Genomic DNA, 115,343 nt, shown 5'->3' with positions numbered 1-115,343 from the left:
GGGCCGACAGCTCCAGCTCGTGACGACGTTGGGTCGGCACCGTGGCGACCGGGCTGGTCGTGGTCACCGGCGAAGTCAGCGCGGCGCGTGCCTGCTGGATGACCTGCTGGACTTCGGCATAGTCCGGCGCGATGGCGGCGGCGCGCTCCAGCGGCTCCAGCGCCGCTTGCGGGCGACCGGCCCAGAGCAGCGCCTGACCCTGGCCGAGCAAGTAGTCGGCATTGCCGGGCTCCTCGCTCAACAGGCGCTCGTAGAGGGGCAGTGCCTGTTCGGGGCGGCCCTGCCAGGCATGAACCCGTGCCAGCAGAAACAGCGCCTCGCCATCGGAAGGTTGCTCGGCCAGGTGGGCGCGCAGCGTGGCTTCGGCGGCGTCGAGCTGCTCTGCTTCTACCTGCTGCCGCGCGGTGGCGACGTCGGCCAGGGCCAGCGGGGCGAGCAGGGCGGCGGATGCGGCAACGGCCAGGCAGGCTCCTCTCATCGCGGCCGCCTCATGAGGCGGCGGATGCGGGCGAGCAGCTCCTCGGGCTGGAAGGGCTTGGTTACGTAATCATCGGCGCCCAGTTCCAGGGCGCGGACGATGTCCACTTCGCGGGCTTTGGCGGTGAGCATCAGCACCGGCACGCTTTCCCAGCCCGGCTGTGCGCGCAGGCGTTCGACCAGTTCGAGCCCATCGTGGTAGGGCAGCATGATGTCCATCAGTGTGAGGTCTGGCGGCGCTGAGTTGGCCAGCTTGTCCAGTGCTTGGCGCCCATCGGCGGCGTGCTCGACGCTGAATCCGTGCCGCTCGAGCATGAAACGGATGAGGAAGGCGATGTCCTCCTCGTCCTCCACCATCAGGATGCGCGGGTTGGCGGATTCGCTCATGCATTGACCTCGTCATGTTCCGGTAGCTGGCCGGGTGGCCAGTGGTGCAGCAGTTGCTGAATCAGCGCGGCCAGTTCGTTGCCGTCGTGGCGTGACTTGACCAGTTGGCGCAAGGCCAGGCGGCTATCGTGCACAGGGGAATCCATTGCCGAAAAAATGATGACTGGCGGCGGCGGAAGCGTTTGAGCCAGTTGGTCGAATAATTCACTGCCGTCTCCATCTGGAAGCATCAGGTCGATAATCGCCAGGTCGAAGTGCTCGCGGTCGATCAGCCGGCGCGCCTCGGCCAGTGAGCCGGCGCCTTGTAGGTCGATCTCCAACGGCTCGACCAGGCGCGCCAGCAACACGCGCAAGTCCTCATCGTCTTCGACGTGAAGCAAGCGCGGGCGTTCGCTTTTGCTCGCCAGGCACGCACGCACCACGTCCATCACGCGCGACGGATCGATCGGCTTGTGCAACCAGTCGATCACGCCCACCGCGCCGCCACGCAGCACGCCATCGTCATTGTCACGTCGTTGCGGCTGCAGGCTGACGATCAGCACCGGCAGGTGGCGATAGGCGCTCTGGCTGCGCAGGTTCTGCAGGAAGGCGATGCTGTCCTCGTCGCTCAGTGCCGGGCTCAGGGTCAGCGCCTGAATGCTGAACTCGGCCAGGAGCTCCCGTGCCTGCAAGCCCGTCTCGGCGACCAGCGTGGCGTAGCCGTGCTGCTGCAAGGCCGAGGCCAGCTGTTCGGCGGCCGAGGGATCGGGTTCGAGCACCAGGATCCGCGCCTGGCGCCGCGCCGCCGGTGGCTCGGGGACCAACAGCGGTGCCGGTTTAGCCGGGCCGGTCGGTTGCGCCGGGGTCAACTCCAGCGGCAGGCGCAGCCAGAAGCGGGTGCCTTGGCCTTCTTGCGAGTCGAAGCCGATACGTCCGTGCATCTGTTGCACCAGCGAGCGGGTGATTGCCAGGCCAAGGCCGGTACCGCCGCGCTTGCGGGCATCCGACGAGTCGGCCTGGGCAAACCGTTCGAAGATTCGCGACCGAAAACTCTCCGGAATCCCTTGCCCGCGATCCTGAACGCCCACTTCGAGCGTGTTCCCGTCGCGGCGCAGGTCGACGCTGACCACGCCGCCGGCAGGTGAATGCTTGATCGCGTTGGACAGCAGGTTAGCCATTACCTGCACGAAGCGATCCGGGTCGATGTTCACTTCGGTCGGCATTGTGTCCGCCGGCAGGTCGAACACGAGGCTGACGCGATACTCGTCGCCGTATGGCTTGAGATCGGCCAGGGCCTGCTCGATCAGCGCCCGCACGTCGCAACGGCTGAAATGGAACGGCAAACGGCCGGCTTCGAGCTTCTCGATGTCGAGGATGTCGTTGATCAGGCGCACCAAGCGCTCGCTGTTCTTATGTGCGATGTCGAGGAGCGGACGGGCGCCGTCGTCGATCGCCCCGGCCACGCCGCCGACCAGCATGCCGAGGGCGCCGCGAATGGCGGTCAACGGTGTGCGCAGCTCGTGGCTGACGGTAGAAATGAACTCGGTCTTCATCTGCTCGATGCGGCGACGCAAGGATATGTCGACCGCGACCGTGACCACGTAGCAGGCGCCGTCGGACAGCGTCATGGGCCGCTTGACCACCTGCAGCCAACGCTCGTGGCCTTGCGTGTCGGTCACGTTGACCTCGGTGATGCGCAGCTCGCCACTGCCGCAGAGCAGGTCGGTTTCGCCTTGCAGTAATGGCAGCACGAGGTGCGCCTGTGCGATTTCCTCGCTTCGATGCCCCTCGATGGTTTCCGGTTGGCAGCCCAGCAATTCGGCGAAGGCGGTGTTGCAGAGCAGGAAACGACCCTGGTCGTCGCGCACGAAGATCTGGTTTTCATCAGTGTCGACGACCCGCCGCAGAAAGACTTTCTGGTCCTCGAGTATGTCCCGGTTGCGCTGCAGTTCGGTGATGTCCCGCGCGATGGCCAGATGGTCGCCCAGCCCGGTCGGGGCCAGGCGTACCTCGAAGGTTCGTTGGCCATCGATCTCGCACCAGTTGGTCTCGCGCAGCTCGAGCGAGTGGTCGGCCTGGTCCAGCAGATTGATCAGCACGGGCTCGATCGCGGCGGGGGCCGGTGTGCGCGTGCCGTTCGTTGCAGACAGCGCGGTTACCCGGCGCTTGGGGTCGAGCGCGTAGAGGTCGTCGGGGATGGCCTGCAGCAAGGCGCCGAGCCGGGCTTCTCCGGCCTGCGCCTTGACCGCCAACGCCTGGCGGATGCTCAGGTTACGGCGGATTGCCCACATCGCAGCGAGGAACAGCGCGGCGATCAGCAGCGTGCCGATCACGGCGAGGTGGCGGCTGCGGTCGAGCGTATCGGCGACGGCCTGGTTGGCGGCGGCCAGTCGCTGGCGCTCGCGCTGTTCCACCGCGTTCAGCAGGACGCGCAGGCGGTCCATGATCTGCTTGCCGCCGGCGCGTTGCAGGCGCTCGGCTGCCGCCTGCAGGCCCAGTTCCCGGCGCGCCTGGATATTCGCGTCGGCGATCACCAGCCGTTCGGCGATGTTGCGGTCGAGTTGTTCGAACCAGCGCTGATCGGGGAAATCACGTTGCGCGACAAGGGGTTCGAGGCTGCGACGGTGCGTCTCGATTTGCTCTAGCCCGATCTCGTAGGGCTCCAGGTAGCTCGGCTCGCCCGTCAGCACGAACCCGCGTGAACCGGTTTCGATGTCTTGCAGCGAGGACAGCATGGCCTGGGCCGCGGTAATGATTTCCAGGCTCTGGCTGACCGACTGATTGGTCTCAAGGACGGCATCTTGGGTGCGCTTGCCTTGCCAGCCCAGCGCGACGAGCACGATGAACGCGGATAGGAACGCGAGCGAGTGCCAACTAATCGCAGGTCTTGCAGGCAAAACCGGACTCCTTCAGCAGGGCGGTGCGCCGTATTGGAGCACAGGCTTCTACAGGCGCCAACACGGCAGGCTAGAGCCGGTGATGCGCTAGCCGGCCCTGCTCAGTGTAGTTGGAGTCGCGCGAGAGGGAAGCGGTTCGCTCGCGGCCGATCCGTTCTACCGTGCGATTCGCACCTGGTTGCGCCCGTTGTGCTTGGCCTCGTAGAGCGCCTGGTCGGCCTGCTCTAACAGGCTACCCGGTGGGACGCTGCTGCCGGCTTCGCTGATGCCGGCGCTGAGCGAGACGCTGAAGGTGCGATCACCGGCGTGGAAGGTCAGCGCGGCGAAGCGCTGGCGGATCTCGTCGAGCACCCGCTGAGCCTGCTCGGCGGTGCAGTCCGGCAGGACTGCCACGAACTCCTCGCCGCCGTAGCGCCCGAGGCTGTCGATACGGCGCAGGCGCTGGCGCAGCAGGTTGGCGAGCGAGCGGATGACGTTGTCGCCGGCGGCGTGGCCGTACTGGTCGTTGACCCGCTTGAAGTGGTCGAGATCGATCATCACCACGCTGGCCGGCTTGCCGTTGCGCTGCGCGCGCTGCACTTCGAGCGCGACCTGTTCCTTGATGTCGGCGTGCTTGAGCAGCCCAGTCAGGCTGTCGCGAGCCAGTGCATTGCTCAGCGAACGCGCGCGCTTGGCGTGGGAGAACACTGCGGCGATCAGGGCGTTGTCGCTGATCGGTTTGGTGATGAAATCGTCGCCAGCCTTGAGCAGCGCGGCCATTTGCCGGTTGATGTCGGTTTCCGCGGACAGGTAGATGATGGTCACGCGCAGCCATTCGGCGTGCAGGCGGATCATCTGCGCAAGCTCCGGGCCCGAACAGCCGGGCATGTTGACGTCCAGCAGCAGCACTTCCGGGTTGAAGGTATGCAGCGTCTCGAACAGCTCGCTGGGGTCGTTGAGGATCTCCACCAGCATCTGCGAATTGCGCAGGACGAGGCTGTAGCGGGCGGCCAGGTCGGCATCGTCGTCGACGATGAGGATGCGGTACGGCTCACTCAGCTGCAGATTGAGGCAGTGCTCGAGGCTGTTTTCCAGCGCGGTGATGTCCACCGGTCGAGTGAAATAGCCGTGGGCGCCGGCTCGTACGGCCGCGAGCTGGCTGTCGAAGTCCAGGTGCTGGCTGATCACCATCAGCGGCACCGGCGCGGTCAGCGCGTGTTGCAGGTCGGCGATGGGCTGCAGCTCGCCATCGTGCTGGCTGACGATCAGCGCGTCAGGCCGTTGCGCGAGCATGGCGGCTTCCAGCGTGCCGAGCTCGGCGAACTGGAGCATGTCGTACCCGAAATTGCCGAGGGTCTGGCACATCTGCTCGCCGGCCTGGCGGTCCGCTTCGAGCAGGTAGACGCGGCAGCCGGCCGGGTGTGACGCCTCCGGGTCGGGCAGCTTGGCCGTGGGGTTGGCGGGTGCGGCCAGGGCTTGCGTCACCCATTGCTCGACCAACTGGGCGAACTCGCGTAACGCCTGGCCGCCCGGCTTGGCGGCATCCAGCCAGCGGTCTGCGCCTTGTTCCAACTGCCGTGCCTGCTGGCCGAGCGTGGCGAAGCCGAAGGTGCCAGCGGCGCCAGCGAGCCGGTGCAGCCGCTCGCGGATCTCGCGCACGCTTTCGCGGCGCTGCTCGTGTTCCCGGGCCTGTTGCAGCTGCCCGGCGAGGGCGGCCAGTTCCGGAAGTTCCTGTTGCAGGCGTTCGGCGAATCGGTCGGTCAGGGCCTGCAGTTGGTTGAGCAGCGTGTCACTGCCATCAGTCATGCTCTGTTTCCCATATCTCGTTCAGCTGTGTGGCCAGTTGCAAGGGATCGAAGGGTTTTTGCAGCAGCTTGCGCACGCCCAGCGTGCGCAGCTCGGCGAGTTCGGCGGGCTGGTTCTGGCCGGTCAGAAGGACGACCGGGATCTGCTGCAGGTCGATCAGTGTGGACATCTGACGGAGCAGCTCCAGGCCGTCCATCTGCGGCAGCAGCATGTCCATCAGGATCATGTCCGGGGCGAAGGCCTCGACCTCGTCGAGCGCCTGCTGGGCCGTTGCGCAGCTCAAGACCTGGAAACCACCGAGCTTTTCCAGCGCGATGCGCGTCACCACCTGGATCGATGGCACGTCCTCGACGTGCAGGATGCGCTTGAGCGGTTTCATCATGACGACGCCTCCTGCGGTTCACCGGGCAGTTCGAACCAGAAGCAGGCGCCGGCACCTTCGACCGAATCGAACCCGATCTGCCCGCCCATGTGCTCGATGAGTTCCTTGCTAATCGCCAGGCCCAGGCCGGTGCCGCCCTGCTGGCGTGTGTCGGACGAATCGGCCTGGGCGAACTTGCTGAAGATGCGGTCTCGGAAGGCGTTCGCGATGCCGGGGCCCTTGTCGCGCACGCTGACGCGCACACCGCCGTCAGCGCAGGGGTTTGCCCAGAGTTCGATCGACTCCCCGCGAGGCGAAAATTTCGCCGCGTTGGATAGCAGGTTGCTCAGTACCTGCTGCAGGCGCATGGTGTCGACCTTGACCTCCACCTCCGGGCTGTCGCCGAGCAGGATGCTGACGCCATAGCTGTCGGCGTAGCCTTGATTGCTGCGCACCGCCTGTTCGAGCAACGGGCGCAACGGCTGTACTTCCAGTTCGAAACGCATCTTGCCGGCATAGAGTTTGTCGATGTCGAGCAAGTCGTCGATCAGTGCGCTGAGACGCTTGCTGTTCTGGTGGGCGATGTCGAGCAGCTCGACCAGCGCTTCGGGCACCTCCCCCATGACACCCCCGCAGATGAGCCCGAGCGAGGCGGTGATGGATGTCAGCGGCGTGCGCAGTTCATGGCTGACAGTTGAAACGAAATCACGCTGCAGTATTTCGATCTGCTTGCGTTCGGTGATGTCATGCAAAACCACCACGGCGCCGCTCTGCTCGCCGTTGGAGGCATACATCGGGTCGGCGTTGGCCAGCAGGTAGCGTGGCGTGCCATTTGCGACGATGGTCATCTCGAGATTGCGAATGCGCTCGCCGCGCAACGCCCTCATCAACGGAACTTCATCGGCGCTGAGGAGCGTTTCCCCATCAGCATGAAACAGCTGGTAGTGCTCGGCCCACCGTTCCGGCGGGACGTTCTGCACATCAAGCCCGTGCCACATGCGGGCGGCGTTGTTGAATAGCGTCAAATGGCCTTCGGCATCGCAGGCCACCACGGCTTCAGACAGAGCGTCGAGCAGCCGGCGGTTCATCTCCTGCTGCTTGTCCAGTTCGAACTGTTCGGCTTTGCGTTCGGTGACATCGGTGACCAGCCCATGCCAGAGCACCGAACCGTCAGCCTGGCGCAGCGGCGTCGCACGCGCCTCGACCCAGATCAGGCCCTTGCGTGGGTGCTCGATGCGGTGCTCCTGATGCCAGGGCGATAGCGTGTTGGCGGCCTGGCGGATGCTTTGCAGGACGCGCGTCCGGTCGTCCGGATGGATCTTGTTGTAGACCGGGCCGATGCTCGGGTCCATCTCCGAGGCATTGAGGCCGTAAATGTCCTCGACGCCCTCGCTGACATAGGGAAAGGAACTGTTGCCGTCCGGTCGCCAGCAGAACTGGAAGAGCATGCCCGGTACCTGGGCGGCGATCTGCTGCAGGCGCAGCTGCAAGTGCTCCTGGTGGGCCAGGTCGTAGGCGCTGACGACGTAACCGCGCAGCAGCTCGCGCTCGTCATGGATGGCCGAGACGTTCAGCAGCACCGGCACGTTGCCGCCGTTGCGGTGCAGCAGCCGCCACTCGCGCATCTCCCGGCGGCCTTCGATGAGCGGGGCGGTGAGCACGCCGAAGCCGGGCTCGACGGTTTCGCCCAACTCGTTGCTGAGGATTTTCGCGCGGCGGCTCAGAGCGTCGCGCGGGAACAGCATGTCGGTCAGCGATTGGCCGATCAGCATGGGCTCGGAATAGCCGAACAGGCGCTCGGCCGTCGGATTGGCACCGGAGATGCGCCCGTCGGCGGACGTGACCAGCATGGCGCTGGCCGCGCTGTTGAGCAGTGCTTGCTGCATGGCCGCCTGCTCGGCATAGCGGTGCGACTGCAGGCGCTCCTCGAACAGCCGCATGATCTGCCGGCTCAGCGTGGCCAGCGCCTCGCGCTGCTCGGTGCTGAGGCGGCGCGGTTTGCGGTCGATGACGCACAGGGTGCCCAGGTTGTAGCCGTCCGGCGTCGTCAGCGGCGCGCCGGCGTAAAAGCGGATCTTCGGATCGCCCTGGACCAGTGGGTTGTCGCAAAAACGCTGATCCTGCAGCGCATCGGTCACCTCGAAAACCTCCGGGCCCTCGATGGCGTGCGTGCAGAAAGAGATTTCGCGTGGCGTTTCGCTCGCCTCCAGGCCCTGGCGGCTCTTGAACCACTGGCGGCGATCATCGAGCAGCGAGATCAGCGCGATGGGCGTCTGGCAGATGTATGACGCGAGGTGGGTGAAATCGTCGAAGGCCGATTCATCCGGTGTGTCGAGGATTTCGTAGCGCAGCAGGGTGGCCAGCCGGGACAACTCGCGCGGCGGGGTCGGTACGCTGGTCGGCGTCTCGTCTGGCTTCATGTGGCTACCCTGCCTCGCGTGCTCGCATGTAAATGGAACGCCATTGGTCAGGCGCGACTGTCTTCCCAGATCGTCCGGATCTGGCCGGCCAGGCGCATCGGGTCGAAGGGTTTGATGATCACGTCGCGCGCGCCGAGCTTGCGCAGGTAATCGATCTCACTGGGCTGAACCTTGGCGGTCATGAAAGCCACCGGCACTTGGCTGAGATCCACGCGCTCGCTCAGCCGCGCCAGGGTCTCGGGGCCGCCCATGCCGGGCATCATCACGTCCAGCAGGATGAACTGCGGGGCGAACCGCTCGACTTCCGCCAGCGCCTGCGCACCGGATGAGCAGGACAGCACCTCGTAACCGCCAATGGCTTCGAGCGCGACTTTCGCCACGGCCTGGATGGACGGGTCGTCCTCGACGTGCAATATCCGCTTCAGCTCGGTCATGCGGTGCCTCCATCGGTCTGTACGCAGCGAACGATGCAGCAGTGTGCCATCTCCGCTGCGTGCGTTCATGCCGTCCCAGAGAAAATAGTCCGTTATCAGGCGTCGTGTGCGGGCAGCTCGAACCAGAAACAGGCGCCTTGGCCCGCCTCGGAATCAAAGCCAATGTGCCCGTGCATCTGCTCGACGAGCTCCTTGCTGATTGCCAGCCCCAACCCGGTGCCGCCCTTCTGGCGGGTGTCGGAGGAGTCGGCCTGGGAAAATTTCTGGAAGATCCGGTGCCGAAATGCCTGCGGGATGCCCGGCCCCACGTCGCGGACGGCCACGCGGACCTGATCGCCTTGGCGGCGGCTGCTCAGGGTTACGACTGCCCCGGGCGGTGAGAATTTCGCCGCGTTGGACAGCAGGTTGGCCAGCACCTGCTGCAGCCGGTGGGCGTCCACTCGCACCAGGGCGGTCACCCGCTCGCCGAATTCGAACCGCACGCCGTGTTGGTCGGCGTAGCCCTGGTTGGCGCGCAAGGCCTCGGCGAGCAGCGGCTCCAGGGGTTGTACATCGAGGTTGAAGGTCATCTTGCCGGCGATCAGCTTTTCCATGTCCAGCAGGTCATCGATCAACAGGCCGAGGCGCTGTGCGTTTTGCTGCGCAATGGTCAGCATCTGCCCGATCGCTGGCGGCACTTCACCGACGGCGCCGCCGTTGACCAGGCCCAGGGCGCCCGAGATGGACGTCAACGGGGTGCGCAACTCGTGGCTGACGATGGAAACGAACTCGCTCTTCATCTGCTCGATGCGCTTGCGTTCGGTGATGTCGCGCACCAGGCCGATGAACTTGCGCTCGCCGCGGTGGCGAATTTCCGAGACGCGCAGCTCGATGAGGAACAGCTCGCCGTTGCGACGTACTGCCTGCAATTCGCGGTTCTGCTCCAGCGCGCGCCCTTCGCCACGGCGTTCATAGGCGTCGAGATAGCCATCGTGTGCGGCGCGGTGCGGCTCGGGCATGAGCATCGAGAGATTTTGCCCGAGCATTTCCTGTTCGCTGTAGCCGAAGGTGCGCTCGGCTGCATGGTTGAAGGTTTCGATCTCGCCGCGCTGGTTGATGATGATGATCGCGTCGACCACGTTGGCGATCAGCAGCCGTACGTAACGCTCGCGTTCGTGGGCCTCGCGCTCGGCAAGGGTGCGTGCGGTGACGTCCCAGACGAAGCCGTCGTACCCCTGCAGCTTGCCGCCGGCATCGCGCAGCGCGCGGCTGATCTCCTGCACCCATAGCGTTTCGCCGCTGGCATTGATCAGGCGGTAGCTGCGCTCGGTCTGGTCCTGGCCGTTGCGCAGCAGTTCGCCACGGTCTTCGGGGTGGACGAGGCTGGCGTAGTCGCGCGTGCCCGGCGCGAGGAAGTCGGTCGCCGGGAAACCGGTCAGCCGCTCGATACCGTCGCTGAGGTAGCGCAGCGAGCGGTCGGCGCCGCGCCGGTAGACCGCGCCGGGCAGGTTGCTGACCATGCTGCGGAAGCGGCTCTCGCTCTCGGTCAAGGCCAGGGTAGTGCTCATGAGCGGGGTGATGTCGGCGACGAAGCCGTGCCAGAGGGTCGAGCCGTCGCGCAGGCGCTCGGCGGTGGCGCGGACTTCCACCCAGATCAGCCCTTTGTCGCGGTGGTTGATGCGATAGCGTGTGCTGGCGCCGCCGAGTGCCGTGGCCGACTGCTCGATCGCGGCGCGCAGGCTCTGGCGATCAGGCTCGTAGACCGCTGAAAACGCCACGGAGGCGTCGTTCATCAGCTGCTCGGGCTCGATGCCATAGAGGTCGCGCGAGCCGGCGCTGGCATAGAGGAAGCTGAAGCGGCCGTCGGGCGTGCGGCGCAGTTGGTACACCATGCCGGGCAGCAAGCTGGCAATCTTCTGGCCGCGCTCGAACAGTCGCTTGCGCTTGCGCTCCTGTTTGAGCGAGCTGATGCGGTGGGCGCGCTGCACCACGCCGCGGCGATGCAGCAAGATTGCCAGGGTGAGCAGGAGTGCCTCGGCGGTGAGCCAGGCCAGGCCCCATTTGAATAGCATTCGCCGCTCTGCCCGTTGGTGTTCGCCCAGTGCTTCGGTAACGTCGCGCCAGGCCACGGCGACGGCCATGGGCAGGCGCGTCGGGTCATCCTCCGCGCGCACGTCGTGCAAGGGCACCTGATTGAACAGGAAGCGGCGCCCGCCGGCTTCGAGCAGGCGCAGCGCCTGGCCGGAATCCGGTGCGGGGAGTGTGCGCTGCTGCGCCCAGTGCAGGATCTGCGGCGCTGAGTGGGCACTGAGCAGCCAGCCGTCGAGGCCGGGAAGTTGAATGCCGATGGGCAATTTCCAGAGCACTTCTTCGAGCTCGTAGCGATTGACCATCAGGCCCACCCCGGCGTTGAGTTCGTCACCAAGTGCGTCGAGCGGTGGCAGGATGCCGAAGCCCACTTCCAGCGCACCGATTATTTCGCTGTCCAGGCTGCTGCTGGCGCGGATGGGGACGATGGCGCGGTTGCCGGCGCTGTGGTGGCCGATATCCAGCCCGGAGACGACCTGACCCTGGGTCAGCGCGCGGTAGAGCAGCGGTCGGCGGTCGGCCACGGCGTCGCCATAGGCGTCGACGTCGTTCATGCGGACCAGGGCGATGCCGGTCTTGCCCCAGTAAATCTGCAGCTGCAGCGCGCCATTGGCCGTCATGGTGGTCCAGGTCGGGGTGAGCGAGCTGATCAATTGTGCGCGGATGCGCCCAAGGCGCGGGCCGTCCCACTCGGCACCGGCATTGACGGCCCGGTCAGCCTGGCGGACCAGCCGCAGGGTCTGCGGGCTCGCGCTCAGTGCTGTCGCCAATACCCGCGCACGCTCCTCGAGCCCCCGTTGCGCGCTGCGCAGCGCCAGCGCTTGCAGCTCGCCCTGCTGCTCGATCTGCAGCGCCTGGAGCGCGCCGCGTGCGCGGTAGTCATTGACGGCCAGCCCACCAAACAGCAACGCCAGCAGGAGGCTGCCGACGCTCAGAATCCAGCGCGGGTCGGTGGTGCGGGGCATCGTTTTCATCGAGAAAGGGGACCGGACATCGCTGCATGTAAGGATTGGACTCGTGATCCCCAAGGGGTTCCGGGCCGGTGCGGCAGGTTAGTGGCGTGATGCCATTATCGCAACGAGCCTTGGATATGTGGTGCTGCCGCCTGGTGGCATGCTTGGCTTATCGGCGGCTTGAATGATTTCTGTCAGACCCTGAAACGAAAAAGCATGGATGAACGACGGACGGGGGACGTATCTCGGCGCACAGCAGCGAATAATGTGGGCAGGTCCGAGATCGCGGGCCCGCGTTTCCAATACGAGGCAGCACCTTCTATGTGGCATTCCGGTTTTCTTGGCCTCTCCGCCTGGCAAGTGGTGGCGGTCACGTTGCTTCTGACTCACGTCACCATCGTCTCCGTGACGGTGTACCTGCACCGCTACTCGGCGCACCGTTCGCTCGAGCTGAACGGCGGGCTCAAGCACTTCTTCCGCTTCTGGCTGTGGTTGACCACGGCCATGAACACCCGCGAGTGGACGGCCATCCACCGCAAGCACCACGCTAAATGCGAGACCGCCGAAGACCCGCACAGCCCTGTGCAGAAGGGGCTGGGTACCGTCCTGCGGCGTGGCGCCGAGCTCTACATGGAAGAGGCGAAAAACGAGGACACCCTGCGCATCTACGGCAAGAACTGCCCGGACGACTGGATCGAGCGCAACCTCTATTCGCGTTTTCCCAACCTAGGCATTGTGTTGATGCTGGCCATCGACCTGGCTCTGTTCGGCGCCCTCGGCCTGACGGTTTGGGCGGTGCAGATGATCTGGATTCCGTTCTGGGCCGCCGGCGTGGTGAACGGCCTCGGCCACGCGGTGGGCTATCGCAACTTCGAATGCCGTGACGCGGCGACCAATCTGGTGCCCTGGGGCATCCTCATTGGTGGCGAGGAACTACACAACAACCACCACACCTACCCGAACTCGGCCAAGCTCTCGGTGCGCAAATGGGAGTTCGACATGGGCTGGGCCTGGATCAAGCTGTTCAGCCTGCTGGGGCTGGCCAAGGTCAACCGCACCGCACCCATCGCGCATCGGGTCGACGACAAGCACCAGCTCGACATGGACAGCGCCATGGCGATCCTTAACAACCGCTTTCAGATCATGGCCCAGTACCGCAAGCAGGTAATCGGCCCGCTGGTGCGCCTGGAAGTCGAGCGTGCGGACGCCTCGGTGCGTCACCACCTGCGCCGCGCCAAGCGCCTGTTGGCGCGTGAGCCAAGCTTGCTGCAAGACGACCAGCACGCTCGCATCGCGGTGATTCTGGAGCAGAGCCAATCGCTCAAGGTGATCTACGAACAGCGCCTGGCGCTGCAACAGATCTGGACGCGCACCAGCGCCAATGGTCACGAGATGCTCAACGCCATCAAACAATGGGTGCAGGACGCCGAAGCGAGTGGCATTCAGTCGCTTCGCGAGTTCGCCGAGCAGCTGCGGACCTACTCGTTGGCGCCGGCCATCGCCCGCTGACGACCTCTGATCGGCGCGATTGGCGGCAATCGCGCCGGCCGGAACTTTAGTTAGGCGGCACTCTCTCAACTGCATTCTTTTGTCAGCGACAGCTGCCCCGGCGCCGCCGGTGCCTGCCGCCTTTCCGGAACGCAGGTATGAATCTGTTGAAGCAGCGCAGAGAAACAGGCCAGGGCATCGTCCCGCCGTCCGAGACACAAACCCTTCTAGCGCTGATGCATGCGCGGGCGGAGGTCGAGCGGCTGAGCGAGCGCGAGCAGCTGTTCAGCACGCTCATGGGCGCGGTCAATGCGGTGCTCTGGGCGTTCGACTGGAAGGCTCAGCAGATGATCTATGTCAGCCCGGCCTACGAGCAGATCTTCGGTCGCTCCGCCGCGCTCTTGCTGGCCAACTTCGACGAGTGGCGCAACAGCGTTTACCCCGACGACGTCGAATATGCTCAGCAGACCATGCTCGAAGTGCTCGAGAAGGGCGCCGTCGAAGAACGCCAGTACCGCATCATCCGTGCCGATGGGCAGCTGCGTTGGCTCAGCGACAAATGTTTCGTCGCGCGCCGCGCCGATACCGCTCACGGGCCGATCATCGTTGGCATCGCTGAGGACATCACCGAAAAGAAGCAACTTGAAGGTGAACTGCAGCGTCTGGCCACCATCGATGTGCTGACCCAGAGCAGCAACCGCCGCCACTTCTTCGAATGTGCCCAGCGCGAGTTCGACCTGGCACGCCAGTACGCCACGCCCATGGCGTTCCAATTGCTCGACATCGATGACTTCAAGCGCATCAACGATACCCACGGTCACCAGATGGGCGATCAGGTCTTGCAGCGCGTGGCCCAGTGTGGCTCGTCGGTGCTGCGCCGCGGCGACCTGTTCGGACGCATCGGTGGCGAGGAATTCGCGCTGCTGCTGCCCGGCTGCCAGCCGGATCTTGCCGAACAGATCGCCGAGCGCCTGCAGCGCGAGATTCAGCGCCTGGTCTTCACCAGTGCCGACGGCCAGCGTTTCGGCGTGACCGTGAGCCTCGGCGTCACCTACCTGCGGGCCAGCGATCCCGATCTCAGCGTGCTGTTCGCTCGCGCCGATGCGGCTATGTACACCGCCAAGCGCCTGGGCAAGAACCAGGTGATCGTTGGCTGATTGGCGGCGGAACATACCGATTGGCCTGGCCGGCTAGCAGCCGGCCCCCGGCGTTCACTGGCGGGCAGATCGGCGGCGCTTCATTCGGCGGGCAGTCTCGAACCGGCATCAATCCGCTTTGCGGTAGACGTCGTCGAACCGGACGTTGAGCCCGCCACATCGGCTGTTATCCGTGACCACAAGATGGCCGGCGACATGCTGCAGCGTCACCTGACAATCGAATTCATCATCCCCTTCGCTGATCGTCAGCAGGTCGCCTGAAGGCCGGGCATGGCCGGAGAAGGCGCCAATGTGAACGATGGGCTCTCCGTCGCTGTTGCGTCCGCCTTGCCACATGGCCTCGCCTTCAACGGTCAAGGGGCTGTCGGGCGAGGGATGGGTGATGAGGATGCGATTGCCACCTGCGATGGGAAGCCAGCGACCAACCCAGTCACTGGCGGTCGGTGCTGGCATTGCATCGTCGGTACGGACGTGACGTGACGGCAGCCAGCCGACGAACTCTCGCGTGCTGGAGAAGTACCAGCCGCATGCCCAACCGTCCTCTTCCCGGCCGACCAGGAGCTCGTCACCGTTAACGAGATAGGCGCGTCGAATGCAGGACGCCTGCTCCGGGCAGCCAACCGCGTCATCGCGAAAATGCACACGTTGACCGGCATCGGCCACAACCTCCGCTGGCCGTACCGCGCCAGCGAACGCTGGAAAGAAGCCATTACGGCAGGAGTAGGGCTCGGCTGCCTGCGTTGAGTGCGCCAGCAGCATGCCTAGCAGAACGGCTCCGATTCGCACGGCGTTTGGCCTCCCCAGTACAACCCGGCTTGCCCGGAGGCATCCGGCTACCTCATTGAGCGGTTCAGCGGCGCCGGTTGCTGCTGAGTGATGCAATGGATATTGCCGCCGCCGAGCAGGATCTCCCGGCCGGGCACCATGACTACCTGATGCGCCGGGAAGACCTCAGCGAGGATGCGTTCGGCCTCGGCGTCCAAGGGGTCGCCAAAGGCCGGGGCGATGATGCCGCCATTGACGATCAGGAAGTTCACGTAACTGCCGGCCAGGCGGATCGAGGGGTCACGTGGCTGGCTGCCGTCCAGCGCGACAACTCCGGCGCACTCCGCTTCGGTGGCGTGCAACGGGCCGGGGATGGGCATCTTGTGCACGGTGATCGCGCGGCCCTGGGCGTCACGAGCCTTCTCCAACACGGCCATGGCGGCCTGGCAACGCTCGAAGTTGGGGTCGGCCGGGTCGTCCGTCCAGGCTAGCAGGACTTCGCCGGGGCGTACGAAGCAGCAGAAGTTGTCGACGTGGCCGTCGGTCTCGTCGTTGAACAGGCCGTGTGGCAACCAGATGACGGTTTCGATCGACAGGTGATCACGCAGCACCGCCTCGATGGCTTCACGCGACAGGTGCGGGTTGCGGTTCTTGTTGAGCAGGCATTCCTCGGTGGTAATCAGCGTACCTTCGCCATCGACATGAATGGAGCCGCCTTCGAGCACGAAGCCTTCCGTGCGGTAGCGGTCGCAACGCTCGATTTCGAGAATCTTCTGGGCCACCTCGTCGTCACGCGCCCAGTCGGCATACAGCCCGCCGTCATGGCCGCCCCAGGCGTTGAACGTCCAGTCCACGCCACGCAGCCCGCCCTTGCCGTCGCAGATAAACGTCGGCCCGGTGTCACGGACCCAGGCGTCGTCGGTGCTCATTTCAATCACTCGGATGCTTGCATGGTCCAGCGCATCACGGGCGGCAAGGAATTGTGCGGGCATCGCACACACGGTGACCGGCTCGAAACGGGCGATGGCCTTGGCCACCGCGGCAAAGGCGGCCTGGGCCGGCGCGCCGTTGTCGCGCCAGTTGTCCGGGCGCTGCGGCCAGACCATCCAGGTCTGGCTGTGCGGCGCCCATTCGGCGGGCATGAAATAGCCGTCTTGGCGGGGCGTGGAGGTCAGGGTGGTCATGGCGGATCCTGTGATGACAAGGCGGTTGGGACGGCGCTGTGGCGAGGCCAGCCGCCCGAAACGTCACCCGCCCGGCCGTAGCCAGGCGGAGGGTGCCGCGTGTGAAGGGAGGCAGGCGTATCGGGCGCTATTGGACGCCAAGCCGCCCTGCGGTGCAATCCGCCGGGCGGGGCAGTCAGACGGTGTGCAGGTACCAGTTGTATTCGAGGTCGGAGATCGAGTGTTCGAACTCCGCCAGTTCGCTTTCCTTGCAGGCGACGAAGATATCGATGTAGTCCGGATTGATGTAGCGGGCCATGATCTCACTGTCGTCGAGCTCGCGTAGGGCATCGCGCAGGTTGGTTGGCAGGCTTTGTTCAACCTGTTCGTATGAGTTGCCCTCGATGGGCTGGTCGGGCTCGATCTCGTTGGTGAGGCCGTGATGGATGCCAGCCAGCACACCGGCCAGCAGCAGGTAGGGGTTGGCGTCCGCGCCGGCGACGCGATGCTCGATGCGCACCGCGTCGGGGCTGTCGGTGGGTACGCGCAGCGCGACGGTGCGATTGTCCAGGCCCCAGCAGGGCGCGTTCGGTACATAGAACTGCGCGCCGAAGCGCCGGTAGGAGTTGACGTTGGGGCAGAGGAAGGCCATCGAAGCCGCCATGGTCTGCTGGATACCACCGATGGCGTGGCGCAACTTGGCGCTTTCGAGCGGGGTGTCGGTCGCGAAGATGTTGTTGCCGCTCTTGTCGAGAAGCGAGATATGCACGTGCAGCCCGTTACCGGCCTGGCCCGGGTAGGGCTTGGCCATGAAGGTACTGTCCATCTCGTGGTCGTAGGCGATGTTCTTGATCAGGCGCTTGAGCAGGACGGCGTAGTCGCACGCCTTGATCGGATCGGCGACGTGATGCAGGTTCACTTCGAATTGCGCTGGCGCGCTTTCCTTGACGATGGCATCGGCGGGTATGCCCTGTTCCTTGGCACCCTCGAGGATGTCCTGCAGGCAGTCGACATACTCGTCGAGGTCATCGATCAGGTAGACCTGAGTCGAGTGCGGGCGTTTGCCCGAGATCGGCGAGCGCGGTGGTTGCGGCCGGCCGTTCACGTTCTCCTGGTCGATCAAGTAGAACTCGAGCTCGAAGGCGGCGCAGATCGTCAGGCCCAGGGCGTCGAACTTGCTGACCACCTGGCGCAGCACCTCGCGCGGGTCGGCGAAGAAGGGCGAACCGTCACGCTCGTGCATGGTCATCAACAGCTGCGCGGTAGGGCGCTTCTGCCAGGGCTCGTTGCTCAGGGTGTTGGGGATGGGGAAGCAGGTCCGGTCGGAGTCGCCGATGTCCATGCCCAGCCCGGTGCTCTCGACGGTGATGCCATTGATGTCTAGGGCGAACAGCGAGGCGGGGAGGTTGATGCCTTTCTCATAAACCTTGTGCAGGCTGGCGCGCTCGATGCGCTTGCCTCGGACGACGCCATTCATGTCTGCGATCAGCAGGTCGACGTACTGGACCTCCGGGTGTTCCTTGAGAAACGCGTTCGCTTCGTTGAGCTGAACGGCACGCGGCGGGGGAAGCATGATGAAGCACCTTAATTGTTAAAAATTTCAATCATCAAATGGCTCGTCTCGGAGTCAATCGAAAAGCCCTGTCGCTGTCAATAGGCCTCGGAAATGCCCTGTGAAGGCCCACAATGGGCGTTTTTGGGGCAATTGGTGCGTGGCCGATGCGAAGCGGCGACAGCTTTCCGAAGTGCCAATGCTTGGCTATTGTCTATAAAAATGAACAAGACTACTCTCCGACGAGCCCCATCCGAAAAGACGAGTATCACATGCCTCGCGTGCCATTGATCGGCGTTTCGGCCTGTACCAGGCAGATCGGCCACCACAATTTTCATATCGCCGGTGACAAGTACCTGCGTGCGGCGGCTATTGCCGGCATGCCACTGGTGATTCCGGCACTCGGCGAACTGATCGACCCAGAGGCCCTACTCGATAGCGTAGACGGTCTGCTCTTCACCGGCTCGCCATCCAATGTCGAACCCCACCACTACGGCGGCCCGGCCAGCGCCGAAGGTACGCCACACGACCCCTCCCGCGACCGCCTCACCCTGCCGCTTATTCGCGCGGCGGTAGACGCGGGCGTGCCGGTGTTCGGGGTCTGCCGGGGGTATCAGGAAATGAACGTGGCGTTCGGCGGCAGCCTGCACCAGAAGGTGCACGAGGTCGGCCCCTACGCCGATCACCGCGAGCGCGCCGACGATCCGGTCGAGGTCCAGTACGGGCTCAGCCATCCGCTGCACGTTCAGCCAGGCGGCCTGCTTGAGCAGCTCGGCTTGCCGGCGCAGATCCAGGTCAATTCGGTGCATGGTCAGGGCGTCGAGCGGCTAGGCCAGGGGCTGCGCATCGAGGCACTGGCCCCGGACAAGTTGATCGAAGCGTTTTCTGTCGAGGGCGCACGCAGCTTCGCCCTCGGCGTACAGTGGCATCCAGAATGGAAGGTGCATGAGCACCCACACTACCTGGCGTTGTTCGAGGGTTTTGCCCGCGCTTGCCGGGAACGCGCAGGACGGCGCTGAGCGCAGCCGGCACGGCGCTCGCTTCATCAATTTCGAGGTCGATATGTCCAGCAAACTCGACCAGCTCACCGGCTGGCTGAAAGAACGCAAGATTACCGAGGTGGAATGCCTGATCAGTGACCTGACCGGCATCGCCCGCGGCAAGATTTCCCCGACGAACAAGTTTCTCGACGAGAAGGGCATGCGCCTGCCTGAGAGCGTCCTGCTGCAGACGGTAACGGGCGACTACGTCGAGGACGACATCTATTACGAATTGCTCGACCCGGCGGACATCGACATGTTCTGCCGCCCCGATGCCGATGCCGTCTTCCTGGTGCCCTGGGCCATCGAACCCACCGCTCAAGTCATCCACGACACCTACGACAAGATGGGCAACCCCATCGAGATCTCGCCGCGCAATATCCTCAAGCGCGTGCTGAAAATGTATGCCGACAAAGGCTGGCAGCCGATCGTTGCGCCGGAAATGGAGTTCTACCTGACCAAGCGTTGCGAGGACCCGGACCTGCCGTTCCAGCCGCCCATTGGCCGGTCGGGTCGGCAGGAAACGGGCCGGCAATCATTTTCCATCGACGCGGCCAACGAGTTCGATCCGTTGTTCGAGGATATGTACGACTGGTGCGAGGCGCAGGGGCTGGACCTGGATACGCTGATCCACGAGGAAGGCACCGCGCAGATGGAGATCAACTTCCGTCACGGCGAGGCGCTGCACCTGGCCGATCAGATCCTCGTATTCAAGCGCACCATGCGCGAGGCGGCGTTGAAGCACAACGTGGCGGCCACGTTCATGGCCAAGCCCATGACCGGCGAGCCGGGCAGTGCGATGCACTTGCACCAGAGCGTGGTGGACATGGAAACCGGGCGAAACATTTTCTCCAATCCGGACGGCTCGATGAGCCAGCTATTCCTGCATCACGTCGGCGGCCTGCAGAAATACATCCCGGAGCTGTTGCCGATGTTCGCGCCGAACGTGAACTCCTTCCGCCGCTTCCTGCCCGATACCTCGGCACCGGTGAACGTAGAGTGGGGCGAGGAAAACCGCACCGTCGGGCTTCGTGTGCCGGATTCGGACCCGCAGAACCGCCGCGTCGAGAATCGCCTGGCCGGCGCCGATGCCAACCCGTATCTGGCCATCGCTGCGAGCCTGCTGTGCGGCTACATCGGCATGGTCGAGGAGCTCAATCCCAGCCCGCAGGTACGTGGCCGTGGCTACGAGCGGCGCAACCTGCGCCTGCCGTTGACCCTGGAAACCGCCCTGGAGCGAATGGAGAACTGCCGTGAACTGCGCAAGTACCTCAGCCCGAAATTCATCACGGGCTACATCGCGGTCAAGCGCGCCGAGCAGGAGAACTACAACCGCGTGATCAGTTCCTGGGAGCGCGAGTTCCTCATGCTGTCTGTGTAAACGCGAGGCGAGAAGGCTAACGGCTGGACGGACAGCAAATCCTGGGTGGGTGCGTTTCAAGCATCTGCTCAAGCATGACAACCAAGAGGTGATTGATGAGCGAATCGCAAACCCTGCAGTGGCAAGCCCTGAGCCGTGACCATCACCTGCCGCCGTTCACCGACTACAAGGCGCTGAACGCCAAAGGCACCCGGATCATCACCCGAGGCGAGGGCGTCTACTTGTGGGACAGCGAAGGCCACCGGATCCTCGATGCGATGGCCGGGCTCTGGTGCGTCAACCTGGGCTATGGGCGAGAGGAGCTGGTCGAGGCGGCAACCCGCCAGATGCGCGAGTTGCCCTACTACAACCTGTTCTTCCAGACGGCCCACCCCCCGGCGCTCGCACTGGCCAAGGCCATCGCCGAAATCGCGCCCGAAGGCATGAACCATGTGTTCTTCACCGGTTCCGGTTCCGAGGCGAACGACACCGTGCTGCGCATGGTGCGCCATTACTGGGCAATCAAGGGCCAGCCGCAGAAGAAAGTGGTGATTGGCCGCTGGAACGGCTACCACGGCTCGACGGTGGCGGGTGCCAGCCTCGGCGGTATGAAGGCCATGCACGAGCAGGGCGACGGGCCGATCCCGGGGATCGAGCACATCGACCAGCCCTACTGGTTCGGTGAAGGCGGCGACATGGACCCGGACGAATTCGGCGTGCGCGTCGCCGAGCAGCTGGAGCAGAAGATTCGCGAGGTCGGCGAGGACAAGGTGGCAGCCTTTATCGCGGAGCCGATCCAGGGCGCGGGTGGCGTCATCATTCCTCCGGACAGCTACTGGCCGAAGATCCGCGAGATCCTGGCGCGCTACGACATCCTCTTCGTCGCCGACGAGGTCATTTGTGGATTCGGTCGCACCGGCGAGTGGTTCGGCAGCGACTACTACGGTAATGCGCCGGATCTGATGCCGATCGCGAAGGGCTTGACGTCCGGCTACCTGCCGATGGGGGGCGTGGTGGTGCGCGACGAAGTGGTGCACACACTCAATGAAGGCGGCGAGTTCTACCACGGCTTTACCTATTCAGGGCACCCGGTCGCCGCCGCGGTGGCGCTGGAAAACATCCGCATCATGCGCGAGGAGAAAATTGTCGAGCGGGTGAAGAGCCAGACGGCACCCTATTTGCAGTCTCGCTGGCGTGAGCTGGTCGAGCACCGGCTGGTGGGCGAGGCGCGTGGCGTCGGCATGCTCGGTGCGCTGGAGCTGGTCAAGAACAAGAAAACCCGCGAGCGCTTCGCCGATTCGGGCGTCGGCATGCTCTGCCGTGAGCATTGCTTCCGCAACGGCCTGGTGATGCGCGCGGTGGGGGACACCATGATCATCTCGCCGCCGCTTGTGATTAACGAGGCGCAGATCGACGAGCTGATCGATAAGGTTCGGCTGTGCCTGGACGCCACCGCGAAGGACGTACGCGGATGAGCGGCAGGGCGCTGCCAGCCTGGCCGAAAGGTCTGGCGTTGGCGGCACCCGTCAAAGCGGCGCAAAGCGTGTCCGGCCTGTTGAAAAATCGCTGCCGACCTTGCCAGACTGCGCGCGTGTTCTGGCCTGACCTACCGAGGGGTGTGTCGATGCCGGCACAGCCACACTAGCAACCCAGGCGCAATGGGGGTTGGCGAGCGAGCCGGGCCCTGCGTGACCTGTCCCTAGCCCCGATATAAACGATGACAACAGGAGCTGCACGGATGAAACCCTTTGCCAAGACCCTTCTCGCATTGACGCTGGCTGGCGCGGCCGCCGGCGCTGCACAGGCCGAAGACAAGGTACTGCACGTTTTCAACTGGTCCGACTACATCGCCGAAGACACGCTGGAAAACTTTACGAAGGAAACCGGCATCAAGGTCGTCTACGACGTGTTCGACAGCAACGAGGTGCTCGAAGCCAAGCTGCTGGCTGGCAGCTCCGGTTATGACGTGGTGGTGCCGTCCAACCCCTTCCTGGCCAAGCAGATCAAGGCTGGCGTGTTCCAGAAGCTGGACAAGTCCAAGCTGCCGAACTGGGAAAACCTGGACCAGGACCTGCTCAAGGCGCTCGAGCCGAGCGACCCCGCCAACCAGTACGCCGTCCCTTACATGTGGGGCACCATCGGCATCGGCTACAACGCCGAGAAGGTCAAGGCCGTGCTCGGCGAGAACGCGCCGGTCGACTCCTGGGACCTGGTATTCAAGCCCGAGAACATGGAGAAGCTGAAGTCCTGCGGCGTTTCCTTCCTCGACTCGCCGACCGAGATCCTGCCAGCCGCGCTGCATTACCTAGGCTACGCGCCGGACAGTGGCAAGAGCGACGAGCTGAAGAAGGCCGAGGAACTGTTCATGCAGATCCGCCCGAACGTCGCCTATTTTCACTCCTCGAAGTACATCTCCGACCTGGCCAACGGCAACATCTGCGTTGCGATTGGCTATTCAGGTGACATTTACCAGGCCAAGGCACGCGCCGAAGAAGCCGGTGGCAACATCAAGGTCAGCTACAACATTCCGAAAGAAGGCGCCGGCACCTTCTTCGACATGCTGGCCGTGCCGGCAGATGCGAAGAACGTCGACAACGCCCATGTCTTCCTCAACTACCTGATGAAGCCTGAGGTCATGGCTTCGATCACCAACTACGTGCAGTTCCCCAACGGCAACGCCAAAGCCACGCCGCTGGTTGACGAAGCGATCCGTACCGACCCGGGCGTCTACCCGAGCCAGGATGTGTTGAAGAAGCTGTACACCTTCCCTGACCTGGAACCCAAGACCCAGCGTGCCATGACTCGCAGCTGGACGAAGATCAAGTCCGGTCGTTGATGAGTGGCCCTTTCGGCCAGGCTCGTAGGTCTGGCCGAAAGGGTTAGCTGGCGTCTCCACGCCGGCATTGTGGGACCTGAGGATGTAAGGCTTGACGCTCGCTGTACTGGCTGATGAGCGCCACGCGCAGTACTTCGCCGGCTCGAACGCATCGCCAGTTGCGTTCCGCCTGTTGATTTTTCGAGGTTTTTCAAATAAACAGCCCGCCTTTCGCCCCGCTGAGCGTCCGGCAGCTGCTACAAAGAGGACTATTCCATGCGCACGACACTGAAGTCGCTCATCGCCGCCATTGCCGTTAGCGGGGCCGTATCGGCCCAGGCTGCCTCCGTACATATCTACAACTGGTCGGACTACATCGGCGAAACGACGCTGGAAGAGTTCGAAAAGGAGACGGGCATCAAGCCGGTCTACGATGTCTTCGATTCCAACGAGACCCTGGAAGGCAAACTCCTCGCCGGCCGTACCGGCTACGACGTGGTGGTGCCGTCCAATCATTTCCTCGGCAAGCAGATCAAGGCTGGTGCCTTCCAGAAGCTTGATAAGAGCAAATTGCCGAACTGGGAAAACCTCGATCCGGCCCTGCTCAAGCAGCTGGAGAAGAACGACCCGGGTAACGCCTATGCAGCACCCTATCTGTGGGGGACCAACGGGATCGGCTACAACGTCGAACAGGTGACCAGTGCGCTGGGCATTGAGAAGGTCGATTCCTGGGCCGTTATCTTCGAGCCGGAGAACGCTAAGAAGCTTGCCGGCTGCGGGATCGCGCTGCTCGATTCGGCCGACGAGATGATCCCTGCCATGCTCAACTATCTGGGGCTCGATCCCAATAGCGAGAATCCCGAGGACTACGCCAAAGCAGAAGCCAAACTGTTGGAAATTCGCCCCTACGTACGCTATTTCCACTCGTCCAAGTACGTTTCCGATCTCGCCAACGGCAATATCTGCATCGCCGCCGGGTTCTCGGGCGACGTCTTCCAAGCCGCCGCACGCGCCGACGAAGCGGGTAAAGGCATCGACATCGCTTATTCGATTCCCAAAGAGGGCGGCAACCTCTGGTTCGACATGCTGGCCATCCCGGCCGACGCGCAGAACGTCGACGAAGCGCATACCTTCATCAACTACCTCCTCAAGCCTGAGGTGATCGCCTCCGTAAGTGACTACGTCGGCTATGCCAACCCCAATGTGAAGGCGGACACGGTGATGGACCAGGAAGTACGCAACGACCCGGCTGTGTATCCGCCGCAAGCGGTGCTTGACCGCCTCTATGTGTCGGCGGAGCTGCCACCGAAGGTGATGCGCCTGATGACGCGCAGCTGGACCAAGGTCAAGTCCGGCCAATGACAATACCGGGCGCCACGGGCCTGGCTTCGGCCATCCGCGGCGCCTGCACACAGACGATTCCTCCGGCCGTGCCGGTTTCTATTTTTCATTCGGGAGTTCGCGCATGGCCGTAGCCTCCAGCGCCTACAAAAAGGCCCTCACTGGTGAGAGCCAAAGCAAGCAGGTGCTGCTGAAGATCGATCGCGTCACCAAGAAGTTCGACGAAACGGTGGCGGTCGATGATGTCTCGCTGAGCATTCACCAAGGCGAAATATTCGCGCTATTGGGCGGTTCCGGCTCGGGCAAGTCCACGTTGCTGCGCATGCTGGCCGGCTTCGAGCGACCCACCGAGGGGCGCATCTTTCTTGATGGCCAGGACATCACCGATATGCCGCCCTACGAGCGGCCGATCAACATGATGTTCCAGTCCTATGCGTTGTTCCCGCATATGACGGTGGAGCAGAACATCGCCTTTGGGCTCAAGCAGGACGGCCTGCCGAAGGACGAGGTCCAGGCGCGGGTGAATGAAATGCTCAGCCTTGTGCAGATGACTCAGTACGCCAAGCGCAAACCGCACCAGCTTTCGGGCGGGCAGCGTCAGCGGGTAGCGCTGGCTCGCTCGCTGGCCAAGCGGCCCAAGCTGCTCTTGCTCGACGAGCCCATGGGCGCGTTGGACAAGAAGCTGCGCTCGCAGATGCAGCTTGAGCTGGTACAGATCATCGAACGCGTCGGCGTGACCTGCGTGATGGTTACCCATGACCAGGAAGAGGCCATGACGATGGCCGAACGCATCGCCATCATGCATCTCGGCTGGATCGCCCAGGTCGGCAGCCCCATGGACATCTACGAGACCCCGGCGAGCCGGCTGGTGTGCGAGTTCATCGGCAACGTGAATCTGTTCGAGGGCGAACTGATCGAGGACATGGGCGACCATGCCGTCATCGCTTCGCCCGGCCTTGAAAACCCGATCTATGTAGGCCATGGCATCAGCACCCGGGCACAGGATAAGCACATCACCTACGCGATCCGGCCGGAAAAGCTGCTGATCGGAACCGAGTTACCGGAACTCGAGCGGCCCGGATACAACTGGGCCAAGGGCGTCGTCCATGACATCGCCTACCTGGGCGGCCATTCGGTGTACTACATCAAGATGCCGTCTGGCGGCATGCTCCAGGCGTTCATGGCCAACGCCGAACGTCACGTGAAACTGCCGACCTGGGAAGAGGAGGTATTCGTCTATTGGTGGGACGACAGCGGCGTGGTGCTGCAGGCATGAGGCGCTCACCGCTGAACGCCGGCCGCCGCCTGGTCATTGGCGTGCCCTTCCTGTGGCTGACGCTGTTCTTCCTGCTGCCGTTCGCCATCGTGCTGAAGATCAGCTTTTCCGAAGCCGATGTGGCGATCCCGCCCTATACGGATATTTTTGCCTACGCCGACCAGCAGCTGCAGGTGCTGATCAATCTGGGCAATTACATTTTCCTCAGCGAGGACGATCTCTACTGGGCCGCGTACGCCGGATCGCTGCGGATCGCCTTCTTCAGCACCCTGTTGTGCCTGTTGATCGGCTACCCGATGGCTTATGCCATTGCGCGCGCACGCAAGGACGTGCAGACCGTCCTGCTGTTGCTGGTGATGATGCCGACCTGGACCGCCATCCTGATCCGCGTCTACGCCTGGATGGGCATCCTCAGCAGCAACGGCATTCTCAACGGCCTGCTACAGGGGTTGGGGCTGATCGACGCGCCGTTGCAGATCCTCAATACCGATGTCGCGGTTTATATCGGTGTGGTGTATTCCTACCTGCCTTTCATGATCCTGCCGCTGTACGCCAACCTCGTGAAGCATGACTTCAGCCTCCTGGAGGCTGCGTCCGACCTGGGCGCGAGCAACCTCAGCGCGTTCTGGAAGATCACCGTGCCGCTGTCGAAGAACGGGATCATCGCCGGTTGCATGCTGGTGTTCATTCCGGTGGTGGGGGAGTTCGTCATCCCCGAGCTGCTCGGTGGGCCGGAGACGTTGATGATCGGCAAAGTGCTCTGGCAAGAGTTTTTCAATAACCGTGACTGGCCGGTGGCGTCCGCCTTGGCGGTGGTGATGCTGGCGATCCTGTTGGTGCCGATCATCTTGTTCAACCGCAACCAGAGCAAGGAACTGGAGGGCAAGCTATGAAGCGCTACAGCTTCTCCAACCTGATGCTGGTGCTCGGGTTGCTGTTCATCTACCTGCCGATGGTGCTGTTGGTCATCTACTCGTTCAACGCCTCGCGGCTGGTGACGGTCTGGGGCGGCTGGTCGGTCAAGTGGTACGTCGGCTTGCTGGACAACAACCAGCTCATGGGCGCCGTGATGCGTTCGCTGGAAATCGCCGCCTACACCGCCGTCGCCGCGGTGGCGCTGGGCACCATGGCGGCTTTCGTGCTGACCCGTATCCCGGTCTTCCGGGGGCGCACCCTGTTCGGTGGGCTGGTGACCGCGCCGCTGGTCATGCCTGAAGTGATCACCGGTCTTTCACTGCTGTTGCTCTTCGTGGCCATGGCGCAACTGGTCGGCTGGCCGGCCCAGCGCGGCATTGTCACCATCTGGATCGCGCACACGACGTTCTGCTCGGCCTATGTCGCGGTGATCGTGATGGCGCGCCTGCGCGAACTCGACCAGTCGATCGAAGAAGCTGCGATGGACCTGGGCGCCAGGCCGTGGAAGGTGTTCTTTCTGATCACCATGCCGATGATCGCACCTTCGCTGGCCGCCGGCGGCATGCTGTCGTTTGCGCTCTCGTTGGATGATCTGGTCCTGGCGAGCTTTGTCTCCGGCCCCGGCTCGACCACCCTGCCGATGGAGATTTTCTCCGCCGTGCGGCTGGGCGTGAAGCCGGAGATCAATGCCGTAGCCAGCCTGATCCTGCTGGTCGTGTCGCTGGCGACCTTCATCGCCTGGTACCTCGGCCGGCGCGCCGAGAAGCGTCGCGTTCGGGCAATGCGCCAGGCGATGGACGAAACCACCGGGCAGGGCATGCAGCCGCTGGATGACACCGTACGCACGCCGCCCGCTGCGCACAGCTGAGTGTTACTGCCTGGCGGCCTCCTGCCAGGCACAGAAGCAGGCGACCGCCAGCGAATGGCTGGCGCGTACGCTGCGTCCGGCGAGGATGGCTTCGATGATGGGCTCCACGAAGCTGTTGTCCGAGCTGCACACCGCGCCCTCGCTGTAGGGCCCTAGATAGGCCAGTTTCCCTTCCGTATCCCAAATGCCGACCGCTGGGCTGGCGGGCAGGGCGTCCGCGCCGGAGAAGGCCGCCAGCGGCTCGAGCGCGGAGAGCTGCGACGGCAGGCGGCCCTGACTGCCAGGCTTCTGCACGACGTAGAACTTCACGTCTTTGCCCCCATAGCGTGACAGCAACTCTTCGAGGTGCCGCTGGTTGCCGACATTGCAGGGGCACGCCGGGTCCCAGAAGTGCACGAAGCGCACCGGCCCTAGCCCCTGTAGCGCCGCGGGCAGTACCAGTGCGTCGCCGGAAAAAAGCTCCGCGCGCTCGCCTTCGAAAGTGCGCAAGTACCGGGACTCGAACCAGCGGAACGCCGCGAGCATGGCGCCGCCCCAGACGAGGGCAATCAGGCTGGCGATAACGAATGTGCATTTCTTCGACATGGCGGTCTCTCGTTGGGGGCGCCAGCTTGCCATGACTGGGCATAGAGCTGAATATCGGCCCCTGTCCGAAATAGATGCCCTTATGTCACCTGCCATCGATCCCGACCAGCTACGCACCCGCCTCGCCGCGTTCGATACGCTCACCGAGCCGACGCCCGATGGCGTGCATTACCAGGCCTACTACGGCCTGGACCTGCCGCATCGCAGCAACATCAGGCGGCACCTTGGGCGCCTGGCCGTTCATGATTACGAAATCGTTGCGCAAGCCTGGTATCCCGAGCAGCCGGTGGCGACGCTGCTGATCTTTCATGGTTACTACGATCACACGGGCCTTTACCGGCACGTGGTGGACTGGGGCTTGCAGATGGGCTTCGTGGTCGTGGCCTGCGACTTGCCTGGGCATGGTCTGTCCAGCGGACCGCGGGCCAGCATCAACGAGTTCGATGAATACCAGGCGGTACTTCAGGCGCTGCTCGGCGAGGCGCAGAAGCTCGACCTACCGCGCCCGTGGCACCTTCTTGGGCAGAGCACCGGTGCGGCTATCGTTGTCGATCATCTGTTGCATCAGCCTGTAGGCCCCGAGCTTGGGCGCGGCATCCTGCTCGCACCCTTGGTACGGCCTTGCGCCTGGCGCTGGTCGCGCGTGACCTACGAGGTGGTGCGCCGTTTCGCCACCCAGATTCCGCGGCGCTTCAGCGATAACTCCAATGATCCGGATTTCCTCGCCTTCATCCGCACCCATGACCCGCTGCAGCCGGACATCCTGCCGACCGCCTGGGTCGGTGCGCTGGCGCGGTGGATCCCGCGTATCGAAGGGGCTCCGCCGAGCGACCACAGCCCGCTCATCGTTCAAGGCGAGGCAGACATGACGGTGGACTGGCAGCACAACCTGCCGGTGCTCCAGAGCAAGTTCGCGGCGCCGGAGATCCTGCGCCTACCCGAAGCACGTCATCACCTGGCGAACGAAGTGGAAGGCCTGCGTAAGCGGTATTTCGGCTTTCTCGGCGAGCGCCTGCGCTGAACCTCAGGCGCCGCGCTGCGCCTGGATTTCTTCACTGCTGAGCCCAACCGCGAGTCCGGCGCGGAGCGCTTGCAAGGCGGCCTGGTAATAGGCCTGGCCGGCATCTGAGCGCGCGAACTCGACGAACTCCTCTAGCTCGGCATCGGACAGTTCGCGATAGATGAACAGAAGGGTGTTGTCCAGATCGCTTTCAACCTGTTGCTGCATGCGTTGGCGCTGGCTATCCAGCAAGCCCTGGGCCTGGTTGCCGCCCAGCAGGCCGGGAATCATCTGGCTGAGGCTGTCGGCCGCAACTCCGGCCAGCGCAAGGCTGACTTCCGCGCCGGCCTCGGCTGCAGGTAGCGCCTGGGCCAGGTGGCGGATCAACAACTGTCGGTTGCTGCCCGCCTCCATCCGGGGAATGCCATTCTCGTAGCGGGCCAGCTGCTCCCGTCGCCCGGCAAGCGTCTCGGCGGCTACGACCTTATGGCCCAGCGGCGACTGGAAGAACTCCAGTGCCGGCTGCGGGTTGTCGAGCGTTTGCCGCAGCGCCTGCTTCGCACGGAAATCGATCGCGTCGACGGCAAAGCGGCGGTTGCTGTTAGTCACAAGTGCCTGGTAGACCGCCGGCGGCAGTGTGTTCTTGTAGCGCTGCTGTGCGGCCAGCAGTGCGTCCTTGAAATTGGCGCGTTGTTCGGTCCAGCCAGCGGTCTCGTAAAGCTCGTCGTACGTATCGGCGAAGCTGTTCAAGCTAAAGGCTAGTAATGCAATGGCAATAAGGGCGCGCATGGAAACTCCTGTCGGGCGGGCAGATTATTTTCAGCGCCCCGACGGTTGCTGTCGAGGCGCGAAAGGGCTGCTGATAGACTCCTGACAGTCCCCTTGGAGTCTCTTCCTTGCAGTTCGATACCATCATTGACGACCTGGCCGAACGCGGTTGGTCGTTGCAGCGTCGTTTCCTTACTAGCGATGTGACCCTTGATCTGGCGGCAGAGTGCCGCAGACGCGAGGCGCAGGGCGCGCTGGCGCCGGCGGGCATTGGCCGTGGCGAGGCCGTGGCGGTGCGCGAAGGCATCCGTGGGGACCAAATTCAGTGGCTCGAGCCGGGCCAATCGGCGCTCTGCGATGGTTACCTCGAGCGTATGGACGCGCTTCGCCAGGCGCTCAATCAGGCGCTGTTCCTCGGTTTGGAAGAGTTCGAATGCCATTTCGCCCTGTACCCGCCAGGCGCCTTTTACCAAACCCACCTCGACCGCTTCCGCGATGACGATAGTCGCTGCGTCACTGCCGTGCTCTACCTGAACCCGGACTGGCAGCCGGCCGATGGCGGTGAGCTGCGCATGCATTTCGCCGACGGTACCCAGCGCGACATTCCGCCATTGGGCGGCGACCTGGTGGTATTCCTGTCGGGGGATTTTCCGCACGAGGTGAGGGTGACCCACGCGGATCGCCTTTCGCTCACCGGCTGGTTCCGTCGGCGCCCGGCCGACATCCTCAACCTGTAACCGCTAAAACGCAAAAAGCCCGGCACGGGGCCGGGCTTCAGGCGTGACGCTGGGGCTATTACATGCCCAGCAGGTTCGGCAGCGCCAGGGAGATCCACGGCACGTAGGTGATCAGCACCAGGAAGCTCAGCATCAGCGCAAGCCATGGCAGTACGGCGCGGATGACCTGGGTCACCGGCATGCCAGTCACGGCGGAGGCAACGAACAGATTGAGGCCGACCGGAGGTGTGATCAGGCCGATCTCCATGTTCACCACCATGATGATGCCCAGGTGAATCGGGTCGATGCCAAGCTGAACGGCGATCGGGAACAGGATCGGCGCCAGGATCAGGATGATCGCCGAAGGTTCCATGAAGGCGCCTGCTATCAACAGCACGATGTTCACGACCAACAGGAACATCCAGGGCTGTAGGCCAGCTTCCAGCACCATCGCGGTGATCTGCTGCGGGATCTGCTCGGTCGTCAGCACGTGCGCAAAGAGCATGGCGTTGGCGATGATGAACATCAGCATGATCGACAGCTTGCCGGATTCCAGCAGCACCTTCGGGCAGTCGCGCAGGGAAATGTCCTTGTACACGAACAGCGCGACGAACGCCGAATACACCGCGGCGACGGCGGCTGCCTCGGTCGGGGTGAACATACCGGTGTAGATACCGCCGAGGATGATCACCATCAGCAGCAGGCCCCAGATCGCCTTGCGTGCGGCAGACAACCACTCGCGGAAGGTCGCGCGCGGCATGGCCGGCAGATTCTTCTTCACCGCGACGATGTAGATCGCCACCATCAGGCCCACGCCGAGCAACAGCCCCGGCACGACACCGGCCATGAACAGCTTGCCGACAGAGGTTTCAGTCGCAGCGGCATAGACCACCATCACGATCGACGGCGGGATCAGAATGCCCAGCGTACCGGCGTTGCAGACGATGCCCGCGCCGAATGCCTGCGGGTAGCCCGAGCGCACCATGCCGGCGATGGCGATAGAGCCAACGGCCGCTACCGTCGCCGGGGATGAGCCTGACAATGCCGCGAACAGCATGCACGCCATGACCGCACCGATTGCCAGGCCGCCGCGGATGTGGCCGACGGTGGCGTTGGCGAAGTCGATCAAACGCTTGGCCACGCCGCCGGTGGTCATGAAGGCGCCGGCGAGCAGGAAGAACGGAATTGCCAGCAGGGTGTAGTGCTCTGACGTCTCGAACAGCTTGATCGCCAGCGAGCGCACCGAGTCCTGGCTGAAGAACATGATGGTCAGCGAGCCGGCCAGACCAAGGGAAATCGCTACCGGCACGCCAATGAACATCAGCGCGAAGAGCGCGAGGAAGAGGAACAGGATAGTCATTACTTCGGCTCCTCTTCACCAAGCTTGGCTGCTTCGGCGGCCTCGTCGGCGAGGCCCAGCCCGGTTTGCTCGTTGCGCAGGATGCGCACGAAGATCTGGGCGAAACGGATGAACACCATGGCGAAGCCAAATGGCACGATCATCCCGATATGCCACTGCTTGATGCCAATGTGGCCAAGGTCTTCGGCACCGATGTTGGCGACGAACAGGGCGTTGATCCACTCATAGCTGGCAATGGTCAGCAGGCCGGCGTAGCCGAGGCAGAATAGGCAGGCGACGATCGCGATGTAGCGTTGAACGCTGCGCGACGCGAGCTTGACGAGGGCGTCCACGCCGATGTGCCCGGCAGTGCGTACACCGTAAGCCAGGCCGGAAAAGATCAGCCAGGCGAACAGCGCCTTGGTCAGCGCGGTGCTCCAGGTCATCGCCTGGGCCAGACCGATGACGAAATCACCGATGCTGAAGAAGAGGTCTTCCGCGGCCGGAAAGGTGTCGGCCGCCGTATAGAAAACGGTGTAGAGGTTGTTCAGAACCACGTAAACGAAGGTCACCAGCGTCATGGCGGCCAGCAGGAAGGCGATGAACCCTTCCTCGAAGTGGTCCCAGACGCGCCAGAGGGCGTTCATGGATGACATCTCCCGATGGAGTTGATTTTGTTCGATGAGGCGTACGGAGGGTGCGCCATTAGCCGGTCTGGTGACCGGTCGACAGTGCAATGAAAAACGCGTGTCGTGCCATGGCGTTGATGAACCCTGTCGCCATTGGCCGCTTGTCTTTTCACTGGGCTGTCGCTACCGCAAGGGTGGTGGGAGGGCGGCCGGGCCGCCCTCCGGCAAGGCTTATTGGGCCTTGTTTGCTTCTTCGGCGGCCTTGATCAGGTCGGCGCCGATTTCGCCTTCGAACTTCTTCCAGACCGGCTTCATCGCTTCACGCCACTTGGCACGCTCTTCCGGGGTCAGTACGAGGATTTCGGTAGTGCCGGCTGCCAAGATGTCCTGCTTCGCCTTCTGGTTCAGGTCGTCAGCCTGCTTGTTCACCTCGACAGTGACTTCTTCGATGATGTCGTCGAGTTCGGAGCGCACGTCTTCAGGCAGACCGTCCCAGAACTTGGTGTTGGTGATCAGCATGTAGTCCAGCAGGCCGTGGTCGGACTCGGTGATGTGCTTCTGCACTTCGTGCATCTTCTGCGAGTAGATGTTCGAGTACGGGTTCTCTGCACCATTGACCACACCAGTCTGCAGGCCCTGGTAGACCTCGGCGAAGCTCATCTTGCGCGGGTTGGCGCGCAGGGCCTTGAACTGCTCGTCCAGTACGGCGGAAGCCTGTACGCGGAACTTTAGGCCACGGGCATCCTTCGGCTCACGCAGCTCCTTGTTGGCGGACAGCTGCTTCATGCCGTTGTGCCAGTAGGCCAGGCCGGTGATGTTCTTGTCTTCCATGGAGCTCAGCAGCTTCTGGCCGGCATCGCTCTTCTGGAAGCGGTCGACCGCCTGGATGTTGTCGAACAGGAACGGCAGGTCAAACACCTGGACGCCCTTGGAGTAATGCTCGAATTTGGCCAGAGACGGAGCGATCAGCTGGACGTCGCCCAGCAGCAGCGCTTCCATTTCCTTGCCATCGCCGAACAGCGAGGAGTTCGGGTAGACCTGCACTTCCACTTTGCCCGGCAAACGCTCTTCTACGAGCTTTTTGAACATCAGGGCGCCCTGACCTTTCGGGGTGTTCTCAGCTACTACGTGGGAGAACTTGATCAGAATGGGATCGGCGGCCTGCGCGAGGCTTGCCATACCCAGGGACAGTGCACAGGCGAGTGCCGTGGCGGTCAGCTTGAACATTGTTGTTTTTCCTCTTGTTGTGAATTGAGTGACCGCATCGAGCGATCACTCGGCTGTAGCCAGCAAGACAAGTCTAGGCGTAATCGGCAAGGCCGCTGTGCCTATGCAGGCCCGTTTCACTGACTCGTGGGGGTTAGCGGGAGCAAGGCTTGTGCCAATTGGCCGCATCGTGCTCCCGTGACGGGCGAGTTTACCCCGGTGATGGCAAAAAGCTGACGATTAATTCTCACGCAGCCTGTCTAGCACGATGTTTCCGTCGGGCCGTCTGCCGACACCAGGAGCGCACATGTAAGCGGACGATTGTGTCCGTCGCATGTCAGCCGGGGCGGATATATGAGTGGATTAAGCTGAAACCAATGCTTGGTGGCGGAAATTCGCCATCTATTCGCCGGAATCGGGCGAGGTTCCGCCAGCATCGGTGAACACCAAGCCATGCTTGCGCAGCTTGTCGTGCAGCGTCTTGCGCGGTAGCCCGAGCGCTTCGGCGACGCTGCGCAGGGACGAATGCGGGCGTGATAACTCGGCCGCGATCAGGGCGCGCTCGTACGCGTCGACCTGATCGCCCAGCGAACGGCCGGCAGTGGCGCCGACTGGTAGCGCGGGCTGCGCATCATCCAGCCCGAGTTCGAGGCCCAGGGCAAAGCGTTCAGCGGTGTTCTGCAGCTCCCGCACGTTGCCCGGCCAGGCGTGCCGCAGCAACTGCGCACGTTGCTCGGGTCGCGGTTCGCGCAGCGGCAGGCCGTGGCGGTTGGCACCAGCTTCAGCGAAATAGCGGAACAGCAGCAGCACGTCTTCGCTTCGTTCACGAAGCGGCGGTATGCGCAGCGGCGCGACGTTCAGCCGGTAGTACAGGTCGGCGCGGAACCGGCCCTGGTCGGCGGCCTGGCGCAGGTCTTCCTTGGTGGCAGCGATGACCCGGATGTCCAGCGGAATCGACTGATTGCCCCCGAGGCGTTCGACCACCCGTTCCTGCAGCATGCGCAGCAGCTTCACCTGCACATCCAGGCTCATGCTTTCGATCTCGTCGAGAAAGAGGGTGCCGCCGTTGGCGAACTCGAACTTGCCGATCCGCCGTTTCTGCGCGCCGGTAAAGGCACCGGCCTCGTGGCCGAACAGCTCGCTTTCGACCACCGATTCGGCCAGCGCGCCGGCATTGATCGCGACGAAGGGGCCGCCGCGGCGGCTCGACAGGTCATGCAGGGCACGCGCGACCACCTCCTTGCCCGCGCCGGTCTCGCCCAAGATGAGCACATCGGCCTGGGTGCCGGCCAGCGCGCCGATCTGTTCGCGCAGGCGTTGCATGGCAGGCGATTGCCCGAGTAACCGGCCGGACAGCTGCTGGCGGTCGGCAAGTGCCAGGCGCAGGCTGCGGTTATCCAACACCAGTTTGCGCAGGGCGAGGGCCCGCCGCACGCTATCCAGCAGGGCCTCGCTGGGGAAGGGCTTTTCGAGAAAATCGTAGGCACCGGCGCGCATCGCCTGGACGGCGAGCTGGATGTCGCCATGGCCCGTGATCAGGAGCACCGGCAGCTCGCCGTCAATCGCCTGCAGCTGTTGCTGAAGTTGCAGGCCGTCGATGCCGGGCATGCGAATGTCGCTGACCACTACGCCCGGCCAATCTGGCGGAATCATGGCGGCCAGCCCGCGCGCATCGGCCAGACCGATCACCTTGAGGCCGGCCAGATCGAGCGTCTGGCTCAGCGCCTTGCGCAGATGGGCGTCATCGTCGACCAGGACTACCTGGGTCTGCGGGTCGATGTGGCTGGTCATGCTAGTCCTCGCTGGGAAAGGCCACGCCGGGGTCGGCCGATTGCAGGAAAAGAGTGATCTGGGCGCCGCCCTCGCGGTGATTGCCCAAGGTCAGCTCGCCGTCAAGCGCGCGCGCCAGCGTATCGCAGATGGCAAGACCCAGGCCCAGCCCTTGGGTGCTGGTCTTGGTCGTGAAAAAAGGCTCGCGGGCGCGCTGCAGCGCTTCTGCGGAGAAGCCGGGGCCGTTGTCGCGCAGGGTCAGGAGCACGCCCTCGCCCTGGCGCTCGGCACGCAGCCAGATACGCCGCCCCGGTGGGCGCTCGTTGAGCGCATCGAGCGCGTTGGCCAGCAGGTTGGAAAGGATCTGTCGCAGCCGCGTTTCGCCGGCCTGCACCCAGAGCGTGGCGTCCGGCAGGTCGCGGATCAGCTCGACATTCATTGCCTGACGGCGCTTGGCCAAGAGCGCCAGCGCATCGTCCAGAGCGGGTTGCAGCGCCACGCGCTCGGGAGCGTGGCGGTCGCGGCGGGCGAAGGCGCGCAGGTGGGCGATGATCGAGGCCATGCGTGCGGTGAGTTCGCTGATCAGCTTGAGGTTGTCGCGCGCTTCCTCGTTGCGTTGTTGATCGAGCAACACCCCGGCGTTGTCGGCGTAGCTGCGGATAGCACCAAGCGGTTGATTGAGTTCATGGCTGATGCTCGCCGACATGGTGCCCAGCGCTGACAACTTGCCGGCCTGCAACAACTCATCCTGTGCCCGGACCAGTTCCTGCTGCGCCTGTTCGCGTTCGAGTACCTCCTGCTTGAGTCGGCTGTTCAACGCCTCCAGATCCTGGGTCCGCTCTTGCACACGGCGCTCGAGCTGCTGGCGCGCCTTGGCATCCAGCGCGATACGCTCCACGTAATGGCGACGCCGCTGCATCATCAGGCCGAGCAACAGGAGCACCGCGGCCAAGGTCGCGGCACCGATGGCGACCACGGTGCGCACGGGCCGCTCGACCAGCGCGATGGGCGCCAGGATGCGCACCGTCCAACCCGTTTCCTTGAGCTCGCGGCTCTGGATCAGCCAGGCGTCGAGGTCCAGCGTCAGATCCTGCGGTTCCAGCGTCGGATAGGGGCGGTCGAAGGCGATCTGTTCACGTTCGTCGTGGTCCAGCGCGCGGCTGGCGCGAAACCGCCATTCCGGTCGCGAGGTGAGGATCACCACGCCGAAGTTGTCTGTTACCAACAGTTGTTCTGGCGTATTGCCCCAGAGCGTCTCGGTGTGGTCCAGGTCGACCTTGACCACGAGTGCGCCGAGGGTTTGGTCGCCGTCGCGCACCGCGGCGCCGAAGTAGTAGCCGCGCTTACCGGAGGTGGTGCCGAGCCCGAAAAAGCGCCCCAGTTCGCCGGCCAGCGCCTGGCGAAAATAGGGACGGAAGGCGAAGTTGCGGTCGACGAAACTGTCCTCGTCGTTCCAGTTCGAGGCGGCCAGCGTGGTGCCGTCCGGTGCCATGAGATAGATGACGTCAGCGCCAGTTTCCTTGCGTAACTGGTCCAGCAGCCGGTTGGCCGCGTCCCGCGCGCCCGGGTCCTGCGCGTCGCGCAGCGCGGTGCGCAACGTCGGCAGGTCACCGAGAATGCGGGGCAGCACTTCGTAGCGGCGCAGCGAACCGAGCAGGTTGGCGACATAGAGATCGAGCGTTTGGCGGTTCTGCTCGATCAATTCATTGCTGTAGTAGCGCTCGGCCAGTTGCTGCAACGGCCAGAGCAGCGGAAACAGCAGGACGGCTAGGAGCGCCAGGTTGCGCCAGCGCGGGCGACGGGGAGATTGGACTGGAGTCATGCGGATGCGCCTGTGAGTGCGGCACATTATGCACGTTCACCACGCCCGAAGCGTGCCGGTCAACGTCGCAGATCAGGCTGCGCCGCGTTCGTCGATTGCCGTGCGCGGGCTAGCCAGACACAGGCGCAGCGCAGCATCCCAGTCGGGCAGTTGGACGTCCCAGTCGCGCTGCAGCCGATCGCAGCACAGGCGTGAGTTGGCCGGCCGCTGGGCGGCGGTGGGGTAATCCCGTGCCGGAATCGGCGAGAGCCTGGCGCGCAGGCGACCCTGCTGGCGAAGGTGCTCGGCGATGCGCTGGGCGAAGCCGAACCATGAGGTCTCGCCGGTGGCGGTCAGGTGATACAGGCCTGTTGGCCCGTTGGCGCCGTTGCGCCATTTGCGGATCAGTTCGGCGGTCACGCCTGCCAGGGTGCCGGCCCAGGTCGGCGCGCCGATTTCGTCGTCGACGACCTGCAAGGCATCGCGCTCCTGCATCAGCCGCTGCATGGTCAATAGGAAGTTGCGTCCGTGGGTCGAGTAGACCCAGCTCGTACGCAGAATCAGGTGCTGCCCGGCAACGGCCTGGATCGCCTGCTCGCCGGCCAGCTTGCTGGCGCCGTACACGCCCAGCGGCGAAGTCGTGTCGGTCTCGACATAGGGCGTCGGCTTGAGGCCGTCGAACACATAGTCGGTGGAATAGTGAATCAGGGCGGCGCCGAGTTTGGCGGCCTCCTCGGCGAGCACCCCTGGGGCGGTGGCGTTCACGGCGAATGCGGCCGCCCTGTTGTGTTCGGCCGCATCCACGGAGGTGTAGGCCGCCGCGTTAACGATGAGGTCAGGGCGCAGCAGGCGAACCTGCTGGCGAATCTGCGCCGAGTCGGCCAGATCTAGCGCCTGGTGCCCCAGCGCCAGCACTTCTCCTTCACCGGCCAAGGCCAGTTGCAGTTCGCGGGACAGTTGCCCCCGGCTGCCGGTGACGAGAATCCTCACGCGAACAACTCCGCTTCGCTAAGGACCTTGCCGTCGATGTCTTTCTGCGACAGTTGCGGCGGCTCGTCGATCGGCCAGTCGATGCCAATCTGCGGGTCGTTCCACAACAGCGAGCGTTCGTGCGCCGGTGCGTAGTAGTCCGTGGTCTTGTAGAGGAACTCGGCGCTTTCGCTGAGCACCACGAAGCCATGGGCGAAGCCTTCCGGGATCCACAGCTGGCGCTGATTCGCAGCGCTCAGGTGGCAGCCGACCCAGCGGCCGAAGGTCGGCGAGCGGCGGCGCAGGTCAACGGCGACATCGAAGACCTCGCCGGCCACGACCCGAACCAGCTTCCCCTGCGGTTGCTGGATTTGATAATGCAGGCCGCGCAACACGCCACGCTGGGACTTGGAGTGGTTGTCCTGCACGAAGCTGCGTTTGACGCCTGTCGCGGCCTCGAAGGCCGCGGCGTTGAAGCTCTCGTAGAAAAAACCGCGTTCGTCACCGAAGACCTTCGGCTCGATGATCAGCACATCGGGTATGTCGGTCTTGATGACGTTCATGCGTGCTCACCGGCCAGCTTGAACAGGTATTGGCCGTAGCCGGTCTTGCCCAGGGCGTCGGCGCGGCGCAGCAGTTGCTCGCGGTCGATCCACTTGTTCTGGAAGGCGATTTCTTCCAGGCAGGCGACCTTCAGGCCTTGGCGGTGCTCGATGGTCTGCACGTACTGCGAGGCCTCGAGCAGGCTGTCGTGGGTACCGGTGTCGAGCCAGGCGAAGCCACGGCCGAAGCGCTCGACATTGAGGTCGCCACGCTTGAGGTAGGCCATGTTGACGTCGGTGATCTCCAGCTCGCCGCGGGGCGAGGGCTTGATCGACTTGGCGATCTCGACCACATCGTTGTCGTAGAAGTACAGGCCGGTCACCGCATAGCTGGACTTGGGCTTGGCTGGTTTTTCTTCGATGGAAAGGGCCTTGCCACTCTCGTCGAAATCGATCACGCCGAAGCGCTCCGGGTCCTTGACCCAGTAGCCGAAGACCGTTGCGCCCTTCTCCTGATGAGACGCGCGCTGCAGCTTCTCGGTGAAGTGTTGGCCGTGGAAGATGTTGTCGCCCAGGATCAGGCACACCGAGTCATTGCCGATGAACTCTTCGCCGATCAGGAACGCCTGGGCGAGGCCGTCCGGCGAGGGCTGCTCGGCGTAGCTGAAGTTGACGCCGAATTGGCTGCCGTCGCCTAGCAGGTTGCGGTATTGCGGCAGGTCCTGCGGGGTCGAGATAACGAGGATGTCGCGAATCCCGGCCAGCATCAGCACCGAGATCGGGTAGTAGGCCATCGGCTTGTCGTAGATCGGCAGCAACTGCTTCGATACGCCCAGGGTGATGGGGTGCAGACGGGTGCCGGAGCCTCCGGCGAGGATGATTCCTTTCATGCGTTCTCCAGTGCGCCAAGGCGCTCGCGTTGATAGCTGCCGTCCTGAACGCGACGGCACCATTCGAGGTTGTTCAGGTACCACTGCACGGTCTTGCGCAGGCCGGTTTCGAAGGTTTCCTGCGGGACCCAGCCGAGCTCGCGCTCGATCTTGCTGGCGTCGATGGCGTAGCGCAGGTCGTGGCCGGGGCGGTCCTTGACGAAGGTGATGAGGTCTTCGAAGCGCTCGATGCCGGCAGGTTTCTGCGGTGCCAGCTCTTCGAGCAGGGCACAGATGCCGCGTACCACGTCGATATTCTGCTGCTCGTTGTGGCCGCCGATGTTGTAGGTCTCGCCGACCTTGCCTTCGCTGACCACCTTGAACAGGGCACGCGCATGGTCTTCGACGAACAGCCAGTCGCGCACCTGGGTGCCGTTGCCGTAGACCGGCAGCGGTTTGCCATCGAGCGCGTTGAGGATCACCAGCGGGATCAGCTTCTCGGGGAAGTGATAGGGCCCGTAGTTGTTCGAGCAGTTGGTGATCAGCACCGGCAGGCCGTAGGTGCGTTGCCAGGCGCGGACCAGATGGTCCGATGAGGCCTTGCTGGCCGAGTAGGGCGAGCTGGGTGCGTAGGGCGTGGTCTCGGTGAACAGGTCGTCCACGCCATGCAGGTCGCCGTACACCTCGTCAGTGGAAATGTGGTGGAAGCGGAAGGCTTCGCGGCGCTCGGCCGGCAGGCTCTGCCAGTAGCCACGGGCCGCTTCGAGCAGCTGGTAGGTGCCGACGATGTTCGTCTGGATGAACTCGGCCGGGCCGTCGATGGAGCGGTCGACATGGGATTCAGCCGCCAGGTGCATGATGGCGTCCGGCTGGAACTCCAACAGGGCCTCGCTGACGCGGTCGCGGTCGGCGATGTCGGCTTGCAGGAACCGGTAGCGGTCGCTGCCGTCGACTTCGGCTAATGATTCGAGGTTGCCAGCGTAGGTCAGCTTGTCCAGGTTGAGGACGCTGTGCTCGGTGTCTTGGATGAGATGGCGGATCAGAGCAGAGCCGATGAATCCGGCTCCGCCGGTAACGAGAATGCGCATGACGATAGGCTTCCTTGGCGCGCTACAGAGCTTCAGGCTCCAGGCATGTCGGCTGATAGACCGATTGCGACTGTAAAAATTCCCATGCCCGCCGCGCCGGCTTCCGGGCGGTTTCGCTGCGGGAGGACACGAGGTAGGGTGTTGATCTGCGGCACTGTGACGCGGTTGACGTATGCAGTACTATCGCGGCCCCGCAACTGCCGGTAGCAATGGAATGCCCGACCGAAACGAACAGCTCGACGACCTGCTGATTTTCACCGCGCGCAGTATCGCGCAATTGACCGAAGCCTTGAACGCACTGTCCTTTGAACTCATGGCCAGCGAGGATCCGGCCGTGCGCATCGCCAGCCGCCGGATGGTGGGCCGTATCACCGAGGTCCAGGCGGGCTTCGAGCAACGCTGGCGCCAGGCGGGCCTGCTCACCGATACGTCGGAAATCGTTCAGCCTGAAGACGGCCGCTGAGCCTTCTGCGAGCGGCGCACGCGTCTGGAGACAGCCAGCGCCTGCAATCACGAGCAGGCGAGGCGCTACCGAGCCTTTCGGCGCGCTTAGTGTGCCTGCGCCAGGGTCTGAAGCAGGCACGCTCCGTGCCGACTCCCAATTGACGCGTCCGACGCTCTGCCCATCAACGGCGGTCTAGCGTGCGGGCGTGTTCGAGGGTCCATTGCAATAGGTCGGCGCTGAGCCGATCGCTGGCCTGGCCAAAGGCTTCGACGACGCGTTCCACGTCGGTGCCGGTGCTGGGCTGACGGACCTCGAAGCGGCGGTTGGCCAGGGTGTGTTGGTTGTTGCGATCCACCAGGCGCGCGTCGAGACGGATCACCACCACGGGCTTCCCATCCACATATTCGCTCTGGAAGGCACGCAAATCGCTGTGCAGGCTGAGGTCGGCGTAGAGATTGGCGTCTTCGTTGCTCACCGAGGGCATGCGTCCGTCGCGCTGGAACGCTTCGATCAGGCGGTCGCGCAACAATACCGGTGCCGCATCGCCCCAGCGTGCGCCGCTGTAGGCGCTGATTTCGTTGCCTTGTGGCACCACGGCGATGCGTTGGCTGGCGAGGATGCGGCTGGCTTGCGGCGTGTTGATTCGCAGTGACTGCTGCATCTGTGGCTGCGCGCTTTCCGGTGGCGGCGTGGTGGTGGGCAGCAGGAAGATCCGCAGCGTTTCCGACTCCGGAAAAATGGAGCAGGCGGCCAACAGGGAGAACAGCCCGAGCAGGGCGAGGCGGGACAGCGGGCGAAGGCTCATGGTGTGAACTCCTGCAGTTTGTCGCGGCCGAGCAGGAAGCCGCTGGGGTTGTCTTCCAGGCGCTGGGTGACTCGGCGCAGCGCGCCGAGGGTGGTGCGCAGCTCGTTGATCGCCGGGCCAAGTTCATTGAAGCCCTGCATGCCGTTGTTCAGCGCGCCCTGGTTTTCTTCCAGCAACCGGTCGAGGCGGGCGGTGGTCCGGTCGAGCGTCTGCATCGACTGCGCGGCGCTGGTCAGCACGCTGCGGCCCTGATCGTCGAGCAAGCCGTTGGCGTTGCGCGCCAGGCTCGACAGTTCACCCATCACGGTGTTGGCTTGCTGGCTTAGCTGGTTGAACTGCTGCAGCGTCTGGGCGAGGTCGCCGCGCTGATCGGACAACACGCTGGTGGCCTGCTCCAGATGCTCGAGCGTGTCGCTCAGGCGGTTGATGTTGTCCTCGGAAAAGATCTGGTTGGCGCTGAGCAAGAGGTTGTTGATGTTGCTCATCAGGTCTTCGCCGTTTTCCAACAGCGCATTGAGCGAGGACGGGTCGGCGACGATCAGCGGCGGGTCGTCGCGGTCGCCTTCCAGGCGCGGGCTTTCCGGCGTGCCGCCGTGTAGCTGAATGACCATGCTGCCGGTGATGTTGGCCAGCGCCAGGCGTGCCTGAGTGTCTTCCTTGATCGGCGTGCCGCCATAGACGCGAATGCGCGCACGCACCTTGCGCGGGTCGTCGGGCTCTAGCCACAGTTCGGTGACGTCGCCGACCTTGATACCGCTGTATTCCACCGAGCTGCCACTCGACAGCCCGCTCACCGCCTGGCTGAAGCCAATGTCGTAGTAGGCGTATTCGCGGTCCATGCTGGACTTGCCCAACCAGAGGGCGAACAGCAGGGCGCAGCCGACGGCGACCACGGTGAACAGTCCGATCAGGACGTGATGGGCTCGGGTTTCCATCTCAGGGCATCTCCAGCTTCAGCGCAGCATCTTGCGCGGCGCGGCCACGTGGGCCGTGAAAATAATCGCGAATCCAGGCGTCGTCCGTGGCGGCGACCCGTTCGAGGGTGTCGACCACCAGCACGCGCTTCTGTGACAACACGGCGACGCGGTCACAGATGGTGTAGAGCGTGTCCAGGTCGTGGGTGACCAGGAATACGCTGAAGCCCAGCGCATCACGCAGGGTCAGGATCAGCTGGTCGAAGGCCGCCGCGCCGATCGGGTCGAGGCCGGCAGTCGGCTCGTCGAGAAACAGCACTTCCGGGTCTAGCGCCAGCGCGCGGGCCAGCGCCGCACGCTTGACCATCCCGCCGGACAGTTCGTCCGGGTATTTGCAGGCCGCCTCGGGCGGCAGCCCGGCCAGCGCCAATTTCTGTCGTGCCAGGTGTTCGGCATCCCTGCGCTTGAGCCCGGCGTGCTCGATCAGCGGCAGGGCGACATTCTCCTGCAGATTCAGCGAGGTGAACAGCGCGCCGCCCTGGAACAGCACGCCGAAGCGACGCTCGACTTCCGAGCGCCGCTGGGTCGAGAGCTTCAGCAGGTTTTCGCCGAACACCTTGACGCTGCCGGCGTTGGGCCGCCGCAGGCCGACGATGCTGCGCAAGAGCACCGACTTGCCGGTGCCGGAGCCGCCGACCACACCGAGGATCTCGCCGCGGCGGATGTCCAGGTCCAGATTGACGTGCACCGCCTGCTTGCCGAAGCGGTTGACCAGGCCACGGACCTGGATCACGGGATCGTCTGCGTTCACCAGCCCATCTCCATGAAGAACAGCGCGGCCACCGCGTCGAGCAGGATCACCATGAAGATCGACTGCACCACGCTGGAGGTGGTGTGCTCGCCCACCGACTGCGCGCTGCCGCTAGCCTTGAAGCCTTCCAGGCAACCGATCACGGCGATCAGGAAGGCGAACACCGGCGCCTTGCCGATGCCCACCAGGAAGTGATTGAGCGGAATGTCGCGCTGCAGGATGGTGAAGAACATGGTCGGCGAGATATCCAGTGCCAGCGAACAGACCACCAGCCCGCCGACGATGCCGCTGAGGATGCCGATGAAGGTCAGGATCGGCAGGGTGATCAGCATCGCCAGCACCCGCGGCAGCACCAGCAGCTCGATCGGGCTCAGGCCCAGGGTGCGGATGGCGTCGATCTCTTCGTTGGACTTCATCGCGCCGATCTGCGCGGCGAAGGCGCTGGCGGTGCGCCCGGCGAGCAGAATGGCGGCCAGCAACACGCCGAATTCGCGCAGGAAGGAAAAGGCCACCAGGTTGACCGTGTAGATGGTCGCGCCGAAGTCGGCCAGCACCGTGGCGCCGAGAAAGGCCACCACCGCACCGACCAGAAAGGTCAGCAGGGCGACGATGGGGATGGCATCCAGGCCGGTCTGCTCGATATGCGCGACCAGTGCGGTGATGCGCCAGCGCCGAGGGTTGGGCAGCACCGTGAACAGCGTCTGCAGCGTCAGCCCGATGAAGCCGAGCAAGGTGCGCTGCTGGTTCCAGACGCCGGACACCGTGCCGCCGATGTGCGCGAGGACGTCGGCCAGCGCGTTGGTCGGCTGCGGCAGTTCGGCCTCGGGCTTGTCCAGCGCGTTGGCGACGGTGCGCAGCAACGCTTTGCGCTCGGCGGGTAGATGGGGCGCCCAGTCGTCGACCTGCCGCGCGCGGCTGGGGCCGAGTAGCTCGACCAGCAGGCCGGCGCCGGCGGTATCCAGTTCGCCGATGGCGCTCAGCTCGATGCGGTCGGTGTCGCTGACAAGCCGGCGGTTGCGCTCGATTTCACGGCGCAAGCTGGCGTAGTGGCGCAGCGTCCAGTCACCGGCGATGGCCAGGGTCGCGGCCGGTGAATCGCTTGTCGAGAGCCGCTGCAGGCTGCCGGGCGGCGAGGAGGGTTGCGTCAAGGTGCTGTCCCGTTTGGCTTGTGGCGTGCGAGGCATGCGCCTGTCGCCGTAACGTTGGCGAATGCTATCAGTTCGACCGGTGAGACGTGATTCCGTTTTGCCAAGGCAGGTTGTGCGCCCGTCGGCGCGGCGCAATTTGTTACAGCACGCCGGCGAACTATCGCCCCGCGCCGGCCTCATAGCGGGCAAGCCGCGCTCGACGGCTGCTGAGCTGGTCGTCCTGACGACCCGCCTTCTACCGCCTCCCTGAGGCCCTGCCGTTCGTACCTTCTTCCACCGACCCGCGAGAGCCTTTGCCTTGTCGATGAATCTTCTGCGTTACCTGCCCTTTCTCGCTGTGCTGGTCGTCATCCTCTTCACTGGCCTGCGCCCCGACCCGATTCCGCAGGCCTTCGACCAGCAGGACAAATTGCATCACCTGCTTGGCTTCGCCGCGCTGATGTTCACCATGCGCCTGGCCTTTGCGCAATGGCGACTGGCCTGGACCGTGGTGCTGAGCCTCGCCGCTGCCCTGCTGATCGAGATCGCGCAGGGCCTGCTGCCGGCACGCGAGTCGTCCATGGGTGACATGCTCGCCAACACGCTTGGCGTGCTGTTGGGCTGGGCGGCTTCGACCCTTGCCTATCGCTGGTACTTGCGCCGCATCGGCGTGACGACCGAGCCGGAAGCTGCGGAGCCTGCCGGGCGCAGCGCTGATGCCACCCGCCCCTGAAGACACTTGATCCTTCTATCAGCGCTCCGGTCGTCGCGCCCGTGTCGCGATTGCCGTGATGATCATGGTGATGACGGCGCCTAGGGCTGCAAGGGCCATATCTTTCTGCGGATCCCAGCGGTCGTCCTGCGTGGCGAGGAATCGGCGGCCCAGCCCATCGCCAAGCATTTCGCCGCCCCACCATTCGATCAGCTCGTAAATGGCTGAGGTCGATAGCACGATGTCCACTGGCAGGATCAGGCTCCACAGCCCGGGGCGCACACCCAGGCGAATCAGCACCTCGCGCATCGGGTAGGCCAGCAACAGCCCGTAGCTGAAATGCGCAAGCCGGTCGAACTGGTTGCGCTCCCAACCCATTTGCTCGTTCAGCCCTTCGCCGGTCAATGTCTGCCACCAATCGTTATAAGGGACGTTGGCGTAGGTGTAGTGCGCGCCCAGCTGGTGGATGCACAGGTAGAGGAAGATCAAGGTCGCCGCGCTACGCGAGGGTAGGTAGTGCTTGTGCCCAAGCAGCAGGGCCAAGGCGAGGCCGAATACCAGCAGGTTCTCTAGTAGCCAGTCGTGCCGATTGAACGGATCAATCGCCAGTACACCCCAGATCACCAGGAACAAGCCGACCAGTGTCAGCAGGAAGTGCCGGTGATGTCTGTCTGTTTCCATAGGTGCTCCTTGCAGGTTGTTCTTCTGCTAGGACCAGCGCAGCGGTGAGAGGGTCCTCGCGCGCTCGGTTCGGTGCAGATTTCCAACTTTTCTTGCCACGCAGGGGTCACAACCCTTAGCTCCCAGCGAGGCGGACCATGCGGCGCTCTTCGATACATGACCTCCTTCCCGCGCCCGGCATTAGCCGGTTGCTGCTGCTGGCGCTGGTCGCAGGTTGCGAGGGGCAACAGTCCGCGTTAGACCCGGCCGGTGTCGGCGCGCAGAGCATTGCCACGCTGTTCTGGTGGATGGCGGGCGGTGCGCTGGTCATCTGGCTGGTGGTGATGGGTATCGCCTTGTATGCCACTCAGGCGCACCCCGAAGCGCACGGCATCCGTAGTGCGCGCTGGTTGATCATGGGTGGCGGAATCGTCTTTCCCGTGGTGGTGCTGACGGGGCTGCTGATCTACGGGCTGATGTTGATGCCCCAGCTGCGCTCCTCAGAAAACGTCGCCCTGCATGTCGATGTGTCGGGGGAACAGTGGTGGTGGCGGGTGCGCTATCAGACCGAAGCGGGTGATGCGGTCGAGCTGGCGAACGAGATTCGCCTGCCGGTGGGCGAGCGAGTGGCCTTCAGCCTGACCAGTCCGGACGTGATCCATTCGTTCTGGATTCCTTCGCTGGGCGGCAAGGTCGATATGATCCCCGGTCGCACCAACCAGCTGGTGCTGGAGCCGACCGAGACCGGCACCTTCCGCGGTGCCTGCGCCGAATATTGCGGCACGTCCCATGCGCTGATGAATTTCGCCGTGGTGGTGATGGCCCGGGAGGCCTTCGATCAATGGCTCGCCGAGCAGGCCGAGCCTGCGCAGCAGCCGGTTACCGAATTGCAGCAGGCAGGCCAGCAGGCCTTTCTCGCCAACGGCTGCGGTGCCTGTCATCAGGTGCGAGGCACCGAGGCGGACGGCACGCTCGGGCCGGACCTGACTCACGTCGGCAGCCGCCTGACCCTCGCAGCCGGCACCCTGCCAGCCGATGTTGAAGCCTTCAAACGCTGGATCGGCCACAGCAGCGCGATCAAACCCGACGTGAAAATGCCCGCCTTTGGCATGCTGCCCGAGGCGCAGCTGACTGCCATGGCGCACTACCTGAGCGGACTTAAATGAGCGAGCCGATCCAGTACAGCGACCCGCAGGAGGAAGCCCGCGCCAAAGCGCAGGCCGATCGCCTGGCTGCGGCCTGGAAGACACCCACCGGCTGGCGTTACTGGTCCGCAGTGAACAACACCGAGGTGGGCCTCTGGTACACCGGCGTGTCGTTCCTGTTCTTCTTGTTTGCCGGCGTGCTGGCGATGCTGATCCGCGCTCAGCTGGCGGTGCCAGACAACGATTTGCTGTCTGCCGAAACCTACAATCAGGTCTTCACCTTGCACGGCTCGGTGATGATGTTCTTGTTCGGCGTGCCGATCTTCGAAGCCTTTTCCATCCTGATCCTGCCGCAGATGCTCGGCGCGCGGGACCTGCCCTTTCCGCGGCTGTCGGCCTACGGCTTCTGGTGTTTCATCATTGGCGGCGTGTTCGTGTGCGGCTCGATCTTCTTTGGCGTCGCTCCGCAGGGCGGCTGGTTCATGTACCCACCGCTCACCACCACCTATCAGGACGGTCTCGGCGCAGATATCTGGCTGCTCGGGCTGTCGTTCATCGAGGTGTCGTCGATTGCGGCGGCGGTGGAGCTGATCGTAGGTGTGCTGAAGACCCGGCCGCCGGGCATGCGCATCAACCTGATCCCGCTGTATTCCTGGTACATCCTGGTTGTGGCCGGGATGATCCTCTTCGCCTTTCCCCCGCTGATCGCGGGCGACCTGTTGTTCGAACTGGAGCGTGCTTTCGACTGGCCATTCTTCGATCACACCCGCGGTGGCGATCCATTGCTCTGGCAACACCTGTTCTGGATATTCGGCCATCCTGAGGTCTACATCATCTTCCTGCCTGCCGTGGCGCTGGTGGCGACCATCGTGCCCACCGCGGCCGGGCGGCCAATCGTTGGCTACAGCTTTATCGTGCTGGCGGCGGTGGGCACCGGTTTCATCAGTTTCGGCTTGTGGGTACACCACATGTTCACCACCGGGATGCCCGGTATCTCGCTGGCCTTTTTCTCGGCCGCCTCCGAGGCCGTGGCGATTCCCACTGGCGTGCAGATCTTCTGCTTCCTGGCGACGGCCCTGGCCGGGCGCTTCGTCAAATCGGTGCCGATGCTGTTCGTCGCCGGTGCGCTGGCGATCTTCGTCCTTGGCGGGCTGACCGGTGTGATGGTGGCGCTGGCGCCGTTCGATTTCCAGGCACATGACACCTACTTCATCGTCGCTCACCTGCACTACGTGTTGATCGGCGGCATGCTGTTCCCGGTGATCGCCGGGCTCTACTACTTCTTCCCGTTGGCGCGCAGTAAGACGCTGTCCGACCGCCTCGGCCGCATCGCCTTCTGGCTAATGTTCATCGGCTTCAACATTGCTTTCCTGCCCATGCACTTCACCGGTCTGCTCGGGATGCCGCGGCGGGTCTACACCTATGCGCCAGACATGGGCTTCGATGTACTCAACATGGTGTCCACGGTCGGTGCTTTTATCCTGGCGGCTGGCGTCGCTGTGCTCGTCTGGGACGTCTTGCGGCCCAAGGGCAAACAGCCTTACAGCCAGCGCAATCCCTGGAACGCCGGGACGCTTGAATGGCTGGCTGAGATGCCCGGCATGCCCTGGGGTGCGCGTTCGATTCCGATCATCAAGAGCCGCTACCCGCTGTGGGACCAGCCCAACCTGATGCGCGACGTCGACGCTGGCCGCTTCTACCTGCCCGATGCCGAGGAGGGAAAGCGCGAGACCTTGATCAGCAGCATCATCGATGCCGAGCCAATCCAGTGCCTGCGCGTGCCAGGCCCTACCTTTCTCAGCATGTGGGCGGCGATCTTCACCGGCGGCTTGTTCATCTTTGCGACCTACAGCTGGTACGCCGCGGCGCTGGTCAGTGGTGGCCTCGCGTTGATCACCATCTTGATCTGGCTGTGGACCGGCACGGCCGTGATCCCGGAGAAGCCGAAAAAGGACATCGGCCTGGACGTGACGGTGCCGCTCTATGCCTCGGGCGCCAAGTCGGTGGGCTGGTGGGCGATGTTCATCACCATGATCGGTGACATGAGCGCCTTTGGCAGCCTGGTGTTCGGCTACTTCTTCTTCTGGACCGTACACGAGGATTTCCCGCCTGCTGATGCGGCCGGCCCAGGTGTGTTCTGGCCGGTACTGGGGCTGGGATTGATTGCCCTGTCCTGGGCGCTGACGTTGCTGGCACGGCGCTGCAATGTCCGCGATCAGGCGGCAGGCTTCTACGGCTCGCTGGGGCTGGCGGCGGTCTGCACCGTGGCGGGTGCCTATTCGATGTGGGCCGGACCGCACTTCAGTGGCCTCGACCCCACCAGTCACGTGTATCCCGCCACGGTCTGGGTGCTGGTGCTCTGGTGCCTGATACACCTGTCCATCGGCCTGATCATGCAGCTCTACTGTTTGGCGCGCCGCGCTGCCGGCCGGATGACGGCGGTGCATGACATCGATATCCGCAACGTCGCGTTGTTCTGGCACTTCATGCTCATCACCGTCGGCGTGACCGTGGCCGTCATCGCCGGCTTTCCGGAGGTGCTATGAGCGAGAACCTGAGCGAACAGCAACGGCTGGCCGATCAGCAGGCGCCGGAAGCACCGCCGCAGGAGCGCGACTCGCTCTGGCTGATCACCTTTAGCCCGACTATCTGGGCGCTGCACTTCCTGCTGTCCTACCTGGCGACGTCCGTATGGTGCGCGAAGGTCGCGGGCCGCAGCGGCGCGCTGGGTGATATCCGCGTGGCCATTGGTGTGCTGACGTTGGTCGCCTTGGTCGGCATCGCCCTGACCGGCTGGCGCGGTTGGCGCAAGCACACCTTCGGGCATGCGACCGCGCCGCATGACTTCGACACACCGGGCGACCGCCACCGCTTCCTGGGTTTTTCGACGCTGCTACTCAGTGGCCTGAGCTTTGTCGCGACGATATTCGTGGCCCTGTGCGTGGTATTTATCAGGAGCTGCGCATGATCTGGCGCCCGTTGTCGCTGATGCTTGGTCTGGCCACGCTAGGAGCAGTCTGGCTCGGGCCGTTGCCTGATATGGCGGATAGGCTGTTCGTCGGTCATATGCTGATGCACGTGATGGTTGTCGCGGTTGCGGCGCCGCTATTGGCGATCGGCCTGGCCGGCGGCCGGTTTGATTTCTCCAGCCGCATTCCTTTTCTGTTCTCACCGATCCTGGCCTCGGTGATCGAACTGTTCGTGGTCTGGGCCTGGCACATGCCGGCGCTGCACCATGCGGCACGCACATCGCAATGGGCACAACTGCTGGAGCAGGGCAGCTACCTGTTTGTCGGCCTGCTGGTATGGCTTGCAGCGTTTGGCGGCGTGCGGCACCGGCGCGCGCTTGCGGGTATTGCCGGCCTGCTACTGACGTCGATGCACATGACGCTGCTCGGCGTCCTGCTGGCCATGTCCAGCCGACCGCTGTTCGAGCACACCGGCTCGGCGCTATCGGGCATGAGCCCGCTGGAGGACCAGCAGATGGGCGGTGTGATCATGCTGGCCTTTGGCGGCAGCGCCTATCTCATCGGCGGGTTGTATCTGCTGTTCGGGCTTTTACAGGACAAGCGCCATGCCGTTTCAATCAGCTAAACGCAGGGTCTGGCGGTGGTCGGCGCCCTTGCGGCGCTGGCTGTGCTGGCTGACCGGTGGCTCCTGGAAGCGGGTTATAGCGGCGGTCGCGTTGATAGCGGCGCTCGCGGGCACGGGCGCGTTCGTCATGGTTTCGCTGGGGCTGGTCTCGATCAGTGCCAGCTCGGGCCATTGGAAAGCGACCGGCTGGCTTCTGCACTACGCCATGCGGCGTGCGGTGAGCACGCAGTCGATGGGTATAAAGGTGCCGCCGCTGGATGATCCTGCGCTGTTGCTCAAAGGGGCTGGGCACTATCACACCGGCTGCCTGGCCTGCCATGGCGGTCCAGGCCAGGAGCGCTCGTTGATCGTTCAGCAGATGACACCTGAGCCTCCGTACCTTCCACCACGGATCGTTCGCTGGGGGCCCCAGGAACTGTTCTGGATCGTGAAGAACGGCGTGAAGTTCACCGCTATGCCGGCCTGGCCTGCCCAGAAGCGGGACGATGAAGTCTGGGCCATGGTGGCGTTCCTTCAGGCGATGCCGAGCATGTCCCCCGAGCGCTATAAACAGCTCGCGTTGGGCGGGCGCAGCGATGAGGCAGCCAAGCCCGTCACGCCCGATCATCTGCGACCGGTGAAGGACCCGCTCGGTCCTGTGTTGGCCAACTGCAACCGCTGCCATGCCGAAGATGGCGGAGGCCGGGGCGAGGGTGCTTTTCCACGGTTAGCCGGGCAGAGCGAGCCCTACCTGCTCGGTGCGCTGCAGGCCTACGCCAGCGGCGAGCGGCATAGCGGCGTCATGCAGCCGATCGCCGCTGGCCTGGAGCCGGAGGTGCTCCGGGCATTGGCCCAGCACTATGCCGAACTGCCACCGGTCAGCCGAACCGAGGCCCCGGAGCCTGCCCCGGACATTCTTGCCCAGGGCCTGTCGCTAGCCGAGCGCGGAGCACGGGAGCGCGGTATACCTTCCTGCGTGCATTGTCATGGACCGAAGGCCAGCCCACGCAATCCCATGTACCCCAATATCGCCGGACAGTACGCCCGCTATCTGAAGTTGCAGCTAGAGCTGTTCTCCGCCGGTAAGCGTGGCGGCACCGAATACGCCCACATCATGCACAGCGCTGCGCAGCGGCTCACGCCGGAGCAGATGGGTGCGTTGGCGGATTACTATGCCTCGTTGCCGGCTGCGTCCGCACCGGAGGTCAAACAGCCTGCGCCTTCGCTTGAGAAGCCGGTGCAAACAGGTGCCGAAACTGCGGCGCAGGATTCTTCATCCCAACAGCGCAGGTAAGCACGCCGCCATCGTTGAGCGCCCAGCCAAGCGCCACCGGCCTTGCCGGCGGCGCTCATTCCTGCAGTCTTACGCGGCGCCCGCGGTCCTGGGGTTGGCCTGGCTCACGCGCTCGCATTGGTCGATGACATCGAATACCTGTTGCCACATCAGCTCGGATTGCTGCTTGAGCTGATCGGTGCGGGCCTGGATCACGCCAGCGATCCGGTCGCGCTCGTCGAGCACCAGGTCGATCTTGCGCTTGATTTCCGCTTCATCGGTCGTGACCTGTACCAGCCCCTCGGGGAAGCCGTAGTCGTCGAACAGCATCTGGTACTTGTGGCTCCAGCCGGTTGCCAGCGCCGGCACGCCCTGCGACAGCGCGCTGACCAGCCCATGGAAGCGGCTGCCCAGGGTTCCGCTGCAGGCGCCGAGGATGCCCTTGATTTCCAGCGGGCCGCTCTCCTTGACGATCGGGATGCCGCCCACCGCCGCTGATACCTGCTCGGCGAGCCGCCGGTCGCCCTGACCTTCGTGCACGAGCACGAACGGTTTGGCACCCTTCTCCACCAGATAGCTGGCGCAGCGGATCAGGAAGGGAAGATAGGCGTCACGGGTCTGCTGGTCAGTCTTGTCCAGCATCCGGCAGTTGGGGACGATGCAGAAGCGGTTTTGCTCGACATCGAAGTCCGGCGGCAGCACGCCCTTGATCAGATTGGTGAAGTCCGGCGCCTGGCGGATCTTGCCCTGCTCGCCGACCAGTTCGGTGAGGTAGTCGTAGGAAATACGCTCACGCGGGAAGATCAGGTCGATGTTCTCCACCGCGGTTTTCATCGCCGCCTGGTTCTTCTCGGATTTGAACGGGCCCAGCGCCTGGGGCAGCAGGATGACGCGGGTACCGTTCTTCTTCCAGCGCTTGGCTGATTGAGCGAGTTCGGCGCTGGGTTCGTCGCCCCATTGGTCGCTGTAGGCAAAGCCAGCCGCGTCGATGACAACGTCGATTTCCTTGTCCAGCACCACGCCATACATCTCGCGCAACTGGCGCGGCGCGAGATTCGCCAGGTCGCCCCACTGAATGCCGTAGCGCCATAGCGAGGCTTTGGGGAAGAAGCCCAGTTTCACGAACTTGCGATAAGGGTGGTCGGACTTCTCAGTGGTCGGGGCCATGACGAAAGTCGCGTCGGGATAGCGGGACTTCAACTTCTCCAGCGCAGCGTGCAGCATCAGTTCTGCACCTTTATTGACGAAGCCTGCTTTTCTGATCTCGATAATCATCGTTTGCCTCAGTTGTAGACGATCAAATCGTGCTCGGTCTTCTTGTCCGAATAAGGAATCCCTCCCGTTGGATCGGCATAACCCACCGCCAGTAGCATCACGGTGCGTTCGTAGTAGGCCAGGCCCAGTTTCTTTTCCAGCTTGCGCTCGGCCGACTCGATGTCAGGCCAGTTGATCGGGCAGGTCGACAGCCCAAGGCTCTCGAACGCCAGCATGAGTTGCATGGCCGCCAGCGAGCCGTCGATATACACAACGTGGCGGTCGCGCGCTTCCGGATAGCAGCCCAGGTCGCCGACCACGGCGATCACGCAGGGCAGGTTGTCGTGAAAGCCGCCGGTGCCGCCTGCGCACTGCGCGATGTCGGCCGCCTTGGCCGCGTCGTTGCTGACGTAAAAGCGGAACGGCTGGCGGTTGCACGCCGAGGGCGCAAGTGACGCCGCCCGCACGGCCTGCTCGATCAGTTCGTTGCTGACCGGCTTGTCCTGATACCAGCGCACCGAGCGGCGGCGGCGGAACAGCACCATCAGCTGCTCGTAGCTGACCGGGCACTCGGGCAGATCGCTATGCGGGTACGGCACGCAGCGGCCGGCGCTCTCGTCCCGTTGCGCATTGGCAAATTCACGTCGAGCGGAGTCGATCCGTGGCGAGCTCTGCACGGCGGAGAAATAGTCGGTGAGCACATCGTTGGCCCAGCGCTGCTGCCCGGTCACGACGCCGGCGTGTGTCGCCTCGGCGAAGCAGCGGACGGTCGGGCCGATGTAGTCCTCGGCGAAGGTGCTGCGGCGTGGCCGCATGATCAGGCCCTTCTCCAGCCGATGCACGTTGCGCCGCAGGAAGGCATCGTTTTCGCCTCGCCCTTGCATCAGGCGGGCGAACTGCAGGCGGCCGAGCAGGACGGCGCGGTGCTCGCGGTCGAACTCGCGGCTGATCAGGCAGTAATACAGCGAGGCCAGGAAGCCATTGCTGGAGAACAGCTGGACCAGGCCCAGGCGGCTGCGGTCGCGTATGCCCTTGAGCAGGTCCTTGACCGGCTCGGGCAGCATTCGAACAAGAGGCTTGAGGCTCATCGGAGGGCTCCTGCGGCATTGAACGCATAGCGGACGGGGCTGAACATCGACTTGGTCATCATGAAAAACACCGGCCGGGTCTTCTGATGCACCAGTAGCGCAGCGTACGAAGCGATTGCGTAGGAAAAGAGAGTGGCCATGGCTGCGCCTTCACCGCCGTAGCGCGGAATCAGCAGCAGGTTCAGGCCTATGTTGAACAGGGCGCCGAGGCCCTGGGTGATCAGTGAAAACATCAGGGCGCCCTCGATCAGGATCCAACGGCTGAACGCAGCACGCATGAAGATGAACACGCCGGCCCAAATATGGATGGTCAGGATCGAGGCGGAGTTCTGGTATTCGTCGCCAAACAGCAGGCCGATCAGCGGCGCGGCGATGAGTGACACGAGCACCGCCACGGCGACTGCCAGCACGAAGAGCACATCCAGCAACTGCTGGAACCGCCGGTTGAACATCGCGCCGTCGGCCGCATGAAGCTTGATCAGCTTGGGGAAGAAGGAGGCAACGATGGCCGTCGGCAGGAAATACCACGCCTCGGACAGCTGGGCGGCGACGGCGTATACACCCACTTCCTCGGCCCCGATCATCCACTTGAGCATGACCTGGTCGATCTTCATGTAGATCACCGCGAAGATCGAGCCGAGGTAGATGATCCAGCCCTGCGCGAGCAGCTCGCGCGCCTTGGCGAAACTGGCCTTCCAGCTGGTGACCGAGACCCGAGTGGTGCCCTTGTAAAGGATCGCCAGAATGATCGCTGCCGCGACGAACTGTGCGGTGTGCGCGAAGGCGAAGGCCACCACGCTTGCACCGCCGAGCGCCAGCAGTAGTTTGAGCGCCGCCGCCAGGAGGATCGCGCAGGACTTGGCGATGGCCGGGTACTTGGCCTGTACTTGCGACTGGAACCAGTACTCCACCACATCGAAGGTCTGAAAGAAGATCGCCGAGGCGACGATCAGCAGCATCCAGAACTCGGTGCCGCCAACTTCCTCGAAGGCCAGCGCATACATCACGATCAGCGCGAAGCCGATGGCCATTCCGCTGAGCTTGAGCATAAAAGTGGTGCCAAGCGTCTCCGGCACCTTGTCCGGCTGCTTGACGACCTCGCGGACCACCAGCCCCGCCAGGCCCATATGGCCGGCCGAGGCGAATATCGCGGTCATCGAGATGGCGTACGCAAGGATGCCGTACTGCTCCGGCCCCAGATAACGGGCCAGCAACACGGCCGTAAGGAAGCCCACGCCGATGTTGAGCAGGCGTTCGGCCATCATCCAGGAGGCGTTGAACAGGTAGTGCTTGAGTTTGCTGAAGAGGGTCGTTATCGCGGTCATCGAGTGGCCTGGCTCCTCAAAGGCGGACTTCGTGGTGGCAGGCTTAGCCTTTCGGTTGCGCTGGGGTGGCGACGCTTAGCTGACCGCGTTTCGCCGCGCATGTTCCGAAGGCGCAACGGTTAAAATGTATCGGGCTGGTTACCTGACGGAGCTTGGCAAAACGCCATCGGACCGCTCTAGCACGTTGCGTTTAACAACGGCGCGGCCTATAGCTGAGTCGCCGGGCAGAGTCGGGTAGGTGACCCCCGTTAATACACGGTTTAGACCGTCTCGGATCGGCCGGATTAACCCGTAATGGCGATTTCATTTTAAAAAGATGAACCTTTGCCATTAGTGGCACTCTTACTCCTCGCTGCCGCTGCTGGCCGGTTCGTGTCCCATTTCGATGCGTCACCTCCGCCTAGCACGGCGCGATTGCGGCCTCTGGCTCGCAGTCGTGGCTGCCGCGACGGATATCGCAAGCGCTTGGACGGCGTCAGGAAATGCGGCTCGGAGCCGCCGATAGGGACAGGACCCAGCCCAAACCAGAAGGCCCCGCTTCCATCAGGAGGCGGGGCCTTTTGCTTACCGGATAGCGGGTTGTACAACTAGACGAAGGGTCCGAACCGGTACGGCTGATGCGCAGCTATGTAGCGCCACAGCCGCTCAGCCGAGCGATTCGTCGAAGTAGTCGCTGTCGAGCCTGGGCACCTTGTAGAGCTGCGAACTCACGCCGACCTCATGGTCGAGCATCAGGTTGACCAGGCGTTTGCCGTCGACCAGCACCAGCCCTTCCACCGAGCGTGCGAACTCCACCGCCTGTGCAGTAAACCCGGAGGTGGTGATGAACACGCCGCGCCGCGCTTTCTGCCCGGCCAGGGCGCCGTAGAAGGCCTGGAGTTCAGGGCGGCCAACGGTGCTCTGCCAGCGCTTGGCCTGCACATAGACCTTTTCGAGCCCCAGCGCATCGAGCGAGATCACCCCGTCGATGCCGCCATCGCCGCTGCCGCCCACCTGCTGCAGCGCCTGGCGGTTCGCGCCGTAGCCCAGGCTGTGCAGCACATCGAGCACGATATGCTCGAAGCGCGTCGGGCTGGCTTGCAGCAGGCTGTCCAGCAGATCACCGGCGACGCTGGTGCGCAACTCGAGCAGCGCCTGGTCCAGCCGCTCCTGTGGGCTGCTGGTGGCGATTTCTGCCTGGGCGATCAGCGCTTGTGTGTCGCTGCTTTCATCCAGCGAGGCGGCATCTGGCGCCGTCTTCAGCTTCACGCTCATGAAATTCATCGCGAGATGTTCGACCTGCTCGGCGGTTAGCGGAGCCGGGTTGGCCTGGGCGAAGGCAAGGCCGTCGTCGGTCAGCTTCCAGTAGCCACGCTTGGCGCTGCTGGAATAGCCGGCGCGCTTGAGCCGGTCATGCGCCCAACCTGCGCGGTTCTTGTAAGTGGCCTGGCCGCTGGTGATGGTTTCCTGTCGCTGCGCCTCGCTCAGGCCGAGTGTCTGTGCGGCCGCTTCGTGAGCTTCGCTCGCCGTCGCGCCCTCTGGGTGGGCGGCGAGAAAACGCAGGATGGGCTCGATGAACTGGTCGTAGGTCGGCACGGACATGGTTCCTGGATCCTTAATGGCGCGTATTGGCGTATAGCCGAGGTATAGGCCTTGCAGATTTCGCAGGTGGAGAACCTTCTGCGGTCTGCCACCCTAAGTTGCTTTTACGTTGTACAGGTACGGGCTGCCACGCAACGCAGAATGCCGCTTCAGCAGGGTGAGCGTAGTCGCCGTGCAAAGGGATGAGCCGCATGGATGCGGCGAAAGGCTTAAAGGGCCATGGAAGGCCCTTGTAAGCCGGCCCTCGGAGCGGCGATGAAGTGAACGAACCCGGAGCGCAGCGCAGGGCCGGATGGCGGGGCTAGCCCTTTTGGTTCCTTTTGGGGCAATGCCAAAAGGAACCCGCCCAGCAGGGCGGAACCTGGCGCGAGTCGGTTTGCTGGCTGGCTGGTTCACGCTGATGCCTTTCTGCCGCGTTTGGCCTTGGGCTCGGCGGCGCGTTGGGCCTTGATGCGCTCCAGCAGCACGCTGGCCTGCTCGTCGTTCGGGTCCTGCGGCACCAGCTCGCCGCTGAAAGCCTTGGCAAGGATGCTTTGGGTCAGCCGGTCGATGCGTGCCTGGGCGGCTTTGACGCGGGCTTCGAGTTGGTCGGCGAAGGCGAAGAGTTGTTCGACGCGGCGGACGATTTCGGTTTGTTCCTCAACGCAGGGAACCGGGAACAAAAAATCTCGGCACTGGGAGAGCGATATGTTTACCTGGCCCGCCGATCCTTTGGTCTCGTTTATGATGCTGCGGAGATTTTCCCCGCCAAGAAGAACGATTGATATCCAGCCTGAGATGATGTTTTCACTCGGTCTAAAGAGAGTAATAGCTTGGTTTATATTCCACTCTGGCGACGTCGCCGGGATAGTCGCGACTTTTCCAAGTGGCGGGCCTACGATATTCATCACAACGTCGCCCGGCATTGTGATCGATTTCGATGATGCACCTCTGTGGATGGACTCCGAAATATATTGAGGTCGGTACTCGAAGCTAATCTCTTGATTTACGATGTTGTACACCTTCAGAAATGGAACTCCGGACTCGGAAAAACCCTCTTTTGGGGTACCACCGCTCTGTACCTTCTCGCACACATCTGCCGCACGTTGAAAACTCCAGTCGACTGCTGCACTAGCCTGCCACTCTTCAGTCAACCGCCCGGAAACGGCGGCGGCGAGGACGGATTGGCGGAAGCTTTTGAGCAGCGCGGGGATGCCGTCGATGCGGGCTTTAAGGGTGTCAACCTGGGCCAGCAGTTCATCGAGCTTGGCGGCGATGCGGGTTTGTTCGGCGAGTGGAGGCAGCGGAACTCTCAAATTCTCTAGTGCGCCGACCGAGATATTCGCAATATTTACAGTCTGGCTTGCTGAGGCTTTTAAAGCTCGCTGTGCCTCACTACTCTTTAGGTAGTAATAGACATATCGATGATCTATTTCTTTGCTTCTTATGGCCGATAGGAATGCTCCGAAACATGCCGTGCGGTCAGTCTCATTTATACATACCTTGCCGACAAGGTTCGAGCTGTTGGCCATCGACATCAATATGTCGTTTTTTCCAACTAATTGATCAGCTCTTTTAACGTAGTTTTCTGGGACGTAATAAATATTTTCCCAGAGCAGCTTCTCCTGAACATGCGATGTTCTAAGGCAAGCAACATACCCATCAGCAGGCTCGTGAACTTTTGACGAAGCAGGGAAAGTCACACCGCGGATAATGCTGGCGACGTCTCCAAGCTTACAGTCGGCCCAGTTCGCTAGCATTAACTCACTCATCCCCAGCCTCCTGAACCACCGAAAGCCCCATCACTTCCGCCATCAACTGCTTCTGCGCCACCACTTCATCTCCCGCACCCAACGCCTTCATCAGTGCTTCCAACTCATGCAGCGCCTCGGTCAGTTCGGCCATGGCTTCGCCGGCCAGTACTTCCGGGGCTGGGAGGTCGGCGGCGTCGAGGCTGCTGTCGTCCTTGAGCCAGCTGATATCCAGCGAGTCGCCGCGTTCGCGAATCTGCTCGCGGGTGAAGCAGCGGAAGCGGCTGGTTTCACCGATGCCCTCGACGTTTTCGGCACGGGGGCTACCGCCATTCGGGTCCTCGCCATAGGCATCTTCGAACGGCTTGAGGTGGGTGGGGCCGAAGGGGGTGCGCTTGCCGAAGCTGGGCATGTTGCTGCGCAGGTCGTAGATCCATACGCGGCTGGTGCAGCGCTTTTCCTGGCGTGGGTTGTCGGCCGTGCCTTTCTGGAAGAACAGCACGTTGGTCTTCACGCCCTGGGCGTAGAAGATGCCGGTGGGCAGGCGCAGGATGGTGTGCAGGTTGCACTTGTCCATCAGGTCTCGTCGCACGTCGGTGCCGACGCCGGCCTCGAATAGCACGTTGTCCGGCAGCACCACAGCGGCCCGCCCGCCCGGCTTGAGGCCGCGGTAGATGTGCTGGAGGAAGGCCAGCTGTTTGTTGCCGGTGCGGTAGGTGAGGTCGTCGCGGGTCGGGCCGCCGCCGCCCTTGGCGGTGCCGAATGGCGGGTTGGAGAGAATCACGTCGACCTTGGGCAGGCTGGCGCCGGTCTGGCCGAGGGCGTTGCCTAGGTGCACCACGCCCTCGGCGTCGCCTTCCATGCCGTGCAGTAGGCAGTTCATCAGCGCCAGCCGGCGTGTGCCAGACACCAGCTCGACGCCCACGTAGGCGTCGGTGCGCTGGAAGCGGCGGTCTTTTTCATTCAGCTCGTAGAGGTCATCGGTGTGCTGCTTGATGTAGGCGTCGGCGGCGATGAGAAAGCCTGCGGTGCCGGCAGCTGGGTCCTGGATGGTCTCGCCCGGCTGCGGCTTGATACAGCGGATGATGCTGTCGATCAGCGGGCGCGGGGTGAAGTACTGGCCGGCGCCGGATTTGGTCTCGCTGGCGTTCTTTTCCAGCAGGCCTTCGTAGAGATCACCGAGGCCGTCTTCGCGGGCGCTGAACCAGTCGATGCCGTCGAGGCTCTTGATCAGTTGCTCGAGGTGGCGCGGCTCCTTGAGGCGGGTCTGTGCATCGGCATAGATGGCGGCGATCAGCGGGTCCGGGTTCTTACCCAGATCCAGCAGCATCTGCCGGTAATGGTTGAGCAGGTTGAGCCCGGACTTGCCAGCCAGATCCGGCCAGCGCGCACCAATGGGCAGCTTGTGGCCAAAGCTGTCGTTGTTCTGCACCTGCTCGTATTCCATCTTGATGAACAACAGCAGCACAAGCTCAGTGACGTAATCGCTGTAGTTGATGCCGTCGTCACGCAGGACGTCGCAGAGGTTCCAGAGCTTCTGGACGATGTCGGAATTGGTCATGGGTACTCGCTAAAACAGTATTTAAGTAGGCGGCGTTAGTGAGGCGCGTGCCAGAAGGGATCATCTTGCCAGTGCTGCGGAAAGCCCATTGCGCGCAGGTCGACTTCAGGAAACTCTGCCAGAAGTTCATGCAGGCGCCGATCCCAGCTGGTGTGGGGGCTCGTCTGGCGCATCAAGTGATTGAGGATCGATAGCACGGAATACAGGCGCTTGTGCGTACCTGTTTTGAGGTACTCGGGCCAAGCAAACCGGGGTTTTTCTGGCAGCTTGGGTCGAATACCCAATTCGCGGTTCCACAGGCGAGCGTGGTGAGCGCATATATTTCGAATGGTGGTCAGGGTGTGCAGCCACGACTCCATCAGCGGTGCTGCCAGGTTCAAGCGCTTTGCGATGGCCTTTCGATCAGCGTCATGTGCAAGACCGGCATAGAGATGGGATAGGTCCCCGAGCGTTAGCTCTTCCACCATTGCCCAGCCCGGCATCAGCTCTGGATTTTGGTAGGTCAGCGGATAGTGGCGCGCGTAGCTCTCATGGGCGCGCTGTCGCTTCAGGTACGCCTTGCGCTCATCGTCGGGAAACCGGTCGATGTTCTTGCACTCACGCGCATAGTCTCGCAAGGCACGCACTTGTTTATCGCGGATGGTCTCGAGCAGGCGTTCATGGTTGTACTGGTGCTTAAAGACTTGGGCATCCAAATACCAATGAACCCCACGGCTGGGGCCCATGTGGTTGCTGATCATTGCGCGGGCTGCCACTTCCACCCGCTCCACGGCATCCATTACCAGCAGTCGTAGGCGGCGGTCAAAATCGTAAAGACGAGTCAGGCTGCGGAAACCTACGTCGGTACGGAAGCCATGCTGTGGATCGTCGACGACTTGAAAAGGCCGCATGTACGGCGTCAAGCGGAAGAAGCTGACGGCCTCCAGGAAGTGCCGGGCGCGCGCTTCGTCCTGGATCTGCAGGCCGCGCGCCTTGAGCAGGGCAAGCTGCTCGCCAATATCGATAGCGGGTTTGTCGAAGGTTCTCATGCGACAAAACCTGCGGGCATAAAAAACCCGCTCAATTTGTGCGTAACTGCCGAGGCGGTCATAGGCATGGCGGGTGTATTGCGCGCAAGCCTATGCACTACTGTCGGTTTTTGCAAGAGCCTGGGTTTTAAGGCGATCACCAGTTTCAACTCGCTTGTGCCCACAGGTGGCTGTTGATTTCTTCCAGCACCATGACGAGATGCCCGCCGAGCATTTTGTCCAGCCGAGTGCTGCCGCCGTCGTTCCTGAACGCCTCGCCAATCTGTTTCTGGTCGATCACCACCTCATGCACCAGCTGCTTGGCCAGACGGTCCAGCCATTTACGCTGGACCGGCGTCCAGGGTTGCAGGGTGTAGATCGTCTCCATGGCCTTGGCTACTCGCTGCTCGAACGGCAGCAGCGCTTCGCCGAGGGCGGCCTGGCGAATGAAGCCGACGATGCTGGCAGCGATCTCCTGGTTGGTCTGGTTGCGCCATGCGCTTTGGAGATTCACTTCGCTATATCCATGCCCATCGAGCAGCAGGCGCACCTCGCGCAACTGCTCTCGGGTCAGGTCCTGCGGGCGATTGACCACCACACCGAGGGCCACCGACTGGTTGAGCTGGTTCCGGATGAAATCGTTGAAGCTTTCCAAATAGTCGGCGGGCTTCTGGTTGGCGCCGTAGTTCTGCTCCCGGACCATCAACTCGTCCGTGTGGGTGGAGATCAACGGGTAGTTTTCGGAGCCGAGCAGGGCATTGACGGTGGCGAGCTGTTCGAGCAGCTGGCTGTGCTGGCGGACGAACTGCGCGGCCTGCTGCGGACCGAGCCCGTGTAGGTGCTGGTGCAGTTTTTCTGGTGCCACTCCCCAAGTGTCTTCCAGCTCGTCGAGTTTGCTCTTGAGGGTTGGTTTGCTCTCGGCCTTGTGGCTGGCCTTGCGCAGGATGCGCATCACCCGCTGGCTGAGCTGATCGAGCACGTCATGCGCATGGCTGGTCTCGGGCTGGCTGCCGGGCGCGTCGAGGCTGGCCGGGTTGGTCAGTTCGTTGACCAACTGCTCAAGGCTGATGCTAGGGTCCTTCACCAGCGGCTTCATGGTGTCCACGGGTTCGAGGCTGGCGTACAGGTCGACCGGGTCGTAGATGTTGAAAACGGTTTTTCCGATCTCGTCGCAGCGACGCGTGGCGCGGCCCTTCATCTGTTCGTAAAGGATGCGCGAGCGTACCCGGCGCATGAACACCAGATGGCAAATGCGCGGCACGTCGATGCCGGTGGTGAGCAGATCGACTGTGATGGCGATGCTCGGGTAGCGCTCGTTCTTGTACTGGCGAATCAGCTGTTCGACCTTGTCGCTCTGCCCGGTGATGATCTGTACGGCGGCCTGGTTGTAGTCATCGCCGTGAACGTCTTTGAAGGCTTCGTCGAGCAGGTTCTTCACGCGCTCGGCGTGGGCCTGGTTGACGCAGAAGATCATCGCTTTCTCATCGCCTGAAGGGTCCAGCTCCTGGGCCAGCTGCTCGCAGATCACCTTATCGAAACCGGGCGTAATCACGCGGCGGTTGAAGGATTCGATCTTGAAGTCGAGCTCGTCCTCCAGTTCCGCCACGTCCACCTCGCCAGTGCTGGTATCGATGATGCTGACGCTCTCGCCGCGGGCGAAGTGAATGCCGTTCTGGCTAAGCAGGGTCTGGTAGCGGATCGGCGGTTCATGGTCGATCAGCCAGTCGTCGGCCACCGCCTCTCGGTAGCTGTAGGTGTAGATCGGCGCGCCGAACACTTCGCTGGTGTGCTTGGCCGGCGTGGCGGTGAGGCCGATGCGGCAGGCGTCGAAGTAGTCGAGCACGCGGCGATACTGCGAGAGGTACTGGCTGAAGTCGCGCACTGCCAGTTCGCCTTCGGTCATCTCCTGGTCGAGTGTGTAACCACGGTGGGCCTCGTCGACGATGATGCAGTCGAACGCGTCGATGGGCGGCGGGTTGTCCGATTGGAAGATGCGACGCACCATGGCTTGCACAGTGGCGACCTGGATGCGCGTTTCGGCCTCGGCGGCCATGTCCCCCAGTTCCTTGATGTCGTAGATCTGCGCCAGCGTGTGGTTCTGCTCAAGGGTTGCTTCGTTGAACGCCTCGATGGCCTGCTGACCCAGGGCGCTGCGGTCGACGAGGAAGAGGATGCGCCGGAAGCGTTCGGCCTTCAGCAGGCGGTACATCAGGCCGATGATGGTGCGCGTCTTGCCAGTGCCGGTGGCCATGGCCAGCAGGCATTGGCGACGGTTGTCGGCGAGCGCCTGCTCGACGGCGCGGATGGCGTTTTCCTGATAGTCGCGCAGCTTGAGGTAGGCGAAGCCTTCTCCCTGAAGTCTGGCTTCGGCGTCTTCGCGGCTGCGTTTGAGCAGGTCGAGCAGGCCGTTCGGCGTGTGGAAGTCCTGCAGCGGCCGTCGCAGGTTGGCCGGGCTGCGCAGGTCGCGGAACCAGATGCCGGACTGCTCGGCCAGCTGCTTGATGAAGGGCCGGCCGTTACAGGCGAAGGCGAACGGGACTTGGAAATACCCACCCTGGCCGTCGGCCCAGCCTGCATCTTGCGCGGCGGGCTGCAGGTCGGCGGTGATGATCAGCTGGCGCGAATAGCGTTCGGCCTGGGGGATGCGGTCGGCAATGTTGATGCGCTTGCGCTTGGCTTCGACGATGGCGATGGGTGTGAGGCCAACGAACAGTACGTAGTCAGCGTTTTCTTTTGGCTTGCAGGTCGGCCATTCGGCGATGGCCTTGTTCTTGCCCTTTTCTGGGCGCGAGCCCTTGCCGTAGGTGAGGTCGAGCGAGTCGGCCTCCCAGCCGGCATCGTTAAGTTGCTGGTCGATGAGGATGCGGGTGAGGTCTTCGCTCAGGTCGAACTGACTGCTGGCCTGCTGAGTACTTTGCTTGACCTGCTGCACGGCCTGGGGCTGGGTGGCCAGTTGCTGCTGGAGCATCCTGAGGCTCTGCTCGTGTTCGCTGCGCAATTTGTTGAGCGCAGCTTCGTGCTCAGCGGCCAGTTGCTTATGGCTGCGAGACTCGGCATCCATCTGACTGGCAAGAACGGCGTATTCCTCGGCTTCACGCTTGAGCAGTTCAGCCAGCTGCTGATTACTCTCCAGTTGCTGACTGGATTCGCTGAGCTGGGCTTTGAGTTGTTCAATCTGGCTTTGCAGGTCGCGTAGCGGGGCGCTGGGGTCGCTGGGGATGACGAAAGGGCCGGCTTTGAAATTGCTGCCGGCCTTACCGAGTGCCTTGTGGTACCAGATACACAGTTCGCGGGCGACCTTAAGCCCGTCCAGCGCTTCCCGGTGCTGGGTGTGGAACTGGTGAGTGGCCTTGTTGCCTTCGATGCGCAGGGTGTGGAACAGGTTGCGGATATTCCCGTCGAGCTGGATCTCGCGGGTCAGTCTGTACAGCAGATCTGCCTGACTGAGGGTGGCGTCCAGTTCGATGCCAGCACGCGTCGCCAGATCCTGTGCCAGAGCCTCACCGAGTTGTCGCAGCTTGATCAGCGTAGTATTCGGATCGCTGGCGAATGTCCGCTCAGCCGCGCTGGCGAGCTGTGAGAACACCGGGTCGTGTTCCTTGAGAAAGGCGAAGTTACTGCTCTCGGCCATTGATCCGTCCCTGCGTCATCCATCCCGGTCGTCCGGGCCGTAAGTCGAACGGATGATGCCAGACACTGCAGGGCAGGTGTACTTGCGATAGGGCAAACGATTGTGGGCTGAAGAACCAGGGCCGCCGGTATCAGGCCAGAGGCCGCTCATTGGCAGAAACGAAAAAGGCCCGCATTTCTGCGAGCCTTTCAATTCGTGGTGCCGGCACCAGGAGTCGAACCCGGGACCTACTGATTACAAGTCAGTTGCTCTACCAGCTGAGCTATACCGGCCAAAAGAGGGCGCCATTATATCCATTGCTCGCAGGGAGTAAACCGTTTGTTGCCAGCAAGTTAGGGCATCGTGTCACGTTCGGCGAGGAGCATTAGGTTGCGTGGGGTCAGGCTGCTTGGGCAGAAGGTGCCGAGGCGGACCCGGTAGCCTTGTTCGTTGAGGAACAGGGCCCGGTCGAGCAGCAGCCAGAGTTCGAGCGGGCGGCGGAACAGGCCGCGCACGAGTTCGAGGTTGCGCACTTCGGCCAGGCGCTGCCAGCCGTGTCGTTCGAGCCGGGGCCAGTCCTGAGCGGGTAGGGGCGGCAGGGCCTTGAGAGCGGCCAGGTCCTGGCAGTAGACGGCGAAGGGCTTCTTGAGCCAGGCGCTCGGCAGCGATGGTGTGGGCAGGTAGGTATCTTCGCCGCGCACCTGCCGCTGGAGCAGGTCGAAGGCCAATCGCCAGGCCATGGACTGGTCACGTTGCCGGCGTTCCCGCGCGCCAGCTGTGACGGTTTCGCTCAGCGGCAGGCCAAGGTCGTCTCGCGACAGGACGAGTTTCGACCGCTTAGCGTGGGCAGACATTGGCTGGTAGCGTTCGGCCTGCGTGCGGTTGTAACAGCAGGGCGCCACGGCCAGCTGACGGCAACCACGCGCTGCGCCCAGCTGTAACAGGCGCACGTGCAGGTCGCCACAGGCGTGAAGTGCGACCGGTGTGGTCGCTGGGTCGAGATGGTGAGCGGCGTGCTCGTTCATGATGTCTTGCTGCACGTGGCTCGCGGCGATGCCCAATCGCTGGCTCAGGTGCTGGCCGGCGTCGACCAGTTTGGCGTCCCATTCCAGGCATGTCAGGTAACCGCCGTCGACCGCGAGCTGACGCCCCAGGTGGCCCTTGCCGGCGCACCAATCAAGCCATCGCGCCGGCTGTTCGGCGAAGCGGAGGGCGGCGCTGAACGCACGGATCTGCTCGTATTTGCGCCCGGGGACATCCACCGTGTGCCGTGAATCCTGCTCGGGCAGTTGCCGCAGTGGCAGGGGCTCGACCTGCGCGAGCAGGCGTGCCTGGGCCGCTAGCGCAGGGAAGGGCGCCGGCGCATCGAGGCCGGCCGGGTCGTTGTGCGCGGCTTCGGCATCGGCCAACGAGCGTGCACGCAGCCAGGTGGCGAGGGCCGGATGGGCGTCTTCCCAGGGCAGGTGGCGCTCGGTAAATGGGCGCGGGCGCCAGAGGGCCTGATGCTCGATCAGAAACGTGTCGAGCGAGCGAAAGCGGTCGGCGAGCGCCGCGTGGCTGGGGGCGGGTGTAGGCATGGCGAAGAGTGGCTGACGGGCGTGGCGCCCATCATCTCGCCGTTGGCCTGTAGTGGAAAGAGAGACGCCCGTCGAAACGGGCGTCTGGTGCTTCACTTGCCGTAGACCTGCTCGGGTAGCCAGGTCACCAGCCCCGGGAACTGGTAGGCGATGATTAGCAGCAGAAGCTGGATCAGGATGAAGGGCACCACGCCTTTATAGATGGTGCTGGTGGGCACGGACTTGGGCGTTACGCCGCGCAAGTAGAAGAGCGCGAAACCGAACGGTGGCGTGAGGAAGGAGGTTTGCAGGTTCAGCGCGATCATCACGCCGAGCCAGATCGGGTCCAAGCCCATGGCCAGCAGCACCGGGCCGACGATCGGAACCACGACGAAGGTGATTTCGATGAAGTCGAGAATGAAGCCGAGCAGGAAGATCACCAGCATCACGACGAAGAACGCACCCAGTACGCCGCCAGGCAGCTGGGCAAAGACGTCCTCGATCAGCACTTCGCCGCCGAAACCGCGGAAAACCAGGGAGAATAGCGAGGCGCCGATCAGGATCAGGAACACCATGGCGCTGATTTCCGTGGTGCCGTAGGCGACGTCACGCAATTGGCCGAAGTTCAGCTTGCCTTTGTAGAAGGCCAGCACCATCGCGCCCAAAGCGCCCAGCGCAGCGGCCTCGGTTGGTGTGGCGTAGCCGGCGAGGATCGAGCCGAGCACGGCGCTGATCAGCAGCAACGGCGGCACCAGCGCATTGATCAGCTTGCCCCACTCGATCGGGCCAAGCTCTTCCTGCGGAAGCGCCGGCAGCTTCTTCGGCTGCAGCACGGCGACAGCGATGATGTAGAGGATGTACAGGCCGACCAGCAGCAGGCCCGGTAGCAGGGCACCGACGAAGAGGTCACCGACCGACACCGTCTTGGGAGAGAAGATGCCCATTTTCAGCTGGGCCTGTTGGTAGGCGCTCGACATGACATCACCGAGCAGCACCAACACGATCGACGGCGGAATGATCTGCCCGAGGGTGCCGGTGGCGGCCAGCGTACCGGTGGAGATCGCCGGGTCGTAACCGCGGCGCAGCATGGTCGGCAGGGCCAGCAGGCCCATGGTGACCACGGTTGCGCCGACGATGCCGGTGCTCGCAGCCAGCAGCGCGCCGACCACGCAGACGGAAATCGCCAAGCCACCGCGCAAGGTGCCGAACAGCCGCGACATGGATTCGAGCAGATCCTCGGCGACCCGGCTCTTCTCCAGCATCACGCCCATGAAGACGAAGAGCGGCACGGCCAGCATCGTCTGGTTGTTCATGATGCCGAACAGGCGGTTGGGCAGGGCGCTGAGGTAGCCGCCGTCGAAGGTGCCGGTAACGATGCCGAGGCCGGCGAATAGCAGCGAGACGCCGCCGAGGGTGAACGCAACCGGGTAGCCGGCCATCAGGGCCGCACAAATGCTGACGAACAGCAGGATCGCCATCAACTCAGCCATGCTTCACCTCCGGCTCGGGCAAACGACCGGCGATGGCATAGCCCGCCTTGATGATTTCGGAGACGCCTTGAAGCGCGAGGCAAACCACCAGCACCAAGATGATGCTTTTCTGCAGATACACGAACTTCAAACCGCCCGATTCGCTGGACGCTTCCAGCGTCGCCCAGGAATTGCTGACGTAATCCCAGCTGGCCCAGGCGAGGAACAGGCAGACCGGGAGCAGGAAAAGCAGCGTGCCGAGCAATTCGACTACCGCCTGATAGCGGGGGCTGAAGCGCTGGTAGAAGATGTCGACGCGAACGTGGCCGTTGCGTTGCAGAACCCAGGCGGCGGCGCCCATGAACACTAGGGCATGCGCGTAGAGGACGGCTTCCTGGAGAGCGGTGGCGCCGATGCCGAACCCGTAGCGCAGCACCACCACGACTGCAGTGCCGATGACTAGGAACAGGGTCAACCAGGCGCATGCCTGGCCGAACCGAGCGTTGCAAGCGTCGATCAGACGCGCAAGGCCCAGCAATGGAGGGGCGTGTTTCGACATGGCAGGACCTTTATTGTTATGGGGGTACGAAAGGCAGCCCGCGATTCTAGGCGGCTGCGTTACAGCGTCGCAACCGGCAGTACTACGTACGTAGTGCCGGTACGTAGTCGCGAAGCTTGAGGCTTCGATAGCCATATGATAGCTAGAGCTACCTGGATCAGTGATCCCGCGATTCAGTCATTACAACAACAAGGAGTTACCCGATGAAACGTCGTCAAATTCTGGCCGCCGCAGGTGTTGGCCTGGCCGCCACCGCACTGGCTGGCTGCAACAAGGAAAGCGAGCCGGCCGCCAAATCCGAAGGCACCGCCAGCACCGAGAAATTCAATTGGAAGATGGTCACCTCCTGGCCAAAGAATTTCCCTGGCGTGGGCGTTGGCGCAGAGAACTTCGCCAAGCTGGTCAACGAGATGAGCAATGGTCGGCTGACCGTCAAAGTCTACGCCGCCGGTGAGCTGGTCCCGGCGCTCGAGGTCTTCGATGCGGTTTCTCGCGGGACTGCTGAGATGGGTCATGGCGCGCCCTATTACTGGAAAGGCAAGGTGCCCGCGGCGCAGTTTTTCTGCGCACTGCCGTTCGGCCCGAACGCGCAGGAAATGAACGCCTGGCTGCATCGCGGCGGCGGCATGGAGCTGTGGGAAGAGGTGTACAAGCCCTTCGGCGTGCTGCCGATGGCCTGCGGTGCGACCGGCGTGCAGACCGCCGGTTGGTTCAACAAGGAAATCAACTCGGTCGATGATTTCAAGGGCCTGAAGATGCGTACCCCGGGCCTGGGCGGCGAAGTGCTGACCAAGATGGGCGGCACCGTGGTCAACATGCCGGCTGGCGAGATCTTCACCGCGTTGCAGACCGGTGCGATCGACGCCACCGAGTGGATCGGCCCATACAACGATCTGGCGCTCGGCCTGCACAAAGCGTCCAAGTACTACTACACGCCGGGCTGGCAGGAGCCGAACGTGACCTTCGAGCTGGACGTCAACCTCAAGGCCTGGGAAACCCTGCCCGACGACCTCAAGGCCATCGTTCGCGCTGCGGCCCGTGCGGTCAACGGCGACATGCTCGATGACTACAACGCCAAGAACATGGAAGCGCTGGAGCAGCTGCGAGAGCAGGGCGTTGAAGTCCGCCGTCTGCCAGACGAAGTACTGGCACGCCTGAAGGAAGTGGCCGCCGAAGTGGTCGATGCCTCAGCCAAGGCCGACCCGACCGCCGCCAAGGTCTGGGAGCAGCAGAGCGCTTACCTCAAGCGGTTGTATGAGTACGCGGAGCTTAACGAGAAAGACATCTACAACATCCGCGGCTAAGCGGTGCTGTAGATCCAAAAACGCCGCCCTTCGGGGCGGCGTTTTCATTACCGGATGGCTCAGCCCTCGAGCGTTGCGCTCAGGCTGATCTGTGCATTGAGCACCCGAGACACCGGACAACCTTCCTTCGCCTTGTTGGCTATTTCCTGGAATTGCTCATTGCTGGCGCCCGGTACGTTGGCCTTCATCGTCAGCGCGATGGCGGTGATCGCAAAGCCTTCGTCCTGCTTGTCCAGGGTGACCTCGGCGGTGGTGTCGATGCGCTCAGGTGTCAGGCCTGCCTGTCCGAGCATCATGGAAAACGCCATCGAGAAGCAGCCCGCATGCGCCGCACCGATCAGCTCTTCCGGGTTGGTCCCAGGGGCCCCTTCGAAGCGTGTGTTGAAGCCGTAAGGATTGTCTTTGAGCACGCCGCTTTGGGTGCTAATGGTGCCTTTGCCGCTCTTCAGGTCACCTTGCCAGACAGCCGATGCAGTTTTTTTCATGATGCCTCCAGATTCGTTGAGGGACGGTTCTAGCCGGAGCGCCGGGGTGGCGTGGAGGTGCGGTAGGCACCCCCAATTGGCTTACTGCTGCGCTGCGAGTACGGCGCTCGCCAGTTCCATGTCGCTGGCCTGCAGGTCAGGCTGATCGCTACGGATCTGCTGCAGCATGGCCTCCAGGTATGGGCCGCGGATCTCACCATCGCTGGCAACGAAGCTGCTGGCGTCTTCACGCGCTGCGGCGACCAGCTTGTCATCGCGGAAGGTCATGTAGGTCGAGGCGGTGGTCGCGCCCGAGGAGAGGATCTGCCGGACGAAGCCGTTGTCCGCCATCGCCGCGCCGAAGGGCAGGACACTCAACGCGACAGCCGCCAGGAATTGTTTGCGCATGATCGTGATCTCCGATGAATGACTCATCAAGAAGAGTGCAACGGTCACCGCAGAGTTCCTTCTCGCGGTTATCCGCTGCGCTCGATCAGCTGGCGAACCTTGGCCGCCAGCATGTCGATGCTGAACGGCTTGGAAAGCATGTCCATGCCGGGCGCGAGGAACTCCCCCCGAACTTCGGCGTTCGGCGCATAGCCTGTAATGAACAGCACCTGCAGCTCCGGACGGTGCTGGCGGGCAACCTCGGCCAGCTGGCGGCCGTTCATGCCTGGCAGGCCGAAGTCGCTGATCAGCAGGTCGATGCGCTCGCCGCCCTGCAGGAAGGGCAGCGCCGAAGGGCCGTCGATCGCTTCGAGCACCTGGTAGCCCAGCTCTTCCAGCACCTCCACGACCAGCATGCGCACGGCCGCTTCGTCCTCGACCACTAGCACGGTTTCGTTCGATTGCGCCCCTTGCACGGAGCCGGATGTCTCGGCCGGCTCATCGCCGGGTTCCAGCTGCGCACGGTTGCGTGGCAGGAACAGCGTGATCAAGGTGCCTTGCCCGGCGGTGCTGTCGATGCGTACATGGCCGCCGGTCTGCTTGACGAAGCCATAGACCATCGACAGGCCGAGGCCGGTGCCCTGGCCGATGGGCTTGGTGGTGAAGAAGGGGTCGAAGGCCTTGGCGACCACCTCGGCCGGCATGCCGCAGCCGGTATCGGCGACGCTGAGGGTGACGTAGTCGCCTGGCTCCGGGCTGTCCGGTTGCGGATTGCCGATCTGCACGCAGCCAGTCTGGATCACCAGACGTCCGCCGCCCGGCATCGCATCGCGAGCGTTGATGACCAGGTTGAGCAGTGCGTTTTCCAGTTGGTGCGCGTCGGTATAGGCCAGCCACGGCTCGGCCTGCAGCAGCGTTTCGAACTGGATGTGCTCGCCGATGGTGCGGCGCAGCATGTCTTCCATAGATTGCACCAGCTGGTTGACGTCCACCGGCCGGGTGTCGAGCGACTGGCGGCGGGCGAAGGCGAGCAGGCGATGAGTCAACGCAGCGGCGCGGTTGGCCGAGGTGGTCGCCGCGTCGAGGTAGCGGCCGAGTTCCTGCGTCTGGCCGCTGGCGACGCGCCGCTGGATCAGGTCGAGCGCACCGAGCACGCCGGTGAGCATGTTGTTGAAATCGTGCGCCAGGCCGCCGGTGAGCTGGCCGATGGCTTCCATCTTCTGGGCATGCCGCAAGGTTTCCTCGGCACGTTCGCGCTCACCCATCTCCACATGCAGGAGGTGGTTGATCTCGGCGAGCTCGCGGGTCCGCTCGGCGACGCGGCGCTCGAGATTGTCGTTGAGCTCGCGTAGCGCCTCTTCCGCCGCGACCTGAGCGGTAATGTCGGTATTGGTGCCGAACCACTGGGTCACCTGGCCGAACTCATCGCGAATCGGCAGCGCGCGTGCGAGGAACCAGCGGTACTGGCCGTCTTTGCCGCGGAGCGGAAAGGTGTCCTCCCAGATCGAGCCGATCGCGACGGCGCGCTTCATCGACGCGCTGACGCGCACATGGTGGTCAGGGTGATGCACCGAACGCCAGCCCAGCGCCCGCATGGCTTCGAGCGTCGTGCCGGTGTAGTCGTACCAGCGCTTGTTGTACCAGTAGATGCGCCCGGTCGGGTCGGCCATCCAGGCGAACTGGCTCATGTTGTCAGCCAGCGTACGGAATTGCTCTTCGCTGGCCCGCAGCGCGCGTTCGGCGCGCATGCGCTCATCGGCGGTCCAGGCGCGGTCAGCGACCTCGCGAATGAAAGAGATGTCCTCCTCGGCCCATTGCCGTGGGTGATCCTGCAGCAAGATCAGCGCCGCACTGAAGCGGCCCTGCTCCTGAAGCGGCACGCAGACCAGGCTCTGGATGCGGCGCAAGCGCAGGCTGGCGGCCTGCGCGGCGGTGCGGGTGTCGTGCAGTACGTCTTCGACGACGACCATCTCGTCGTTCTGCAGGTCGTAGACGAAGTCGCCGTAGTCGGCGAAGCACATGCGCTCGCTGTATTCGCCCAGCGCGCCGTCGCTCCAGTAACGCTCCACGGTGGCGTACTGGCCGCCCGGATCCACCGTGAGGAAAGCCGCGCGGGTGACGTTCAGTGTGGTGCCCAGCGCGCGCACGGCAGCGGTGACGATCGTGATGCTGTCGGGCTGCCCGCGAAGCAGGTCGCCCAGCTCCATCAGTACGGACTGACGTTGTTCAGTCAGCTGGCGCTCCTGGATCTGCTCTTCGAGCAAGGCGTTCATGCGCAGCAGCTTCAATGCGGCGTTGCGCTCGGCGGTGATCTCGCGTGCCGTGCCGAGCAGGCGGACTTTGCCGCCGGCATCGATTACCCGGCGCCCGCGGTTGGTCAGCCAGCGAAACTGCTCGGTGACCTCATCGTAGACGCGGTAGTCGAGGTTGAGCTCGCCACCGGCCAGCCCGTCAAGCGCATTGCGGAAGGCGTCGATGAGGGCGCGGCGATCATCGGCATGAACCCGCGCGAAGAATTCTTCGACGCTGAGCTCTGGCTCGTCCGGGGCGACGCCGGCGAGTGCCTTGATCTGGGCATCCCAGTGCAGCCGGTTGCTTTCCAGCTCGTATTCCCAGACGCCGATCGAGGCGATTTCGTTGGCCAGGCTGACCCGCTGTTCGGCTTCGAGGACCGCCTTGCGGCCGAGCGCACGGTCGGCCGCCGCGCGAATCCGCTCGATAACCTCGCGTACCAGCGCGATGTCGGCCTGGCTCCAATGGCGCGGCGACACGCTGGCGAAGAGCAGTACCGGGCAATTTGGCGTCTGTTCCAGCAGCGGCGCGAGCAGCAGGCTGCGGCAGCCAAGCTGCTGGTGCAGGGTGTCGCAGTCGGCGCGGCAGTCCGCTTCGTCGAGCAAATCCTCGAGCGGCACGATCAGGCCTTGGCCGAGGCGCAGGTTCAGCGTCTCGGCGCAGCAGCCAAAACTGATCGGCGATGTGGCTTGTGGCCGCCCGGCGCTGCGCCAGGTCTGCTCGATGACCAGGCGCTGCTGCTCGTCGAGCTGACCGAAGGCAATGAGCTGCACACCGAGCAGCTGCGCCAGTTGCTCGGCCATGACGTCGCCCAGCTCGATCTGCCCGTCGGTGTCCTGCAGCCGGTCGCTCAGCTCCAACAGGTAGCCTTGCTGCGCTTCACCGCGGGTGCGTTCGCTGATGTCAGTGAAGGTACAGATCGCGCCTTGCAGCTGGCCGTCGCGGTATAGCGGGGCAACACGATATTCGACGGGCAGGCTGCTGCCGTCCTGACGGAAGAAGAGTTCATAGGCAACGTGGGCCGGCTCGCCGGTGATCGCGGTGCGCTGGATCGGGCAGTCCTCGACCGCATAGGGCGAGCCGTCCGGGTGGCTGTGATGGATGGTGGCGTGCAGGTGGCGGCCGAGCACCTCGTCCTTGCTGGCAAAGCCGAGCAGCCGGACAAACGCTTCGTTGCAGAGCGTGACCTGACCACGCGTGTCGATCGAGTAGAAGCCTTCGCTGGCCGAGTCGAGCAGGCTGCGGGTGAAATCCTCGCTCTCCTGCCGCTCGAGTTCGGCACGGCGGCGCTCGTGCACGTCTTGGGCGACCAGTACCCAGTGCAGCAGGCGGCCATCGCAGTCGTAGACCGGCGCGCCGCTGCCCTGGAACCAACGTGGCTCGCCGGCCGCATTGAGCAACGGTACTTCAAAATTGCCGGGTTGATGACTCTTGAGCGCGCCTTGCCATTGCTGGAGCACGGCGTCGCGATGGTCGTCAGCGACCGCCTCCAGCCAGCCCATGCCGGCGGACGCGTCCAGCGACAGGCCGCTGAATTCGACCCAGTATCGGTTGCAGAAGATCAGTTCGCCGCGTGCGTCGCACTGCCAGATGATCTGCGGGCTGAGGCCGACAAGGGCCCGATAGCGCTCCTCGGCCTGGCGTATGGCGGCCTGCTCGTGCAGGCGCTCGGTAAGGTCACGCAGGATGTGGACGAACCCCGGATGATGGCCTTCGTCGTTCTTCAGCCGCATCAAGACGCCGCTGGCCCAGAACTGGCTGCCGTCCTTGCGCCGCTGCCAGCGCTCGTTGATTGCCGAGCCTTCGCGCGCCGCGGTGACCATCTCCTGCTCTGGCACGCCACGGGCGATGTCTTCGTCGGTGTACAGACGTGCCGCCGTGCTGCCTAGCACTTCGTCGGCGGTCCAGCCGAGGATGATTTCCGCGCCCTGGTTCCAGCTGGTGATCAGCCCCTGGGCATCGGTGGCGAGGATGGCATAGTCCACCGCGCTGTCGATGATCTGCCGGTTGCGCTCGTTGTGCTCGCGGCTGCGCCGCAGCTCCAGCAGCGCCATGACCTGTCGCGCCAGGGCCTGAAGGTGCGCGAGCTGCCGCTCGGAGAGCTGGCGTGGCTGGGTGTCCATCACGCAGAGGGTGCCGAGGGGCAACCCTTCGGGCGTGCGCAACACGGCCGCGGCGTAGAAGCCACTCGCGCCGTCGAGCTGTGGGAGGTCGGTCAGGTTTTCGACCACCAGCGGCTCGGGGCGGGTGATCGCACGTGCGCACAGCGCTTCGCTGCGACCGAGTTCATGCTGGCTGACGTTTACCGATGCCTTGGCCCACTGGCGTTCCTTGTCGATGAAGACGATCGCCGCGCTGGGTGTGGAACAGAGTTCGGCAGCGAGCAGCGCCAGGTCATCGAAGGCGGGTTCCGGCCCGGTATCGAGAATGCGATAGCGGGCCAGCGCTGCCAGGCGGTCTGCTTCGTTCCAGCTGTGGGTGTGTTTTTCAATGTTCAAATTCTGCTCTGCTATCCATGGCGGCAAGGGCGCAAGTCCTGAAGGCATCCAGGGCTCGACATACGCTGGCTTTCGCATTGCTACCTGCAAGGCTAGTCGATGTGCAAGATACCCGGGCCCAGCCCGCCGGCAAGTAGACATCGGTCTACGGGCAATCTGCCAGAGCCGCCGGTCCGGTGGCGCTCGGCCGAGCGGCTGGCGCGCTCGGTCAGTGTGGGCTGCGTTAATCGAGCACGGCGTCCTGATCCGCTTTGCGCAGGGCTGCCAGCAGGGCAGGGTCGCGGTGATAGATGTCAGGGCGGTAGCGCGCGGTGCCGGCTCGGTCAGCCTCGGCGGTCCAGTAGCCGAGCAGCACGGGCGTGGGTCGTGCCAGGCGGAACTCGTACGTATCGCCGCGCTCGAGCAAGGCGCTGACTCGCTCGCGTTCGGCCTCGGTGAGCAGCAGGTCGACCAGCTGCATGATCGATTCGACCCGTACGCAGCCGGAGCTGAAAGCCCGCTGGCTGCGGCTGAACAGGCCCTGGCTGGGCGTGTCGTGCAAATAGATGGAATAGGGGTTGGCGAAGCGGATGACCACCCGGCCGAGTGGGTTGTCCGGACCGGCTGCCTGCCGCAGCATGATGTCGCCGGGGTTGGCCCAGTCGATCTGCCGCGGGTCGAGCACCTTTCCGTCGTAGTCGATTACCTGCAAGCCCTGCTCGGCCAGGTAGGCGATGTCGGCACGGATTTTCGGCAGCTTGTCCTCACGCTGGATGGTTGGCGGGATGGTCCAAGTCGGGTTGAGCGTCAGGCGCGTGACGTTGGACTTGATCGATGGGGTCTGTCGGGTTTCACGGCCAACCTGCGTGCGCGCCTCCCAGCGCGGTTCGCCCTCACGGAAATAGATGACACGGCCACCGGCGATGTCGACCAGCAACGAGCGGGGCTCGATATCACGGGCCATCCAGCGCATGCGCTCGAGGTTAACGCGCAACTGCCCCAAGCGGTCGGCCTGGCTCGCGTTGAGCGCGGCCAGGGTGTCGGTGCCGACGATGCCATCGTCCTGCAGCGCGTGTCGGGCCTGAAAGGCCTTCATCGCGGCTATATCGAGGTCGCCGTAGGTGGGCGACGCATCAGTGCCGGCCGCCTCGGGCAGCAGGCCCTCCGCCGACAGCCGCTGGCGCAACAGGGGCAGCCGTGGGTCTTGCATGCCTGGGCGCAACGTCTTGCCTGGCGGCAGCGGTAGCCAGGTGGATTGCGGCGCCTGGCGCAGTCGAGCGAAGGCGGTGCGCAGATTGTGGTACTGCTCCAGGGCCGGACGTGCGGCGTCGAAGGCGCCGGCGATGTCGTCCAGCCCCGCCCGGGCAATCGCCTGCATGCGGTCCTGCTCCTGCTGTTGCGCCGCTGCGTTGGGGCTGCGCCAAACCGGTTCGAAACGGTCCTGCGGGAGCCGGCCATGGGCCAGGTGGTCGAGTGCCAGCAGGTAGGCGTGGCTGGCCTGGATGTCCGCGCATTCGCGATGCAGCGGATCGGCAGTGGCAGTCTGCATGGCCCTGCGGATGCGGTCGGGGCCGTAGACGGAGGGCTCCAGGCCGTCATCTGCGAGCGCCTGGAGTTGTTCGAAAAGCGGGTCGAGCCGCTCGTAGCGCGTCCACAGGGGGGCAAAGTCGGCGGGCTCATACAGCGCGACCAGCCGCTGCCGGGCGGCTGGGTCTATTGTCGTATTCAACGATGGGCAGCGGGTAGCCGGGCTCTCCAGCGCCGAGCGAAGCGATTCGGAGGCTTCGCTGCCGGGCGCGGCGGCAGCCGCAATCGGAATGACCAGCAGAGCTGCGAACAGACGAAATGCATGTTTTTTGTACAACGCTTCACTCCCGGCTGTCCCGACGGCTGCTAGACTCCGCTGCGCAAAGCCTTGCGGCGTCTGGGGATACCAGGCCCGTACAGGCCAATAAAACAGGTTTTGTCAGATCGTGCGTCCGTTCATGGCGGCGCCGAACTGGCTTTGTATCGCTGCCGTATCCCGTCTGGCAGCGGATGTTGGTGGGGCCGGAAGCGATGCCGGCCGTGTCCGCCGATGAGGTCCTCGACGAACATGATGGTCACGCTCCGACGCCTCTGCCTGGTCGCAGGCATGCTGTTGTCGGCGCCGCTGCTCGCGGCTCCGCCTTCCTATCAGCCTGTGGTCGACCGTTTGGCGCGCGTGGCGCCGAGCCTCGATCGGCAGGTCCTCACACATGCCGTGGCCGCCATGCAGTGCGCGGTGAACAACGGTGCCACGCCGGCACAGCGCCTGGCGGTGATCGATTTCTCGCTGCCGTCATCCCAGCGCCGACTCTGGATCTTCGACCTGCAGGGCACGCGATTGTTGCTCAAGGACTTCGTCGCGCACGGCATGAAATCCGGCGAGAACCTGGCAACGCGCTTCTCCAACGTCGTCGGCAGTCATCAATCCAGCCTCGGCCTGTTTCGCACCGCCGAGAGCTACAGTGGCAAGCATGGTTATTCGTTGCGCATGGATGGTCTCGAGCCCGGTGTGAATGACCGTGCACGCGAGCGTGCCATCGTCATCCATCCGGCCGCTTATGTGAATCCCGCCTGGATCGCGACCCAGGGCCGCATCGGCCGCAGCCAGGGTTGCCCGGCCGTCCGCCCGGAAGTGGCGCGCATGGTGGTCGATAGCCTGAAGGGTGGCCAGTTCATGTTTTCCTGGTATCCGGACCGGCAATGGCTGCAGTCCTCGGCCTACCTGAACTGCAAGCCGGCGCGGGTGGCGGGCATCCTGGCGGCAAGGGAAGGTTGATCGCGGTCGGTCAAGGCGCCGGAGATTGCTCGCTGAACAAGGGCGAGTCGTCTACACGCCGAGACAATGGTCGGAGTCTTGGTCCGGCTGGGTGCAAACCAACTCGCCCGCCACGACATTTATCGCCGGGCCTGTTCGCGCTGAACGGCCTCCCGCTACTTCTGCTCGCTCTGCGGTGTGACCCGCAGGACTTCCTCGACTGTCGTCAGCCCAGCCGCGATCTTTTGCGCGCCGGATAGCCGCAGGCTGTGCATGCCATCCTTGAAGGCCTGGCGGCGCAAGGTGATGAGGTCGGTGTCGGCGGTGATCAGCGGCTTGATCGCATCGTTAAGCAGCATGATCTCGTAAACACCCGCGCGGCCACGATAGCCGGTATCGCGGCATTCGATGCAGCCGACCGCCCGGTGTGCGTTGCTCGGCAGCGGCGCGTTCCAGGGTTTGGTCAGGGCCTGCCAGTCGTCGGCGTCGAGTTGGACGGGCGCCTTGCAATGCGGGCACAGCTTACGCACCAGGCGCTGGGCCATCACGCCAAGCAGCGTGGCCCGCAACAGGTAGTGCGGCACGCCCAGTTCGAGCAGGCGGGTGATGGCCGACGGCGCGTCGTTGGTGTGCAGGGTCGAGAGCACCAGGTGCCCGGTCAGCGCCGCCTGGATGGCCATCTCGGCGGTTTCGAGATCGCGGATCTCGCCGACCATGATGATGTCCGGGTCCTGGCGCATCAGGGCGCGCACACCGCTGGCGAAGGTCAGGTCAATGTTGTGCTGCACCTGCATCTGGTTAAAGGCGCCCTCGATCATTTCGATCGGGTCCTCGATGGTGCAGACGTTCACCTCGGGCGTCGCCAGTTGCTTGAGTGTGGTGTACAGCGTGGTGGTCTTGCCCGAGCCGGTCGGCCCGGTAACCAGGATGATGCCGTTGGGCTGGCCCGTCATGCTCTGCCAGCGGCGTAAATCCTCCGCGGAAAAGCCCAGCTGATCGAAGCCCTTGAGCAGCACGTCCGGGTCGAAGATCCGCATCACCATCTTTTCGCCGAAGGCTGTCGGCAGGGTCGACAGGCGCAACTCGACCTCGCCGCCGTCCGGGGTCTTGGTTTTGACGCGTCCGTCCTGCGGCTTGCGCTTTTCGGCGACGTTCATCCTTCCTAATGATTTCAGGCGGCTGACCACGGCCATCGCCACCTGCGGCGGGAACTGGTAGACGTTGTGCAGTACGCCGTCGATGCGAAAGCGCACCGTGCCCTGCTCGCGCCGGGGCTCGATATGGATGTCGCTGGCGCGCTGGTCGAAGGCGTACTGGAACAGCCAGTCGACGATGTTCACCACATGGGCGTCGTTGGCGTCCGGCTCCTGGTCGCTGGCGCCGAGGTTGAGCAATTGCTCGAAATTGCCGGTACCGCTGATTTTCTGGTCACTGGCGGTGGCGCCGCTGACCGATTTGGCCAGCCGGTAAAACTCGACGGTAAAGCGCTGTAGGTCGGCCGGGTTGGCCACGACCCGTTTGATCGGCCGCTTGAGCACGTGGGTGAGGTTGGCTTCCCAGCTGTGCACGTACGGCTGGCTGCTGGCGATAGTCACCGCGCTGCTGTCCACCGCGACCGCGAGAATCTTGTGTCGCTGCGCAAAGGCGTAGGACATCAGCGGGGTAATGGCGGCGACGTTGATCTTCAGCGGATCGATGCGCAGATAGGGTTGGCCGGCCTGCTCGGCCAGCCAGACGGTGAGGGTTTCAAGGTCGAGCGTCTTGCCTGGCCTGGACAGATCCTCGATCTGCTGCGCGGCGATGAACTCCAGCGGGTGCTGCTGGTTTTGCGTGGCGCTGCGGCGCAGGGTCATGCACTGCTCGGCCGTCTCCTGATACAACCGCCCCTGGGCGACCAGATCGCGCAGCAGATCGTTCAAGTCGAGCAGGCGGTCAGTAACGGACGGAGCGAAGGCGGACATGGGGACTCCCTGGAAAACCGACAAAAGCGCTGGAGGCGGACAAACTGGACGAACGCCGCGGCAGGCCCGAGCGCAGCCATTCCTGTGAGCACGATCGGCCAGCGAGGGGCATGACCGATGCAGCTTCAGTGTGGCAAGCCTACTTTGTCAGCAGCTTCCATGGCTTGAGCGCCCACACAGTATGGGCCTGCTCGGTGCGTGTACCCAGGCATTCGTCGGTCAGAGGCTGGCACGCCAAGGCGTAGAGCTTGGCCAGCTCGCCATACATCCGATCGGTTTCCGGCAAGTCCAACGTGGCTCGGGCCAGATGCAGCCAGACCAGCATGCGTTCCATGCGTGGGCGCTGCTCGGCCAGGTCCTCGGGCTGCCGCTCATAGCGCGGGAGTTGAAGCGCCTGAGCTTCGTCTGCCAACAGGCGCGGCAGCCAGTTGCCCAGTTCGGCGGTGCCCTGGCGCTCGCCACGGCTGTTGCGGTGGGTGGTCCATCCGCGTTGCAGGAGCCACAGCGATGTGTGCAGTGAGAAGCGGCCCCAGCGTGGTTGCTCGAGCTCGGTAGCGAAGGCTTCAGGTGCGGCCTGGCGGACCTGCTCGTCGTCTTGTCCGGCCTCGATGCGCGGGCGCCAGTCCTGAATCAACGCGTCGAGTTGCTCGCGCAGTTCGCGGCTGCTGGCACGCGGGGCGGCCTGCCCGAGGCTGCCGAGTAGGGCGCGCAGCTCGACCAAGTGCTGCAGCCATTCGCCGAGCAGCTTCCAGTGACCGTTGTAGCGATATTGCTCGGCGAGCCGCTGGCTGTTGCCGAGCAAGTACCAAGCGAGTGCGGCGAAGGCGTCGTCCAGGGTGGTACCGGGTTCGACCTGTGGCGTCGGCAGGCTCAACGAGTAGCTGTCCGGATCGTGCAGGCGGTAGCCGCGTTCGGCCTTGCTGATGTCGCAGGGCATCAGCGGTAAGTCGATGGCCAGCTCGGCGGCCAGCTCCAGCAACGCTTCGGGTTCGCCCTGGCGCAGCTCCAGCTCTAGTTCGCAGATTTCCTCGCTCTGTTTGCCCGCGATGACTTGGCCGAGGTCGAGGGCCGCTTCTATGACCACCTTAGACTTTCCGCGCCCCCAGGCGATCTCGGCCTTTTCCCGGACGAAATCGGTGGTGAAGATGGGCTTGAGCGTTTTCTTGTCCAGGTCGGCCAGGCTCGCCGGCCAGCAATCATCGGCCAACTTTTTGAGGTCCAGCTTGGCTTTGTCCAGGTACCAGTCCCACTCGTTGCGTTCGGACAGCCCGGCCACACTCTGGCCCCGGCTCTTGAGCGTCTGGATGAACTGCTCGCCGTCGCGCCTCAGGCGCAACGCGACCTTCGCCCCAGCCAGGTCGCGCGTGGGGGTGTCGAAGTACTGGTTGAAGAGTTCGTGACGCTGCCAGCCGCTCTTGTTGCGCTTCTTGAGCAGCGGATGCTCGCGCAGGGCCGCCAGGGTTTCGCGACTGGCGCGCAGTTTGATTTCGGTTTCTTTCTGCATGGTGCCCAGATGATGCCTATGTTTGAGTGTGACCTACGTCACTTGGTAGCGGCCCTTTGAGGTCATCCGTATACTTGCCGCCTTCTGAAGCCGGGGTGTTCCCTATGCCAATCAATCCTTTCGTCAGCCTGTTCGGGCGGTCGCCCATCGGTCCGATGCAACAGCATATGGCCAAGTCGCACGAATGCGCCGCCAACCTGGTGCCGCTGTTCCAGGCGATCACGGCAGAAGACTGGGAACGGGTCGAGCAGATCCAGAAAGAGATGGCCCGACTGGAAAACGAGGCCGACAAGCTCAAGAAGAGCGTTCGCCAGCATCTCCCCAAGAGCCTGTTCCTGCCGGTACCGCGCTCGGACCTGCTGGAGCTGCTGAGTGTACAGGACAAAATTGCCAACCGTGCCAAGGACATTGCCGGCCTGATGCTGGGCCGCTGCATGACGATCCCGCCGGCGCTGCAGCCGGAGATGATGGCCTTCGTACAGCGTAGCGTCGACGCCAGCTGCCAGGCGCTCAAGGCACTCAAGGAACTCGATTCGCTACTCGAGACCGGCTTCGCCGGGCGTGAGGCCACACTCGTGGAGAAGATGGTCGAGGAGCTCGAGGAAATCGAGCGCGAAACCGATCGCATGCAGATTACGGTGCGTCGCGCGCTGTTCAGGCTGGAAAAGGAATTGCCTCCCGTAGACGTGATGTTCCTCTACAAGATCATCGAATGGATCGGTGACGTGGCCGACCGCGCCGAGCGCGTCGGCAACCGTCTGGAACAATTGCTGGCGCGCTGAGGCGCCAGCGTCCTTTCTGGGTTCAACAGGTAATTTTCTATGTCTTTCATCTCGGATTACGGCCTCGTACTCCTGATACTCGCCTGCGCGTTCGGTTTCTTCATGGCTTGGGGCGTGGGCGCAAATGACGTTGCCAACGCCATGGGCACCTCGGTCGGCTCGCGGGCGCTGACGATCAAGCAGGCCATCATCGTGGCCATGATTTTCGAATTCTGTGGCGCGTACCTCGCCGGCGGTGAAGTCACCGAGACCATCAAGAACGGCATCGTCGATGCGGAGGTCATTTCGCCTGATCTGATGGTGCTGGGCATGATGTCGGCCCTGCTGGCGGCGGGAACCTGGCTGCTGATCGCGACCATGAAGGGCTGGCCAGTCTCGACCACTCACTCGATCATCGGCGCGGTCATCGGTTTCGCGGCGGTGGGTGTGTCGCTCGACGCCGTGCATTGGGAAGCGATCGGCCCGATCGTCGCCAGTTGGGTGGTCACGCCGATGCTCTCGGGCATCGTCGCGTTCGGCCTGTTCATGAGCGTCCAGAAACTCATCATCAATACCGACGAGCCGTTCCTCAACGCCAAGCGTTTCGTGCCGCTGTACATGTTCCTGACTGGCTTCATGGTCGCGTTGATGACCGTTACGAAGGGCCTCAAGCATGTCGGCCTGACGCTCAGCAGCAGCCAGGGGATCCTTCTCGCCTTCGCCATTGGCGTACTGGTGGCGCTGGTTGGCGTCGCCTTGCTGTCCCGCATCAAGGTCGATGAAGAGGCTGACAGGACGTTCCACTTCGCCAGCGTGGAAAAGGTTTTCGCAGTCCTCATGATCTTCACCGCCTGCTCCATGGCCTTCGCCCACGGCGCCAACGATGTAGCCAACGCGGTGGGGCCACTGGCCGCCGTGGTCGGCGTGATCGAATCGGGTGGCGCGGCGGAGATCGCGGCCAAGTCGGCGGTCCCGGGCTGGGTGCTGTTGCTCGGTGCGGTGGGCATCGTGATCGGCTTGGCGACCTATGGCTACAAGGTGATCGCCACCATCGGCAAGGAAATCACCGAGCTGACGCCCAGCCGCGGCTTCGCTGCCGAGCTGGCGACCGCGACCACGGTGGTAGGCGCGTCGGCGATCGGGCTGCCCGTCTCGACGACCCACACGCTGGTTGGCGCGGTCCTCGGGATCGGCATCGCGCGTGGCATCGGCGCGCTCAATCTCGGCGTGGTTGGCTCGATCTTCATGTCCTGGCTGATCACCCTGCCAGCCGGTGCGTTTCTTGCCATCGTTTTCTTCACCATTCTCAAGACGATCTTCGTTTGACGACCAGCCGCCTGGCTCCTGGTCGATAGCCGCCGCAGTTTTTCCCATCCGGGGCGCTGCGGCGGCGCATTTCATGTTTCACTGGGCGCCTCCAATTTCCCGATGCCAGGAGGTTGCCGGTGCCCATCCCTTCGCTCAAAGACCAGTTCGCCGCGCTGATCGCCGCACCGTCAGTGAGCTGCACGCAGGCCCATTGGGACCAGACCAACCGCCCCGTCATCGACCTATTGGCAAGCTGGCTGGGTGACCTTGGTTTTACCTGTGAAATCCAGGAAATCACCCCGGGCAAGTTCAACCTGCTCGCCAGTTACGGCAGCGGGCCCGGTGGCCTGGTGTTGGCCGGGCACAGCGACACCGTGCCCTACGATGCCGAGCTATGGACTGCCGAGCCGTTGCGCCTTCGTGAGGCCGACGGCCGCTGGTACGGCCTGGGCAGTTGCGACATGAAGGGCTTCTTCGCGCTGATCATCGAGGCGGTGCTGCCGCTGCTTGACCAGCCGTTCCGCCAGCCGTTGCTGATCCTGGCCACCTGCGATGAGGAGAGCTCCATGTCAGGTGCCCGTGCGTTGGCCGATGCCGGGCGGCCGCTCGGGCGCGCCGCGGTGATTGGCGAGCCGACCGGGCTACGGCCGGTGCGCCTGCACAAGGGCATCATGATGGAAGGCATCGAGATCCACGGGCAGAGCGGGCATTCCTCCAATCCCGCCTATGGCCACAGCGCGCTGGAGGCGATGCACGACGTGATCGGCGAGCTGATCGGCCTGCGCCGCGAATGGCAGGGCCGGTACGATAATCCGTTGTTCGACGTCCCGACACCGACGCTCAATCTGGGCTGCATCCACGGCGGCGACAACCCTAACCGTATCTGTGGTCAATGCTCCCTGGAGTATGACCTGCGCCCGCTGCCCGGGATGGACCCGGACCAGCTGCGCGAGGCGATCGCTGGGCGCCTGCGCCCCGTTGCCGAGAAGCATCACGTTCAGATCGATCTGGCACCGCTGTTTCCCTGCGTCCCGCCGTTCGACCAGCCGGCCACAGCGGAGCTGGTTCTGCTCGCCGAACGCCTGACCGGGCATGCCGCCGAGGCAGTGGCCTTTGCCACCGAAGCACCTTATCTTCAGCAGCTTGGCTGCGAGACGCTGGTGCTCGGCCCGGGCGATATCGCTTGTGCCCACCAGCCTGACGAACACTTGGACCTGGATCGGATCGAACCTACCGTGAACCTGCTGCGCGGAATGATCGAACACTACTGCCTGCACCCGGCGAGCCGAGGATAGGAGCAGGCGGCCGCCTGGTTGACCTGCTCCTGCACCGCCCAACGCCCGTCCCGGTCACCCACTCCAAGGCTCTGCAATGCACGACTACGTCACCTGGCTTCGCGACTCCTCCCCCTATATCAATGCCCACCGCGACCGTACCTTTGTGGTCATGTTGCCGGGCGACGGACTGGAACACTCCAATTTCGCCAATATCGTCCACGACCTGGTGCTGCTGCACAGTCTCGGGGTGCGCCTCGTGTTGGCGTTTGGCTCGCGCCCGCAGATCGAGGCACGGCTGGCCGCACGCGGCATTCAACCGCGCTTCCACCGCGATTTGCGCGTCACCGACTCGGCGACGCTCGAATGTGTGATCGATGCCGTCGGGCAGATGCGCATCGCCCTCGAAGCGCGGCTGTCCATGGACATGGCCGCCTCGCCCATGCAGGGTGCGCGCCTGCGCGTGGCCAGCGGCAATTTCATCACCGCGCGCCCCATCGGCGTGCTCGATGGCGTCGATTATCACCATACGGGCGAAGTTCGTCGGGTGGATCGCAAAGGCATCGGCCGCTTGCTGGACGAGCGCACCATCGTGCTGCTTTCGCCGCTAGGGTATTCGCCGACCGGTGAGATCTTCAATATTGCCTGCGAGGACATCGCGACTCGGGCCGCCATCGACCTGCAGGCGGACAAGCTAGTGCTCTATGGGTCCGAGCGCGGCCTGCGTGACGAGACCGGTCGGCTGGTGCGCGAGCTGACGCCGCCCCAGATCCCGGCCTACCTCCAGCGCCTGGTCGGCACCTACCAGGCCGAATTGCTCGATGCCGCGGCGCAGGCCTGCAAAGGCGGCGTGCGGCGCAGCCATGTGATCAGCTTTGCCGAAGACGGCTCCCTGCTCAGCGAACTGTTCACCCGCGACGGTGGCGACGGCACGCTGGTGACCCAGGAGCAGTTCGAGCGGCTGCGCGAGGCGACCATCGAAGACGTGGGCGGGCTGATCGACCTGATCACCCCACTGGAAGAGCAGGGCATCCTGGTGCGCCGATCGCGGGAGGTGCTCGAGCGGGAGGTGGAGCAATTCAGCATCGTCGAGCGTGACGGCCTGATCATCGCCTGCGCGGCGCTCTATCCAATCGCCGATTCCGATTCCGGGGAGCTGGCCTGCTTGGCAGTCAACCCCGAATACCGCCACGGCGGCCGGGGTGACGAGCTGCTCGAGCGCATCGAGGCACGTGCCCGCCAATTGGGACTCAAGACGCTCTTCGTACTCACCACCCGTACGGCCCACTGGTTCCGCGAGCGCGGCTTCGAACCCAGCGGCGTCGAACGTCTCCCCGCCGCTCGTGCGTCGCTCTACAACTACCAACGCAACTCGCAGATTTTTGAGAAGAAGCTGTAGCACCGACAGACCGCGCCGCGCTGGGGCTAGCGCTCAACGGGAGGCGGTTGCACCGGCAACCGTTGATTTGAAAAGCTGCCTGACTGCTCTGGGCGTCAGGCTAACTGTCGCCGTTACAGCTGCGTCAAACTCCGCTGATACTCTTCGACGAACGCATCGAAATCCAGCGTGTCGGCCGCTTCCATCTCGGCCTGCTGATCGAGCGATTCGCGGGACGCCTGTTCGAAGGCGGCCAGCTGCGCAGCGGGCAGCGGTTGGCTGCGCAGGTGTTCGGCATGCAGGCGGGTCTGGCGCAACGCGAACTGGCTGAAGCTTTCACCGCTCTGGTGCAACGCGTCGAGCACTTGGGCCGATGGCGTCAGGCGGCTGTCTGCGACTTTCGCGCGCTGTTCGTCCAGGGCCTGGGCGTGAGCATTGCTGCCCTGACTGCGGTCGAGCAGCGCGGCGATCTGGCCGATGTCGTCCAGCAACTCGTCGGCCCAGGCCTGCAGGCCGACGGTCTCGCCGCAGCGGCGTAGCTGCAAGCCGGGCTTGCGGCCCTGCTTGACCACGTTCAGGAAATTGTCGCTGCTGGCGCTGCATTCACCGTCCACCAGGCAGGGGCTGTCCTGCAGGGCGCAGTAAAGCAGGAAGGCATCGAGGAAGCGGGCTTCGGTGACATCGATGCCCAGCGGCAGGAAGGGGTTGATGTCCAGGCAGCGCACTTCGATGTACTGGATGCCGCGGGCACGCAGTGCATGCAACGGCCGCTCGCCCGTGCCGGTGACGCGCTTGGGGCGGATATTCGAGTAGTACTCGTTTTCGATCTGCAGCACGTTGGTGTTGAGCTGTTGCCAGTTGCCGTCGGCGTCGCGGGTGCCCCAAGCGGCATAGTCCGGGTAGGGCGTCGAGACGGCGCGGTGCAGGCTGCTGGTGTAGCTGGGCAGGTCGTCGTAACAAGGCGTGAGCCCGGCCTGGGCATTACTCTGGTAACCGAGGTCGCTCATGCGCAGGCTGGTTGCGTAGGGCAGGTAGAGCGTGTCGTCATCGAGCCGCTCGAGCTGGTGCGGGCGGCCGCGCATGAAACTGGCATCCAGCGCCGGCGAGGCCCCGAACAGGTACATCAGCAGCCAGCTGTAGCGGCGGAAGTTGCGGATCAGCGCGATATAGCGCCACGACTGGTAATCCTGCGCCGAACGCGTGTCGCCGTCGTCTGCGCGTAGCAAGGCCCACAGGGCCTCGGGCAACGAAAAGTTGTAATGAATGCCGGCGATGCACTGCATGGTCTTGCCGTAACGCAGTGCCAGGCCCTGCCGGTAGACGTACTTGAGGCGACCGATGTTGGAGCTGCCGTACTCGGCAATCGGAATCTGCGCCTCGTCCGGCAGCGGGCCGGGCATCGAAGGGCTCCATAGCAGCTCGTCGCCGAGCTTGGCATAGGTATAGCGGTGGATGGCGCCGAGCTCGTCGAGGGTCTCGGCCGGGTCGGTCGCGGTGCCGGTGATAAATTCCAGCAGCGCTTCGGAGTAGTCGGTGGTGATCTTCGGGTGAGTCAGTGCCGAGCCCAGCGCGCGTGGGTGCGGGGTCAGGGCGAGCTGGCCGTCAGGCCCGATGCGCAGGCATTCACGCTCGATCCCATGCAGGCATTGCGAGAGCAGCGACAGGTTGGAGTGCTCGGCCAGCAACGCCAGGCGGTGGGAGAGAAGATCGCTCAATTGGAATTCCTTCACGCAACGGTCGGCACAATATGGGGCGGCGGCCCGCAAGCTTCAAGCCTCGCGCACCAGGACGGCGCCGCGGGGCAGCTTGCCTGTCGTGCGGCTACAGGCAGGCGAAAGTGGCTTGCGCCTTGGCCACAAGCTTTTCGCCCTGATGAACCTCGGCTTCCAGGACCTGGGTGCGGCGGCCGCCATGCACCACCCAGGCGCGACAACGCAACTCGCCTTCGGTGACCGGGCGGATGTAGTTGACCTTGCATTCGAGGGTCACGCTGTTTGGCGAGCCATCACCCAGGCTGTGGCTGGCCTGGCCCATGGCAGTGTCGATCAGTGAAAACAGCGCGCCGCCATGCAGCTTGCCGTGCAGATTGCGCAGGCCGTCGTGCATGACCAGGCGGAGTATCGCCTCGCCGTTGGCCACTTCGAGAATCTCCAGGCCCAGCAGACGCCCGAAGGCGCTGCTGCTTCCCACTGCTTCGACTTCGCGCACCGTTATTTCCTCAGGTTCTTCGCATTGGCGAATAGCGCTGCCATGGCGTTATTGGCCGGGGCCGGCTTCGGCTCCGGTTTGGCCTGCCGCGATTGGCCGCCACGCCCGCTGCCGCCGCGCACCGCTTCGGTCTTCTCGCCGGGGGTGTCGCTCATGCGCATCGACAGCCCGACGCGGTTGCGCGGTATGTCCACCTCCATGACCTTGACCCGGACGATGTCACCGGCTTTGACCACTTCGTACGGGTCTTTGACGAACTTCTCCGACAGGGCGCTGATATGTACCAAGCCGTCCTGATGCACGCCGACGTCGACGAAAGCGCCGAAGTTGGTCACGTTGGTCACCACGCCCTCGAGCACCATGCCGGGTTTGAGGTCGCTGAGCTTCTCCACGCCCTCCTGAAATTCGGCGGTCTTGAACTCTGGGCGTGGGTCGCGGCCGGGCTTGTCGAGCTCCTTGAGGATGTCGGTGACGGTCGGCAGGCCGAAGGTCTCATCGGTGAACTGCTTGGGGTCTAGGCGCTTGAGAAAAGCGGAGTCGCCGATCAGCGAGCGGATATCGCGGCCGGTGTCCTGGGCGATGCGCTTGACCAGCGGATAGGTCTCGGGGTGCACCGCCGAGGCGTCGAGCGGGTTGTCGCCGTTCATTACGCGAAGGAAGCCGGCGGCTTGCTCGAAGGTCTTGTCGCCCAGGCGAGGGACCTTCTTCAGTTCGCTGCGCGCTTTGAAGGCACCATTGGCGTCGCGATAGGCAACGATGTTCTGCGCCAGCGTAGTGTTCAGGCCGGAAATGCGCGCCAGGAGCGCCACGGAGGCGGTGTTGACGTCGACACCGACGGCGTTCACGCAGTCTTCCACCACGGCATCGAGTGAGCGCGCCAGTTTGAGCTGGGAAACGTCGTGCTGATATTGACCGACGCCGATGGCCTTGGGCTCGATCTTCACCAGCTCGGCGAGCGGGTCCTGCAGGCGACGGGCGATCGACACCGCGCCGCGGATCGAGACATCCAGATCCGGGAATTCCTTGGCCGCGAGCTCGGACGCTGAATACACCGAAGCGCCGGCCTCGGACACCATCACCTTGGTCAGCTTGAGGCCCGGCACTTTCTTGATCAGGTCGGCGGCCAGCTTGTCGGTTTCACGGCTGGCGGTGCCGTTGCCGATGGCGATCAGGTCGACGCCGTGCTTGGCGCACAGCTTGGCGAGAACGGCCAGGGTGCCGTCCCAATCGTTGCGTGGGGCGTGCGGATAGACGGTGGCGGTATCCAGCAGCTTGCCAGTGGCGTCGACCACCGCCACCTTGCAGCCGGTACGCAGGCCCGGGTCGAGGCCCAGGGTGGCGCGCGGACCGGCCGGCGCGGCCAACAGCAGGTCGTGCATGTTGCGGGCGAACACGCCGATCGCCTCGTCCTCGGCGCGGTCGCGCAGCTCGCCGAGCAGGTCGGTTTCCAGGTGGGTATAAAGCTTGACCTTCCAAGTCCAGCGCACCACCTCGGCCAGCCACTTGTCGGCGGCCCGACCGCGATTAGCGATGCCGAAACGCTCGCCGATCATCGCTTCGCCGGGGTGCATGGTGCCGGGCGCTTCGTCGCCAACCTTCAGGCTGACGCTGAGCACACCTTCGTTGCGCCCGCGGAAGATCGCCAGCGCTCGGTGCGACGGGGCGTTCTTCAGCACTTCGTCATGCTCGAAATAGTCGCTGAACTTGGCACCCTCGGTTTCCTTGCCCGGTACCACGCGAGCACTGAGCGTTGCGTTGTGCTTGAGGAAATCCCGCAGCCCGGCGAGCAGGTCGGCGTCCTCGGCGAAGCGCTCCATGAGGATGTACTTGGCGCCTTCGAGCACGGCTTTCACATCGGCGAAGCCCTTTTCGGCGTCGATGAAGCGCTCGGCTTCCTGCTCTGGCGTCAGGTCCGGGTTACCGAACAACGCATCGGCCAGCTCGCCGAGGCCGGCCTCCAGGGCGATCTGGCCCTTGGTACGGCGCTTCTGCTTATAAGGCAGATAAAGGTCTTCGAGGCGAGTCTTGGTGTCCGCGAGGTCAATTTCGCGCTTGAGCTCGGGGGTCAGCTTGCCCTGTTCTTCGATGCTGGCAAGGATCGAGGCCCGACGCTCGTCCAGCTCGCGCAGGTAGCGCAGGCGTTCTTCAAGGTTGCGCAGCTGGGTGTCATCGAGGCTTCCGGTGACTTCCTTTCGGTAGCGCGCGATGAAGGGCACGGTCGAGCCCTCGTCGAGCAGCGCCACAGTGGCGGCGACTTGTTGCGGGCGCACACCGAGTTCGGCGGCAAGGCGGGAATTGATGCTATCCATGTGATGTCCTGCGGGCGGAATGACGGCCGGCCGGCCAGAAAAGCGCGCAAGTATAACTGCGGTCGCCGCGCTTCGGGCGCCGGCGTGGCAATCAGCACCTGGCGCCCGCCAGCCGTCGCATGGCCTGGCGTGGCGCTTGTGTTTTGCTAGCTGTCCCGCCAACATCGCCGTTCTCAATGGCACTGAGCCATCAGCTTCCGCTGCCACCTGTCCGTCGCCCGAGAGTAGTCGTCATGTCTGGTCCGACGCGGCTTGCCCCCCTCCGCTACGCAATCGCCCTGCTGGCTGCGCTAGGCCTGGGCCCGCTCGTCTGGGCGGTCGCGAGCGACTGGGACTTCGACCGCATCCTGCGCTTGGCCGAACAGCGCTACGGTGCGCTGGGCGACGGGCGTGAGCGACTGCTTGCCTGGCAACGCTTGCTGGATGAGCAGGACGCCGCTGCAGAGTCCGAAAAGCTGCGCGCGGTAAATCGCTTTTTCAATCACCAGTTGCAGTTCAAGGACGACGTCGCCCTCTGGCACCAACCCGACTATTGGGCAACCCCGGTCGAGGCCCTGCGCATCGGCGGCGGTGACTGCGAGGATTTCGCCATCGCCAAGTACGTGACCCTTCGGCGCCTGGGGGTTGCGGCCGATAAGCTGCGCATCACGTACGTCAAGGCGATCAGGCTCAACCAGGCACACATGGTGCTGACCTATTACGAGCAGCCCGGCGCGGTGCCGTTGGTGCTGGACAACCTGGTCGGCGGCATTCTGCCGGCGACTCATCGCAATGACTTGGTGCCCGTCTACGCCTTCAATGGCGAGGGGCTCTGGCTGCCCGGGCGCAGCGGCGACAAGCAGGTCAGCGACAGCAAGAAGCTGTCGCGCTGGCAGGACTTGTTGAAAAAGATGCAAGCGGAAGGATTTCCGGCCGGGTCCGGAACGTAGGAGTTTCACATGTCTCTGTTCAAACAACTGTTACTAGCGATCTGCCTGTTTCTGCTCGCCGCGTTCACCGGTAGCTTCATCGTCAGCCTGGAAAGCTCGCGCGACCAATACGCCAACCAGCTGCGCTCGCACGCTCAGGATGCTGCCACGGCGCTAGGGTTGTCGCTTACGGCCAACATCGATGACCCGACAATGGTGGAGCTGGTGATCAGCTCGCTATTCGATAGCGGCTATTACCAGTCCATCCGCGTCGTGGCCTTGGCCGACGATACGGTAATGATCGAGCGCGAGGCGGAGCCGGACGCTGGCAGCACACCGCAGTGGTTCGTTGACTTGATCAACCTGAAGCCCGAAGGCGGCGAGGCGATCGTCAGTCGTGGTTGGCAGCAGGTCGCCCGGGTCGAAGTGGTCAGCCACCCGATGTTCGCGGTTTCGCGGCTGTGGCAGAGCACGCTCGGCATGTTTGGCTGGCTGGTGCTCTGTGGCGTGATCAGCGCGCTGCTGGGGGCGCTGTTGCTGCGTCGTCAGCTACGGCCGCTCGATGACATGGTGGCGCAGTCCCAGGCCATTACTCGGCGCGAGTTCATGAGCGTGGCGCACCTGCCCGAAACGCCGGAGCTCCGCCGCGTGGTGCTGGCAATGAACCTGATGGTCGAGAAGCTCAAGACCCTGTTCGAAGAGGAGGCGCGGCGCAGCGAGCGCTTGCGCAACGAGGCCTATCATGACGGCCTGACTGGCCTCAGCAACCGGCGCCACTTCGACATGCAACTGCAGGCACGCTTGAGCGGCGAAGACCTGGCGGGCAGCGGATACATGATTCTGCTCAGGATCAACGACCTGACCGGTCTCAACCAGCGGCTTGGAGGCGCACGCACGGATGAGCTGCTGCGCTCGGTGGCGGGCCAGTTGCGGCAAGTGACCGAGGATCGCTACCTGATCGGGCGGACGCGCGGCGGCGAATTCGCCTTACTGGCGGTCGGCCTGGATCGGCCCGAGGCCGAGCGCCTCGCCGAGCAGCTCGAACATGCGCTGGCGTCGTTGCAGCAGACCGGCCTAACCGACGTGCTGCCCGTCGCGCATATCGGCCTGACGCCGTTCGCTCAGGAGCGCACTGCTGCATCGCTCTATGCGTCGCTCGATCAGGCCCTGGTCCAGGCCGCGAGCCAGGCGAACCGGGCATGGGCGTGTCATCAGCCGTCCGCTGCGATGCCGGCGGCGGAACAGCATCAGGATTGGTATAGACTGCTCGACGGCGTGCTTGAACACGGCCTCCTGCAGCTGTATTTCCAACCGGTAATGAGCGCGACCGAGCCGCAGCGCGTGATCCATCGCAAGGTGCTGGCACGGCTGGTCGATCCGCAGGGCGACGTGATACCCGCCGCGCGCTTTCTGCCATGGCTCGAGCGGTTCGGTTGGACGGCCCGCCTCGACCTGGCGATGGTGCATCAGGTGTTGGAAACCCTTCACGCACATCCGTCACCCATGGCGTTGAGCCTCTGCGGCGCTACGCTCGGTGATCCAGCCATGCGGGAAGAGGTCTTTGGTTTATTGGAACGGCATGGCGACGTGGCTCAATGGCTGACGCTCGAACTTGACGAAGCGCACTTGCCGGATCAAACCAGCCTCGAGCTGCTAGCCCGGCGTTTGCGCCAGTTGGGCTTCGGCCTGGGCATCCAGCACTTCGGCGGCCGCTTCAGCATGATCGGCAATCTGGCTCGCCTGGGCCTCGGTTACCTGAAAGTCGACGGAAGCTACCTGCGGGGTGTCGATACCGAGGCGGACAAACACCTGTTCATTCAGGCGATGCAACGCGCTGCACACAGCATCGACCTGCCCCTGATCGCCGAGCAGGTCGAGACTGAAGGGGAATGGATGACGCTGCGGGTGTTGGGCTTCGAGGGCGGTCAGGGCCGGCTGCTGGGTAATCCGATGCCCTGGGACGGCACCGATAGCCGGTTAGATCAGGCCGGCGTCGTCATCGTCGACCAATAAGCCCGACGAGCCCAGCGCATGGCGAGCCCGGCTACGCCCGGCCAGCTTAGCCTGCGCTGAGTCCGGCAGGTCGGTGATGCGCAGTACGCCCTTATCGATCAGGGCATGGATCAAATCCTCCAGTACCCGCACCATTTCCAGATCGCTCTGGCGCAAATGGGCAAGGCTGTCCTGAGCGGCGAGCCAGGCCCGCACTTCGCCGTCGTCATCTGGCAGTTCGCCGGTCATGTCGTCGAAGGGCGACGGCTCGACCCGCAGAAGCCGGCTGCCGTTATCACGCTTGATATAAAACACTGCATTACCTCGTACGCTGGCTGGGACAATACCCGCAAGCACGCGCTTGCGGGTATCCGTGCGTCACCCTTAGTGATCGACCTGGACGATTTGCTTGGCGATAAGCGAGTCGATGATCGCCGCCGAGTCGCCGCCATAACTGGCCAGGTTGATCGCTGCCCCATCGTTTTGCAGGGCGATGGAGACATCCGCAGCGCCACCCTGGTCGAGCTGCCCAGTGGTACTGATCTGTAGCGTAGAGGTGGTTGTGTCCACGCGCAGGTAAGCATCCAGCGAAGAACTGTTATCCATATCGGCTAACAGGTCGCTCAGATCGATACGATCCCCTTCACCAATGTTGAAGTCCTTTACGACGTCCTGTCCCAAGTCGCCGGCTCTCCACACAAAGGTGTCGCTGCCGGTGCCGCCATAGAGGATATCGTCACCTTCACCGCCAATCAGAATGTCGTCGCCGCCCTGGCCGTAGAGGATGTCGTTGCCGGCACCGCCATCGAGCGTGTCATTGCCGCCACGCGTGTCGCCAACAACATTGAAGTGCTCATGGTTAGCGCGAATGTAGTCGTACAGCTGCTGGTCGGTCGGTGCGCTGCCGCTTTTCAGCTCGAGGAATCGGCTTAGTGCGTTCACACCCGAGCCGTCCGGCAGATCCGATGGGCGCACCGGATTGCCATCCACGCCCCAGGGAAGGGCGTCTGTGTTGATCACGTCGCCAAAGATCACGTCGTGGCCGGCACCGCCGCTGACTGTGTCATTGCCCACCGAGACCGGGCTGGTGCTGCTCGAACCACCATGAAGGGCGGATTGAAGGTCGGCGGCGCTATTGGCGATTTCGACGTTGCCCACGGGGGCGGTGTAGGCGACGGGTACAGGCGTGGTCAAATTGATGTTGTCGACCAGCAGCGTGGCGGTGCTACTGTTGCTGGAGTTATCCTGGACTTTATACACCAGTCTGTATTCGCCAGCGGTCAATGTCGCGGAGCTAATCGTGCCGGTGCTCGTGCCGCTTTGCACGGTTGTCCAGGTCACGGCGCCCTTCGAATCGATGGCCTGCTGTTGAATCTCCCATAGCAAAGTGTCACGGCCGTTGCCGTTGCTCCGCCAGTTCGCAGTGGACAGAGCGAAGCTGAGTCGTGAGTCGCCCTCCACCGCAAAAATACTACTGGTCGCAGTGCCGGTTACCTGCAGCGCACCATTCGAAATGCTTCCACCGGCCCAGTTTGATCCTGAACCCAACGGACCCGGCGCGCTGCCATCGAAGGTCGCCAAGCTAGTTGTCTTGTCTACGGTGCCGAACGTGACGGTTGCGACGTTCGAGGCGGACGTATTGTCGAAGAACTTCAGATACGTTTCGTTGATTCCGCTGCCGATGCCGATGGCGTGCACCTGACTGATCGCGCTCAGCGGCGCGAAGCCATCGAGCGCGTTCTCGAAAACGGTGGCGGTAGTGGAGCTTGACGTTCTGGTGTTGCCATTTGCGTCGATGTAGGCGGTTGGGTCGCCATCGGTTAGCAGATAGGTCAGGTTCTGATAGCCCGACGAAGGCTGTCCGCTCAGCCAGGACGTGGCGGCATTGAAAGCGGACTCGTAGTTCGTGTTGCCGTTGGCGCTGAGGTTGTTGATGGCGGCCTGCAGCGCGCTGACCTCGCTGGCGCTGTCGAAATCTTGGATGGTCAGTAGAGTCTGAGCGCCAGTCGAGAAGCTGATTAGCGTGATGTTGATCACACCGTCATGGCCTGCCAGGTCGCTGACAAACGCCTTGAGTGCGTCCTTCATCAGCGTCATGCGCGCGGTGGACATGCTGCCGGAGACGTCTACCAGCAAGGCCACGTTGTAGTTCGTCGCCGGCTGTACGGTAGTCAGCGTACCGCCCACGTCACCGAGCAACACATCATTACCATTGGCGCCATTGATGGCGTTGTCACCGTTGTTATTGCCACCGCCGCCGATCTGGATAAGTCCGGGCTCCGGCTGCACGTTAAGGGTGATATCCGTTGCTGGCGACAGGTTGCCTGCCGCATCCCGTGCCTGGACCTGAAGTGTGAAGCTGTTGCTGCCAGTTTCGTAGTCGTTGCTCGCTGACGTGGCTGCGGAGCCGGCTGCGGTCAGGCGTATCGTGCCACTGTCATCAATGCGGAACAGCCCGTCGTCGGAGACTTGTGTGCCATTGCTGAAGCGGTAGCCGGTGACGGCCACATTATCGCTCGCCTCCACCTGAGCGACCGCGGCGTTTAGGGTCTGGTTTTCCCCGTAGCTGAAATTCTGCCCAGCATTGACCACGGGCACGGTGTCGTCGGCATCCCCGAGGGCGATCGTGTAGCTCGCCGTCTGCGTACTACCGTCGCTGCTGAGGGCCTGCACGACCACGGTGTGGCTGATCGCCGTCTCGTAGTCGAGCTTGCTGCCATCGGCAACAGTGATCACCCCGGTTGTCGCATCTATGGCGAAGCGGCCATCGGCGGTATCGAGCAGGCTGTAGGTCACCGTAGTGCCGCGATCGGCATCGGTGCCCAGTGCAGTGATGCCTACCCGGGTCCCGGTCACCGCGTTCTCGATGACGCGGTTGTCGGCGGTATCGCTATCGATCAGTACCACGCCGTTGTCATTGACGTTGCCTACGTTCACCGTGACCACGGCGCTCGCGCTGCTGTGTCCGTCGCTGGTGCTTACCTGCAACTGGTGGCTGATCGCCGTTTCGTAATCCAGGGATTTGCCGCTCGCCAGGGTGATGACACCCGTATTGGCATCGATGCTGAACAGGCCCGCCTCGTTGCCGCCAGTGATGCTGTAGCTCAGCGCCTCGCCGTCGCGGTCGAGATCGGTACCGGTGAAGTGGTCACTGAGGTCGGCTACGGTCACGCCGGATGGCTGGTTCTCGGCGATCGAGACGGTGATGTTGGCGAGCTCAGGCGCGTCGTCAACGGCCAGGGTGCGGACCGTAAGAGTATTCGACGACGCAGAGAATGCACCGCTCTGATCCTGCACGGAGAAGGTAAATGTGTTGTCACCGTTATCGTTGGCTGCCGGTGAATACAGCAGCGAAGCGATGTTCGCGGTGGTAACCAGCATGCCGATCGTGACCGGTTGCCCGCCGAGCGTCAGGCTGCCGGTGCTTGGCAGGCTGTCGATTCGAATCGCCCGCAGGCTGTCACCGGCATCAATATCCTGGAAGCTGAAGTCAGCGGCGCTGAAGCTGCGCGGCGTATCTTCGGTCGTCTGGATCAGGTTATCGGCGCCGGTCGGCGCGTCGTTAACGGCATATACCGTCACCGGCAGGTCCAGGCTGGTGCTGGCGTTATCACCCGTGGATTCGGTTGCCGTTGCGGTCACCTTCAGGGTGAAGTTTCCATTGGCGTTAGCGGCAGGCGTGACGTTCAGGTTGGCCAGATTCCAACCGCTCACATCCACGCTGTTCAGCGTGTCGGTTGCGGTGAACTCATGCGTGCCGTCGCTCAGCTTGGCGCCGGTCGGGATCTGCGAGGCCTCGACTCTCAGCGTCTCGGAGCCGTCGCGGTCGACCAGTGCGGCTTCCAGGCGCGACAGCGGAATCGCTGTGTCCTCGGCGCCTTCGTTATAGCCATACTCGGCGTAGTAGCCCTTACCGTCGGCTCCATTTAGCTCGGAGATGCGCACGCCCTCGCCGGTGAGATCCGAGACTTGGGTGTAGAGCGCCAGGCTGGAGAGGTCCTGAACCACGCCGTTGCCCACACGGACGTTCACATCGAGATTGCCGGGGCCCGACTGGTTGTGTTGGTAAATGTCCAGCGTGTAATAGCCGCTAGCAGCCGTCGTGTAGCTGCCGCTGAATTGACCATTGCTGCCGCCCCAGGTGGCAGAGGCGACAGCGGTGCCGCCCACGACGATTGCAACGCTGTCGTCGGCGACGCCGCTGAAGGTATAGGTCTGGCCCGCCTCCAGGTAGACGAGGCCCGTGAGCTTGTTGGCAACACCCGCGGTGACGCTGTCCAGGTGTGCATCGCTCAGGGTCGCGCTGCTGCTCGGCGTACCGGCTGCGTCGATCACTGATTTCAGCGTGGCGGCGGCCGCTCCGGTGCCACTGTTGCCGAGAGCCAGGCCGCTCCAGCTCTGCAACAGCAGGCCGGTAGCAGCAGGGCGGTCGGTTGGCTGGGCAGCGCTCAATGTCGGTGCATCGGCAACGGCGCCGATCGAGACCGTAGCGGTCCCGGTCGCAGTACCCTGCTGACCGTCGGAAACACTGTAGGTGATGGTATCGGTGCCGCTGAAGTTGGCGTCAGGCGTGTAGACCAGCTTGCCGTCGACGACAGAGACGCTGCCGTGTTCGGCGGTGCCGCCCGTCAGCGTCAGGGTGTCGCCGTCCACGTCGCGGTCGTTTGCGAGCACATCGAGCGTGACGGCGGTGTCCTCGAGGGTCGTGGCGCTGTCTGTGGCGGTGAACGGATCATCGTTGACCGCATTTACGACCAGGCTCGCCGTGTTGGCGACCGTCACGCTGCCATCGCTGACGCCGAAGTCGAAGCTGACGTTGCCGTTCCAGTCCTTGGCAGGCGTGAACGTCCAGGTACCGTCCGGATTGCTTGTCAGGCTGCCGCTACCGCTGGCTACCTGCAGGTCGACGACGGTCAGGCTGTCACCGTCCGGGTCGGTCGCGCCTCCCAGCAGTTGCTCGGAGGTGATGACCATGCTGCCGTCTTCGGCCATGGCCGCCAGGGCAATTGGAGTCACCACGGGTGCGTCATTGACCGGTTGCACGGTTACGTCGACCTTGCTGACTACCGTGCCCCCGTTGCCGTCGCTGACCCTGATACTGAAGCTGTCGGAGCCGTTGTAGCCGGGGTTCGGGCGATAGCTGTAGCTGCCGGTCTCGGTGTTGAGCAGCAGGCCACCGTTCTGCGGGCCGCTGACGAGCGTATAAGCGAGCGTGTCGCCATCGACGTCGGTTGCCGTGATGGTCCCGTCGAGTTGCCCGTCTTCGGCAACGTCCTGAGATTGGTTGGCGGTTTCCGGAGCGTCGTTCATGGCATTGATGCCGATGGCGATAACGTTGTCGGTAAAGCTGCCGCTACCATCGCTGACACGCACGGTAAAGCTGTCGGTGCCGTTGTAATTGGCTGCAGGCGTGTAGGTGAAAGAGCCGGTGCCTGAATTGATGACAAGCGTGCCGTGGCTGGCGTCGCCAATGAGCTGATAGCTCAGTGTGTCGCCGTCGACATCCTGCGCGATTACCTTGCCGGTGACCGGTGTGTCTTCGTTTGTGCTGAGTACCTGCGTCGTGGCAGTAGGGGTGTCGTTAACCGGTGTGATGCCCAACGTGACGACGCTGTCGACCAAACCGCCCTTGCCGTCACTGACGCGCACGGTGAAGCTGTCGGCGCCGTTGTAGTTGGCCGCCGGTGTGTAGGTGTAGGCACCCGTTGCGGTGTTGAGAGCCAGCGAGCCGTGGCTGGCAGCGGTCAGCAGCGTGTAGCTGAGCGTGTCGTTGTCTGCATCGGTGGCGACAATCTTCCCGCTGACGGGCGTGTCTTCGTTGATGACCAGCGTTTGGTTCGCTGCGGTGGGTACGTCGTTTACAGGCTTGACGCCGACGGTAACCGACGCTGTGTCGCTACCACCCTTGCCGTCACTGACGGTGTAGCTGAACGAGCCATTGCCGTTGAAATTGGCAGCAGGCGTAAAGACCACCTTGCCATCGACCAGCGCGACGGTGCCGTTCACGGCGTTCTGTACGCTGATGATGGAGAGCGCGTCGCCGTCCACATCGACATCGTTGCCAAGCAGTACGGATGGGTCGATGGTCAGTGCGGTGTCTTCGTTGGTGACCAGCGAGGCATTGTCCGCATGGCTGATCTGGCTACCGCCTACGACGCTGTAGTTCCCCCCATCAGGGCGCAGCTCCACCTTGAGCTGAGCGGCTCCGCCCTGGTCCCAATACACGATTTCAATCTGATGCGGACCGCTTTCGGTTATCTGGAAAGTGGATCCGTCGCGCGTGGTAGTGCTCTGGTTGGCGTTGTATTCGGCGACGACCTTGCCGTCTATCAGGACCCGGTAGCCATCGTCAGCCCGGACACGAATCTGGTAGGTGCCGGCGTTCAGGTTGATGTCACCGGCAAGCTTGATGATGGCGTCCGAGGAGTTAACCGGATCGTTGCTCAGCGAGGCGGCGTCCGAGCCGAGGAAGCGCTGCAGTTGCCCGTCGCTGCCGAGGTCGTTGCTCACGCCATTGCCATAATCGAGACGGGTAGCGATAAAGGTAGCGTTCGGTTGGTGGGTGGCAATGAAGGCCGTCGCTTGCGCCAGGCTGCCCAGATTGCTGCCATCAATCCCATCGTTGTATGCGTAATAGCTACCTTTCAGCCCGCTGATGACGCCAAGGTCGTCATTGGCAACCGGCGCGTCATTGATCGGGTTGACCGCCAGAGCCACGCTGCCGACAACGCTGGTGGTCCCATCACTGACGCTGTAGATGAAGGTACCGACCTGCTGGCCAGCGCTGTAGTCGGCCGGGCCGTCGAACTTCAACCCCTGCAATTGGGCAAGCGTGAGCGTCTGGCCGTTCTGTACGGTCGTGCCATCGTTCAGGGTGATGCGCCCGATATCGGGCAAGCCAGTCACGGTAATGCTCAGAACGTTGCTCGTGTCGACATCGGTAGGTGCGGTGATCTGCAGCGGCGTCCCGGTACTTTCCTCGGCGACGGTGACGGACGTGTTGGTAACTACCGGAGCGTCGTTACGACCTTCAATGGTGATCGAGGCCGTGGCCTGGGTAACGCCGCCGTTTGAGTCGCTGACGTCGTAGCTGTAGTTCAGGACGACTTTTTCCCCGGCGGCCAAGTAATCGTAGGCGGAAGGGTCGACGGCCAGGCTGTTAGTGGCCGCGTCGAATGTGATGCCTGCGGTGTTCCCGCTGCCAACCAACTGCAGGTTACTGACGCTCAGCACGTCATTGGCGTCTTCGTCCGTGGCGTTCTGTAGCAAGTCGAGGGTGTAGCTCGGGGCGTCTTCGTTGGTTGAGAAACTGACGGCACCACTGACGATCGGGGCGTCATTGCTGCCGGTCAGCGTGACGGTGACATCACGGCTTGCGGTAGCCGCGCTGTCGTCGGCTACCGATACGCGGTAGACGAGGGTGATGGTTTCGCCGGCGCCGAGGTAATCCAGCGCGTCTGCCGCCACGCTGTAGTCCCAGTGCACCGAGCCGACCCCGTCACCTTGAGCGCTGTCGGCAAGGGAGGCGATCAGTTCGCCCAGAGCCGCAACCGGCTTGCCGTCCGCGTCGGTCGCGCTGATCAACTGGCTGCTGAGGGTATGGCTGTTGCTCAGGTCGGCGTCGGTAAAGCCAAAGTCACCGCTGGTCGAGAGCGTTCCCGCGTTCTCGCCGACGGTCCGGTCGGCGCGCTCTGACACGGTGCCCGTCTGCAGCGTGCTATTGATCAGCGGCGCATCGTTGCGCCCTTCGACGGTGACGGTGGCAGTTGTGGGCGTGACACCGCCTTTATTGTCCACCACGTCGTAGCTATAGGTGAGCGCTAGCTTTTCGCCGGCTGCGAGATAGCCGTAGGCGCTCGGATCGACCTGCAAGGCGTTGCCTGACAGGCTGATTCCCGCGGTGTCGCCGGTGCCCACCAGTTTCAGATTGCTGATGCCAAGCACGTCGCTCTTGTCGATATCGCTGGCGTTGGCCAGCAGATCGACGCTGAAGGTGCCAGCATCTTCATGGCTGGCCGTGTCTATGGCAGCGGTAACGACAGGCGCGTCGTTACGGCCATCAATGGTGATGGTCGCGCTGGTATCAACCAAGCCGCCGTTGCCGTCTGCCACCTGGTACTCGTAGGTAAGGGTGAGGCTTTCACCTACAGCCAGGTAACCGTAGGTGTTCGGGTCGATGCGCAGCGATCCGCTGGCAGCGTCGAAAGTCACGCCACTGGCGTCGTTGCCGCTGGTTTCCTGGAGACCGGTAATGCTCAGCACATCGGTCGTGTCGAGGTCGCTGGCATTGCCAAGCAGGTTGACGGTCTGAGGTGCTGCGTCTTCATCGGTACCGGAAGTGATGGCGCCGCTGACTACCGGGGCGTCATTGGTGCCGGTCACTGTCAGGGTCAGGGTGCTGCTGCTTGAAAGGCTGCCATCGGTAGCGCTGAACGGCACGGTGATAATACGCGTCTCGCCCTCGGCCAGCGCCTGGTAGGCGGCGTCGCTCGGGTCGAACGCCCAGCTGCCGTCTGTGTTCAAGGCGAAGCCAGCCGGCGCTGGGCTGACCAAGCTGTAACTCAGGATGTCGCCGTCTACGTCGGCTGCTGTCAGCTTGCCGCCGATCTCTGGCGCATCTTCTACAGCGCTGGCGGTGGTCGGAGCCGCAACCGGCGCATCGTTTACCGGCGTGATGTTCAGCGTGACGCTTTTGGGGTCGGACGAAGCGCCATTATTGTCGACCGCGCTGTATTCGAACGTCGTACTGCCGTTCCAGTCTTTTGCCGGGGCGAAATACACCGGGCCGGTGACCTGATCGCCGACCTCCAGTGCGGCGCCGCCGTTGGCGCTTGAGTAGAGCGTGCCGTGTTCGGGCAGCGAGCCGATGGTGAAACCTGAGATCGTGCCATCCACATCGCTGCCGGACAGGGTCACTGGGATGCGCGCAGCCTGGTCTTCGGCGCCGCTGACGGCCACTGCATTAGCGACCGGAGCATCGTTTGTGCCGGTCAGGGTGATCGTCAGGGTGGTCTGGGTCGAGGCGTCGTGCTCATCGGTAACCGTGACCGGCACCTGAATGACAAGCTCTTCACCCGCCTTTAGATAGTCATAAGCCGCGTCGCTGCTATCGAAGCTCCAACTGCCGTCTTTGCCGAGGGTGAAGCCAGCGACGTTGTCGCTTGTTTCATAGGTCAAAACGGCGCCGTCGTCGGCGTCGGTCGCCACGAGCTCGCCGGAGATCACGCCATCGCCTTCGCTGGCTGCAGCAACCGCTTCGGTGACCACGGGCTTGTCGTTCACGCCAGTGACCGTGATCGTCAGCGTGCTGCTGCTGGACAGCGTGCCGTCAGTAGTCATGAACGGCACGGTCAATGTCATCGAAGCGCCGTCTGGCAAGTGCTGATAGGCAGCGTCACTTGGGTCGAGGCTCCAGGTGCCGTCACTGTTCAGTATGAAGCCGGCCGGCGCGCTACCGGTGAGGCTGTATGTCAGCGTATCGCCGTCGATGTCGCTGGCAGCGAGCGTGCCGCCGATCACCGGGGCATCTTCGGCGGTCGAGGCGGTGGTCGCCGTGGCAACCGGCGCATCGTTGGTGCCGGTGACAGTAATGGTCAGCGTGCTCGCGCCTACGCCGCCGTGTTCGTCGGTCACCTGGTAGGGAACAACCAGATCCTGCGTCTCGCCCGCCGCGAGCGAGTCGTAAGCGCTGTCTGTCGCATCGAAGGTCCAACGGCCATCGCTAGACAAGCTGAAGCCTGCCGGGGCAATCCCGTTCACGCTGAAGGTCAAGGTTGCGCCCTGATCGACATCAGTGGCGACGAGTTGGCCGCTGACCGTGCCCAGCTGCAGGAGGCCAGACAGATCCGCGTTGTTGACGCCATTGGTCGTGAGCGTCCAGCCATTGGCTGTTGGTGTTACCGTGCCGGCGCTGAGGCTCAGTGTGGCATTGGCTGACAGATTGCTTAGCGATAGGGTGGAATCAATACCGCCGTCTCTGGCATCAGCAACGCCGATGACCAGCGTATAGGTGCCGGGTGAGTTGAACTGATAACTGAAGCCCTGGGTACCCGAGTTGCCGCCATCGCCGACGCTGGCGACGTTGCTCAGCAGTTGAACTGGCTGCCCATTGACCTGCACGAAGGCAAAGTCGTTGAAGGGTAGATAGTCCGAGGTTGCGAATTGCCAGTCGAAGCTGACGGCTTCGCCTGGGTTGGTTGTGGTGACGGTCAGGACGATCGCCGAGCCATCTGTAGCATCGCTTACCGCACCAACGGATGTGGTTGCACCTTCGATGGCAGTAGCGCTGGCCGCCTGGGCTACCGGCAGATCGTTGGTGCCGGTGATGACCAGCGTAAGGCTGTTAGTGCTGCTCGCGCCAGCTGCGTCGGTAACGGTAAATGGGACCTGCAGAGTCAGCGATTGATCCTTGGCCAGGTATTGGTACGCCGCATCGCTAGTGTCCAGCGTCCAGGTGCCGTTGCTGGCCAGGGTGAAGCCGGCCGGGGCAGTGCCGTTGAGATCGAAACTCAGACTGTCGCCAGCGTCGACTTCGTTAGCGGTCAGTTGGCCTCCCACCACGCCGCTGTCTTCGGTGGCATGCCCAAGCGAGGCCTCGGCGACCGGTGCGTCGTTCACGGCTGTAACATCGACCGTCACGGTCGCGGGCGCGGAAATGTGAGTGCCATCGCTGACGGTATAGGAAAAATCAGCCGTGCCATTGAAATTGGCATCTGGGGTGAAAGTCACCGAGCCGTCGGCGTTGAGCACGGCCGTGCCGCCCACGCCGCTGGTGACGCCTGCGATGGTCAGGCCATTGCCGTCGGCATCGCTGTCGTTTCCCAGCAACTCGTTGGCCAGGAAGGTAACGGGAGTGTCTTCAACTGCTTGCAGCGAGTCGTCAGCGGCGTGTGGTGCGTTGTCGTTCACGTTGGCTTCGGACAGCGTGACGTTAGCGGAGGAGACATTGCCGGCGGCGTCTATGGTTTCGATGGCGTAGCCATGGCTATTGGGTGCCTGCTCGAAGTCATTGACGCCGGCCGTGGCGCCCGCCTGGGTCAGGGTAATACGGCCTAGGCTGTCGATTTGGAAATAGCCGTCAGCGCTCGTGCTGTTGCCACTGTCCGCGAAGCGGAACGCAACAACGCCAACAGTATCTTGTGCGCTGACACTACCGATCACGGCGTTTGCCGGCTGGTTTTCGTCATAGGTGAATTGCTGGCCGGCAGTTATCGCTGGTGCTTGAGTGTCGAGCACGAAGCTTACGTTGGTCGCGCCGGAGGTATTGCCAGCCACGTCGGTCTGGCGTATGGCAACGGTGTTGCTGCCTTCGACTGACGAGAAGGTCGACGTCCAGGTCTGGCCGCCATCGGTGCTGTACTGAACGGTAGCACCGGCTTCGATGCCGGTGATGATCAGTGCGCCGGAGTTGGTGATGAGATCCGAGTCGCTTGTGCCGCTGTCGGTCTGAAGGGCAACGATAGGTGAGGCGACTTGAGTATCGAGGGTGAAGCTGACGGTGGTGGCCGCGGAGGTGTTGCCGGCCACATCGGTTTGCCGTACGGCAACGGTGTTGCCGCCTTCGACCGGCGTGAAGGTCGACGTCCAGGTGTGACCGCCATCGGTGCTGTACTGGACGGTGGCGCTGGTTTCGAGGCCGGTGATGATCAATGCGCCGGAGTTGGTGATGAGATCCGAGTCGCTTGTGCCGCTGTCGGCCTGCAGGGCAACGATAGGCGAGGCAACTTGAGTATCGAGAGTGAAGCTGACGGCGGTGGTTGCGGAGGTATTACCGGCTGCATCGGTCTGGCGTACGGAAACGGTGTTGCTGCCTTCGACTGGCGTGAAGGTCGACGTCCAGGTCTGGCCGCCATCGGTGCTGTATTCAACGGTCGCACCAGGCTCTATGCCTGCGAGTACGAGGCCGCCGTCGTTGGTAATGCGGTCACCATTACTGCTGCCGCTGTCCAGTTCCAGAGAAACCGCTGGTGCGGCGGGCGCGACGGTATCGACAAAAACAGTTGAAGAGGTCCCGTTTTCTTCAGCAGTTTCAAATGCCGCCGAGGTCAAGCCGTCCGTCGGAAATCCGATGGTCGCCTGAACTTGTTCGCCCGTTTCATCCAGAACGATCGCCGTATGGCCGCCACCGGAACTGCCGGCGCTGCTGCCTGCCCCGGGGCCAGCAGCGGTTGCTTCTAAGTCGGTTGTCGGGTCGAAGCCATCAGCGATGGCCTGTTCCAGCTCGGAAATGGGTTCGACCGGACTGGCCTCGGCGAACTCGCCGGCTTGCCACGATGCCGATTCCCCAACGCTTACAAGCTCGCCATTCGGAAGTTCCAGCGTTACTGCGCTGCCCGGTTCGGTAAGAACCTGATCACCCGTAAACAGCCGGTCCCCTTCGAGCAAAGCGCGACGGACGCCATCCGACGAAATGGCAAAAGCTTGGCCGATAACGCTTTTAACGATGACGTAATTAGAGCTCATGCTCTTTGCTCCGAGTGGTAGATGTAAGCCGGTGTTGCGACTGATAGAGTGCCGCCGCAGCAGGCAGAAGTAACTAGTATTTTTTTGACGCTTTAAAAAAGTCGACGAGCGGGAGGTCAATCTATTGACCCCAGATAGTGTGATGTTAAACAATGTGCTCAATGATGTCACTGTGATATCAGGCGCGATTCTCCCTAAGGCGCAGACGCTCAACCAGTAGCGATATCGCGTGCCGATTCAGCTCGTAACCCGCCTTGGCCTTGCCACTCGCTCAACTCTTTCGGAATACGCCTCATGAAGCCTTTCGCCCTGGTGCTTCCCCTGTTTCTCGCCGTCTCGGCTGCCGCTCAGGCGCAGTCTCTGCAAGAGGCGATGCGCAGCGCCCTCGACACTCACCCAGAAATCAGCGCGGGCGTACATGCCCGTATGGCGGCTGAAGAACAGCTGCGTTCTGCGAAAGGCGGTTATTTGCCGCGGGTGGATGTCGTCGCGGGTTATGGCCGTGAAGGCACCGATAGCGTGAGTACTCGTCAAGGTGAGGATCATGGCTATCGCACTCTGAATCGCGGTGAGGCGAGCCTGACTGCGCAGCAGATGCTGTTCGACGGTTTCGCCACCTCCAGCGAAGTGAATCGCCAGCGCGCTACAGTTAATGCTCGTGCCTATGAATTGTTGGGCAGCGCAGAGCGGACTGCATTGGATGTTGCGCAGGTTTACCTGGACGTATTACGGCGCGAAGCCCTGGTCCGCCTGGCCGAAGAAAACCTGCGCAACCACGAGCGCATCTACGACCAGATCGATATGCGCAGCCGGCAGGGTGTCGGCCGTATGGCTGATCTTGATCAGGCCGAAGCTCGTCTTGCCCAGGCGCGCAACAATCTGATTACAGAACAGACCAACCTTGCCGATAGCCAGATCAACTACCTTGCTTTGGTCGGCCAGATGCCGCAGGACTTGAGTCGCCCCACGCTTGCCGCGGTGGAGTTGCCGCAGAGCTTCGAGCAGGCCCGGGAGAAGATGCTGATCGAGAATCCGCAGCTGCGTTCGGCGCAATCGGATGTAAATGCAGCCGAGGCACAGGTGCAGGCCGCCAAATCCGAATTCTACCCGCGCTTTTCGCTTGAGCTCGCGACGGGCGCCAACAACGACATCGACGGCGTAAATGGGCACGAGAACGAATGGCAGGCCATGGTGCGCATGCGTTACAACCTCTTCGCTGGTGGTAGCAACAGTGCTGACCTGCGCGCTCGCTCGAACCAAGTCGGTCAGGCGATGGACATTCGCAACAATGCCTTGCGCATGCTCACCGAAGAAATGGGGTTGGCATGGAATGCGCTTAACAATGCGCGTCGTCAACTTCCCATCGCTGAGGACTATGTAAGCCGCAGCAGTCGGGTACGCGACTCCTACCAGCAGCAGTTCACTTTGGGTGAACGCACCTTGCTGGATTTGCTCGACAGCGAGAACGAATTGTTCACCGCTGCGCGCCGTCTCGAGGACGTGCGTTATAGCGAGGCTCTGAGCCATTACCGCATCCAGGCGGTCAGTGGCTCCCTGCTGCGCAACCAGGGGGTCGTGGCGCCCCTGGCCGCCGTGCCGATGGATGACGTGCGCGCTCAGATCCAGTTGCCCGGGATGAATTGAGAGGTCGGCCCAGCGCGGTCTTATGACACTACCTCAGGAAGCTGTAACACCCGAGCCGAGGGTGCGCCTCGACCCGCGTGCAAGTCATGACGATCCGCTGCTAGATGGTTTGTTGTCGCTGTGCGCCTTTCACCAGAAGGCAGCGAGCCGGGCCATGCTCAGTGCTGGCCTGCCGCTTGTGGACCATCGCCTGACCCCAGAACTGCTGCCGCGTGCCGCCGCTCGAGCGGGCCTGCGCGGGCGCTGGCTGCGGCGCGAGCTCGTTCGTATCCCAACGCTGGCACTGCCGGCGCTGTTGCTGCTGCGCGATGGGCGCTGTGCCCTTTTGCTGGGCTGGCAAGCCGATGGCCGAGCGCGCGTCATGCCCAGCGAATCCGAAGGCGGGGAGCTGGACGTCGACCGCGCAATACTCGAGGAGGAATACACCGGTCAGGCATTCTTCGCCCAGCCGCAGCACCGCTTCGACCTGGACCGCGGCGAGCTTATCCCACGGACCACGCACTGGTTTCGCGATACCCTCAAGCGCTCCCGCTGGTTGTATGCCGATGCGGTGGCGGCGAGTTTCGTCATTAGCTTGATCGGGCTGGTCACGCCGCTGTTCGTGATGAACGTCTACGACCGCGTCGTCCCGAATCAGGCCGAGGCTACGCTTTGGGTGCTGGCCCTTGGCGTCAGCGGTGCGTTCTTTTTCGACCTGCTGCTCAAGACCTTGCGCGGCCTGTGTCTGGACCTGGCTGGTAAAAAAACCGACCTAATCATCTCGGCCACCCTGTTCGAGCGTGTCGCCGGCATGCTCATGCGCCACCGCCCGGCGCGGGTCGGCACCTTTGCCCAGCACATCCATGAATTCCAATCGCTGCGCGAGTTCCTCGCTTCTCTGACGCTGGCGAGCCTGATCGATCTGCCGTTCACCTTGTTGATCATCGCTGTGATCGCTGTCATTGGCGGTCACCTGGCCTGGATACCGCTGCTGGCCTTCCCGTTGGTGGCCGCGCTCAGTCTTGCCTTGCAGCGTCCGCTAGCCGAGACGCTCGAGCGCACCATGGCGCTGTCGGCCGAACGGCAGTCTAGTCTGATCGAAACCCTGGCCGGGCTCGATTCGGTCAAGGTCAACAACGCCGAAAGCGAACGGCAGCATCTTTGGGAGCAGACCATTGGCAGCCTCAGCCGCCTTGAGCTGCGGGCTCGCATGCTCTCCAGTCTGGCTCTTAATCTGACGATGGCGCTGCAGCAATTGGCGGGCGTGGTGATGATCGTGCTGGGTGTCTACCAGATCATCGATGGACATCTGAGCATGGGCGGTCTGATCGCTTGCTACATGCTCAGTGGCCGGGCGCTAGCGCCGCTCGGGCAGGTCGCAGGCCTGCTGACCCGCTATCAGCAGGCCAAGGTCACCATCCGCTCGGTCAATGACATGATGGCGCTGCCGCAGGAGCGGCAGGCGGGCGAGCGGCCACTCAACCGCGAAAGCCTGCAGGGCGCTATCGAATTTCGGGGCGTTGACTTCAATTACCCGGAGCAGACGGAGATTGCGCTGCGGCAGGTCAACCTTGTCATCCGGCCGGGCGAGAAGGTGGGCATCATCGGTCGTAGCGGCTCGGGCAAGAGCTCGCTGGCCAAGCTCATCGTGGGCCTTCATCAGCCCGAGTCGGGAAGCCTGCTGATTGATGGGATCGACCTTCGCCAGCTCGATATCGCTGATGTGCGCAGTAACATCGGCTATGTACCACAAGATATTCAGCTGTTCTCTGGCACCTTGCGCGACAACCTGCTGATGGGCGCACGCTACGTCGAAGACGACCACGTCATCGCGGCTGCCGAGCTGGCCGGCGTTCATGAATTTGCGCGGATGCACTCCAAGGGCTACGAATTGCAGGTTGGCGAGCGGGGCCAGAACCTGTCTGGTGGCCAACGGCAATGCGTAGCCCTGGCTCGAGCGTTGCTGCTCGATCCCCCGATCCTGCTGCTCGACGAGCCGACCAGCGCGCTGGATAACACCAGTGAAGAACGCCTGAAGCAGCAACTGGCGAAGGCCTCCGTGGACAAGACTTTGCTGCTCGTGACCCATCGCACCTCGATGCTCAGCCTGGTCGAGCGGCTGGTGATCGTCGATCGTGGCCAGATCGTGGCTGATGGTCCAAAGGCGGTCATCCTCGAAGCCTTGAAGAAGGGGCAGATCCGTGTCAGCTAAGCAATCGATCCCGCCGATCATGGCCCGCAGCGGCCTGGGCTCGCTGACCGGGTCACGTAATGAGCCCCTGCCGGAAGTCCGTAAGGCGCTAATCGAAGATGCACCACGCCTGGTTCGCCTGACGATCTGGGGCCTGCTGGGTTTTGTCGTGTTCTTGGTGCTATGGGCGCACTTCGCCGTTGTCGACGAAGTGACGCGGGGGGAAGGCAAGGCGATCCCGTCATCCCGTCTGCAGAAAATCCAGAACCTCGAAGGCGGCATCGTTGCGGAGCTGTTCGTCCGTGATGGGCAAATCGTCGAGGCAGGCGCACCTTTGCTGCGTCTGGACGACACTCGCTTTGCCTCTAATGTCGGTGAAACCGAAGCCGATCGGTTGGCATTGTCGGCGCGCGTGGAGCGGCTGACCGCGGAAGTAGAGGGCCGTGAACTGGTGATGCCCGAAGGGCTTCTGCGCGACGCGCCCAACCTCGCCAACAGCGAGAGCGCGCTTTACGAAAGCCGACGCGCCCAGCTAAGCGCAGAAATCTCCGGGCTGGAGGAACAGCTCGCGCAGCGCCGGCAGGAAGTACGCGAGATGACATCTAAGCAGCAGCAATTCCGAAATAGCCTGGGCCTGCTGCGCAAAGAAATCGAAATGTCCGAACCGCTGGTGGCCAGCGGTGCCATTTCTCCCGTGGAGGTGCTCCGACTCAAACGGGCCGAGGTCGAGAGCCGCGGGCAGCTCGACGCCACCACGCTAGCACTGCCTCGCGCTAGCGCGGCAATCAAGGAAATCGAAAGCAAAATCAGCGAAACACGAGGACGGTTCCGCAGCGAAGCGCTCACTCAGCTCAACGAGGCGCGTACGGAGCTCTCCAAGCTGCAATCCACAGGCAAGGCGCTCGAGGATCGGGTCCGCCGCACGTTGATCACCTCGCCCGTACGCGGCGTGGTCAAACAGATGCTGGTGAGCACCATCGGTGGGGTCATCCAGCCGGGCAGCGATATCGTCGAGATCGTGCCGCTGGACGACACCTTGCTGATCGAAGCGAAGATTCGGCCGCAGGACATTGCCTTCCTGCATCCGGGCCAGGAAGCGATGGTCAAGTTCAGCGCCTACGATTTCACCGTCTATGGAGGGCTGAAAGCCGAACTGGAGCACATCAGCGCTGACAGCACTACCGACGAAGACGGCAACAGCTTTTTCCTGATTCACCTGCGCACGCGCCAAAGCCACCTGGGCACCGATGAGAAACCACTGCTGATCATCCCTGGCATGGTCGCTTCGGTAGATATCATCACGGGCCATAAAAGCGTGCTGAGCTATCTGCTCAAGCCGATCATTCGCGCCCGCGCTGAGGCACTTCGCGAGCGTTGAGTCTCTGCGCGCTACCGCTGGCCGAAAAATCTGCTAACAATGGCCGGCACATCGCGCCCAACCCTCTGTGCGCATAATGCGTCGTCGAATTGCCCAGGAGTTTCCATGAGCAGCACTGCGCCCGCCAGCGAAGGCGAAAAGATCCTGATTGTCGATGACGATGCGCGGCTGCGTCGCCTGCTCGAGCGGTTTCTCGATGAGCAGGGTTATCGCGTGCGTACCGTGGAAAGTGCTGAGCAGATGGACCGCGTGCTCAGCCGCGAACTGTTTCACCTGGTCGTGCTCGACCTGATGATGCCGGGGGAAGACGGCCTCTCGGCCTGCGCCCGGCTGCGTGCGGCGGGCAATCAAATCCCGATCATCATGCTCACCGCCAAAGGCGACGAGGCCAGCCGTATCCACGGGCTGGAACAGGGCGCCGACGATTATCTGGCCAAGCCGTTCAACCCGCGCGAGCTGCTGGCGCGAATCCGCGCGGTATTGCGTCGTCAGGCGCCACAGGTGCCGGGTGCGCCAGGCAGTGAGGATGAGACGGTCACCTTCGGCGACTACGAGCTGTTTCTGGGCACCCGCGAACTGAAGAAGGGCGACCAGGTGCACATGCTCACAACCGGCGAGTTCGCCGTGCTCAAGGCGCTGGTCCAGCATGCCCGCGAGCCCCTGACCCGCGACAAGTTAATGAATCTGGCGCGCGGCCGCGAGTGGGACGCGCTGGAACGCTCCATCGACGTCCAAATTTCACGCCTGCGCCGGCTGATCGAGCCCGATCCCTCGAAGCCACGCTATATCCAGACGGTATGGGGTGTGGGCTACGTCTTCGTACCGGACGGGAACAAATAAATCGGCTAAAAGCTCCAGGCGACAGGCTTCAGGTGAGCACGCAGTAAGGCCGGCCCCGCTCGCTTCTGCCTGCCGCTTGTGGCCTGCCGCCTAAGGTCTTTCATGAAAACCCCCCTCTGGTTCCCGCAAAGCTTCTTCGCCCGCACCCTGTGGATGGTGCTGATCGTCGTCCTGTTCTCCAAGGTGCTGATGCTGGTGTACCTGATGATGAACGAAGACGTCATGGTTGACCGCCAGTACAGCCATGGCGCGGCGTTAACCTTGCGCGCCTACTGGGCCGCGGACGATGAGAACCGTGAGCGCATCGCTCAGGCTGCGGGGTTGCGCAGGGTCGCGACGGCCGACGTGCCGGTCAGTGAATACCACTGGCCGTACACCGAAATCTTCCTGCGTCAGATGCAAGCCGAGCTTGGGGTGGAAACTGACGTGCGGGTGCGCATTCAGCCGCAGACCGCGATCTGGGTCCGCGCGCCGAGCCTCGGACCGGACTGGCTCCAGGTGCCTTTGTATGCGTATCCGCTGCGTGGGCAGCGCATCTGGAGCGTGCTGGGCTGGTTTCTCGGTATCGGCCTGCTGTCCACGGCGGCGGCCTGGATCTTTGTCAGCCAGCTCAATCTTCCCTTGAAACGGCTCGTCTACGCCGCGCGGCAGATCGGCAAGGGGCGCAGCGTGCGGCTGCCGATCAGCGACACGCCGAGCGAGATGACCGAGGTATACCGCGCATTCAATCAAATGGCTGAGGATGTCGAGCAGGCTGGCCGTGAGCGCGAGTTGATGCTGGCCGGCGTATCCCATGACCTGCGAACACCGCTGACACGCCTGCGGCTGTCGTTGGAATTGATGTCCAGCGATGCCGAACTCACCGAGGACATGGTGCGCGACATCGAAGACATGAATGCGATCCTCGATCAGTTCCTCGCCTTCGTTCGCGACGGCAGCGACGAGCCGGTGGAGAACATCGACCTCGGTGAGCTGGTGCGCGAGGTCGTCGCGCCTTACAACCAGTACGGAGAAAGCGTTCGGCTGTGCGTCGAACCCATGCCGCCGCTCGCGCTGCGTCGGGTGTCGATCAAGCGGCTGCTGGTCAACCTCATCGAGAACGCCCTGCGCTACGGCGGCGACCGGGTCGAGGTGGCCGCCCACGTGTCTGGCGACAGCAATGCGCCCTACGTCGTGCTCAGCGTCCTGGATCGCGGCACCGGCATCGACCCGCAGGAGCTGGGCGAAATCTTCAATCCGTTCATCCGTGGTGACCGCGCACGTGGCGGGCAGGGCGCAGGGCTGGGGCTGGCGATCGTCAAGCGCATCGCCTCGCAACACGGCGGGGTGATTGAGCTACGTAACCGCGAAGGCGGCGGGCTCGAAGCGCGAGTCAGCCTGCCGTTGGGGCTGGTGTTGCCGCGGGATGCGATCAAGGCGTGAAGGCAGCGTAATCGGCCGAGGCGGGAGGCTAGACGAGGAAGGGGCAACCTCTGGTGGAGTGATCGGGCACGACGGGTTGGTCCGCCGCCCGCGCCGTCCAGCCCCCCTTCGGTGTCGGGCCGCTTAGCCTTTCCCCTTCGTTCGGGTCAGGTGCGGGCCGGCGTTCTTTTCGAGGTACTGGATGATCAGGCCGGCAACGTCTTTGCCGGTGGTCTCCTCGATGCCCGCCAGGCCGGGTGAGGAGTTGACCTCCATGACCAGCGGGCCGTGATTGGAGCGCAGGATGTCGACGCCCGCGACGGAGAGGCCCATCACCTTGGCGGCACGGATGGCGGTCATGCGTTCTTCCGGGGTGATCTTGATCAGGCTGGCGGTGCCGCCGCGGTGCAGGTTGGATCGGAATTCCCCCGGCTTGGCCTGCCGCTTCATCGCGGCGATCACCTTGTCGCCGACCACGAAGCAGCGGATGTCCGCGCCGCCGGCTTCCTTGATGTATTCCTGCACCATGATGTCCTGCTTGAGGCCCATGAACGCCTCGATCACGGACTCGGCGGCGGTGGCGGTTTCGCACATGACCACGCCGATGCCCTGGGTGCCTTCAAGCACCTTGATGACCAGGGGCGCGCCGTTGACCATCCGGATCAGGTCGGCAATGTCGTCTGGCGAGTGGGCAAAGCCGGTCACCGGCAGGCCGATGCCACGACGTGCCAGCAATTGCAACGAACGCAGCTTGTCGCGAGAACGGGCGATGGCGACTGACTCGTTGAGCGGAAACACGCCCTGCATCTCGAACTGGCGCAGCACGGCGCAGCCATAGAAAGTGACCGAAGCGCCGATGCGCGGGATCACCGCGTCGAAGCCCTCCAGCGGGCGCCCGCGGTAGTGAATCTGCGGTTTGTGGCTGGCGATGTTCATGTACGCACGCAAGGTATCGATGACGACCACCTCATGCCCCCGTTGCTGACCGGCCTCGATCAGACGGCGAGTCGAGTACAGGCGGGGGTTGCGCGACAGCACGGCGATTTTCATGGGGCACCGGGAGAAGTGAGGTTCAGGGGTTTTTCCTGCACGTAGGTGCGTGCAGGGTCGACCAGCCATTTGCCGTCCATCAGGGCTTTTGACCCGAGCAGC

84 protein-coding genes and 1 tRNA gene (2 of these 85 only partly in view) are annotated in these 115,343 nt (G+C 63.5%); 33 read left to right on the top strand and 52 right to left on the bottom strand.

Translation table 11 applies throughout. The features are described from left to right. From M1D78_RS20570 to M1D78_RS20535, 8 genes are all read right to left on the bottom strand, one after another. Window positions 1-478: the 5' portion of a YaiO family outer membrane beta-barrel protein gene (locus M1D78_RS20570; protein WP_437421799.1), read on the bottom strand. 659 nt of this gene lie to the left of the window's left edge; the window shows 478 of its 1,137 coding nt (coding positions 1-478); its start codon is at window positions 476-478; the stop codon falls past the left edge of the window. After that, the gene (locus M1D78_RS20565; protein ID WP_437421798.1) at window positions 475-864 is read right to left on the bottom strand and encodes a response regulator transcription factor; all 390 of its coding nucleotides are present in this window, start codon (window positions 862-864) and stop codon (window positions 475-477) included. The genes M1D78_RS20570 and M1D78_RS20565 overlap by 4 nt, the downstream gene beginning before the upstream one ends. After that, window positions 861-3,740, bottom strand: coding sequence for a CHASE3 domain-containing protein (locus tag M1D78_RS20560; protein WP_437421797.1), 2,880 nt, complete (start codon window positions 3,738-3,740; stop codon window positions 861-863). Before M1D78_RS20560 ends, M1D78_RS20565 begins: the two co-directional genes overlap by 4 nt. A 156-nt stretch (window positions 3,741-3,896) precedes the next feature. Next, a complete protein-coding gene (locus M1D78_RS20555) occupies window positions 3,897-5,525 on the bottom strand; it encodes a diguanylate cyclase (RefSeq protein WP_437421796.1) in 1,629 nt (542 codons plus the stop codon). Continuing rightward, the gene (locus tag M1D78_RS20550) at window positions 5,518-5,904 is read right to left on the bottom strand and encodes a response regulator (protein WP_437421987.1); all 387 of its coding nucleotides are present in this window, start codon (window positions 5,902-5,904) and stop codon (window positions 5,518-5,520) included. The genes M1D78_RS20555 and M1D78_RS20550 overlap by 8 nt, the downstream gene beginning before the upstream one ends. Next, window positions 5,904-8,306 (bottom strand): PAS domain S-box protein, encoded by a 2,403-nt coding sequence (locus M1D78_RS20545; protein ID WP_437421795.1) that lies wholly within the window; start codon window positions 8,304-8,306, stop codon window positions 5,904-5,906. Before M1D78_RS20545 ends, M1D78_RS20550 begins: the two co-directional genes overlap by 1 nt. 47 nt (window positions 8,307-8,353) lie before the next feature. After that, complete coding sequence (locus M1D78_RS20540; protein ID WP_437421794.1) at window positions 8,354-8,740, bottom strand: response regulator; 387 nt, start codon at window positions 8,738-8,740, stop codon at window positions 8,354-8,356. A gap of 95 nt (window positions 8,741-8,835) precedes the next feature. Beyond that, window positions 8,836-10,512 (bottom strand): PAS domain S-box protein, encoded by a 1,677-nt coding sequence (locus tag M1D78_RS20535; protein ID WP_457933605.1) that lies wholly within the window; start codon window positions 10,510-10,512, stop codon window positions 8,836-8,838. Window positions 10,513-11,256: 744 nt separating this feature from the next. On the opposite strand from M1D78_RS20535, the gene M1D78_RS20530 reads away from it, so the two are divergent. The 3 genes from M1D78_RS20530 to M1D78_RS20520 all read left to right on the top strand — a co-directional run bounded on the left by M1D78_RS20530 (window position 11,257) and on the right by M1D78_RS20520 (window position 14,405). Further along, on the top strand, window positions 11,257-11,871 hold the full coding sequence (locus M1D78_RS20530) for a hypothetical protein (protein WP_437421793.1): 615 nt from the start codon (window positions 11,257-11,259) through the stop codon (window positions 11,869-11,871). A gap of 210 nt (window positions 11,872-12,081) precedes the next feature. Then, complete coding sequence (gene desA, locus M1D78_RS20525; protein WP_437421792.1) at window positions 12,082-13,269, top strand: delta-9 fatty acid desaturase DesA; 1,188 nt, start codon at window positions 12,082-12,084, stop codon at window positions 13,267-13,269. 137 nt (window positions 13,270-13,406) lie between these two features. Continuing rightward, window positions 13,407-14,405, top strand: coding sequence for a GGDEF domain-containing protein (locus M1D78_RS20520; protein WP_437421791.1), 999 nt, complete (start codon window positions 13,407-13,409; stop codon window positions 14,403-14,405). Window positions 14,406-14,513: 108 nt separating this feature from the next. On the opposite strand, the gene M1D78_RS20515 is transcribed toward M1D78_RS20520, so the two are convergent. From M1D78_RS20515 to M1D78_RS20505, 3 genes are all read right to left on the bottom strand, one after another. Further along, on the bottom strand, window positions 14,514-15,191 hold the full coding sequence (locus tag M1D78_RS20515; RefSeq protein ID WP_437421790.1) for a hypothetical protein: 678 nt from the start codon (window positions 15,189-15,191) through the stop codon (window positions 14,514-14,516). 47 nt (window positions 15,192-15,238) lie between these two features. After that, complete coding sequence (gene aguA, locus M1D78_RS20510) at window positions 15,239-16,354, bottom strand: agmatine deiminase (protein WP_437421789.1); 1,116 nt, start codon at window positions 16,352-16,354, stop codon at window positions 15,239-15,241. Between the two features lie 175 nt (window positions 16,355-16,529). Continuing rightward, window positions 16,530-17,906 (bottom strand): glutamine synthetase family protein, encoded by a 1,377-nt coding sequence (locus M1D78_RS20505; RefSeq protein ID WP_437421788.1) that lies wholly within the window; start codon window positions 17,904-17,906, stop codon window positions 16,530-16,532. Window positions 17,907-18,157: 251 nt separating this feature from the next. Between M1D78_RS20505 and M1D78_RS20500 the strand changes: the two genes are divergently transcribed. From M1D78_RS20500 to M1D78_RS20465, 8 genes are all read left to right on the top strand, one after another. Next, window positions 18,158-18,904 (top strand): gamma-glutamyl-gamma-aminobutyrate hydrolase family protein, encoded by a 747-nt coding sequence (locus tag M1D78_RS20500; protein ID WP_437421787.1) that lies wholly within the window; start codon window positions 18,158-18,160, stop codon window positions 18,902-18,904. A gap of 43 nt (window positions 18,905-18,947) precedes the next feature. Beyond that, window positions 18,948-20,306, top strand: coding sequence for a glutamine synthetase family protein (locus M1D78_RS20495; protein ID WP_437421985.1), 1,359 nt, complete (start codon window positions 18,948-18,950; stop codon window positions 20,304-20,306). Window positions 20,307-20,401: 95 nt separating this feature from the next. After that, a complete protein-coding gene (locus tag M1D78_RS20490) occupies window positions 20,402-21,760 on the top strand; it encodes an aspartate aminotransferase family protein (protein ID WP_437421786.1) in 1,359 nt (452 codons plus the stop codon). A 263-nt stretch (window positions 21,761-22,023) separates the two neighbouring features. Continuing rightward, complete coding sequence (locus M1D78_RS20485) at window positions 22,024-23,121, top strand: polyamine ABC transporter substrate-binding protein (RefSeq protein ID WP_437421785.1); 1,098 nt, start codon at window positions 22,024-22,026, stop codon at window positions 23,119-23,121. Window positions 23,122-23,376: 255 nt separating this feature from the next. Continuing rightward, window positions 23,377-24,462, top strand: coding sequence for a polyamine ABC transporter substrate-binding protein (locus M1D78_RS20480; RefSeq protein WP_437421784.1), 1,086 nt, complete (start codon window positions 23,377-23,379; stop codon window positions 24,460-24,462). Between the two features lie 103 nt (window positions 24,463-24,565). Further along, a complete protein-coding gene (potA, locus tag M1D78_RS20475) occupies window positions 24,566-25,717 on the top strand; it encodes a polyamine ABC transporter ATP-binding protein (protein ID WP_437421783.1) in 1,152 nt (383 codons plus the stop codon). Then, entirely contained in the window at window positions 25,714-26,610 is an 897-nt protein-coding gene (locus M1D78_RS20470) for an ABC transporter permease subunit (protein WP_437421782.1), read from the top strand. Before potA ends, M1D78_RS20470 begins: the two co-directional genes overlap by 4 nt. After that, the gene (locus M1D78_RS20465) at window positions 26,607-27,500 is read left to right on the top strand and encodes an ABC transporter permease subunit (protein ID WP_437421781.1); all 894 of its coding nucleotides are present in this window, start codon (window positions 26,607-26,609) and stop codon (window positions 27,498-27,500) included. The genes M1D78_RS20470 and M1D78_RS20465 overlap by 4 nt, the downstream gene beginning before the upstream one ends. 3 nt (window positions 27,501-27,503) lie before the next feature. Here the strand turns inward: M1D78_RS20465 and M1D78_RS20460 are convergent, their stop codons facing one another. Then, entirely contained in the window at window positions 27,504-28,085 is a 582-nt protein-coding gene (locus tag M1D78_RS20460) for a DUF6436 domain-containing protein (protein WP_437421780.1), read from the bottom strand. A gap of 82 nt (window positions 28,086-28,167) precedes the next feature. Between M1D78_RS20460 and bipL the strand changes: the two genes are divergently transcribed. Next, the gene (bipL, locus tag M1D78_RS20455) at window positions 28,168-29,106 is read left to right on the top strand and encodes a phospholipase BipL (protein ID WP_437421779.1); all 939 of its coding nucleotides are present in this window, start codon (window positions 28,168-28,170) and stop codon (window positions 29,104-29,106) included. Window positions 29,107-29,109: 3 nt separating this feature from the next. Here bipL and M1D78_RS20450 read toward each other — a convergent pair whose 3' ends face one another. Beyond that, on the bottom strand, window positions 29,110-29,874 hold the full coding sequence (locus M1D78_RS20450; protein ID WP_437421778.1) for a hypothetical protein: 765 nt from the start codon (window positions 29,872-29,874) through the stop codon (window positions 29,110-29,112). Window positions 29,875-29,981: 107 nt separating this feature from the next. On the opposite strand from M1D78_RS20450, the gene M1D78_RS20445 reads away from it, so the two are divergent. Continuing rightward, window positions 29,982-30,590, top strand: a complete 609-nt coding sequence (locus M1D78_RS20445; protein WP_437421777.1) for a 2OG-Fe(II) oxygenase — start codon at window positions 29,982-29,984, stop codon at window positions 30,588-30,590. Between the two features lie 58 nt (window positions 30,591-30,648). On the opposite strand, the gene dctM is transcribed toward M1D78_RS20445, so the two are convergent. From dctM to rfbB, 9 genes are all read right to left on the bottom strand, one after another. Further along, entirely contained in the window at window positions 30,649-31,929 is a 1,281-nt protein-coding gene (gene dctM, locus M1D78_RS20440) for a C4-dicarboxylate TRAP transporter large permease protein DctM (RefSeq protein ID WP_437421776.1), read from the bottom strand. Continuing rightward, the gene (locus tag M1D78_RS20435; protein ID WP_437421775.1) at window positions 31,929-32,555 is read right to left on the bottom strand and encodes a TRAP transporter small permease; all 627 of its coding nucleotides are present in this window, start codon (window positions 32,553-32,555) and stop codon (window positions 31,929-31,931) included. The genes dctM and M1D78_RS20435 overlap by 1 nt, the downstream gene beginning before the upstream one ends. 213 nt (window positions 32,556-32,768) lie before the next feature. Continuing rightward, a complete protein-coding gene (gene dctP / locus M1D78_RS20430; protein ID WP_437421774.1) occupies window positions 32,769-33,764 on the bottom strand; it encodes a C4-dicarboxylate TRAP substrate-binding protein DctP in 996 nt (331 codons plus the stop codon). 381 nt (window positions 33,765-34,145) lie between these two features. Then, window positions 34,146-35,534 carry a sigma-54-dependent transcriptional regulator gene (locus M1D78_RS20425; RefSeq protein ID WP_437421773.1) on the bottom strand — a complete coding sequence of 463 codons (1,389 nt, stop codon included), beginning with the start codon at window positions 35,532-35,534 and terminating at the stop codon, window positions 34,146-34,148. A gap of 1 nt (window position 35,535) precedes the next feature. Next, window positions 35,536-37,335, bottom strand: coding sequence for a sensor histidine kinase (locus M1D78_RS20420; RefSeq protein WP_437421772.1), 1,800 nt, complete (start codon window positions 37,333-37,335; stop codon window positions 35,536-35,538). A gap of 72 nt (window positions 37,336-37,407) precedes the next feature. After that, entirely contained in the window at window positions 37,408-38,304 is an 897-nt protein-coding gene (rfbD, locus tag M1D78_RS20415; protein ID WP_437421771.1) for a dTDP-4-dehydrorhamnose reductase, read from the bottom strand. Next, window positions 38,301-38,846, bottom strand: a complete 546-nt coding sequence (gene rfbC, locus M1D78_RS20410; protein ID WP_437421770.1) for a dTDP-4-dehydrorhamnose 3,5-epimerase — start codon at window positions 38,844-38,846, stop codon at window positions 38,301-38,303. Before rfbC ends, rfbD begins: the two co-directional genes overlap by 4 nt. Further along, entirely contained in the window at window positions 38,843-39,715 is an 873-nt protein-coding gene (gene rfbA, locus M1D78_RS20405) for a glucose-1-phosphate thymidylyltransferase RfbA (protein WP_437421769.1), read from the bottom strand. Before rfbA ends, rfbC begins: the two co-directional genes overlap by 4 nt. Next, a complete protein-coding gene (rfbB, locus tag M1D78_RS20400; RefSeq protein ID WP_437421768.1) occupies window positions 39,712-40,782 on the bottom strand; it encodes a dTDP-glucose 4,6-dehydratase in 1,071 nt (356 codons plus the stop codon). The genes rfbA and rfbB overlap by 4 nt, the downstream gene beginning before the upstream one ends. A gap of 214 nt (window positions 40,783-40,996) precedes the next feature. Between rfbB and M1D78_RS20395 the strand changes: the two genes are divergently transcribed. Continuing rightward, on the top strand, window positions 40,997-41,245 hold the full coding sequence (locus tag M1D78_RS20395; RefSeq protein WP_437421767.1) for a hypothetical protein: 249 nt from the start codon (window positions 40,997-40,999) through the stop codon (window positions 41,243-41,245). Between the two features lie 163 nt (window positions 41,246-41,408). Here M1D78_RS20395 and M1D78_RS20390 read toward each other — a convergent pair whose 3' ends face one another. The 4 genes from M1D78_RS20390 to M1D78_RS20375 are packed head-to-tail and all read right to left on the bottom strand — an operon-like array spanning window position 41,409 to window position 44,941. Beyond that, a complete protein-coding gene (locus M1D78_RS20390) occupies window positions 41,409-42,032 on the bottom strand; it encodes an ABC-type transport auxiliary lipoprotein family protein (RefSeq protein WP_437421766.1) in 624 nt (207 codons plus the stop codon). Next, window positions 42,029-42,967, bottom strand: a complete 939-nt coding sequence (locus M1D78_RS20385) for an MlaD family protein (protein ID WP_437421765.1) — start codon at window positions 42,965-42,967, stop codon at window positions 42,029-42,031. The genes M1D78_RS20390 and M1D78_RS20385 overlap by 4 nt, the downstream gene beginning before the upstream one ends. A 1-nt stretch (window position 42,968) precedes the next feature. Next, a complete protein-coding gene (locus M1D78_RS20380; protein WP_437421764.1) occupies window positions 42,969-43,757 on the bottom strand; it encodes an ABC transporter ATP-binding protein in 789 nt (262 codons plus the stop codon). Beyond that, window positions 43,754-44,941 (bottom strand): ABC transporter permease, encoded by a 1,188-nt coding sequence (locus M1D78_RS20375; RefSeq protein WP_437421763.1) that lies wholly within the window; start codon window positions 44,939-44,941, stop codon window positions 43,754-43,756. Before M1D78_RS20375 ends, M1D78_RS20380 begins: the two co-directional genes overlap by 4 nt. Before the next feature lie 268 nt (window positions 44,942-45,209). Between M1D78_RS20375 and M1D78_RS20370 the strand changes: the two genes are divergently transcribed. Further along, window positions 45,210-45,617 carry a VanZ family protein gene (locus M1D78_RS20370; RefSeq protein WP_437421984.1) on the top strand — a complete coding sequence of 136 codons (408 nt, stop codon included), beginning with the start codon at window positions 45,210-45,212 and terminating at the stop codon, window positions 45,615-45,617. Between the two features lie 18 nt (window positions 45,618-45,635). On the opposite strand, the gene M1D78_RS20365 is transcribed toward M1D78_RS20370, so the two are convergent. Continuing rightward, window positions 45,636-46,277 (bottom strand): DUF2238 domain-containing protein, encoded by a 642-nt coding sequence (locus M1D78_RS20365; RefSeq protein WP_437421762.1) that lies wholly within the window; start codon window positions 46,275-46,277, stop codon window positions 45,636-45,638. 137 nt (window positions 46,278-46,414) lie between these two features. Between M1D78_RS20365 and coxB the strand changes: the two genes are divergently transcribed. From coxB to M1D78_RS20340, 5 genes are read left to right on the top strand one after another with little or no spacing between them, the layout of a single operon-like run. Then, window positions 46,415-47,422, top strand: coding sequence for a cytochrome c oxidase subunit II (gene coxB / locus M1D78_RS20360; RefSeq protein ID WP_437421761.1), 1,008 nt, complete (start codon window positions 46,415-46,417; stop codon window positions 47,420-47,422). Then, window positions 47,419-49,947 (top strand): cytochrome c oxidase subunit I, encoded by a 2,529-nt coding sequence (ctaD, locus tag M1D78_RS20355; RefSeq protein WP_437421760.1) that lies wholly within the window; start codon window positions 47,419-47,421, stop codon window positions 49,945-49,947. The genes coxB and ctaD overlap by 4 nt, the downstream gene beginning before the upstream one ends. Further along, window positions 49,944-50,369: a hypothetical protein gene (locus M1D78_RS20350; protein ID WP_437421759.1), complete on the top strand. Its 426-nt coding sequence runs from the start codon at window positions 49,944-49,946 to the stop codon at window positions 50,367-50,369. The genes ctaD and M1D78_RS20350 overlap by 4 nt, the downstream gene beginning before the upstream one ends. Further along, window positions 50,366-50,995, top strand: a complete 630-nt coding sequence (locus M1D78_RS20345) for a cytochrome c oxidase assembly protein (RefSeq protein WP_437421758.1) — start codon at window positions 50,366-50,368, stop codon at window positions 50,993-50,995. The genes M1D78_RS20350 and M1D78_RS20345 overlap by 4 nt, the downstream gene beginning before the upstream one ends. Further along, the gene (locus tag M1D78_RS20340) at window positions 50,976-52,268 is read left to right on the top strand and encodes a c-type cytochrome (protein ID WP_437421757.1); all 1,293 of its coding nucleotides are present in this window, start codon (window positions 50,976-50,978) and stop codon (window positions 52,266-52,268) included. Before M1D78_RS20345 ends, M1D78_RS20340 begins: the two co-directional genes overlap by 20 nt. Before the next feature lie 69 nt (window positions 52,269-52,337). Here M1D78_RS20340 and M1D78_RS20335 read toward each other — a convergent pair whose 3' ends face one another. The 12 genes from M1D78_RS20335 to M1D78_RS20280 form a co-directional block, all read right to left on the bottom strand. Further along, entirely contained in the window at window positions 52,338-53,522 is a 1,185-nt protein-coding gene (locus M1D78_RS20335) for a polysaccharide pyruvyl transferase family protein (RefSeq protein WP_437421756.1), read from the bottom strand. 8 nt (window positions 53,523-53,530) lie between these two features. Further along, window positions 53,531-54,589, bottom strand: a complete 1,059-nt coding sequence (locus tag M1D78_RS20330) for a nitroreductase family protein (protein ID WP_437421755.1) — start codon at window positions 54,587-54,589, stop codon at window positions 53,531-53,533. Further along, window positions 54,586-55,914 carry a flippase gene (locus M1D78_RS20325; RefSeq protein WP_437421754.1) on the bottom strand — a complete coding sequence of 443 codons (1,329 nt, stop codon included), beginning with the start codon at window positions 55,912-55,914 and terminating at the stop codon, window positions 54,586-54,588. Before M1D78_RS20325 ends, M1D78_RS20330 begins: the two co-directional genes overlap by 4 nt. 645 nt (window positions 55,915-56,559) lie before the next feature. Continuing rightward, complete coding sequence (locus M1D78_RS20320; RefSeq protein ID WP_437421753.1) at window positions 56,560-57,495, bottom strand: restriction endonuclease; 936 nt, start codon at window positions 57,493-57,495, stop codon at window positions 56,560-56,562. Window positions 57,496-57,887: 392 nt separating this feature from the next. Next, window positions 57,888-59,246, bottom strand: a complete 1,359-nt coding sequence (locus tag M1D78_RS20315; RefSeq protein WP_437421752.1) for a restriction endonuclease subunit S — start codon at window positions 59,244-59,246, stop codon at window positions 57,888-57,890. Further along, window positions 59,239-60,786 (bottom strand): class I SAM-dependent DNA methyltransferase, encoded by a 1,548-nt coding sequence (locus M1D78_RS20310; protein WP_437421751.1) that lies wholly within the window; start codon window positions 60,784-60,786, stop codon window positions 59,239-59,241. Before M1D78_RS20310 ends, M1D78_RS20315 begins: the two co-directional genes overlap by 8 nt. A 35-nt stretch (window positions 60,787-60,821) precedes the next feature. Beyond that, window positions 60,822-61,814, bottom strand: a complete 993-nt coding sequence (locus M1D78_RS20305) for an Abi family protein (RefSeq protein ID WP_437421750.1) — start codon at window positions 61,812-61,814, stop codon at window positions 60,822-60,824. 145 nt (window positions 61,815-61,959) lie between these two features. Next, on the bottom strand, window positions 61,960-65,424 hold the full coding sequence (gene hsdR / locus M1D78_RS20300; RefSeq protein ID WP_437421749.1) for a type I restriction-modification system endonuclease: 3,465 nt from the start codon (window positions 65,422-65,424) through the stop codon (window positions 61,960-61,962). 196 nt (window positions 65,425-65,620) lie between these two features. Next, window positions 65,621-65,696 (bottom strand) — tRNA-Thr (locus M1D78_RS20295). 60 nt (window positions 65,697-65,756) lie between these two features. Continuing rightward, window positions 65,757-66,980: a methyltransferase gene (locus tag M1D78_RS20290; protein WP_437421748.1), complete on the bottom strand. Its 1,224-nt coding sequence runs from the start codon at window positions 66,978-66,980 to the stop codon at window positions 65,757-65,759. A gap of 92 nt (window positions 66,981-67,072) precedes the next feature. Continuing rightward, entirely contained in the window at window positions 67,073-68,449 is a 1,377-nt protein-coding gene (locus M1D78_RS20285) for a TRAP transporter large permease (RefSeq protein WP_437421747.1), read from the bottom strand. Next, the gene (locus tag M1D78_RS20280; protein ID WP_437421746.1) at window positions 68,442-68,987 is read right to left on the bottom strand and encodes a TRAP transporter small permease subunit; all 546 of its coding nucleotides are present in this window, start codon (window positions 68,985-68,987) and stop codon (window positions 68,442-68,444) included. The genes M1D78_RS20285 and M1D78_RS20280 overlap by 8 nt, the downstream gene beginning before the upstream one ends. A gap of 203 nt (window positions 68,988-69,190) precedes the next feature. Here M1D78_RS20280 and M1D78_RS20275 point away from each other — a divergent pair, with 203 nt between their 5' ends. Further along, window positions 69,191-70,291, top strand: a complete 1,101-nt coding sequence (locus tag M1D78_RS20275; protein ID WP_437421745.1) for a TRAP transporter substrate-binding protein — start codon at window positions 69,191-69,193, stop codon at window positions 70,289-70,291. Window positions 70,292-70,350: 59 nt separating this feature from the next. On the opposite strand, the gene M1D78_RS20270 is transcribed toward M1D78_RS20275, so the two are convergent. From M1D78_RS20270 to M1D78_RS20255, 4 genes are all read right to left on the bottom strand, one after another. Continuing rightward, a complete protein-coding gene (locus tag M1D78_RS20270; protein ID WP_437421744.1) occupies window positions 70,351-70,776 on the bottom strand; it encodes an OsmC family protein in 426 nt (141 codons plus the stop codon). 81 nt (window positions 70,777-70,857) lie between these two features. Next, on the bottom strand, window positions 70,858-71,163 hold the full coding sequence (locus tag M1D78_RS20265; protein WP_437421743.1) for a DUF2388 domain-containing protein: 306 nt from the start codon (window positions 71,161-71,163) through the stop codon (window positions 70,858-70,860). Between the two features lie 68 nt (window positions 71,164-71,231). After that, entirely contained in the window at window positions 71,232-75,980 is a 4,749-nt protein-coding gene (locus tag M1D78_RS20260) for a PAS domain S-box protein (protein ID WP_437421742.1), read from the bottom strand. Window positions 75,981-76,155: 175 nt separating this feature from the next. Beyond that, on the bottom strand, window positions 76,156-77,775 hold the full coding sequence (locus M1D78_RS20255; RefSeq protein WP_437421741.1) for a L,D-transpeptidase family protein: 1,620 nt from the start codon (window positions 77,773-77,775) through the stop codon (window positions 76,156-76,158). A 231-nt stretch (window positions 77,776-78,006) separates the two neighbouring features. On the opposite strand from M1D78_RS20255, the gene M1D78_RS20250 reads away from it, so the two are divergent. Continuing rightward, on the top strand, window positions 78,007-78,714 hold the full coding sequence (locus M1D78_RS20250; RefSeq protein WP_437421740.1) for a murein L,D-transpeptidase catalytic domain family protein: 708 nt from the start codon (window positions 78,007-78,009) through the stop codon (window positions 78,712-78,714). A 155-nt stretch (window positions 78,715-78,869) separates the two neighbouring features. Here the strand turns inward: M1D78_RS20250 and M1D78_RS20245 are convergent, their stop codons facing one another. Next, window positions 78,870-80,654, bottom strand: a complete 1,785-nt coding sequence (locus M1D78_RS20245) for a GspE/PulE family protein (protein WP_437421739.1) — start codon at window positions 80,652-80,654, stop codon at window positions 78,870-78,872. 139 nt (window positions 80,655-80,793) lie between these two features. Further along, complete coding sequence (locus M1D78_RS20240; protein ID WP_437421738.1) at window positions 80,794-82,158, bottom strand: CYTH domain-containing protein; 1,365 nt, start codon at window positions 82,156-82,158, stop codon at window positions 80,794-80,796. A 104-nt stretch (window positions 82,159-82,262) separates the two neighbouring features. Between M1D78_RS20240 and M1D78_RS20235 the strand changes: the two genes are divergently transcribed. The 4 genes from M1D78_RS20235 to argA all read left to right on the top strand — a co-directional run bounded on the left by M1D78_RS20235 (window position 82,263) and on the right by argA (window position 86,900). Further along, complete coding sequence (locus M1D78_RS20235; RefSeq protein ID WP_437421737.1) at window positions 82,263-82,940, top strand: TIGR00153 family protein; 678 nt, start codon at window positions 82,263-82,265, stop codon at window positions 82,938-82,940. A 39-nt stretch (window positions 82,941-82,979) separates the two neighbouring features. Then, the gene (locus M1D78_RS20230) at window positions 82,980-84,245 is read left to right on the top strand and encodes an inorganic phosphate transporter (RefSeq protein WP_437421736.1); all 1,266 of its coding nucleotides are present in this window, start codon (window positions 82,980-82,982) and stop codon (window positions 84,243-84,245) included. Between the two features lie 119 nt (window positions 84,246-84,364). Continuing rightward, window positions 84,365-85,522 carry an acetylornithine deacetylase gene (argE, locus tag M1D78_RS20225; protein ID WP_437421735.1) on the top strand — a complete coding sequence of 386 codons (1,158 nt, stop codon included), beginning with the start codon at window positions 84,365-84,367 and terminating at the stop codon, window positions 85,520-85,522. A gap of 76 nt (window positions 85,523-85,598) precedes the next feature. Beyond that, entirely contained in the window at window positions 85,599-86,900 is a 1,302-nt protein-coding gene (gene argA, locus M1D78_RS20220) for an amino-acid N-acetyltransferase (RefSeq protein ID WP_437421734.1), read from the top strand. Between the two features lie 113 nt (window positions 86,901-87,013). Here argA and gshA read toward each other — a convergent pair whose 3' ends face one another. The 3 genes from gshA to M1D78_RS20205 form a co-directional block, all read right to left on the bottom strand. Next, a complete protein-coding gene (gene gshA / locus M1D78_RS20215) occupies window positions 87,014-88,594 on the bottom strand; it encodes a glutamate--cysteine ligase (RefSeq protein WP_437421733.1) in 1,581 nt (526 codons plus the stop codon). A gap of 106 nt (window positions 88,595-88,700) precedes the next feature. Next, window positions 88,701-89,087, bottom strand: a complete 387-nt coding sequence (locus M1D78_RS20210) for a PaaI family thioesterase (protein ID WP_437421732.1) — start codon at window positions 89,085-89,087, stop codon at window positions 88,701-88,703. A 2-nt stretch (window positions 89,088-89,089) separates the two neighbouring features. Beyond that, on the bottom strand, window positions 89,090-91,396 hold the full coding sequence (locus M1D78_RS20205) for a Tex family protein (protein WP_437421731.1): 2,307 nt from the start codon (window positions 91,394-91,396) through the stop codon (window positions 89,090-89,092). Between the two features lie 233 nt (window positions 91,397-91,629). Here M1D78_RS20205 and lapG point away from each other — a divergent pair, with 233 nt between their 5' ends. After that, entirely contained in the window at window positions 91,630-92,325 is a 696-nt protein-coding gene (gene lapG / locus M1D78_RS20200) for a cysteine protease LapG (RefSeq protein ID WP_437421730.1), read from the top strand. 9 nt (window positions 92,326-92,334) lie between these two features. After that, the gene (lapD, locus tag M1D78_RS20195) at window positions 92,335-94,317 is read left to right on the top strand and encodes a cyclic di-GMP receptor LapD (protein WP_437421729.1); all 1,983 of its coding nucleotides are present in this window, start codon (window positions 92,335-92,337) and stop codon (window positions 94,315-94,317) included. Here the strand turns inward: lapD and M1D78_RS20190 are convergent. Further along, on the bottom strand, window positions 94,282-94,611 hold the full coding sequence (locus M1D78_RS20190; RefSeq protein WP_437421728.1) for a tryptophan synthase subunit beta: 330 nt from the start codon (window positions 94,609-94,611) through the stop codon (window positions 94,282-94,284). The genes lapD and M1D78_RS20190 overlap by 36 nt on opposite strands. A gap of 69 nt (window positions 94,612-94,680) precedes the next feature. After that, window positions 94,681-106,758 (bottom strand): retention module-containing protein, encoded by a 12,078-nt coding sequence (locus M1D78_RS20185; RefSeq protein ID WP_437421727.1) that lies wholly within the window; start codon window positions 106,756-106,758, stop codon window positions 94,681-94,683. A gap of 294 nt (window positions 106,759-107,052) precedes the next feature. Here M1D78_RS20185 and M1D78_RS20180 point away from each other — a divergent pair, with 294 nt between their 5' ends. The 5 genes from M1D78_RS20180 (at window position 107,053) to M1D78_RS20160 (ending at window position 114,212) form a co-directional block, all read left to right on the top strand. After that, window positions 107,053-108,402 (top strand): TolC family outer membrane protein, encoded by a 1,350-nt coding sequence (locus tag M1D78_RS20180; protein ID WP_437421726.1) that lies wholly within the window; start codon window positions 107,053-107,055, stop codon window positions 108,400-108,402. A 22-nt stretch (window positions 108,403-108,424) separates the two neighbouring features. Next, a complete protein-coding gene (locus M1D78_RS20175; RefSeq protein ID WP_437421725.1) occupies window positions 108,425-110,593 on the top strand; it encodes a type I secretion system permease/ATPase in 2,169 nt (722 codons plus the stop codon). A 19-nt stretch (window positions 110,594-110,612) separates the two neighbouring features. Further along, on the top strand, window positions 110,613-111,950 hold the full coding sequence (locus M1D78_RS20170) for an HlyD family type I secretion periplasmic adaptor subunit (protein ID WP_437421983.1): 1,338 nt from the start codon (window positions 110,613-110,615) through the stop codon (window positions 111,948-111,950). Between the two features lie 105 nt (window positions 111,951-112,055). After that, the gene (gene ompR / locus M1D78_RS20165; RefSeq protein WP_217475835.1) at window positions 112,056-112,790 is read left to right on the top strand and encodes an osmolarity response regulator transcription factor OmpR; all 735 of its coding nucleotides are present in this window, start codon (window positions 112,056-112,058) and stop codon (window positions 112,788-112,790) included. Window positions 112,791-112,892: 102 nt separating this feature from the next. After that, complete coding sequence (locus M1D78_RS20160; protein WP_437421724.1) at window positions 112,893-114,212, top strand: ATP-binding protein; 1,320 nt, start codon at window positions 112,893-112,895, stop codon at window positions 114,210-114,212. A 123-nt stretch (window positions 114,213-114,335) separates the two neighbouring features. On the opposite strand, the gene rimK is transcribed toward M1D78_RS20160, so the two are convergent. After that, entirely contained in the window at window positions 114,336-115,241 is a 906-nt protein-coding gene (gene rimK, locus M1D78_RS20155; RefSeq protein ID WP_437421723.1) for a 30S ribosomal protein S6--L-glutamate ligase, read from the bottom strand. Then, window positions 115,238-115,343, bottom strand: the 3' portion of a protein-coding gene (rimB, locus tag M1D78_RS20150) for a retropepsin-like aspartic endopeptidase RimB (protein ID WP_437421722.1). Its footprint extends 362 nt past the window's final position; only the last 106 of its 468 coding nucleotides appear in the window; its start codon lies off the right edge, out of view; its stop codon occupies window positions 115,238-115,240. The genes rimK and rimB overlap by 4 nt, the downstream gene beginning before the upstream one ends.

Source organism: Pseudomonas sp. SA195, assembly GCF_054131565.1.
The sequence above is the reverse complement of the archived record's forward strand: the minus strand, read 5'-3'. Positions and strand labels throughout refer to the sequence as shown.

Bases quoted from the DNA above. Each gene is read 5' to 3' on its own strand.
- M1D78_RS20565 (WP_437421798.1), bottom strand. From the start codon at position 864: ATGAGCGAATCCGCCAACCCGCGCATCCTGATGGTGGAGGACGAGGAG.
- M1D78_RS20555 (WP_437421796.1), bottom strand. From the start codon at position 5,525: ATGACTGATGGCAGTGACACGCTGCTCAACCAACTGCAGGCCCTGACC.
- M1D78_RS20550 (WP_437421987.1), bottom strand. From the start codon at position 5,904: ATGAAACCGCTCAAGCGCATCCTGCACGTCGAGGACGTGCCATCGATC.
- M1D78_RS20545 (WP_437421795.1), bottom strand. From the start codon at position 8,306: ATGAAGCCAGACGAGACGCCGACCAGCGTACCGACCCCGCCGCGCGAG.
- M1D78_RS20540 (WP_437421794.1), bottom strand. From the start codon at position 8,740: ATGACCGAGCTGAAGCGGATATTGCACGTCGAGGACGACCCGTCCATC.
- M1D78_RS20535 (WP_457933605.1), bottom strand. From the start codon at position 10,512: ATGAACGACGCCTCCGTGGCGTTTTCAGCGGTCTACGAGCCTGATCGC.
- desA (WP_437421792.1), top strand. From the start codon at position 12,082: ATGTGGCATTCCGGTTTTCTTGGCCTCTCCGCCTGGCAAGTGGTGGCG.
- M1D78_RS20520 (WP_437421791.1), top strand. From the start codon at position 13,407: ATGAATCTGTTGAAGCAGCGCAGAGAAACAGGCCAGGGCATCGTCCCG.
- aguA (WP_437421789.1), bottom strand. From the start codon at position 16,354: ATGACCACCCTGACCTCCACGCCCCGCCAAGACGGCTATTTCATGCCC.
- M1D78_RS20505 (WP_437421788.1), bottom strand. From the start codon at position 17,906: ATGCTTCCCCCGCCGCGTGCCGTTCAGCTCAACGAAGCGAACGCGTTT.
- M1D78_RS20500 (WP_437421787.1), top strand. From the start codon at position 18,158: ATGCCTCGCGTGCCATTGATCGGCGTTTCGGCCTGTACCAGGCAGATC.
- M1D78_RS20495 (WP_437421985.1), top strand. From the start codon at position 18,948: ATGTCCAGCAAACTCGACCAGCTCACCGGCTGGCTGAAAGAACGCAAG.
- M1D78_RS20490 (WP_437421786.1), top strand. From the start codon at position 20,402: ATGAGCGAATCGCAAACCCTGCAGTGGCAAGCCCTGAGCCGTGACCAT.
- M1D78_RS20485 (WP_437421785.1), top strand. From the start codon at position 22,024: ATGAAACCCTTTGCCAAGACCCTTCTCGCATTGACGCTGGCTGGCGCG.
- M1D78_RS20480 (WP_437421784.1), top strand. From the start codon at position 23,377: ATGCGCACGACACTGAAGTCGCTCATCGCCGCCATTGCCGTTAGCGGG.
- potA (WP_437421783.1), top strand. From the start codon at position 24,566: ATGGCCGTAGCCTCCAGCGCCTACAAAAAGGCCCTCACTGGTGAGAGC.
- M1D78_RS20470 (WP_437421782.1), top strand. From the start codon at position 25,714: ATGAGGCGCTCACCGCTGAACGCCGGCCGCCGCCTGGTCATTGGCGTG.
- M1D78_RS20465 (WP_437421781.1), top strand. From the start codon at position 26,607: ATGAAGCGCTACAGCTTCTCCAACCTGATGCTGGTGCTCGGGTTGCTG.
- M1D78_RS20460 (WP_437421780.1), bottom strand. From the start codon at position 28,085: ATGTCGAAGAAATGCACATTCGTTATCGCCAGCCTGATTGCCCTCGTC.
- bipL (WP_437421779.1), top strand. From the start codon at position 28,168: ATGTCACCTGCCATCGATCCCGACCAGCTACGCACCCGCCTCGCCGCG.
- M1D78_RS20450 (WP_437421778.1), bottom strand. From the start codon at position 29,874: ATGCGCGCCCTTATTGCCATTGCATTACTAGCCTTTAGCTTGAACAGC.
- dctM (WP_437421776.1), bottom strand. From the start codon at position 31,929: ATGACTATCCTGTTCCTCTTCCTCGCGCTCTTCGCGCTGATGTTCATT.
- M1D78_RS20435 (WP_437421775.1), bottom strand. From the start codon at position 32,555: ATGAACGCCCTCTGGCGCGTCTGGGACCACTTCGAGGAAGGGTTCATC.
- dctP (WP_437421774.1), bottom strand. From the start codon at position 33,764: ATGTTCAAGCTGACCGCCACGGCACTCGCCTGTGCACTGTCCCTGGGT.
- M1D78_RS20425 (WP_437421773.1), bottom strand. From the start codon at position 35,534: ATGACCAGCCACATCGACCCGCAGACCCAGGTAGTCCTGGTCGACGAT.
- M1D78_RS20420 (WP_437421772.1), bottom strand. From the start codon at position 37,335: ATGACTCCAGTCCAATCTCCCCGTCGCCCGCGCTGGCGCAACCTGGCG.
- rfbC (WP_437421770.1), bottom strand. From the start codon at position 38,846: ATGAACGTCATCAAGACCGACATACCCGATGTGCTGATCATCGAGCCG.
- rfbA (WP_437421769.1), bottom strand. From the start codon at position 39,715: ATGAAAGGAATCATCCTCGCCGGAGGCTCCGGCACCCGTCTGCACCCC.
- rfbB (WP_437421768.1), bottom strand. From the start codon at position 40,782: ATGCGCATTCTCGTTACCGGCGGAGCCGGATTCATCGGCTCTGCTCTG.
- M1D78_RS20395 (WP_437421767.1), top strand. From the start codon at position 40,997: ATGCCCGACCGAAACGAACAGCTCGACGACCTGCTGATTTTCACCGCG.
- M1D78_RS20390 (WP_437421766.1), bottom strand. From the start codon at position 42,032: ATGAGCCTTCGCCCGCTGTCCCGCCTCGCCCTGCTCGGGCTGTTCTCC.
- M1D78_RS20385 (WP_437421765.1), bottom strand. From the start codon at position 42,967: ATGGAAACCCGAGCCCATCACGTCCTGATCGGACTGTTCACCGTGGTC.
- M1D78_RS20375 (WP_437421763.1), bottom strand. From the start codon at position 44,941: ATGCCTCGCACGCCACAAGCCAAACGGGACAGCACCTTGACGCAACCC.
- M1D78_RS20370 (WP_437421984.1), top strand. From the start codon at position 45,210: ATGAATCTTCTGCGTTACCTGCCCTTTCTCGCTGTGCTGGTCGTCATC.
- M1D78_RS20365 (WP_437421762.1), bottom strand. From the start codon at position 46,277: ATGGAAACAGACAGACATCACCGGCACTTCCTGCTGACACTGGTCGGC.
- coxB (WP_437421761.1), top strand. From the start codon at position 46,415: ATGCGGCGCTCTTCGATACATGACCTCCTTCCCGCGCCCGGCATTAGC.
- ctaD (WP_437421760.1), top strand. From the start codon at position 47,419: ATGAGCGAGCCGATCCAGTACAGCGACCCGCAGGAGGAAGCCCGCGCC.
- M1D78_RS20350 (WP_437421759.1), top strand. From the start codon at position 49,944: ATGAGCGAGAACCTGAGCGAACAGCAACGGCTGGCCGATCAGCAGGCG.
- M1D78_RS20345 (WP_437421758.1), top strand. From the start codon at position 50,366: ATGATCTGGCGCCCGTTGTCGCTGATGCTTGGTCTGGCCACGCTAGGA.
- M1D78_RS20340 (WP_437421757.1), top strand. From the start codon at position 50,976: ATGCCGTTTCAATCAGCTAAACGCAGGGTCTGGCGGTGGTCGGCGCCC.
- M1D78_RS20335 (WP_437421756.1), bottom strand. From the start codon at position 53,522: ATGATTATCGAGATCAGAAAAGCAGGCTTCGTCAATAAAGGTGCAGAA.
- M1D78_RS20330 (WP_437421755.1), bottom strand. From the start codon at position 54,589: ATGAGCCTCAAGCCTCTTGTTCGAATGCTGCCCGAGCCGGTCAAGGAC.
- M1D78_RS20325 (WP_437421754.1), bottom strand. From the start codon at position 55,914: ATGACCGCGATAACGACCCTCTTCAGCAAACTCAAGCACTACCTGTTC.
- M1D78_RS20320 (WP_437421753.1), bottom strand. From the start codon at position 57,495: ATGTCCGTGCCGACCTACGACCAGTTCATCGAGCCCATCCTGCGTTTT.
- M1D78_RS20315 (WP_437421752.1), bottom strand. From the start codon at position 59,246: ATGAGTGAGTTAATGCTAGCGAACTGGGCCGACTGTAAGCTTGGAGAC.
- M1D78_RS20310 (WP_437421751.1), bottom strand. From the start codon at position 60,786: ATGACCAATTCCGACATCGTCCAGAAGCTCTGGAACCTCTGCGACGTC.
- M1D78_RS20305 (WP_437421750.1), bottom strand. From the start codon at position 61,814: ATGAGAACCTTCGACAAACCCGCTATCGATATTGGCGAGCAGCTTGCC.
- hsdR (WP_437421749.1), bottom strand. From the start codon at position 65,424: ATGGCCGAGAGCAGTAACTTCGCCTTTCTCAAGGAACACGACCCGGTG.
- M1D78_RS20290 (WP_437421748.1), bottom strand. From the start codon at position 66,980: ATGCCTACACCCGCCCCCAGCCACGCGGCGCTCGCCGACCGCTTTCGC.
- M1D78_RS20285 (WP_437421747.1), bottom strand. From the start codon at position 68,449: ATGGCTGAGTTGATGGCGATCCTGCTGTTCGTCAGCATTTGTGCGGCC.
- M1D78_RS20280 (WP_437421746.1), bottom strand. From the start codon at position 68,987: ATGTCGAAACACGCCCCTCCATTGCTGGGCCTTGCGCGTCTGATCGAC.
- M1D78_RS20275 (WP_437421745.1), top strand. From the start codon at position 69,191: ATGAAACGTCGTCAAATTCTGGCCGCCGCAGGTGTTGGCCTGGCCGCC.
- M1D78_RS20270 (WP_437421744.1), bottom strand. From the start codon at position 70,776: ATGAAAAAAACTGCATCGGCTGTCTGGCAAGGTGACCTGAAGAGCGGC.
- M1D78_RS20265 (WP_437421743.1), bottom strand. From the start codon at position 71,163: ATGCGCAAACAATTCCTGGCGGCTGTCGCGTTGAGTGTCCTGCCCTTC.
- M1D78_RS20260 (WP_437421742.1), bottom strand. From the start codon at position 75,980: ATGCCTTCAGGACTTGCGCCCTTGCCGCCATGGATAGCAGAGCAGAAT.
- M1D78_RS20250 (WP_437421740.1), top strand. From the start codon at position 78,007: ATGATGGTCACGCTCCGACGCCTCTGCCTGGTCGCAGGCATGCTGTTG.
- M1D78_RS20245 (WP_437421739.1), bottom strand. From the start codon at position 80,654: ATGTCCGCCTTCGCTCCGTCCGTTACTGACCGCCTGCTCGACTTGAAC.
- M1D78_RS20240 (WP_437421738.1), bottom strand. From the start codon at position 82,158: ATGCAGAAAGAAACCGAAATCAAACTGCGCGCCAGTCGCGAAACCCTG.
- M1D78_RS20235 (WP_437421737.1), top strand. From the start codon at position 82,263: ATGCCAATCAATCCTTTCGTCAGCCTGTTCGGGCGGTCGCCCATCGGT.
- M1D78_RS20230 (WP_437421736.1), top strand. From the start codon at position 82,980: ATGTCTTTCATCTCGGATTACGGCCTCGTACTCCTGATACTCGCCTGC.
- argA (WP_437421734.1), top strand. From the start codon at position 85,599: ATGCACGACTACGTCACCTGGCTTCGCGACTCCTCCCCCTATATCAAT.
- M1D78_RS20205 (WP_437421731.1), bottom strand. From the start codon at position 91,396: ATGGATAGCATCAATTCCCGCCTTGCCGCCGAACTCGGTGTGCGCCCG.
- lapG (WP_437421730.1), top strand. From the start codon at position 91,630: ATGTCTGGTCCGACGCGGCTTGCCCCCCTCCGCTACGCAATCGCCCTG.
- lapD (WP_437421729.1), top strand. From the start codon at position 92,335: ATGTCTCTGTTCAAACAACTGTTACTAGCGATCTGCCTGTTTCTGCTC.
- M1D78_RS20185 (WP_437421727.1), bottom strand. From the start codon at position 106,758: ATGAGCTCTAATTACGTCATCGTTAAAAGCGTTATCGGCCAAGCTTTT.
- M1D78_RS20180 (WP_437421726.1), top strand. From the start codon at position 107,053: ATGAAGCCTTTCGCCCTGGTGCTTCCCCTGTTTCTCGCCGTCTCGGCT.
- M1D78_RS20175 (WP_437421725.1), top strand. From the start codon at position 108,425: ATGACACTACCTCAGGAAGCTGTAACACCCGAGCCGAGGGTGCGCCTC.
- M1D78_RS20170 (WP_437421983.1), top strand. From the start codon at position 110,613: ATGGCCCGCAGCGGCCTGGGCTCGCTGACCGGGTCACGTAATGAGCCC.
- ompR (WP_217475835.1), top strand. From the start codon at position 112,056: ATGAGCAGCACTGCGCCCGCCAGCGAAGGCGAAAAGATCCTGATTGTC.
- M1D78_RS20160 (WP_437421724.1), top strand. From the start codon at position 112,893: ATGAAAACCCCCCTCTGGTTCCCGCAAAGCTTCTTCGCCCGCACCCTG.
- rimK (WP_437421723.1), bottom strand. From the start codon at position 115,241: ATGAAAATCGCCGTGCTGTCGCGCAACCCCCGCCTGTACTCGACTCGC.